Genomic DNA, 115343 nt, shown 5'->3' with positions numbered 1-115343 from the left:
CAACCGGCCTGAAGATGGACGACAAACACGAACCGAAGCGCAGCGCTGCGGAAATCGTGATGACCGAACTCCATGCCGGCGGCAAGTTCGACCAGAACTCGTACAAGGTCTCGGGCGGTTTGCACGGCGTCGGCGTTTCCTGCGTCAACGGCCTGTCCAAATTGCTGCGCCTGACGATTCGTCGCGACGGCAAGAAATACGAAATGGAATTCGTGCGCGGCATTCCGCAAGACCGTCAGATCGAAGTTGTCGATGGCATCCAGGTGTCGCCTATCAAGGTCGTGGGCGATACCGACAAGCGCGGCACGGAAGTGCACTTCTGGGCCGATGAACAGATTTTCACGCACATCGAATTTCACTACGAAATTCTGGCCAAGCGCATTCGCGAACTGTCCTTCCTCAACAACGGCGTGCACATCAAACTGAGCGATCAGCGCACCGGCAAGGAAGAAAATTTCGCGTTCGAAGGCGGCACGCGCGGCTTCGTTGAATACATCAACAAGAACAAGAGCATTCTCAATCCGACCATTTTCCAGGCCACCGGCGAACGGATGTCGGACCAGAACACCAACATCACGGTAGACGTCTCCATGCAATGGAATGACGCCTACAACGAACAGGTGCTGTGCTTCACCAACAATATTCCGCAACGCGACGGCGGTACCCATCTGACCGGTTTGCGCGCGGCGATGACACGCGTCATCAACAAGTACATCGAAGAACACGAATTCGCCAAGAAGGCCAAGGTCGAAGTGTCCGGCGACGACATGCGCGAAGGTCTGACTTGCGTGCTGTCGGTCAAAGTGCCGGAACCGAAATTCAGTTCGCAAACCAAGGACAAGCTGGTATCGAGCGAAGTGCGCGGACCGGTGGAAGAAATCGTCGCCAAGACCCTGACCGACTTCCTGCAAGAAAAGCCGAACGACGCCAAGATCATTTGCGGCAAGATCGTCGAAGCGGCACGGGCGCGCGAAGCAGCGCGCAAGGCGCGTGAACTGACCCGTCGCAAAGGCGTGATGGACGGCCTCGGCCTGTCTTCCAAGCTGGCCGACTGCCAGGAAAAAGATCCGGCGCTGTGCGAACTCTACATCGTCGAGGGTGACTCCGCGGGCGGTTCCGCCAAACAAGGGCGCGACCGTAAATTCCAGGCGATTCTGCCGTTGCGCGGTAAAGTGCTCAACGTTGAAAAAGCCCGCTTCGAAAAAATGCTGTCGTCGGAACAGATCACCACATTGATCGCCACGCTCGGCACCAGTATCGGCCCGGATGAATTCAATGCCGACAAGTTGCGTTATCACCGCATCATCATCATGACCGATGCCGACGTCGACGGCGCCCACATCCGTACCCTGCTGCTGACGCTGTTCTATCGTCAGATGCCGCAACTGGTCGAGCGCGGTCATATCTACATTGCGCAGCCGCCGCTGTACAAGGTCAAGGCCGGCAAGGACGAACGCTATCTCAAGGATGACGTCGAAGAAGCCATCTACATGATGCAGATCGCCCTCAACGACGCCGAACTGGTGCCAAGCGAAGGCGCGACCCCGATCAAGGGCGACGCCCTGAGCGAGCTGGTGCGTCAATACAATACATCCAACTCCATCATCATGCGTTTGTCGCGCATGATCGACGGCGCAGCGCTGACCGCCATCATGACCGGCGTCACACTGCAAATGGGCACCGCGGCGGAAGCAGAACAATCCGCGATTGAAATGACCAAGGCCATCGGCGACCCGAGCGTCAACGTGATTGCCCGCACCGATGAATCAGGCGAAAAACATTCACTGCGCATTCACCGCATGTTCCACGGCAACATCAAGGCCACCGCCATCGACAGCGACTTCGTCAGCAGCCCCGACTACGCCGTACTGACCAGCGCCGCCAGCACCTTCAAGGGCCTGATCGGACGCGGTGCACTGATCCGCCGCGGCGTCGGCGACAAGATGAAGGAAATCGCCATCAGCGACTTCCATCAGGTAGTGGCATGGCTGCGCGACGAAGCCGAACGCGGCGTCAGCAAGCAACGTTACAAAGGACTCGGTGAAATGAATCCGGAACAGTTGTGGGAAACCACCATGGACCCAACCGTGCGCCGCCTGCTCAAAGTCCAGATCGAAGATGCCATCGCCGCCGACCAGATCTTCATGACGCTGATGGGAGACGATGTGGAACCGCGTCGTGCGTTTATTGAATTGAATGCGCTGCAGGCTGGGAATATTGATGTTTGATGTTGTTGTAGCAGGAACCATAACCTGAGACTTTAGGAAGCATCCATTGAGACATTTATTGATGGATGCGTCTCGATAGCTGGATTGATGGCACCTAGCCGGCTGTGCCGGAAACAACAGCGGCCACCTCATTAAGGTGGCCGCTGTTGTTTTTGCGTGCTGCACGCAAACACGAAGCCGCATGCTCTATCCCGATGAGGCGTGTAGTGCGATTGTGCTGTCGGGAGTCACGGTAAGTGAAAAATCGTCACCCTCGTGAAAGCGGATAGTCATAGTAAACGCCTTGATATCGCCGTGCAAAAACGTGCAATATTTCAATGGGTTAATGCGCCAAAACAACTGCATTTATTTCGTTATTTTCAAGCCGTTTCGTCGGTTTTAGACTATTACGTCGTTGTCGGGAAGAGTTGCGGTAAGTGTTCGTCTCGACAGGCCGGTAACAGCCATCCAGCACCTTCTTGCAAGATTGCCTTGATTTCTGCAATACTATAAAATGAGAATCATTATTATTTAAATTGGGCGCGCCGCTCTGCTGTGGATGAGAGGTCTATGTCACTCATGGAGCTATGAATGCAACATCAGATAGACAGTCTCTATATCGATCATCATGCCTGGCTTAAGGCGTGGTTACTGCGGCGTTTGGGTAATGCCGCCGATGCAGCAGATTTGGCGCATGACGCCTTTCTCCGTTTGATTTTGAAACCAGCTCCCCGTGGCTTTTGCAGTACGGGGGAGGCGCGGGCCTATTTGCGGGCCATGGCTCAGGGTATGTGTATCAATCTCTGGCACCGCCGTGAAATCGAACAGGCCTGGCTCGATACACTTGCCGTACATCCCGAACAATTTTTCCCATCGGCTGAGCGTCAGGCCATCATTCTTGAAGCATTGCACGAGATGAGTATCTTGTTGCTCGACTTGCCGACTAAGGCGGCAAAGGCTTTTTTGATGGTAAGCGTTTGTGAGATGACATCGTCCGAAGCCGCAGAGGAGCTCGGTGTTTCATCGCGCATGGTGCGTAAATATGTCGCGCAAGCAATGCTTTGCTGCATGCAAAGCCAGGCACGTCAAACAATGACGGAACTTCGTTTCTCGGGCGAGAGATGAGCATGTCGACGGCTGCTGGTGCGGAAAATAGAAATACCGATGTATCCGAGCCTTCCCGGGAAGTGGCGCATCGAGCTATGGAAGAGGCCGCAGAATGGTATGCCTTGTTGATCTCCGGAGAAGCTACAGACAGCGATCACATTCGCTGGCGTTCCTGGTTGGCCGATCATGGTGAACATCGTCGCGCATGGAGTTACGTGGAATCGGTAAGCAACCGTGTTTTGGCCCCATTGCAACAGACGCACGATCCTCGTTTGACGTCGGACAGCTTGTGCGCTGCCAACGGACGTTTGCTGAAGCGCCGTCGTGTATTTACCCGCATCGCTGCATTTGCAGGCGTTAGCCTGCTGGGATTGAGCGGTTGGTATCGCTCTTCGCTGGGGCAATATGCCTCAATCATTGCGGCGGATCACCGTACTGTCATAGGCGATATCCGTGAAGTCTCTCTTGCCGACGGCACCCGTGTCTGGCTCAATACCGCCAGCGCATTCAATGAAGACTATCAGCTTAGGTTGCGCCGCTTACATTTGATCGCGGGCGAAATTCTCGTCACTACCGCTGCAGATGCTTCCCGGCCGTTTGTCGTCGATACCGCGCAAGGTCGCATGCGCGCCTTGGGTACCCGATTTACGGTACGCCTTGAAGAAGAAAAAACTTTCCTCGCCGTCTATCAGGGCAAGGTAGAAATAACGACTGCCGACAGCGGTGCGGTCGTCGTCATTCCCGCTGGACAGCAAACGCTGTTTGACAGCAACATCTTTTCGCCGCTTAGTACTGCCGATCCAGCACGCCAAGCGTGGAGTCAAGGGCAGTTGATCGCTTGGGATCTGCCGCTAAAAAATATCGTCCAGGAGTTGCGACGCTACTCCTCCGGGCATGTAGGTGTGGCCCCCGAACTTGCAGAACGTCGTGTATTCGGAACCTATCCATTACGGGATGTAGAGGGCACGCTGACCATGCTCGCCGATGCCGTGCAGGGGCGCGTTCGTCGTCCTTTGCCCTGGTGGAGTTCCATCGAAGCTAACGATTTACCGCAAAATTGATTTCTCACCTGTGTGAATTCAGCTTGCAAGTCATGCGGCAAATAGAGATCACGCATTTCTTTTGCTTTTCTTCACCATATTGGTTCCGCTTTTTGTCTCTCGATTGATTTAGGGAGTAAGAGAAGTCCACTTCCACGATTGCGCCGGGACGAACAGGGCGCAAGCAGACCTTAGTCGGGTTTGGAGGATGAGGACTTGGTCTTTTTACCTTTCCTATTTCCTTTGGAGCCAATTTCATGTCCCATCGCGCACTTTTCGTCATGACCCAGCGCCTGACCCGAGCGGGTTTAGCCATACGTCCGCTTACACTTGCTGTGCAGGTTGCGATGACGTCAAGCGTCATCGCAACCTCATTTTGGTCTATGCAAGCTCATGCGCAGTCGGCATCTGAAGCGCGCAGCCAGCCCGGATCATCGGCGTCCGCGAATGCGGTACGCAGATATGACATCGCTCCGGGACCGTTACAGACGGTGTTGACACAGTTTGCCAGCGAAGCCGGCGTCTTCTTGGCAGGCTCGGTCGAACTGACTAGTGGAAAAAACAGCCCGGGTCTTAAAGGAAGTTTTAGCGTACGTGAAGGATTTTCATCGCTGCTGTCCGGCATGGGACTGGAAGCCGGACTCAACGCGCAGGGGCAATATGTATTGAAGCGATCGGCGCAGGGTACGGCAGGCGGCGTCTTGCCAGCGGTCACAGTAACCGCTCCTGAGGAAAGTTCGTCACCGATCTATGCCGGCGGGCAAGTGGCGCGAAAAGGAAAGGTCGGTTTCCTTGGTGAGCGCGACTTTATGGATACGCCATTCAATGTCACTAATATCACTGCAGAAACGATTCAAAATCAACAAGCCAGGACAATAGGTGACGTCGTCAAGAATGATCCCTCCGTTCGCACCATCTGGCCCGACGTCAGCTATATCAGTCAATTCACGATACGCGGTTTTCCTACCCAGACGCAAGACATGGCTGTCAACGGTTTGTACGGAATCGTTCCACCGCAGATGACAGGCGGGCTCGAGGCGATCGAAAGGGTGGAAATCCTGAAAGGGCCCAGCGCTTTGTTGAATGGTATGGCACCGACCGGCGGCGTTGGCGGCAATATCAATCTGGTCACCAAGCGGGCAACAGATCAACCCATCACACAACTGACCACCAGTTATTATTCCGATGCACAGTTCGGTGCGCATCTGGACCTGGGCCGGCGCTTCGGAGAAGACAATGCCTGGGGTCTCCGATTTAACGGTGCCTATCGTGACGGACGCACCGGCGTGAATGATCAATCGCAGCGAGCCGGATCCGCTACCGTCGGGATCGACTATCGCAGCGAACGTTTTCGGGCTTCTGCAGATCTAGGCTATCACGACATGCGTACGGATGCTCCAACGCGTATCGTCTATACAGACAATGCAAATTTTCAAATTCCAAGCGCACCGGACAGTCGATTGAGCCTGGGGCAGCCATGGTATTTCGCAAAATCAACGGATCGTTTCGGGATGGTTCAGGCAGAGTTGGACCTTACTGACAACGTGAGTGCCTATGCCGCATTCGGCACACGCAGAAACGACTTCCTTGGCCTGTACAATTTTATTTATTTGCAAAACGCTGCCGGTAATTTTCGAGCGAATCAGTATTACCAGCCGACTTTCTCCAACAGCAATACCACCGTCGTGGGCCTCAAAGGAAAATTCAACACCGGGCCGATAAAACACGAAGTGAATTTGAGCGCAACCACGCTGCATACTGACTCGGGGGTGTTGGCACCCATCTTCGCCACTTATACGTCCAACATGTATTCACCGACAAGTATTAGCCAACCGAGTCTGGCGGCCTATTCCAGTTCGGCGCCCAAGACATCGGAGTCGGATCTGGATAGTGTGGCATTGGCTGATACGGTTTCCTTTTTGGATGACAGAGTGCAGTTGACGGTCGGTGCGCGGCAACAGAACGTCAAGGTGCGGAACTTCAGTGCCACCACCGGCGCGCAGACCTCAATTTACGATCGAAGCAAGGTAACGCCGGCAGTTGGCTTGATTGTAAAACTTGCCCCCAACGTCAGTCTGTATGGCAATTACATTGAAGGTTTGAGTCAGGGACCAACTGCCCCTGCTGGAACCGCGAATGCTGGCGCGATGTTTGAACCGCTTGCCTCGAAACAGTACGAAGCAGGCATCAAGTACGACGCAGGACGGTTTGGCACGACCATCGGTATTTTTCAGATCGAGCAGCCCAGCGGTTATACCAACACTGCGACCAATACATATGGCGTCGACGGTGAGCAACGCAATCAGGGTCTCGAAATCAATGCATTCGGCGAAGTGGCGCGCGGAACCAGATTACTCGGTGGTGTGACATTCTTACGCGGCATCATGAGCAAAACAGCGGGCGGCACCTATGATGGCAAGAAGGCGATCGGAGTGCCGACCACTCAGTTTAATTTGGGGGTCGAATGGGATACGCCATTCCTACCGGGATTGACAATTACAGGGCGGACAATCTACACATCCTCGCAATATTACAACGTGGCCAATACGCAGAGCATTCCATCGTGGACGCGGGTCGACCTTGGTGCGCGCTACAAAACCAGCATCTCCGGAACGCCTGCCGTTATTCGGGCCAGCATCGAAAATCTGTTTGGAAAGGACTACTGGGCGGCAACATCCAGCTCTTTCGGTCTGGCCAGAGGTGCACCGCGGACTTTATTGCTCTCTACAACATTTGATTTCTGATGCGGCCCATGTCAGCGCTGCTAGATTTGGCTGGCAGTGTAGGGATGTGGCGGATATTGCATCGGTGGAGCAGCTTGGCGTGCACGCTATTTTTGCTGTTGTTATGCATGACCGGGCTACCGCTGATTTTCTCAGATGAAATCGAGTCATTCACGCAGAGTCCGACCATACTCCGGGGCCCTGCGGTAACGGCCGTGCCAAATGACGTGGACGGCATGATCCAGGTCGCCGTGAACCGTTATCCGGCGGAAATGGTTCGCTTCGTCTTTTTTGACGATGACGAGGGGCGGATCAAGGTCGTCATGGGGCCAGCGGATCTTCCTGATCGCAGTCACGACCATCCGGTTATTTTTGATACAGATAGTGGCGCCCTGATAGATGAGCCAATTTCCATAGGAAATCGCGGCCTCGGTTTCATGGCGACTGCGAGGCGTCTTCATACCGATTTATTGGTTGGTTTCGCAGGTGAAATGACGCTTGCAGTGGCTGGCGTGGTCTTTCTGCTGGCGACTATATCAGGAGTGGTGCTCTATGGTCCCTACATGAAGAAACTGTCATTTGGGACGATTCGACAACGCAATCGAAGAATCTGGTGGCTCGATCTGCACAATCTGCTTGGCGTCGCCATTGCGATCTGGTTGATCGTAGTGGGGGCCACGGGAGTAATGAACGAGTTCTCAAAGCCGCTCAGCGCTATCTGGCGAACTGCCGAATCAAGCAAGTTTCAGAACAAAGACGGTCGTCCTCTTACTCGCAGCCAGTCGAGTCCGGCTGAGCAGGTTCTTAATAACGTGAGGAGCGCTCAGCCGTACAGCAACGTCACGAGCATTATTTTCCCAAGCAAAACGTTTAACAATCCGAATCATTTTCTTGTCTGGTCAAACGGCCGCACGCCGCTCACACATCGCCTGTTTAGTGCCGTCTTTGTTGATGCACGAAGCGGCCAAGTGGCTTCGATATCTCCGATGCCGTTGCAACTACGAATTCTGCAATTATCTCGCCCCCTGCATTTTGGTGACTATGGCGGACTACCGTTAAAAATACTGTGGGCGTGTCTCGATGTGATTGCGATGCTAGTGCTGATCAGCGGTATTTTACTGACGGTCAAAAAGAAAAAATAATCTAGCGAAAGATTCTTGCGGCCATCCTCCTGGTCTTGGGAAAGAATGCTTACCTCGAACACCTATCTCAGGATACTCATCAAAAGATTGAATTTAAGGAAAAATACAAAGCCAAGTGGGCACGTCGATGGAGAATGTACTTTTATGGCAAATTCATGTGCCGAAGGTCCCCTGAGAGAGTGCCGGATAGCTTGGCATGCCTTGTCAAACGGCACTTGCGGGAGCTTAAATAATATTTGCCAGGTGCTGGCTTTTGATTAATAATAAATTCGACCGACTGGTCGGACTATGATATTTTGAGCACCTGCATTGGGTCCATAAGGTGTTGAGCATGCGTTGGGGCGTGCAGTATGTATGTGGGCAGAGCAGCGATTTTATCGACACCGCGATGCTTTCGTTATCGGCTGTAACAGACACGTATGTGACTGTAGCGGTTCGTGTTTCCGTTCCTGCGGGCAAACTATTTTCTCTGGTTGATGCAATGAATTGTGGGACATCCAAGTGAATGACGAGGCAATTGTTCAGGCGCAACGCCGGCTGCGCCATACGCTTGTCGGCGACAGACATTTAGGCGCCATTACCGGTTCTTCAGACCTGGCTGCGCATTTATTGCTGCATCTGGATGATGCTCAATCCTGTTGGCAACTGACATTGGGATGGCTGCAACGAACGTTTGACGCTGACCGCGTCGATGGCGGTTTCACCAGCCAAGGTCATGGCATATATAAGCCGCTGGCCGAAGCGATCCGGGAAGACACCAAGATACCCAGTTCAGTCGGCGTTGCGATTGACGCCAAAGAGACCTCCGTTCGCAGCGTATTGGAATCCCGCAATGCGGTGCTGTTCGAAAGTATCAGCGATGACCGGCGCTTCACCTTGCCGCTGCGTGCGCAATTGCTTTCCCTTAATACGCAGTCCAAGCTCGCCATCTCGTTACGTGATGGCGATATGCCCATCGGTATCATCTGTTGCGATTGGGCACGCGAAAGAAATCGTTGGCGTTATGACCAATGTGAGCAAATCAGCGAATTCGCAACGAATGTACTGAGCCCCATATTCGCCATTATTCATGATGAAGCGGATGAGCGCGAAGTCCCGGCAGTTCAGGCCGCTGAGCTGCCCGTGAAACTGACACCGGCTGAATTGAAGGTGGCACGGCTGGTGGTGCAGGGTATGAGTTACAAGGAAATCGCACGCCACCTGAACCGCTCTTTTTCCACCGTTGACCATTCGCTGCGCAGCATACGCGACAAGCTTAACGCGCGCTCCACCGCCCGCATGATCGCCATGCTTTCCGCACTTCTGCACAAACACTATTCGTAATCAGCCGCCGTTAGTCACGCCCGCAGAAGTCCGGCGCACCGATTACCTCTGCGGCACTTATCTGTTGATCCCGCCACGCTGATTCATTGCGCTGCATGCGGTGCGTGGCGCACTTTTCGATGCACCGCAGCATGCGGATATGCGAATGTTCGCAATACCCATTGCGATCCAATCTTTGGATACTGTTGTCATGAGAACAGAGCGACTGCGACTGTTCCGATCTGCCAATGACAACAAAGAGACAACAGTATGCTCAAGACCTTATTGCACTTTATTAGCGGTCAATCCGTGCCGGCGGTCGCTGGCGAAGTCATCACATTGACCAGCCCGGTAACTGAAAAAATCTATGCTACTTCTGCATCCGGTACCAAGGCTGACGTGGATCTGGCGGTACAGGCTGCGCGAGAACAATTGGACGGCGGCGTCTGGGGCCAGTTGTCCGGCGTGCGGCGTAGCAGTTTGTTGCATCGGCTGGCCGAGCTGGTGGAGCGCGATGCGCAGTTGATCGCCGCATTTGACGCCAACGCCATTGGCCGCCCGGTACGCGAGGCGATGCTGCTGGATGTGCCGAATGGCATTGGCACCTTGCGCAACGCCGCCGGCTGGGCGGACAAAATTGAAGGGCGAACCATCCCCACCGATGGCTATATGGGGCAGAAGACCTTGTCTTATACACAGCGCAATCCGGTCGGTGTGGTGGCGGCCATCGTGCCGTGGAATACGCCGTTCATGATCACTTGCTGGAAAATCGGCCCGCTGCTGGCGGCCGGATGCACCGTCGTGATCAAACCGGCAGAAGAAACTCCCGAGTCCGCCCTGCATCTGGCAAAACTCTGCAAGGAAGCCGGTTTCCCGGATGGCGTAGTCAACGTTGTCACCGGTTACGGCAATGTGGTCGGCACTGCTTTGTGTGAGCATCCGGATGTCGATAAAGTCACCTTTACCGGCAGCCCGGCGGTAGGTCGCGCGATCCAGCAAATTGCCGGTGCGACCTTCAAGCGGGTTTCACTTGAGCTGGGTGGAAAGAGCCCGCAGATTGTGTTTGGCGACGCCGATCTGGAACAGGCCGCGCAAGGCTGCGCCATGGGTTTGTTCTTCAATCAGGGACAGGTTTGCGCTTCAGGTTCGCGAATTCTGGTGCAACGCGAGATCGCTGAAAAATTCTCCAGGACATTGGCAGACATCGCCTCCTCGATTACCGTTGGCGACCCTGGCGCAGACGGCATTCAAATGGGGGCCGTGGCAAAACGCAAGCAGTTCGACAACATCAACGCCTACATCAAAAAAGGGATTGAAGAAGGCGCGACCTTGCTGGCCGGCGGCGTCAGCGATCACGGCACCGGCTATTTCATCAAACCGACCATCTTCGGCAATGCGTCCAATCAAATGACGATTGCACGCGAAGAAATTTTTGGCCCGGTCGGCACCATCATTGCGTTTGATACCGAACAGGAAGCAGTGGCGATTGCCAATGACAGCCAATATGGATTGGGGGCCACGGTGTGGACCAACAATCTGGCCCGCGCACACAAGGTAGCGCAGGCAGTCAAAGCCGGCGCGGTCGGCATTAACTGCTGGGCGCCGATTGACCCGGGTTTGCCGTGGGGTGGCGTCAAGTCCAGTGGTATCGGCCGCGAGTGTGGTCTGGCAGGCGTGCTGGCCTATACGGAAGAAAAAGTGATCACCGTGTTGATGCGATGAAATCTTGCCCATTGCGGCAGTAACCTATTCTGCCGGCCCGTCACATCAGTGACAGGCCCGGTCGGGAATGGCGTCAATACCAAAGAGTGTGGTGAGTAAATTTATAAAAATATTCTCAGGAGATGACATGAAAGAATCAAAAGATATAAAAAACACTGGTGACGATAGCAGCCAGCCGGTATTCAGCCGTCGTCGTTTCATCAAGTCGGTGGGCGTCGCCAGCGGCACGTTGATGGTTGGTGGCCTGATGGCGGGCGCTAAAGTCAACGCTGCCGAAGACAAGAACGGGACGTTCGATTACATCATCGTGGGAGCAGGATCGGCCGGTTGCGTGCTGGCCAATCGCCTCACCGAAGATCGGGCGGTCAGGGTCTTGTTGCTGGAAGCGGGCGGCCCCGACAATTCAGAAGTCATCTCGACGCCGATTCGTTTGATCGAATTGTGGAAGACCGCATACGATTGGGCATATGACACCGTTCCGCAAAAGCATGCGAATAACCGCTCTTTATTCTGGCCGCGTGGCAAGACGCTGGGCGGCAGCAGTTCGTTAAACGGCATGATTTATGTCCGTGGTCACGCCTCTGTTTACGACGCTTGGGAAAAAGCCGGCAACAAAGGATGGGGCTACCAGAGTGTCCTGCCCTACTTCAAAAAATCAGAAGACTATGAACTGGGCGCAAATGCCTTTCACGGTCAGGGTGGCCCGTTGCATGTTACGGTGAACTACAAACCGCATGTCGTCACCAAGGCGATGGTGGATGCAGCAGTGCAAGCGGGTCATCCGTACAACCCTGACCATAACGGCGCGGATATCTACGGCGTCGGCTTTAATCATCTCAACACCAAGGATGGCAAACGGCAGAGTACCGCAGTAGCCTTCTTGCGGCCGGCACTGGAGCGCAGCAACCTGAGCCTGATCACCAATGCGCGGGTGCACAAAGTGACGTTTGACGGCAAACGTTGCAGCGGTATCGTCTACGAACAGGATGGCAAGCTGCAACAGGTAATGGTGCGCAAGGAAGTGATATTGAGCGGTGGCACTATCGAGTCGCCACGGGTGTTGATGTTGTCCGGCATCGGCGATGAAAAGCAACTGCGCAAATTCAACATTCCGGTGGTGCATCATCTGCCGGGTGTCGGCAAGAATTTGCATGACCATAATTTGTTGCCGGTCATTTACGAAGGCAAGAAAGAGATTCCCGCACCAGATGATCCAGGCATTCAGGTGTTGCACGCGCAGTTGTTTGCAAAGTCGGATGAAAAATTGCCCGGGCCTGACATGCAGCCGCTGTTTTTTAATGTGCCTTACTACGCGCCGGGACAAGCAGGCACCGGTAACGCGTTTACGCTCAGCGCTGCTGGCGTCACACCGAGCAGCCGCGGCGAGTTGCGCCTGACCGGGGCCAGCGTCAACGATCCGCTGCATTTGGACCCGAATGTACTGGCGACAGATTACGACGTCAAAACACTGATCACCAGCATCAAGATGATGCGCAAGATCGCCAACCAGCCGGCACTGGCCGAGTGGCGCGGGCGTGAAATTTATCCGGGTGAAGACAAGACGACGGATGAACAACTGGCGGAGTATTGTCGCAGCGCCGTGGTGTCCTATCACCATCAGGTCGGTACCTGCGCGATGGGAAATTCAAAAATGGCAGTCGTGAATCACGAACTCAAAGTACGCGGAGTGACCGGTTTGCGCGTAGCCGATGCCTCCATCATGCCAATGGTGACATCCGGCAATACGAATGCGCCGGTGATCATGATCGCTGAGAAAGCAGCAGACATGATCAAGGCGTCTGCCAAAGCCTGATTCCGTGCGCAGCAGCGTTCGTCGTCAGACGCACGCGCAACCTGTTTCCCCTGTGAGAGCAACGCGAGAAAAATTTCTCCCGGGGGATGTTGCGTCTTTGATTTCGCAAGGACGCATTGCAGAAAACAATAATGATGATAAGGGAGTCGCCACATGCATAAGCTGACCAAAATCACGCTGGCCGTGATGTTAACCATGACCGCCAACATGGCGCGCGCCGCCACCACTCCGGATCCCGGAGACTACACGGCGCTGCCGGCCGGTACCAATCTCTCGATGGTGTATGCGCAACAGATACGCGCCGATGACGTCTACGCCGGCGGCAATAAAGTTGCCTTGCCCAGAGATCTCGACCTGAACGTGAAGCTGGGTTTGTTTCGTCAGGTGCATTTCATGAAGTTGGGTGGGTACACCATCGATCCGCAGATCATCATTCCGTACGCGACGCAAAAGAATGGACTGGCCGACACCAGCAGCACCGGTATCGGCGATGTCATTTTCGGCGGTACGTTGTGGACCATCGCTGATCTGGCCGGCGGCGAGCATCTTGGATACTCGGTCTTCGTTACTGCGCCGACCGGCGCTGAAAAGAATAAAGGTTTTGCGATCAGCGATAATCGCTGGGCGGCCGACTTTCAGGTTGGCTACATCAAAACGCTGGCGCCCAAATGGACTATCGATCTAATTGGACAGACCGAGTTTTATCAGGACCGGCGAGATACCGGATCAAGCAAAGACGCAATGGCGCGTGCGTTTGTGCATTTGCGCTACCACGTCAGCGAAGCAACCCATCTGGCGGCGTCGCTGCGCTACACGGTCGGGGCGAAAGAGTCGTTGAATGGTGTGACGCTGGCCGGTAGTAAACGAGATACCAATGCGACCCTGACATTGGCCTCGTTTCTGACCAGGCAGTGGCAATTACAAGCGCAATACAGTCAGGATCTGCAGGTCGAAAATGGACCCAAATTCGATACCCTGGCATTGCGCTTGTTGTATGCCTATTGAGGTGCATGCAGTGCGAGGCAAGTACGCGGAAGATACGAATCGCATAGCGTACATGACGAAAGATTAAATCTGTAATGCGGTAAATGACAAAAGCCAACCCAAGATTGGCTTTTGTCGTTTTGTAAAGCCGCCCGAAATATCGAACACCGCTATTGGTTGGCAAGACCCCGGCCATCCCACCCGCATTTCCCATTTCTGCTATCGTAGATTCATAACGAACAAGGAGACTGGAAATGCCATTTCTGAAAACACTCGCCATGGCCGCCGTTGTTTCGGCGGCAACCATCCTCAGTGCCAATACGCTGGCCGCCGAAAAAATCATCATCATCGTCGGTGGTATCAACAAGCTCATTTACCTGCCACCCAAGCTCACTGAGAATCTGGGTTATTTCAAGGACGAGGGCTTGGACGTCGAGCTGCAATCGCAACAGGCGGGCGTCGATGCCGAGAACCAGTTGCTGGCCGGCGCTGCGCATGCGGTAGTGGGATTTTATGACCACACGATTGATTTGCAGAGCAAAGGCAAAAAAATCCAGAGCATCGTGCTGTTTGGTGTGGTGCCGGGTGGCATGGAAATGGTGCGCACCGATGCTGCGGCTCAGATCAAGAATATGGGCGATATCAAAGGACGCACGCTTGGCGTTACCGGGCTTGGATCTTCGTCGACATTTCTCGGCCACTATCTGGCTTCGCGGTACGGTTTGAAAACCAGTGATTACTCGATGCTGCCGATTGGCGCCGGCAATACTCTCTTTGCTGCGCTCAAGCAAAAACGTGTGGATGTTGCATGGACTACCGAACCAACCACGTCGATTTTGCGCGCCAGCGGCGAAGCCAAGGTGCTGGTTGATCTGAGCAGCGTCGAGGGTACCAAGGCCGCACTCGGCGGACTGTATCCGGCCTCCAGTTTATATGTACAAAGTTCATGGGCACGGGATAACAAAGAGACCGCGCTCAAGCTGTCGCGCGCCTTTGTGAGAACGCTGCAATTCATTCATTCGCATACGGCAGCGGAAATTGCCGACAAGATGCCTGTGGATTATTACGGCGGCAACAAGGCGTTATATATCGAGGCGTTGAAAGCATCGATTCAAATGTATTCCAAGGACGGGAAGATGCCGCCAGGTGGTCCGGAAACTGTATTGAAAGTGATGGCCGGTTTCAATGCGAACATCAAAGGCAAGCGCATCAATCTGGCCGAGACCTACACGGATGAATTTGTCTCGCAGGTCAAGTAAACAGTTGTTGCGTATTGGACTGGAATGTAAAAATGCTCTGATCGAAATCAGAGCATTTTTTGTTTGATCGCCATCGCGGATACCGTCTGACGGCGTGCACTACATCAATTCATAAGCGGTGCTGCGCCCGCCCCCTTCAGCCCTGCGCAGCACACCTGCCCGCACCAATTCATTGATATCACGCAACGCGGTATCGGCAGAACACTTGGCAATGGCGGCCCACCTTGAACTGGTCAGCTTGCCGTCGAAACCATCGAGCAATTTATTGAGCACTTTGATTTGCCGCTCATTCATCGGTGTCTCTGCCCAGCGTTGCCAGAAGCGTGCTTTGCTCAATACCGCATCAAGCGTTGTATGGGCATTGTTCAGCGCTTGTTTCAGTGCCGCGAGAAACCATGTCAGCCAGGCGGTGACATCCATGCTTCCCTTTTGTGTGCGTTCCAGGATGTCGTAATACGCTTTCCGGTCACGCTGGATTTGCGAAGACAAACTGTAAAACCGCTGCGGACTGCCATCTGCTTTGGCCAGCAGCAAATCACCGATGGCGCGCGCAATGCGCCCATTGCCGTCGTCGAACGGATGCAAGGTTACGAACCACAGATGAGCGAGTCCGGCCTTGATCAGCGGCGGCTGACTAAAGTCGTTGTTGAGCCATGCAAGAAAGCGATCTGTTTCTGCATCCAGCCGGTTCGCCGGTGGTGCTTCGAAGTGGATTTTCTGTCTGCCGTATGGGCCCGACACAACTTGCATGGGATCGCTGGCAGCACCGCGCCATGTGCCGACATCGATTTTGTTGAGGCCACTGTGCGCGGTTGGAAACAGTGCAGCATGCCAGCTGAAAAGACGCGCTTTGGTTAGCGGCCGGTCGAATGCGGTAGTGGCGTCGAGGATCATGTCGACCATGCCATCGACGTGGCGGTCAGCCGGCGCAATGGCGCCGATGTCTACGCCGAGCCGGCGTGCCAGAGAAGAACGGACCGATTCAACATTGAGGTGTTCGCCTTCGATGGCGCTGGTGTTGACGATGTCATCGGTCAATGCCGCCAGACTGGCCAGTTCGCGTGGCGCCATTCCGACATCGGTAAGGCGACCGAGCAACATGCCTTGCGCCAGACTGACCTCGCTCAATGCTGGCGTCAGTCGCAGCAAGTCGAACGACCATTGCGGCCATTCGGAAAGTTGCCATATATAGATTTTTTCTCCGCGATTCATGCGGTGATTATGCGCCGGATTCACCGCATTGACAATTAATCACTGCATATTTTGCGGTGATTAAGACGGGGATTCACCGCATAAACTGAATTTGCAACGCGAAAAGATCGAATTTTCTGTGTGGAAATATGATTTCACTGCGGTGAGTATTTTCCGTTCATTTCACATATTGGAGTGGCAACGCTACTTCTTATCCGCATCCAGCGAATAGAACGTTTCCATGTTGGCACCCGCCAGCCAGTCATCCAACGGCGTAATTTCAGTCGCTTCCGGGTAATACACGGTGACCTGGTTGCCGTTGATCACGCCGCATGCATCGTCTGCCAGCCAGTGCCCTTTGAGCTTGCTGATCCGGGTTATGTTGCGGGTATTGGATCGCGGCGCACTGCCGCATCGGTCATTGTTGGCAGACATGTATTGCACCCCGAAATCATGGGTACCGTCCTTGCGGGCATGGGTAGGCCTGTCAGTTTTCGCTTCGGGTTTGTTCTGCGCCCACGACAGGGACGCCAACAATCCCGTCACAAGCAGATATGCCATTTTCGTTTTGAAATGTTTGTTCATCATTTTTCGTTGGTGATTCCCCAGGCCGCAATTTTACCGGGTACGGCCTCTTCCATGGCGGCCTCGGGAATCTGAAAAATGTCGGCAGCGCTTCAGATCAGTGAAGTCGCTGCCCCCGCTCAAGCCAGACGCTTGCCGCTGCCAGTATCGAACAGGTGCATGCTCTCGCCTTCGCAGATCAGGCCGAGCTTGTCGCCGACCTGTGCACTTACGCGTTGATGCAACACGACAATCACTTCCTGACCATTGGCAGTACAGACAAGCTGGGTGTCGGCGCCGGTGAACTCGGTGACTTTGACTTCGGCTGCCAGCGAACCCGGTGTGCCTGCCGCGACCACGCGGAAGTCTTCCGGGCGCACGCCGATGGTAACCTTGGCGCCGTCTTGCACATGCTGCTGGCTGCGCAATGCCAGACGCGATCCTTCGTCGAACGCAATTGCACCGGCGGCAACCGTGCCGGGCAACAGATTCATCGAAGGCGAACCGATGAACGCAGCGACGAATGTATTTACCGGGCGGTCGTACAGTTCGGTCGGGCTGCCGATCTGCTCGACCAGACCATCGCGCAGTACGACGATGCGGTCGGCCATGGTCATGGCTTCTACCTGGTCATGCGTGACGTAAATCGAGGTGGTGCCGAGACGTTGATGCAGCGCACGGATTTCGGTACGCATTTGCACGCGCAGCTTGGCATCCAGATTGGACAATGGTTCATCGAACAGAAACACTTCCGGATTGCGCACCATGGCGCGGCCCATCGCCACACGTTGGCGCTGACCGCCTGACAGTTCGCGCGGCAGACGCGTCAGCAATTTTTCCAGGCCGAGAATTTTAGCGGCGGCTTCGACCTTGCTGCGAATCATGTCCGGCGCGGTTTTGGCGATCATCAGGCCGAAGCCCATGTTGCGCTCCACCGTCATGTGCGGATACAGCGCATAGCTCTGAAACACCATCGAGACATTGCGGTTCTTGGCCGGCACATCATTGATGCGGCGGTCACCGAGGAAAATGCTGCCGGAGGTCGGCGTTTCCAGACCGGCCACCATGCGCAGCAAGGTTGATTTGCCGCAGCCGCTGGGGCCGACGAAGACGGCGAATTCTCCGTGTGGAATTTCCAGATCCACGCCCTTGATAATCGACGTGCTACCGAAGTCCTTGCGTATTTGTTCTAGTTTGACTGAAGACATTTAAGATCCTTTGACGCCACCGGCAGTGAGTCCGCCGACGATTTCTTTTTGAATGAAGAGAGTGAGTATCAGCACCGGCAATGTGACCAGCAGCGCAGCAGCGGCCAATGGGCCCCAGGCGATCTGTTCGAAGGTCAGCACGTTATAGATGGCGACCGGCAGCGTACGGGTTTCACGACCGGCCAGCACGGCGCCGAACACGAAGTTGTTCCATGAAAAGATGAAGGCCAGAATTGCCGCCACCATGATGCCGGGCCGGGCCAGTGGCAAAGCCACATGACGGAAACTTTGCCAGACCGAACAGCCGTCCATGGTGGCCGCCTCTTCCAGTTCGCGCGGCAGGGTTTCGAAATAACCGGCCACGATATACACCGTAATCGGCAACGTGATCACCATATGCGTAACGATGATCGGCGCCAGCGTACCGGTCAGGCCGATGGCCTGGAATACCGTGAACAGCGGAATCAGGAAACTGATGGCCGGCGTCATGCGGGCGATCATGATGGTCAGCAGCATCTTGCGCGCTTTCATGCGCGTGATGCCGTAACCCGCCGGCACGCCCACTGCAATCGCCATCAGCGTCGCCGAACCGGATACGATCACGCTGTTGAGAAAGTAGCTGAAGAACGGGCCGCCATCGAACACCGCGATGAAGTTGGCCAGCGTCGGCGAACTTGGAATCAGTGCCGGTGGATAAGCCAGCGTGTCCACTTCATTTTTGAGCGACAACGACAGCATCCACAAAAACACGGAGACGGCTGGCGCCACCACCATCAACACCATGACGGCGAACAGGAATTTATCGAGTAATTTTTTCATGCGTCAGACCATTTTGAACGTTCGCGCAGCCAGAACAGCATCAGCGACAAAGCCACCACCAGGACGAAGAACACCACCACCACTGCCGATGCCTTACCGACCTGATAGAACGAAAACGCTTGCAGGTAGAGATAAAGATTGATGGTCTCGGATGCGGTGCCGGGACCGCCTTGCGTGATGACGTAAATCGTATCGAAAGTCTTGAGCGCATCAATCAGACGCACCACTGCGGCCACCATGATGAATGGCAGCACCATCGGCAACGTGATGTGGCGGAATACTTGCCAGGTCGAAGCACCTTCCAGTCGCGCTGCTTCAAACGGGTCCGAGGGCAGCGAAGCGAGGCCGCCGAGCACGATCAGCATCACCAGCGGACTCCACTGCCAGACATCGACCAGCACCAGACAGGGAATCGCCAGGCTGGAGGAGTAGACCCATTCCGAAGGTGCGATGCCGAACAGCGACAGCAGATAGTTGAGCACCCCTTGCTGCGGATGGAACATCATGGTCCAGACCAGCGAAATTGCCACCGGGGTGGCCATCATCGGCAACAGGAACATGCCGCGCAACAAGCCGCGCAGCGGGAATTTGTGATTGAAGACGAGTGCCGCGAAGGTGCCGAAGATCAGCGGCAGAATCACTGCCAGCGCCGTGAAATACAGCGTATGAAAGATCGCTTCGAGGAAACGGGTGTCGTGAACCAGATCGGCGTAGTTGCCAAGGCCGATGAACGTGGCGGCAGAACCGATCTTCCAGTCGAACAGACTCATCCACAGGGTAAAGCCCCACGGGAAGATGATGATTGCCATCAGCACGACCAGCGCCGGTACGATAAACCACACATAGGGCGATGGTTTGACCGGCAACAGGCGCGCCAGCAGCGAACGCGGCGGCTGGTCGGCAGGTGAGTTGAGATTTGACATGTTGTTTGCTTATTCAGGAAATTCGAGCGGTTGACCCGCGCCCGGGCAATGCATCATCACTGGTGCACTGCCCAAACTTGCCGGCGATGACGTGGCCGGGCCACGTCAATCGAAGTGCGGCGTGTCAGCTTTTCCAGCCGCTCTTGTTGAGCACCGGCTGGAATTCCGCAGTCGCTTTTTTCAGCTCGGTCTTGACGTCGGCGCCGCCGAGCATATTGGTCAATGCAATGCCGTACACATCACGGAATTCATTGACCGGCTCGATCACGGGCAAGATCGGGCTGCTGCGCTTGATAGCATCGGAAACCGCTTGCAACCATGCTGCCGGCAATTTCTGTCCGGCCACGATTTCCTTGTTGGCGTAGGGCGAGCTGCGCGCCGGTGCACCAGCGCCGGTCAGCAACATGCGCGCTTGCATGACTTTGCCGGTGGCCCACATGGTGTACAACCAGGCGGCATCCTTGTTCGGCGAGAAAGCCGAAACGCCGAGGCCGTCGCCGGTCAGACCGGAGATCTGGCCGGCTGGTCCGGCCGGCATTTCGGCGTAGCCGACCTTGCCGACGATTTTGGACTTGGTCAGATCTTCCAGTGGCGGCGCGAAACCGCTGCCGTCGATCCACATGGCGGCGCGGCCTTGCAAGAACAGACTTTGCGCTTCATTCCAGTTAAAGCCGGCGACGCCAGCCGGACCGGTATTCTTGAGCAGATCGCGATACAGCGTGGCGGCCTGAATGCCGGCCGGCGAATCTGTCTGCAACTTGCCGAGGGTATCGATGAAGGTGCCGCCGTAACCGAGGAAGAAGGAAGTCCACAACAATACGTTGGCATTCTTCACTCCGCGACCCACCATGCCGACCACACCCTTTGATGGATCATGCAGTTTTTGCGCAGCGGTCACCAGTTCAGCGAAGGTCTTGGGCGGCGCAATATTCTTGGCGGCGAACAATTCCTTGTTGTAATACAGAATCCATGGATCGAGATTGAGTGGCAACGAGTCGATGCGGCCATCATTCTGGGTTGCGTACGATACACCACCGGTGGAGAAATCCTTGAAGTCGAATTCGGCCGGCGCCTTGGCGAAATACGGACGCAAATCTTCCAGCCACTTGCCTTTGGCGAATTGCTTCTTTTGCGCCTGGTAACTCAGATGCACGACGTCAAAACTGGTACGGCCCGAGTTGAACTCGATCACCGTCTTTTGACGCGATTGCTGCTCCGGCACTTGTTCCGAACCGACCTTGATGCCGGTCAGTTCTTCAAATTCCTTTTGATTCCGTTGCAGCAGTTCGCCGCGCGGATTCTTGATCAGGTGAATTTCCAGCTTCTTGCCCGCAGCCTGTTTCCAGTTGAAGCCGTCTTGCGCCATCACGCCCGGCACCAAGCCCATCAGACCCAGTGCCGACGATGCTTGCAGCAGCCGGCGGCGTTTCATATTTGCCATGTAATCCATCTTGTCTCCTCCTTGTTGATCAATGCCTGCGCCCTAGAGGGTAGCGGCGTCCAGTTTCAGTTCCCGGTAAGCGGCCAGGATCGTTTCCCGCGCCGTGTCGTCCAGCGGTGACAGCGGCGCGCGCACACGCAGCCAGGCCGCGTCATTCTTTTGTTCGGCCAACACCGTCTTGAACACATTGACGAATGAGTGCTGGCCGATCAGGCCCAAGAGTTTACCCATAAGCGCGGCGTCTTGCGTCGACAATTCTGCAGGCTTGGCGATAACTCTTTTCATCAATCGCGGCGCCAGATTGGCAAGTCCGCACACCGAGCCGGCGCCGCCGATTTGCATCGCCGGTGCGATGTGCTCTTCGGCGCCGACGAAGACCTTGAGTTGCGGGAAGGCTTTGATCAAAGCCAGCGAATGTTGCAGATTGCCGGCGCTGTCCTTGACCGCAAAAATTTGCTGCGGGAAACGCTGCACCAGCGTGGTGATCACGGCCGATGTGAAATGCACGCTCGACAATTGTGGGATGTGATAGAGAATCACGGCCAGCTTCGGATCGCCAATGCCATCAATGACTTCTGCCACTGAATCGATCACGCCCTGCTCGCCCGGATTGCGGAAGAAGAACGGCGGCAACAACAAGAATGCTGCGCAGCCGTGTTCGGAGGCGTGACGACCGATAGCGATCTGGTCGATATTGCTGGCCGCTGCGGAGCAGATGATCAGGCGCGCGGCAGGAATGCCGGCAGCGATCAATGCATCGACGAAGGCCAGTCGTTCGGCGACCGAGAACGCCGGTCCTTCACCGGTGGTGCCGAACAGCGTGACGCCGTCGCAGCCTGCCGCCAGCAGTGATTTGGCGTGCGCAACGCCCTTTGCGGTGTCGAGCCCCGATTGTGCGTCCAGCGGAGTCATGAGAGCCGGCCACAGGCCGTGTAATGTCGTGTCCAAAATAAATCCTTGTCAGTGTGCGATGAACGATGGCGACGCCGGCACTGCGAGATCAGGTTGACAGCCAGGCGTGCAAGCAGAGCAAGATGTTTGCCGCTTGCTCGCTGTAACGGTGCGATGGCGACTGCAAACAGATTCTCCGCGTTTAAATAATCAACTCCAACAATGTAACATGTCAGTGATTAATTATCTAAGAATTTTTTGCCTGAGCGTGGTACGGGCGCACGCCTCAGATGCGCCCGGACACGGGATTTATCCGCGCGGTCACTCGCTCGCAATCACGCCCTTCTTCAACAACACATTGCCGTATTTTCTGGTTTCACCGGTTTGTACGATCAGAAACGCGGTCTTGGCGCGCTGGTAGAAAGCATGCCGTTCCAGCGCCGCCAGTGACCGGGCATCATGTTGTGCCAGTGTGGTGCGAATCTCATCGATGACTGGTAGCGAGGCGTTGGCATCGCCAACGATTTCCATGCTCCAGCCCGGTTCGGGAATGAAATCGTCCACCGGCAGCAGACTCAGTATGGCCGCCATCATGGCCGGGGTGTTGATGCCGGGCGCTGTCACCAGCCGTTGCGCCAGTGCCGCCGCCGGAAAATTGGCATCGACGATTGCCACTTCGTCACCATGGCCCATTGCTGCCAGCGCGTGCAGCAAATCCGGCGACAGCAACGGGGAAATTGTTTTCAACATGGGGGTGTCTCCTGTTTTAAGCGTTGATCTAACATGCTAACATGTTACTGGTAACTCATTAATGGAATGTTTGATCGTTAATCTCGGTGCGGGCGCACGCGTATTGGCCCGCGCACCTGTGCGAGCCATCCCGGCTTTGCCGGGCAGCCGAAGCAGCCACCTCAGGAACCCTCATGATTTTTCCTCCAACCACCGATGGCCAGGCGCTCGGGCTGGGCGGTGCACCACTTGGCAATCTGTTCGCCACGATTCCCGAACCACGCGCGGCAGCGCTGCTGGCGCATGTGATCAATGACGGCTGCCGTACTTTCGATACTGCGCCGCACTATGGCAACGGTCGTTCAGAACATCGTATCGGCGAGGCGCTGCGCACCGCCCGATTGGCGCGCGACAGTTTTGTGTTGTCGAGTAAAAGCGGGCGGTTGCTGCGTGCCGATGCCGCCACCGCGCGTGACCAGAATGCCTATGTCGATGTGATGCCGTTCTCACAAACCTTCGACTACAGCTACGAAGGCACGGTGCGCAGTATTGAAGACAGCTTGCAGCGCCTCGGGCTGGCTCGTCTCGACGTCGTCTACATTCACGATATTGACGTGGCCACGCACGGCGCGCAGCAACCGGCGGTCATGCATGACGTGATCCACGGTGCGATTCCCGCCTTGCAGCGCCTCAAAAGCGAGGGTGTGATCGGTGCTTATGGATTGGGCGTCAACGATGCGCAAGTCTGCCTCGATGTGTTGGCGCAAGCCGAACTGGATTGCCTGATGCTGGCCGGTCGCTACTCGTTGCTGGATCAGAGCGGGCTGCAAGCGTTGTTGCCATTGTGCGCGACGCGCGGCACGCGCATTGCATTGGGCGGCGTATTCAATTCCGGCATTCTGGCAACCGGTGTGCGCCAGCGCGACACGGTCCATTTCAACTACGCGCCGGCCGATGCACACATCATTCACCGGGCTGGCGCCATCGAAGATACCTGTGAGGAATTCGCAGTACCGTTGCGCGCTGCGGCCTTGCAATTTCCGCTGGCGCATGTGGCGGTCGAGATCGTGATGTTGGGCGCGCGCCGGCAAGAAGAATGGGACGATGCCCGCCGCATGTTGCGGCACCCGATTCCGGATGCTTTCTGGCAAGCCTTGCGCGCCAAGGGCTTGTTGCCGGCGGATGCGCCCGTACCGCCAGCGCCGGTTGCAGGAGTCGCACCATGATCGACAGTCATTTTCATATCTGGCAACTGCAACGCGGTGATTACGGCTGGCTGACGCCGGACAGCGGCAGCATCTTTCGCGATGTCGGCGTCGCTGACTGGCAAGCGCAGGCCGGCGCCAATGAAGTCAGTCACGGCATTCTGGTGCAAGCGGCTCCCAGCGTCGCCGAAACCGAATTCCTGTTGCACCAGGCCGCATTGCATCCGCAACATATTCTGGGTGTGGTCGGCTGGGTCGATCTGGCCGCCGACGATGCCCCGGCGCGCATCGCGCAACTGGCACGCAATCCCTTGTTGCTTGGGGTGCGTCCGATGTTGCAGGACATTGCCGACCCGCGCTGGATCATGCAACCCAACGTGGTGGCGGCACTGGCGACATTGCCGGCGCACGGCCTGAGTTTTGACGCGCTGGTCAAGCCGGTGCATCTGCCGCATATCGGTCGTCTGGCCGAACTGTTGCCGGACTTGCGCATCATCATCGATCACGGCGCCAAGCCCGATATGGTCAACGGCGTGTTTGAGGAATGGGCGCAAGCCATGGCGTGGTTATCGGAATATCCGAATGTGTGGTGCAAGCTGTCCGGGCTGCTCAATGAAAGCGGCACGCCACCCTCGCCCGCCGCATGTACCGCTTACATGAAACATATTCTGACTTGCTTTTCCGGACGTACACTATGGGGCAGCGACTGGCCGGTATTGGAACTGGCCGGCGACTATGGCGACTGGCTGGTACGTTGTCGCCAACTGGTTACCAGGTTGCGCGCCGCACCGGAAGATGTCTTCACCCGCGCCGCGCAGGCGGCATACCGTTTATCCACAGAACATTCAGGAGTCCAGGCATGACAGCGGCACAAACAACATTGGCAGCAGGCGCAGCACAGGAACTGGTGGACCGTCGTCGTCAACAGCGGCGCGGACCATTGTTGGCGGCACCGTTGCGGCCGGCCAGTATCGATGACGCATTGCAGATTCAACAGCAAGTGCTCGATTTGCTGGGCACGACCCGCGGCGGCTGGAAATGTTCGGTGGCTCCGGCCGGCAGCGCCATTCTGGCGCCGATTCCGCTGGACAGGATTTCACGCGGTGATTCCTGCAGCGTACCGCTGATCGACGGCGTGGCGCCGATCGAACCTGAAATTGCCTATGTCATTGGCCAGGACTTGCCACCGCGCGCGACCCCCTACACTGAGACCGAAGTGTTGGCGGCAATCGCTTCGACGCATCTGGCATTTGAGTTGATTGCCTCGCGCTATGCCGCACTGGCCACCGAGATTCCCGACAAGCTTGCCGACAGTCTGTCCAATTTCGGTTTGCATCTGGGACCGCAGATTGACGGCCCGGCGGCACTGGAAGATATCGATGGCGAAGTCTTGCGTGGTTTCAAGCTAACACTGGAGAGTGACGGCGCAACGGCAAAGCAAGAATGGGAAGGCAAACATCCGGATGGACATCCCTTGCGTGCGCTGCTGTGGCTGGTCAACTATTTGAATGGCCGGCAAACGGGATTGCGGCGTGGCGAGGTGGTGACTACCGGTTCGTATCACGGCTTGTTGCAAGTGCCGGCGAATCAGATGTTGCGCATGCAGTTCGGTACGCTGGGCAAACTTCAGGTGACGATCCGAGCCGCCACCTGAAGCTGCATGACCTCAAGCCGGCACACATGCAGACTGCCATGTGCGCCGGATTAACTTAGAACGTGTGACGAATGCCCGTCATGATGCCGACGCGGGAGTCGTTACCAAACATCGGCGTGGAGAACCCCGGCGAGTTGGCCAGCGTGCGCCAGGCGCCGCTGAACTTGTTGAAGTCTGCTTCGATGTAAACGTCGGTGCGCTTGCTCAGGAAGTAATCCAGCATCACTGCCGCCATGGTGCGGCCACCGTCGGTGCCGGCATGCTTGATCTTGTCGTAAGTGACCGTGCCGATCAGGCTCAGCGCCGGCGACAGCGTGACGTTGGCGCCGACATAGTAAGCCTTGTTGGCGTAGTCGGCGATATCCAGTTTGCTGTTGGTATAGCCGAGGTAGTATTTGACCGGACCCAGCACATAGGTACCGCCCAATGACCAGACCTTTTGTTCGCTGAGCGGATTGGCAACGCCGAAGTACTCGGTCGTGATGCCGCTCATGACCTGATAACTGCCGCCCAGATGCAACGGACCGTTGTCATAAGCCAGCGTGGCGCCGTTGGTCGAGCCGCGCTTGGTACTGCCGGCCTGTTCGCCGAATGTGTGGCCCAGTGCGACGGTGAAATCGCCGAACTTGTTGTTGTACTGGATCTGGTTGTCTTGACGCAGACCGGTATAGTTGCCGCCCTGATAGCCGACAATCGCCTGGTTGGCAAAGAACATCGCTTCATAGCTGGTCATCATTTCATGTGCCACGGTGTACTTGCGGCCCAGCATGACATTGCCGTAGCTGCCGCTCAGACCGACGGTACTTTGACGGCCGAACAGACGCCCGCCCTGGCCGGAGGCTCCGGTATCGGGGTTGAAGCCGGCTTCCAGTACGAAATTGGCTTTCATGCCGCCGCCCAGATCTTCCACGCCCTTGAAGCCGATGCGGCTGCCGCTCAGGATGCCGTCGGTCTGCTCCAGCTTGCCGTTGCCGGCAGCATTCTGATTGGTGGTGTAACGCACGCTGCTATCGATGATGCCGTAGATCGTCACATTGCTTTGGGCGTGCGCGCCGAACGCGGTCATCAGGCCGGCGGCGATTAATATCCGTTTCATCTGCTGTAGTCTCCTCTGGTTGATTTTTATAATGTGATTCATGCCATCGTTGCGCAAGTGAACCCGGCGCCGACGGCACATGTATGCAGAACCTGAATGAAGTAATTGGTTGTTGGCTGCAACGTGCTGACATGTTAGCGAGTTGCGATAAATTGTCAACGCCTATTTGTGCGTCGTTGTTGCATTTCTGCGGTGGTCATGGCACCAGACAGGGGCGAGCCGGGAGCGATATCAGAAGGCTGCGCGAAGGCGCGATAGCGGTGGTGAAGCGATGACGTGGCATGCTAACATGTTGACCACAAGTTGCCCGTTCGCGGAATGAAAATGGAAAATATCATGAAAAAAAAGCCAGTCGAGCATAACTTACCCGACAGCCAGGATGAAAAGCCGCTGCGCTTGCAGGCCTATGAGAGTTTTACGCAGCAGATATTGAGCGGCAATATTCGTCCCGGGCAATTCCTTTCGCAACGGGAATTGATGCAACTGACCGATATGCCGCTTGGCGCGATCCGCGAAATGGTGCCGCGGCTGGAAGCCGAAGGCTTGATCAAGACCGTGCCGAACCGCGGGTTGCAGGTGTGTTATGTGGACCTCAAGCTGGTGCGCAATGCATTCCAGTTGCGCTTGACGCTGGAGCGCGAGGCCGTGGTCCAATTCACCCGCAACGTTTCCGACGCCGATCTGGAAAAGATCGAAGCGGCGCACAAGGATATCGTCAAGCGCGCCAAATCGCGTTCGATTGACAGCCAGTTGCTGACCGATGCGCAAGCCGTCGATGGCGGTCTGCACGAAATGATGATCGATTCGCTCGGCAATGAAATCATTTCCGAGATCTATCGCGTCAACAGTTTGCGCATTCGCCTGATCCGTCTGGAAAACACTATTCTGACTTCGGAAGGCTTGTTGCCTTCAATGACCGAACATCTGGAATTGATCGCTGCCATCAAGACGCGCGATGTCGATCAGGCATTGGCGGCACTGAATACCCACATTGAAGTGGCGCGCTCGCGCATGCTGGCCGACTAGCTCCGGTTTTCGCCGTGACCTGAGCGGCGGCGCAAGGATGCAATTACGCCAGCGGTGAGTTGCAACGGCAATGCCCTGAAAATCAATTCAGGGCATTGTTGCATCTGGTTGGCGATGTCCATCCTTCCTTACCGTCCCAGCAACCTCCCGCCGTCGACATACAAGACACTGCCGGTAGCGAATGTCAGCAAGGATGCCGCCGCCAGCACGGTATCGGCAACCTCCTCCGGTTGTGCCAGCCGGCCCAGCGGCGTATTGCTGCTTTGCCGGTCGCGCCATGCCGGGTCCATCGATTTGACAAAATCGGTATCGACCAGCCCGGGTGACACGGACAGCACCCGGATGTGGGGTGCCAAGGCCCGGCCCAACGATCTGGTCATGTTGTCGAGGGCCGCTTTGGAGGCGCAATACACGACATTGCTGCCGATGGCGGATGCGGCGGCGGTAGAAGAAATGTTGACGACCAAGCCGTCGCCATCTGCACACAGCAACGAGCGAAAGGCACGTACTGCGGCGAACGGACCGCGCACGTTGGTCGCCAGGATTTCATCAATCAGCGCATCGTCCAGGCTATCCAGATCGCTGTGTTCAACGAACCGTGTGGTGCCGGCGCAGTTGACCAGAATGTCGGTACGGCCGTAACGCTCCGCCACGCTGGCGGCGGCCGCTGCGAGTGCCGCCGAATCCGAAACCGGCAATGCCAATGCGCAATGACCGCTGTCCGGCAGCTGCGCGATCAACGTGTGTGCCGCCGCTGCGGACCGGTTGAAGCCGGCCACCACCGCACATCCGGCAGCTGCCAGGGTGTGGCAGATGGCACCGCCAATGCTGCCGGTGGCACCGGTGACGACGGCAACCTTGCCGTTAAGGCTCTTCATTTGGCGTAACGCCGCACACGAATGTCGGCCTGCTCCTGATGGCCGGCAAAGCCTTCCAATGCACAGAGCCGTGAACAATACTCGCCGATCATCAGTGACGCCTCATCGGTAAGGATGCGCTGGTAAGTGCAGGTCTTGATGAATTTTCCGACCCACAGTCCGCCGGTAAATCGCGCCGATTTTTTGGTCGGCAAAGTGTGGTTGGTGCCGATCACTTTATCGCCATAAGAAACATTGGTGCGCTGGCCGAGGAACAGGCCGCCATAGTTGCGCATGTTCTTGAGGAAATAATCCGGATCGCGCGTCATGACTTGCACGTGCTCCGAAGCAATGCGGTCGCCCTCGCTGACCAGCTCTTCATAGGTGTCGCACAAGATGATTTCGCCATAGTCGCGCCAGGCCGCACCGGCAATGGCGGCGGTCGGCAATTTTGCTAACTGACGTTCGATTTCTGCCGGTGTGTCGCGTGCCAGTTGTTCACAATTGGTCAGCAGAATGGCCGGTGAGTTGACGCCATGTTCCGCCTGACCGAGCAAGTCGGCCACCGCGAGTTCAACGTCGCAGGTGTCATCGGCAATGATCAGCGTTTCCGTCGGCCCGGCCAGTAAATCGATACCGACGCGTCCGAACAATTGGCGTTTTGCCTCGGCGACATACGCATTGCCCGGACCGACGATCATGTCGACGCCAGCGATTTGCTCCGTGCCGATTGCCATCGCGGCAATCGCCTGTACGCCGCCGACGCAATAGATTTCATCGGCGCCCGCCATGTGCATGGCGGCGACGATGGCCGGCGAGGGTTTGCCGCCAAACGGTGGGGCGGCGGCGATCACGCGTCTGACACCTGCTACTTTGGCAGTCAACACGCTCATGTGGGCCGATGCCACCAATGGATATTTACCGCCCGGAATATAGCAACCGACGCTGTCGACCGGGATATTCTTGTGACCGAGAATCACGCCCGGCAAGGTTTCCACTTCAACGTCGCGCAATGCGTCTTTTTGAATCTGCGCAAAGTGGCGGATTTGTTCTTGCGCGAATTCGATATCGCGGATGACTTGTGGCGACAATGTGGCGATACAAGCGTCGATATCCGCCTGGCTGAGACGGAAGCTGGCCGGATTCCAGTCATCGAAGCGTTGCGAAAATTCACGCACTGCCTGGTCGCCGCGTTCGGCGATGGCGGCAATGATGCCCTCCACTGTCTGGCGTACCTGCGCATCGATTTCGGCTTTGACTTCGACCGTCTTGCCGCTCTTCAGATTCCGAATCATGTTTTCTCCAGGTTGGGCCGGAACCGATTGCGCAGTACCGGCGTTGATTGCATCAAGGGTGAGTGAAAAATCAGGCAGTACCGCGCGTGATCAGCTGGCCGCCGACTTCATGCAGTGCCTTGCCCGCTTGGTCCGGCGGCGCGCCCTCTGCCAGCAGGCGCATGGTGACGTCGATCATTTCCTGGGTCGGCTGGCGCACGGTGGTCAGGTTGTAGGCCGGAAACGCCGCCGCCCTGATGTCGTCGAAACCGACCACGGCGACATCGTGCGGCACCGCCAGTTTGGCGACGTGCTTCAGATAATCGAGCGCACCGAGCGCCATGATGTCGTTGGCGCAGAACAGTGCATCGACATCGTTTTTTTGGTTACGGAACAAGGCGTGCGCGGCGGCATAGCCGCCTTCGTAGGTATAGTGGCCATCCAGACTGGCGGCCAGCGTCAGGCCGTGGCGGCCAAGTGCCTTGACGAATCCCCGGCGGCGGTCACTGCTGGTGGAGGTATTTGCAGCGCCGGCAATGAAGGCGCACCGGCGATAACCGCGCTCCACCAGATAGTCAGCTACGCTTTCACCCATGCGGGCGTTGTTGCAGCACACCGACCAGACCGAATTGTTTTTTACGCGCCGGTTCAGAAAGATGACCGGGATGCCGCGCCGGCAACACATGTCTGCGGTGCGGGAAGACATGTGGGCCGAGGTGACTATCACGGCGTCGATCTGATACTGCAACACTTGCGGCATCACGTCATCAGCCTGTCGGCCCGGCGGCACGACAAACAGCAGCAATTGCTTGCCCTCTTTTTGCAGCCGGTAGGAAAACGCTTCCAGAACTTCGGGATAGAACGGATTGGTAATGTCGCCCATGACCAGCGCCACGATGCCGGACGATTTGGTATTGAGCGAACGGGCAATCGCGTTTGGCCGGTAGCCGACCTCATCGGCCAGCGCAATGATGCGCTGACGCAATTCATCGGAGATGCGCGAATCCGGCGTGAATGCCCGCGATACCGACGATTGCGCGATGCCGAGCATATTGCTCAGGTCTTTCGCGGTGACGTTTCCCGGTGCGATGCTGTCTGCCAGTCCGGTATCAGATTTCTTTTTCGATGTCGCCATGAAGTTTTTTCAGAAGCATTGCGCCATGCGGCGGGGGATTTCAACAACTGTGCATACGTATGCACAGCCGGATAGTAATACCGCTTTGAAATTAAAAAAAGAGAATTTTTGCATTTTTATTTTGTCGCGCTGCGGCAAGAATTCTGTTTGCGTCGGGCTATTTCACGGCGCGTCCGGGCGCAGTCATTTTGGTGCAGTGCACTGATTTCACGCAAATCTCGCACCGTCAAAAAGCATCCTGAAAATATCTGTGAATACGTATTCAAAATAAATTGCGTAAACATTTTTATGAAGTTATATTTTGTCCGTCTTACGATATTTCCCCATTAATATCAATCAACTATCTGTGTAAATAATATAAATTCCACAACAGATATTGAATTGAATACGTATGCAAGGTGAAGCCATGTCAGCACTCTTGAAACAACCACTTTCCGCCATTGTTCCGCAGGTAGACCGGGCACAGGGCGTCTTCATTTACGATGCACAAGGGCGCGATTATCTGGATGGCTCCGGTGGCGCCATGACGGTATCCATCGGCCACGGCGTACCCGAAGTACTGGCAGCCATGCAAGAACAGGCCGCCAAAGTCTGTTTTACCTATCGCACCCATTTCACCAGCACTGCCGCCGAAGAACTTGCCGACCTGTTGGCCTCGGTAGCGCCCGGTGACATCGATCACGTCTTCTTCGTCAACAGCGGCTCGGAAGCAACCGAACTGGCGATGCGGGTCGCGATTCAATACTGGCGCGAGAAGGGGCAGCCCGGAAAAACCCATGTACTGGGACGTCAGATCAGTTATCACGGCATGACCATGGGCTCGCTCTCGATGTCGGGTCATGCCGCCCGGCGCGCCGACTATGGTGATTTGCTGCACACCTTTGCAGTGGCGCCACCGCCCTACCCGTATCGCTTTCCAGTGGCTGACTGGGCGTTGCCGACGCATGGCGCGGCGGCCTGGGAAAAAGCCATCGAGGAACATGGCGCCGACAAAATCGCCGCCATCATCGTCGAGCCGATTGTCGGTGCTGCCGGTGGTGCATTGACACCGCCGATCGGCTACCTCAAGGCCTTGCGCGAGATTTGCGACCGGCATGACATCTTGCTGATCTCGGATGAAGTGATTACCGGTGTCGGCCGCACCGGCAGCTGGTTCGCCTGTGATCAGGATGACATCGTGCCGGACATGATCGCCACCGGCAAAGGCATGACGTCCGGCTACACGCCGATGGGCGCGGTGCTGTTTCGTGACAAGCTGATTGCGGCATTACGGGAAAACGGCACTACTGCACCATTCGGCCATACTTTCAGCGCCAACCCGCTGAGCGCGGCGACTTGTCTGGCGGTGCTCAAGTACATGCAGAAAAATGCCGTGCTGGATAACGTCGCGCCGCGCGGTGCGCAACTGGAAGCCGGCTTGCGCCGTCTGTCGGCCAGATATCCGTGGATGGTGGATGTGCGCGGACGCGGATTGTTGTGGGGGTTTGAATTTGTCAGTGACGTCGAGAGCCGCAAACCGATTGATCCGGCACTCAACGCCAACAGCCGGTTCGTCGCGCACTGCTTTGCGGCCCGGCTGATCGTCTACAGCGCCGGTATTGCGCCCTACAACAATGCAGCACTGCTGGCGCCGCCGCTGGTTATTACCGAAGACGAAATGAACTTGTTGCTGCATCGTCTGGAACAGGCCCTGAAAACATTCGGGCGGGAATTGGGTTTGCCGGTATGGGATGAAAATATTGCCGCATAGCGGCCGGCGAACAAGATGGCAGCGATCAATTTTCAGAATCAGAAAAATTAACAAAATACCGCATCATTTCTCGACTCTCCACCGACCAAGGAAGCCATATGAAAAAGTTACCAGACATGAATCGCCGTCTCATCCTCAAAGCCGGCGCAGCGGCCGCAGCGAGTACTTCGCTGGGCGGCGTAGCGTGGGCGCAAGGCGCAGCCGGCACCCTGACCATGGGTGTCATCTCGCAACAGACCGGTACCTTCGCCTATGCCGGCGAACTGGTGGAACGCGGTGCCAGACTGGCGCTGGAAGAAGTCGGTTCGACCGTGCTCGGGCGCAAGATCAATCTGATCATCCGCGACGATGAAGGCAAGCCGGCCTCCGGCGTGCGCAAGCTGACCGAGGCGGTCGCCTCGGACAAACTGAAATACTTCGGCGGCAATTTTTCCAGTGCGGTCGGCCTGGCGGAACTGGAAGTGGCGCAGCAGGAAAAAGTATTGCAATATGCGGCCGGCGGTTCTGAAGATTTCACCGGCGCCCGTTGCAGTCCTTATACATTCCAATGGTCGGCGCATCCCTATACGGCATTGCGTACCACGCTGGAATACGTGCGCAAGACCATGCCGGACAAGAAGAAAATCTACACACTGACGGCGGACTACGCCTTCGGCCAGTCATTGCTGCATTACGCCAAGGTAGCGGCGCAGGAATTGGGTTTCGAACTGGTCGGCAATGCCAATCATCCGTCCGGCGAACGGCAATACACGCAATACTTCACCAAGGCGCTGTCGACCCGGCCGGACATCATCTGTCTGCTGACGGCAGGTGCCGATGCGGTATCGGCGGTGCGTCAGTTCAACAGTTTCGGCGCCAAGAATATCCAGGTAGTCGGACCATGGACGCTGGAAGTCGAACAGTTGCGCGAGCTGACGCCGCAAATGCGCTCAGGCATGATTCTCGGCCTGAACTACTATCAGGACATCGATACCCCGGCCAACAAAAAATTCGTTGAACGTTACATCGCGGCGCACAAGTCGGTGCCGTCCTATGCCGCTGCTTATGGCTACGACTCGTTCCGCACCATACTGATGGCGATGAACAAGGCCAAGAGCGTGGAAGTCGACGCGGTCATCAAGACGCTGGAAGGAATGAAATTCGACAGTATCTTCGGCCCCACTTCGATTGATCCGCGCACCCATCAGACCGTACGTCCTTACTACGTGGTGGAATGCAAGACACCGGATGCGGTCAAGAGCGAATTCGATCTCGCCAGGATCGTGGCCCAGGGCGACAAGCCGCAGCCAGCGGAATACAGCGAATGCAAACGTAAAGTCTGATGTTGAATCGGTGGCGGCAGCGCCGCGCCAGTCGTTGCGCCATAGCGATATGGCAAACGACGCGCGGCGTCTGTTCCGGCGTGATCTATTCTGAGGTGTGATTATGATTTCATTACTGGGCGCGCAATTGCTGAACGGCCTTGCGACCGGGATGCTGTATGCGTTGATGGCGTTCGGACTGTCCATCATCAAGGGCTTGCTGAACGTCCCCAATTTCGCACATGGCGCGTTCTACGCCGCCGGTGCTTATGTTTGCTACGGCGCGCTGGCCGCCGGCCTGCCGTTTCCGGTGGCATTGCTGCTGTCGTTTCTGGTACCGGCATTGCTGGGGATCGTCGTTGAAAAATTCGGCGTGGCCTATCTGATGAAAGAGGCTTATCTCTATCAGTTGCTGTTCCTGTTCGGCGCCGCCCTGATCATCGAACAACTGCTGATTATCGGCTGGGGCAACATGGGATTGAGCGTCAGCCCGCCGGAAATGCTGCAAGGCGCATTCGATCTCGGCTTTACTTATGTGCCGCGCTATCTGGTATTCAACAGCGCCATGGCAGCGCTGACAATCGTCGCCGTCTGGTTGCTGATCGAACGTACCCGCATCGGTTCGCAAATCCGTGCCGGGATTGATAAACGCGAGATGGCGCAGTGCCTGGGCATCAATGTCGGCCGTCTGGTCACTGCCGGTTTTGCATTGGGTGCAGGACTGGCCGGATTTTCAGGCGGACTGGTGTTGCCGTTGCTGGGCGCGAATTCGACCATGGGCAGTGAAATGATGTCGATTGCTTTTGTGGTGCTGGTGATCGGCGGTCTCGGGTCAATTTATGGTGCGGTTGCCGCCGGCTTGCTGGTGGGCGTGATTCAAAGCGTTTCCTCGATTTTTGTCCCGGCCGCCAGTACGGTGCTGATTTATGTAGCGATGGTGCTGACCATCATGATTCGCCCTCAAGGGCTGTTTGGAGAGCGCTGATGAGCTTGACCTCCTGCTATTCCACTTACGCCACCAGCGGCAATAAACTGGCGGTGGCACTGTTGATCGCGATCCTGGCGCCATTGCTGTTGCCGATCAATATTGCGACGGAAATCCTGATTTTCGGCATGTTCGCGATGGCGGCCAATTTGCTGATCGGCACCGCCGGCTTGTATTCATTCGGACAGGCCGCGTTCTTCGGCGTCGGCGGTTATGCCGCCGGTTATTGTTTCGCCCATACCGCCATGCCGTTGTGGGGCGGGCTGGCGCTGGCTACCGCAGCAGCGGCCGGTGTCGCAGCGGTGATCGGCGCCATCAGCATCCGGCGTATCGGCATCTATTTCATGATGGTGACCTTTGCGTTCAACCAGATGATTTACTACATCGCCTATTCATGGAGCAGCGTCACCGGCGGCGAGGATGGGCTGGGCGGCATTCGCCGGCCATTGCTGGGCTTGCCGTTCGGCGACGGCATCAGTCTCAACGACACCACCAATTTCTATCTGCTGACGGCAGTACTGTTCCTCGGGGTATTCGTGGTCTTGCTGCAACTGACCAGCAGTCCGCTGGGACTGGTGCTGGATGCCTCGAAACAAAATGCCCGGCGTACCGCTTCGCTCGGTTACTCGGTATATCGGGCACAACTGACGGCGTTTATCGTTGCCGGCGCCCTGTCCGGTCTGGCCGGTGCCTTGTACGCACTGCTGTATCGCATCATGCCGCTCGATGCGATTTCCTGGGCCAGCTCGGGAACGGTGGTGTTCATGGTGGTGATCGGTGGCATGTCGACGCTGATCGGGCCGGTCTTCGGCGCTGCCATTTTTATCTGGCTGCAAGGATTTTTCAGCCTGATCTGGGCCAGGTGGCCGTTGCTGTTCGGGGTGTTCATCATTGTCGTGGTCTTGTTCCTGCGCGGCGGCGTCATGGAGTTATTCGCCAGGATCAAGGCGCTGGCCAACAAGCGTAACGGCGGAGAAAAATCATGAGCGCGACTCCTTTTGTACTGGCAGCGGAAAACCTGACCAAGAAATTCAACGCCAATACGGTGATTGAAAATCTGTCGATCGGATTTGAAAGCGGCATGTTGCATAGCATTCTGGGGCCGAACGGTGCCGGCAAGACGACGCTGTTCAATCTGCTGACACGCGATTTGCCGGTGTCGGGTGGCGAGATCTTGCTGCGCGGCGAAAAGATCACCGGCCTCAAGCCGCATCAGATTGCACGGCGCGGCGTCGGCCGCTCGTATCAGATATCGAGCGTCTATCTGGATCTCAGCTTCCACCAGAATGTCTGGCTGGCGGCCTATCGCAAGGAAAAGAACGGCGGCACCGGTTTCTGGCGCTCGGTCGGAGCGTACAAGAAAATCGGCGAGACTGCGGCGCGCTTGCTCGATACGCTGGGACTGGCCGAGTTCAGCGACGTGCCGGCCAAGGCAACCTCGTATGGCGATCAACGTCTGCTGGAAATTGCCGTGACGCTGGCGACCGATCCCGAGATTTTGTTGCTGGACGAGCCAACTGCCGGCTTGTCGCAAAAGGAAACCGAACGGATCAAAAATTTCATCCAGAGCATCAAGTCGAAATACACCATCATCATGATCGAACACAAGATGAACGTGGTCATGGAAATTTCCGACCGGATTCACGTGATGAATCGCGGTGCCCTGATTGCCAGCGGCACCGCAGCAGAAATCGCCCGCAATGAAGCGGTCCACAGTGCCTATTTCGGATTGTAATCATGCTGCTCACAGTTGACTCCATCAATACCTTCTACGGCCCGAGCCAGGCCTTGCACGGGGTTTCATTCGATATTGCGGAACGCGAAGTGGTGGCGCTGCTTGGCCGCAACGGCGCCGGCAAGAGTACGACCCTGCGTTCGATCATGGGATTGAATCCGGTAGCTGCCGGTGCGATTCATTTTGATGGCCGCGACATTTCCAAAACCGCGCCGCACGATATCGCCCGGCTGCACCTGACACTGGTGCCGGAAACCCGTGATCCTTTCGTCCTGTTGACGGTGCGCGAAAACATCATGCTCGGCTACCGGCCGGGCTCGCCCTATACGCTGGAACGTCTGATGCATCTGTTTCCGTTGCTGGAAGAATTGCTGAAGAAAAAAGGCGGCGAGTTATCGGGTGGTCAGCAGCAGATGATGGTGATCGCACGCGGCCTGGCTACCGGTCCCAAGCTGTTGTTGCTGGATGAGCCATCGCAAGGGCTGGCGCCGATCATGGTCAAGGCTGTCAGCCGCGTATTGAATGAATTGAAGCAAGAAGAACTGTCGATTCTGCTGGTTGAACAAAACTTGCAGATGGCGCTGGAAATCGCCGACCGGGTGGTAATGGTAGAAAACGGCATGGTAGTCGATACCTTCACCGCCGCAGAAGGTGTGGCGCAACCGGCGCGACTGGAAAAATATCTGGCGGTGCACTAGCGCGTCGTCGCCCCTCTTTTCATATGCAGAACATGCTTGAGATCAAGACAAGGAGTTGTTATGTCAGTCAGTGCCACCGCCGTACTTCCCATCATTGGTTACGTGACGCCGCTCAGCGCCAGTGCCGGCCAGGTGTTGTCGTTCAAGATCAGTTCCCGCGATGATCGTGATTTCACTGCGGAAGTAGTGCGGATCGATTGCGCCGATCCGAATCCGGACGGGCCCGGCATGAAACTGGTGCCGGTCGCGTTTCCGCTCGCGGAACGTTATACCGGAAAACAGCAGGACACCCGCGCCGGTTCTTATGCTGCGGCCGCCATCAAACTGGGAATCGCAACCGGCAGAATGCGTTGCGAACTGGTGGTCAAGCCGACACTGCAGAAACATGCGTTGCAGGTGTTGTGGGCGCTGCAATCGGAATCGGGACAAGACGGCGTTGCGCTGGCGCTGTGCGACGGCACGCTGGTGGTGATCTCGGCCCGCAGCGGCTATCCGGATCAGGTGATCGACACCGGCCTGGTGCTGCCCTTGCATCAATGGCGACGCATCAACGCCCGCTTCGATATCGAACAGGGAACGGTTGCCATCGACGTTCGTCATCCTGAGAGTGATGAATCCATCGGCACCGTTGTCGCCTGCCATAGTCGCGCCGATGTCATCTCCGGTTTTTGTCTCGGCGCATGGCGGCGCGATGGCCAGCAATACTGCTATAACGGATTGATCGAAGCGCCGGCGATTCGTGCCGGTGAAGCCGGCATTCCGTGGGAGACGCTGCCGTTGCGCTATCGCTGGGATTTGTCGCGGGACATGGCAGCGCAAGAAATACCGGCGACCGGCGCGGTAGCGGCACCGCTGGTGTTGTTCAATTTACCGACCCGGGCGGTGCGGTCTTCGGGCTGGAATGGCGACTATATGGACTGGAGTGTGGCCCCGGATCAGTACGCGGCAATTTTCTTCCATGAAGATGATTTACTCGACTGCAACTGGGAGACCAGTGTGACGTTGACGATTCCGGAACATATCCCGTCGGCCGTATATGGGCTGGTGGTACGCAACAGCGCCGGCAGCGACACCATTCCGTTCTACGTGACACCGGTCAAGGGAAAACCGCGTGCGCGCATTCTTTACCTGGCCTCGACGCTGACGTATCAGGCCTACGCCAATCATGCCCGCAGCAATTATGCCGGCGATCTGGCCGAGCGCATTCGCAACTGGGGCGCGTATCCGCATAACCCGGACGTCGTCACTGAATTTGGGGCATCCACGTATAACCGCCATGTCGATGGCGCCGGTATTCATCTGTCGTCGCGTCTGCGGCCAATGTTGACCATGCGGCCCGGCTACCTGACGTTCTTCGATCCGCGCGGCTCCGGCTTGCGCCATTTTGTCGCTGATTCGCATCTCACCGACTGGCTGCGGGAAAAGAATCTGCCGTTCGATGTGATCACCGATGAGGAACTCGATGATCAGGGCATTGAGGCATTGCGCGGCTACGACGTTGTCATCACCGGTTCACACCCCGAATATCACACGCGTCGCATGCTCGATGCGATTCTGGCTTACCGCGCCGCAGGCGGCAGTTTCATGTATATGGGCGGCAACGGCTTTTACTGGAAAATTGCGCGCCCGGCGGCGTTGCCGCATGTGCTGGAAATTCGCCGTGCCGAAGGCGGCATCCGCGCCTGGGCCAGCGAACCGGGTGAGTATTATCACCAGCTTGACGGTCGCTATGGCGGCATGTGGCGACGTAACGGCTTGCCGCCGCAGGCAGTCGGTGGCGTCGGTTTCGTGGTGCAGGGTATTTTTGAAGGCAGTTATTACCAGCGCACGCCGGAATCGCTGGCGCCGGATATTGCCTGGCTGTTCGACGGCGTTGATGAAGAAAAGATCGGTGATTACGGCTTGTCCGGTGGTGGTGCGGCCGGTTTTGAACTGGACCAGACCTCGCCTGAACTTGGCACGCCGCCCTATGTGAAGATCGTTGCGGTCTCGCGCGATCACGGCCCGACCTTCAAGAAATCGCCCGAAGAAATTCTGACCTGGACGCTGGCGGCCGGCACACCGCGTCCCTATGACGGCGTCTGTGCCCACATGATCTGCGGCGAAGCCCCTCACGGCGGTGGCCTGTTTGCCAGCGGTTCCATCACGTTCCTTGGCAGTCTGTCGCATAACGGCTACCAAAACGGGGTGTCCCGCATCGTTGAAAATTTCTTGCGGAGGTACGTCGACACCAATCAGTGAGATCATACGGTCACACTTGATTTGGTATGATCCGTTCATGAAAAAAGCCTTCACTCAAAAAGATGTCGCCAAGTTTGCCGGTGTTTCCCAGGCTGCGGTATCGCGCTTTGTATCTGGCAAAGGCAGTCTGTCGGAGGAAGTCCGCAACCGGATCCTGACGGCAATCAATCTGGTCGATTACAAACCGGATCCGATTGCCCGCAATTTAAGCAACCGGCAGTCGGACATCGTCGCCATCGTGATGGCCAACATTACCAACCCCTGGTATCCGGTGGTGCTTGAACTGATCACGCGCAGGTTGCAGACATTGGGTTTGCAGGTATTGCTGTTCAACGCCACGCCACCGCAAACGGTGGATGATCTGATGCCGCTGGTATTGCGCTACCGGGTGCGCGGCGTCATCATCACCACCGCTTCACTGAGCAGCAAGAGCGCCGAATTGTGTGTGCATTGGGGCGTGCCGGTGGTGATGTTCAACCGCTATGCCACCCTCGGCGCAGGTTACTCGGTCTCTTGCGACAATATCGCCGCCGGCCGCAAAGTGGCAGATGAGTTTCATCGTATCGGTGCGCAGGAAATGGCGTACATCGGCGGCATTCCGGAAGTCTCGAATAACCGCGACCGCAAACGCGGCTTTACCGAGCGCATTGCCGAGCTGCGCATTCGGCCGCCGATGATCAGCGAAAAGGAATACACCTACGATTGGGGCTACGCCGCAACGCTGGCGCTGTTCAAGAAAAATCCGGCGATCACCGCCGTGTTTTGTGCGGATGATGAAATCGCCACCGGGGCCATTGACGCCTTGCGTTTTGCATTGAAGAAAAAGGTACCGGAAGACGTCGTGCTGATCGGCTTCGATGATCACCCCATCGCCTCGCGCGCGGCGTATCAGCTCACCACGGTGCGGCAACCGGTTGAGGAAATGATCGAGCAGGCGCTCGACATGCTGCTCAACGGCAATGGCGAACCCGAGTTGCGATTGCTGGAAGGCGAATTCATTTATCGCAGTTCGATGCCCGCTCCCGCCGCGTGACCGACGGCGCGCACCGGAGTGCCGCGCCCTGGCATCATGTGCGACTACGATCCTGAAGATAAGCGACTACCGCCGCCAGTTCACCACAAAACGCGATGCGTTCTTCCTTGATCCGGCGCTGGTGCGCGTAGATCGGATCGTAGTATTCACGCAGCAATGTGCTGATCCATTCCCGATGCAATGCCAGTGACCCGCTGCGCGCCTGTTCCGCCAATGCCGCGCTGAGGATGGATGTCAACTGTGCATGGCGCTGGAAGCCGAGGCGCTTTTGAATGTTCGTCAGCGCCAGCAGCAGATGTTGCGAGAACAAGGTGAAACCGTTGTCGGGATACATCGCCTGATAATCGCTGCCGAGGCGCATGACATAATCGCGCAGGATGCGGTCAACGCGGCCATCGAGGGTATCTTCCAGCCACACCATCGGAAATTGCTGCATGCCCTGATACAGCGGCAGCGGCAATGCGCAGCGGCCGATCAGCCGGCTCTCATCTTCCACCACCAGTTGTCGGTTGCCGGCTGCCCGCTTTTTCAGGATATCGATGGCCAGCCGGTTTTCGAAATCGATATTGGATGGCTGGCCACCCAGGCGCTTGCCGAAGCTCGATCCGCGATGATTGGCATGGGCTTCCAGATCGAGTCCGTGTTGCAGTTGAATCAGGGCATCGGTTTTGCCGCAACCGGTCATGCCGCCGATGACGATGAATTCGCAATTCGCCACGGCATCATCAATGGTATGCAGCAAGAAGCCGCGCATCGCCTTGTAACCGCCGATCACGCGCGGGTAATCGATACCGGCTTCGCTGCGCAGCCATTGCTGTGAAATCCTGGAGCGCAAGCCGCCACGAAAGCAATAGAGCACGCCATCCGGATTGGCGCGGGCAAATTCGGACCATGCTGCAATCCGTTGTGCTTTGGTGGTGCCGCTGACGAGTTGATGGCCGAGTGCGATTGCCGCTTCCTGACCTTGCTGTTTATAGCAAATACCGACCGCTTCCCGTTCGGCATCCGTCATCAACGGCAAATTGACCGCGCCCGGGAATGCACCTTTGCCGAACTCAACCGGTGCCCGGGTATCCAGCATCGGCGTGTTGTTCAAGAAAAGTTCGCGGCTGACCTGGACGTCGTTGGCCATCAGACAACCTCGACCGCGTATGGCTGTCGCTCAACCAGACGGCCGATGGGATTGAGATGCAAGCCGAGTTGGCCGGCGCTGGCGAGAAATGCCGCGTTGCCTTCCGGCGTAACCGCCACCAGCAAGCCGCCGCTGGTTTGCGGATCGCACAGCAATTGCTTTTGTACGTCGCTGAGCGTGCCGATGCGCTGGCCATAGCTTTCGTAGTTGCGACCGGTGCCGCCCGGGATGCAGTCTTGCGCCAGATAATGTTCAATGCCGGCCATGCGCGGCACATGGGCAAAGTCGATGCGGGCGCTGACGCCGCTGCCGTCGCACATTTCAATCAGATGGCCGAGCAAGCCAAAGCCGGTGACGTCGGTCATGGCGCTGACGCCCGGTAATTTGCCGAAGCTGCTGCCGGCCTTGTTCAGTACGCACATCCAGTCGCGCGCCAGCCCGGTATCTTCGGCGCGCAGTTTGGCTTTCTTCTCGGCCGTGGTGAGAATGCCCACGCCCAGCGGTTTGGTCAGGTACAGCAGGCAACTGGCGCTGGCAGTGTCATTGCGTTTCATGTGCCGTTTGTCAACTACGCCGGTCACGGCCAGACCAAAGATCGGTTCCGGCGCATCAATCGAATGGCCACCAGCCAGTGGGATACCGGCGGCATCGCAGACCGCCCGGCCGCCGCGAATCACTTCGCGTGCGATCTCCGGTGCCAGCAATTTGATCGGCCAGCCAAGAATCGCAATCGCCATCAAGGGATCGCCGCCCATGGCATAGATATCGCTGATGGCATTGGTGGCGGCAATGCGGCCGAAGTCGAACGGATCGTCGACGATCGGCATGAAGAAATCGGTAGTGGATACCACGCCACGGTGCTCATCGAGTGCGTACACGGCGGCATCATCGCGTGATGCGTTGCCGACCCACAGTTTCGGGTCCAGGTTCTGCGCGCCGCTGCCGGCCAGAATCACATCCAGCACTTGCGGTGAAATCTTGCAGCCGCAGCCGGCACCGTGGCTGTATTGGGTCAGGCGGACGGGTTCATTCATGGCGGTTCCGGTTCATGCAGAGGGAAAGCGGTCAATGTTAGCAGAGTGTCCCGTGGCGCTGACGTCAGCGCCAAAATACTGCTGGCCGGTGGTCAGTCTGACGCCATCCGGCGCCGCGCAACCCCGCTATCCATCTGCGATACCGCAGCCCAAACTGTGCATAACTACAGTGCATATCACACTAAAGCTGTTTCAAATCAACAAGTTAACCTGTTGATAACACTGTGAGTAAACACAGTGCCCCCTGTTGCCGTTGGGTTTGCATGCGTATTTGCGGAGTGTACAGACCCGGTTTGCCGTGCCGCGCTGCGGGGCGAGCAGAGGTGTCGCCGACCTGGTGGCCGCTGTGGCCAACCCGGGTGCGGCGCACAGGCAACATCCGCCTGCTTTCTGCCCGTGAAAACTGTGCATAAGTACAGTGGATATCACGGTAAAGCCCTTTCAAATCAACAAGTTAACCTGTTGATAATACTGTGAGTAAACACAGTGTCGATTGGCGCATAGCATTGTTACCGGCCGGGGCATGTAGCGCCGGGCGGATTGGTGAACTGGTGGCCGCTGGTTCGGACTCAGTCACCCAAATCAATCAACGCCGCCAGCGGCACGCCCGGCGGATTTTCATACATGCCGAGTACCCAGGCGCGCGTCGGCTCGGTGGCGGCTTGATTGAGTTGTTGCGTGACGAAATTGATCGAACCCTGATCGAGTCCGGCGAACGGGTCATCGATCAGATTCAATGCCGCACCGGAGGCAAACGCCGCCGCCTGCCATACCTTGCGCTTGCTGCCGGTCGACAGCATGAACAGCTTCTTTTCCATATGCGGCGTCAACGACAAGCCGGCGATCAGGGCGGGCAAGCGTGACTGGTCAAAGCTGGCATAACGCGCTGCCACTGAAGCGAAATATTCCGGCACGCTCATCTGGTCGAATGCCTCCGACCGCGGATGGACCCAGAACACTTGTTGCCGGTAAGCTTCGGCCTGTTGCGCGAGGCTGATGCCGTTGAGTTGCAATTGCCCGCCTTGCGCCGCCAGATCGCCGGCCAGCAAACGCAGCAAGCTGGTCTTGCCGCGCCCGTCACCGCCGCGCACCAGCGTGATGCCGGCCGGAATCGATTGCGACCAGTCGCTGAACAACGGTCGGTCGGGATAGTTGAATGTGAGCTTGTCGGCTTGCAGGATGGTGGCTTGGGTTGCAGTCATGATATCGGTGAAATGGTCTCAAGCCACTGAGTATGCCATCCAATCAGTGCGCGAGATTGAATTTTTCCTGCAACAGGACTTCAATTCCGGCGCTGATCCGGCGGCACTCATCGGGCGTCAGTATGGCGAACTGCGACGACCATTTTTTTGCATCGATGCAGGCCGGAAAGCGCGGTGATTCACCCCATTGCCAATCTGCATGGCTGGCAGTTCTGCTGCGGCCGAAGATGTGCAGATGCACGCGCCGGTGGTCGCGTGGATTTTTGCTGCCGACCGGGGGCGCGGTGTCATGCAGCGACCAGTTGCCGGCTTCCCAATAATTGAGGCAGGCATCCTTCAGTTGCGGCAGTGTGGCCAGCATCGCTGCGCCGGTCGCCGCAACCAGAAATGACCAGTGCATCAGCTCTGATGCCGTCAATTCGCTGCGTTCCCACACTTCGCGTGGCGGGTTGACCAGCAAATGGCCGCCATCTTCGCGCCCGTTCAGGGGCGTCACCGGCAGTGTTACGGTGCCGCCGGCACCGGAAAAAATTACCTTGTTGTCACGCATTCCGAATCCTTGGAAAATGGTCAATGTTGTGATCAGCGCAGGAATCTGGCTTCCAGATCGCGCATATATGCATCGCCTTGCAAACCGATGATCTCGGCCACGGCAGGAATTTCCTTGTCGGCGTTGGCAATTCCGCCATCGCGCCGAATCTGTTCAAAGATCTTGCGCATGGCGCCGGCGGCAGCGCGGATCGCGTGATTACCGTAGATCACGATACCGACTTTGCCCAGCGCGGCAATATCGGCTTCGGTCAATTGCGGATAGGCGGTCGGCACCAGCACCAACGGTGTCTTGCCGGGCCAGGCAGCAATGAAAGACAGAATTTCATCGGGTGTCTTTTGCTTGGAATGAATCAGGATCGCATCGGCGCCGGCGTCGGCATACGCCAGCCCGCGCCGGATTGCTTCTTCCTGTCCCTGGCCTGCAATCAACGCTTCGACTCGGGCGATCACCACAAAATCCGTGTCGCTGCGGGCGTTGATGGCGGCTTCCACCTTGCCTTGAAATTCTTCGATCCGCACCAGTTCCTGACGGCCATCGGCACGCAGGCTGGTGTCCTTGGGAAAGGTCTTGTCTTCCATCACGATGGCCGAGGCGCCGGCTGCTTCGTATTGCGGGATGATGTAACTGACGTTGATGGCATTGCCAAAACCGGTATCGATATCGGCGATCAGCGGCACCGATACCACCGAGGCAATCGCCCGCATCATGTCCAGATGGGTACCCATCGACAGAATATTGGCATCCGGTACTGCATAACTGGCAGAGAGTTCAAAACCGCTGCCCCAGATGCCGCCGAATCCGGCTTGTTCGGCCAGCTTTGCCGCCAGCGGATTATGCGCCGCCATCGCGGTAAACAGCGAGCCGCTGTTGAGGGCTTCACGCAATATTTTGTTTTTGCTCATCATTGATCCTTGCTGTGGGTATCTCGTTATTGCAGGCGCGCGCAGGCGGCAGCGATGCGCGCCGTGGCGGCCTTGAGTTCGTCATCGGCGGCGGCATACGACACGCGGAAGTGGCCGGGCAATTCAAATGCAGTACCGGGTACCACGGCCACGCCGCTTTCGCGCAGCAGATAAAGCGCCAGTTCGGTATCGGTAGAAATCAGATTGCCAGACGGATCGCGTCGTCCGAGCAGGCCCATGCAACCGGGGAAGGCATAGAACGCGCCGGGTGGCAGATCGCAACTGATGCCGTCGATCTGACGCAGATCACCGACCACCTGGTCGCGGCGTTGGCGGAATGCGTCGACAAATCCTGGCAAGAAATCCATCGGCCCGTCGAGTGCGGCAATCGCTGCGGCCTGGCTGATCGAACTGGTATGTGACGTGGATTGCGACTGCACCAGATTCATGGCCTTGATCAGTTCCTTGGGACCGGCGCCGAAGCCCACGCGCCAGCCGGTCATGGCATAGGCTTTGGAGACGCCGTTGATGGTCAGGGTGCGGGCTGCCAGTTCTGGCGTGACGGCGGCCGGTGTGGCAAATGGCGCGGCGTCATAACGAATTTTTTCATAGATGTCATCGGCCATGATCCAGACTTGCGGATGACGCAACAACACTGCCGTCAGTGCTGCCAGCTCGGCGGCGCTGTAGATCGCCCCGCTCGGATTGGAAGGCGAATTGAGCATGATCCATTTGGTGCGCGGAGTGATCGCTTCTTCCAGTTGCCCGGGCGTGATCTTGAAGCCGCTGGCGGCATTGCAGCGCACGATTACCGGGGTGCCACCGGCCAGCAATACCATTTCCGGATAAGACACCCAGGCCGGGGTCGGGATCACGACTTCATCGCCATCGTTGATGGTGGCTTGCAGTGCGTTGTACAGCAATTGCTTGGCGCCGCAACCGACCTGCACCTGTTCCGGCGTAAACCGCAACGCGTTATCGCGTTCGAACTTGCGGCACACCGCTTCGCGCAAGGCCAGCGTGCCAGGTACCTCGGTATAGCGCGATTCATTGCGATCAATTGCCGCCTTGGCGGCTTCGCGTACATGCAGCGGTGTCGGAAAATCCGGCTCGCCCTGGCTCAGCGTGATGATGTCGCGCCCGGCCAGTCGCAGTTGATTGGCCAGATGCGTCATTTCCTTGGTGGCGGAAGGCTTGGCACCCAATACGCGGGTGGCCAGAAACGGCGTTGCTTCAGATGTGGAGTCGTTCATTCTATGGTTCCTACCTTGAGACGGAAAATCCAGCGCGCCAGCGCCAGCGGAGTGAAGATCGTCAATAACAGCAGTACGCTGTAAGCACAGGCCAGCGCCAGACGGCCGCTGTCTACCTGTTGGAAGATTTCAATCGGCATGGTGTTCATGCCGCCGAAATACAAAACGATGGTGGCCGACAGTTCCGATAATGTGGTGACCCACATCAGCACCGCTGCAGCGCCCACCGAGGGACCGATCACCGGCAGCACGACACGGAAAAAACTGCCGAGGGTACCGACCCCGAGACTCATGGAGGCTTCTTCAATCGAGTCCTTGAGGTTATGCAATGGTCCGGTTGCCGAGCGCACGCTGCTTGGCACGCGGCGCAGAAAATATGCCAGCGCCATGATGACCCAGGTGCCGGTCAGCGCCAGCGGCCCGGTGCTGAATGAATTGATCAGGGCGATACCGAGTACGGTGCCGGCGATCGTCAGCGGCAAGGTCACCAGCACATCCAGCACATGCGTGATCAGTGAACGGCGTTTGACGATCAGATAGGCCGCGGCAATCGAAAACACCACACCGGTCAGGGTCGCGATGGTCGACAGGAACAGCGAGTTGTACAAAGGTTCCGGTGCGCGCAGCAAGGCGTACCGGAAATGGTTGAGCGTAAAGCCGCCGTATTGCAATACCGGTCCCACCGAAGGCGTGAAGGCGGTGATCAAGACCACCAGTGCCGGCAACAATGACAACGCCACGATCAGCAACACGCTGCCGGCCGCTGCCGTAGCTTTGCCGCCCTTGAGCGGGAATGTCAGCGGCGTGCGTCCGGATTCCATTTGAAATTGACGCCGCTCAACCACGAACTTCTGCAACAACAGCAAACCGGCGCCGAGATAAACCAGCAACGAGGCCATGGTGGTTTGCATTTGCGGATTACCGCCCATTTCACTGACGAATTCGTTATAGGCCTTGACCGCCAATACCGGTGTGCGCGCGCCAAGAATCGCCGGTACGCCGAAACTGCCGATCACATGAGTAAACACAATCAAGGCCCCGGCGAATACCGATGGCAGCAACAGCGGCAGCGTGACGCCCAGCAGCACACCCGACAGCGGACGTCCCAGACTCAGTGCCGCCTCTTCCAGATTGCGATCCATCGATTTCAGGCCAACCAGCACTGCCACGAAAGCGAAGACGTAATTGTTGAGCGTCATCACAAAGACCAGCCCCCACCACGAATACAGGGACGGCAGTTCGATGCCGAACGGGCTGAGCCAGTTGTTGACCAAGCTTTGTTTGCCGAGTATCAGCACCCATGAGGCGGCCACCACGACATCCGGAATCACCATCGTGATCAGCGGCAAAAACAGCACCAGCCCGGCCAACGGGAATGTGCAGCGGGCTACCACCAATGCCAGCGCACCACCGGTCAACATCGAGAAGAAGGTCACCGCGACCCCGAGAATCAAGGTGTTGAAAAATACGTCGCGATAAGAAGCTTCGGAAAAGAAACGCACGTAGCCATGCAAGCCCCATTGTCCATCTGTATTGACGAAGGATTTTCCCAGCATCGATACCAGCGGCCACAACAGAAATACCATCATCAGACCGATGGCAAGCAATGCGACGGCCAGCCATGCCGGATCGCGCCTGAGTTTGCCGGCGATCATGCGGTCCCCACCAGATGGGCATCGGATGGCAACTGCAGCAACACGTTTTCACCGCGTGTGCGCTGCCGCTGGTCGCGGTTGCCGCTACTGGCGACGGTAATCATGCCGGCCCGGGTATGTACGGTATAGCTGGTCAGGCTGCCGCGAAATTCGACATGTTCGACTACGCCGGCGAGCTGGCCATCGCCGGCGGCGCCGATATGCGCATCAGCATCGGCGAATGAAATTTCTTCACTGCGCACCGCCAGTTTGACGCCCGCTTGAAATGGCACCGCACTGTTGGTCAGCAATACCCCGGCCGCTGAAGCCAACCGGCGCAAGCCGTTGCTCGCGGGCAGCTCTTGCGTGATGCTGATCAGATTGGCGCTGCCGACAAAATCGGCAACGAACGTGGTACCGGGACGGCTGTAAACTTCGCGCGGAGTACCGAGCTGCACAATGCGACCGCGATCCATGACGGCAATCTGATCCGACATTGCCAGCGCTTCTTCCTGATCATGCGTCACGAATACCGTAGTGATGCCGGCTTCGATTTGCAATTCGCGGATCATGCTGCGCAATTCGACGCGCAGTTTCACATCGAGCGCCGATAGCGGTTCGTCCAGCAACAGCAGCTTGGGTTCGATCACCAGCGCCCGCGCCATCGCCACGCGCTGACGCTGGCCGCCGGACAGTGCCGATGGCGCGCGATCGGCAAATGCCTCCAGCCCGACCCGTTTGAGCATGGCGAGTGCGCGTTCGGTGGCCTGATCGTTGGCGATGTTGCGCGCCGCCAGACCGTAGCAGACATTGGCCACAATCGAACGATCCGGAAACAACGCATAGTCTTGAAACACCATGCCGACGCCGCGCCGGTTGACCGGCACCGCCGTGACATCGGCGCCGCCAAACAGGATGCGGCCGCTGTCAGGTTTGATGAATCCGGCCAGCATCCGCAGCAAGCTGGTTTTGCCGCAACCTGACGGTCCCAGCAGCGTGAACAGCTTGCCGCTCGGTATCGTCAGATGCAACTGGCGAAACAAGGCTTGCTTGCCATAGCTCTGGTCAATATTTTCAAATGCAACTTGCATGCTCATCTCCTCCTTTTACGTGTTCAGCGGGCGGAGATGATTTGACGCCACTCGGCCAGAAAGGCGGAGCGTTCCTGTGCCATTTTGTTGTCATCGAGCGGTGCGACTTTGACGCTATTGAGTGCCGGCAAGGTCGACAAGGCGCTGACATCAATGTCGGTGCGCAGCGGGCGGCGATAGGCCGACTTGAAGATCTCGGCCTGGGCTTTTTTGGAAGCCAGGAATTCATACAGACGACGTGCTTCCGCCGGATGCTTGGCGCCCTTGATCAAGGCCATGCCCTCGACCGACATGAAGGTGCCTTCGGTCGGGTAGACCAGTTTGATTTCCTTGAGACCGCCGGCCACATATTCATAGGCGGCATATTCCATGGTCAGTGCTACCGCAAATTCACCCTTGGCAACGCCGTCATAAGCTGCCGAAGTGGTGCCGACGATGGTGGCATTGCGGGCGATGCGGCTCAGCATGTCCTTGCCGAGGGTTTTTTGCAAACCGTACAAGGCCACGTAAGAAGCGCTGGTGCGTTCCGGATCGGGGATCACCAGCCGGCCTTTCCAGCGCGGATCGGCCAGATCGGCCCAGCTTTTCGGCAACGGGCCATCGGTAATCTGGCGGGTATTCACCATCAACACGTTGAGATGCACATTGGTGCCGAGCCACAGGCCGTCGGGGCCGCGATAGGCCGCCGGAATGGTGCTTGCCTGCGGCGATGCGTAGGGTTCGAATTGCGCCTTGAACTCGGCCATCGTCGCCAGCCCGCCGGACCAGAACATGTCGCCGAGCGGATTGGCCGCCTCGGCCTTGATCCGTTGCATCAGCGCCCCGGTGCCGGCCCGCACCACGGCTACCTTGATATCAGGATTTTCTTTGGTGAACAGGTCTACCACCCGGTTCACGGTTTCCACATTGTTGGAGGAGTACAAGACCACTTCGGCAGCCGTGACCGGCTTTGCCAGGAAACCTACCGTTATGAGTAATAAAGATAGTAGACGCGACTGCTGCAACATGATTTACCTTTCGTGAGAGATGGGTCAAACTGAGGCCGCAATGATTGCAATGTACTATTACAGTCATGTGACAGAAAAGCGCCACTATCTCAATCAACGCATAACAGGATGAGTTTTAATCATGCTGAAAAATCTTGATGTCCCGCTGACGGCGATCCGCGCCTTCGTCACTATTGGTCGCCATGGCACCTTTACCCGCGCGGCAGCGGCGCTGGGCATTACCCAAAGCGCGGTCAGTCGCCATGTGGCGACGCTGGAAAAAGCGGCCGGTATCAAGTTGTTTGAACGGCGCGGGGCGACCATTGCACTGACCACTGCCGGGTCGCAGTACTACGACGCGGTCAAGGATGCGGTGGCGACCATCGAACTCGCTACACAGCAAATGTTTCAGGGTGAAAACAACAGCGAGCGGCTGATGGTGCGTACCTCCATGCCGAGTTTTGCGATGACCGTGGTAGTGCCGATGCTGGGCGCATTCATGGCGCAATCACCGCTGCGGGTCGATCTCATCACGTCCTTGTCGCCGCCGCAGCCGCAGGATGAGTTCGATGTGCTGATCACGCGCGATCTGACCATGCCGAATACGGAAAGCTGGGAATTGTTGCAAGAAGAATTGGTCTGCGTGGGTGCGCCGCATCTGGTGCAGAAGCATCGGACGCAGGCGCCGCATCGCTGGCCCATGATTGCCACCACGTCGCGCCCCGACATCCTCGCGACCTGGGCGGTGGCCAAGGATATTTCACCCGACCGCTTGCATGTAGGTGCCATGTACGATCATATTTTTCTGGCGGTAGCGGCAGCCATCGGCGGTGCCGGTTTTTTTGTCGCGCCGCATTTGCTGGTACTGGATCAATTGCGCGCCGGGACGCTGGTGTTGCTCGACGAGCAAAAGATCGCTTCGGGCGCCACCTATTGGGCTTACATGAATTCGCAAACGCGGCAGGTGCAGGCCGGCCGCAATTTCTGCCGCTGGCTCAAGGGCATGTTGCGCGGTCGGACCAGTCAATTGGCGGACGGCTTGCCGGACCTTTCACGCGGGGATTGACCGGCCTTGGCATCACGCCCACAAATTGATCAGCGGTCCCGCCTCTTCAATCAAAAATGATTTTAATGCCTGCGCCGCCGGTGACAAACGCTTGGAAGCAAGATGCGTCACATGCCAGTGGCGCACGATCGGCAAGCCCTTGATGTCGAGCAGCACCAGATGGCCGCTGGCCAGTTCATGGCGGATCGTGCGCAGTGACAGGAAACTCAGTCCCATGCCGGCCATCACGGCCTGCTTGATGGTTTCATTGCTCGGCATTTCCATCACGATGGGCGGGTTGATGCCGTGTTCGGCAAATACGCGTTCCATCAACTGACGCGTGCCGGAGCCATCTTCGCGCACCACGAATTCCTGATCCCTGAGTATCGATAACGGCGCACTGCGCCGGCGTGACAACGGATGTTCCGGCGCGCTGATGACGCCCATCGGATTGGTGGCGAAGACCGTCGCCGCACATTCCATATCGTCCGGTGCGCGTCCCATGATGACCAGATCGATTTCATTGCGACCGAGCAGACTCATGATGTTGTCGCGGTTGTGCAATTGCAGTTTGACTTCGATATCCGGAAATTTCTTGCGGAAACGCACCAGCAACATCGGTACGAAATATTTGGCAGTACTGACGATGGCGAGATCCACGCGGCCTTTGCGTATTCCGCGCCGTTCGGCCATCGCATCTTCCAGTTGCTTCAGTTGCGCCACGGCGGAAATGGCGTATTGCTGGAAATCCTGACCGGCGTCGGTCAGCCGGATTTTGCGTCCCACCTGTTCATACAACGGCAAACCGACTGCCTCTTCCAGCTGCTTCATCTGCATCGAAATTGCCGGCTGCGTCACATGCAGATTCTCGGCGGCACGTGATACGGAAAGCTCGCGCGCGACCTCCAGAAACGTATCGAGTTGTCGGATCGTATAGCGGCGCATTGTTTTAACCCATCAGTTTTGTCTTATGAAACTTCAAATTTTATTTATTAGACCTGATGTTAGGCGTTTTATATAGTCGTGTCCATTGTCAGCACAACACAGGAGAACACGATGGGAAACATGGACGAAGGCGCAGTCATGGACGCAAAGAAACGTTACTCGGCAGGCGTCTTGAAGTACGCCCAGATGGGTTACTGGGACGGTGATTATGTCCCCAAGGAAACTGATGTGCTGGCGCTGTTTCGCATCACGCCGCAGGATGGCGTCGATCCGATAGAAGCCGCCGCCGCCGTGGCCGGTGAATCATCGACGGCGACCTGGACCGTGGTCTGGACCGATCGCCTGACCGCCTGTGACATGTATCGCGCCAAGGCCTATCAGGTCGAGCCGGTGCCGAACAATCCGGGTCAGTACTTTTGCCGCGTGGCTTACGACTTGTCGTTGTTCGAAGAAGGTTCGATTGCCAACGTCACCGCGTCCATCATCGGCAACGTGTTCAGTTTCAAGCCACTGAAGGCAGCGCGGCTGGAAGACATGAAATTCCCGGTGGCCTATGTCAAGACCTTCCCCGGTCCGCCGACCGGGATCATTGTCGAACGCGAACGCCTGGACAAATTCGGCCGGCCGCTGCTCGGCGCCACTACCAAGCCCAAGCTCGGTTTGTCGGGCCGCAACTATGGCCGCGTGGTGTACGAAGGTCTCAAGGGTGGCCTCGACTTCATGAAGGATGACGAGAACATCAACTCGCAGCCATTCATGCACTGGCGCGACCGCTTCCTGTTCGTGATGGAAGCCGTCAACCGCGCGTCCGCCGCCAGCGGCGAAGTCAAAGGGCATTACCTCAACGTCACGGCCGGCACCATGGAAGAAATGTATCGCCGCGCCGAATTCGCCAAAGAACTCGGTTCGGTGGTGATCATGGTCGATCTGGTGGTGGGCTGGACCGCGATTCAGTCGATGTCGTACTGGTGTCGTCAGAACGATATGGTGCTGCACATGCACCGCGCCGGTCACGGCACCTATACCCGCCAGAAAAATCACGGCGTCTCGTTTCGCGTGATTGCCAAATGGCTGCGCCTGTGCGGCGTCGATCATTTGCATACCGGCACTGCGGTCGGCAAGCTGGAAGGCGATCCGATGACAGTGCAAGGCTATTACAACATTTGCCGCGACACTCATACCAAGGTCGATCTGGCGCGCGGCATCTTCTTCGATCAGGACTGGGGTTCGCTGCGCAAGGTGATGCCGGTGGCATCGGGCGGGATTCATGCCGGCCAGATGCATCAGTTGCTTGATCTGTTCGGCGATGACGTCGTGCTGCAATTCGGCGGCGGCACCATCGGCCATCCGCAAGGCATCCAGGCCGGGGCCACGGCCAACCGCGTGGCGCTGGAAGCGATGGTGCTGGCGCGCAATGAAGGACGTGACATCAAGAATGAAGGACCGGAAATCCTGCGCCAGGCTGCGACCTGGTGCGGACCGCTGAAGGCGGCGCTGGATACCTGGGGCGAAGTGTCATTCAACTACGCCTCCACCGATACCTCGGATTTCGTGCCGACGGCGTCAGTGGCCTGATCCGCTTTGCGGTCACCGTCAAACCATTACAAGGAAACATCATGCGCATTACACAAGGGACTTTTTCTTATCTGCCGGAACTGAGCGACCAGCAGATTACCGCTCAGGTTGATTATTGCCTCGACAAGGGCTGGGCGCTGGCAATCGAATACACCGATGATCCGCACCCGCGCAATACCTACTGGGAAATGTTCGGGCCGCCGATGTTCGATCTGCGCGATGCCGCCGGCGTCATGCGCGAGCTGGCTAACTGCCGCCAGACTTTTCCGCAGCACTACATCCGCATGACCGCATTCGATTCCAGCATGGGGGTGGAATCGCTGGTGGCTGCATTCATCGTCAACCGGCCAGACAAGGAACCGGGCTTCCGTCTGGTGCGGCATGAAGATGCCGGCCGCAAGATCCGCTACAGCATCGAAAGCTATGCGGTGCAGGCGCAACCCGAAGGTTCTCGTTACTGATCGCCGTTCTTATTCACCCACAGGAATTTGCCATGTCTACTTCCGCGTTTGTTTCAGCAGCTCCGCCGGCGGCCAGCGTCAATCCGCTGACGCAAGCGCTGGCGGCATCCGGCATTCCCGCCTTGCTGGCCCGGCTCGACCGGGAATTGATCGGACTGGCGCCGGTCAAGCAGCGCATTGCCGATATTGCGGCCTTGCTGCTGGTGGATAAATTGCGCGCCGAGCGCGGCCTGAGTGCCGGCGCGCCCAGTCTGCACATGTGCTTTTCCGGTAATCCCGGCACCGGCAAGACCACGGTTGCACTGCGCATGGCGTCGCTGTTGCATCAGCTCGGATATATCCGCAAGGGGCATCTGGTGACGGTCACGCGTGACGATCTGGTCGGCCAGTACATCGGCCACACCGCGCCGAAAACCCGCGAAGTGCTCAAGCGCGCAATGGGCGGCGTGTTGTTTATCGATGAAGCGTATTACCTGTATCGGCCGGAGAATGAGCGCGATTACGGCCAGGAAGCGATTGAAATCCTGCTGCAGGAAATGGAAAACCACCGCGATGATCTGGTCGTGATTCTGGCCGGCTACAAAGATCGCATGGATCAGTTCTTCCAGTCGAATCCCGGCATGTCGTCGCGCATCGCGCATCACATCGATTTTCCTGATTACGACATTGACGAGCTGGCGCAGATTGCGGGACTGATGCTGGACACCATGCAATACCGTTTCGACCACGAAGCGGAAGCCGTCTTCGTCGCGTATCTGGAGCGTCGCATTCAACAACCGAATTTCGCCAATGCACGCAGTGTCCGCAATGCGCTGGATCGTGCCCGCTTGCGCCACGCTTCGCGCCTGATGCGGCAGCCGGAGCTGCTCGATGATGGTCAGGCCGGACAGGCGCTGAGCACCCTGAGCGCGGCGGATCTGCGCGCCAGCCGGGTATTCGGTGCACCGGCGCCCACGAAGGAAAATCCCTCATGTTGAACGCCCTGATTTTTGATGTCGACGGTACCCTGGCCGATACCGAAACGGCGCACCGCATCGCCTTCAACACCACGTTCCGTGAAGTCGGCCTCGACTGGCACTGGAGCGAATCGGTCTATGCCGGCCTGCTGGATGTCGCCGGCGGCAAGGAACGTCTGCTGCACTACTGGAACATGGTCGACCCGGAAGAAGCGCGCGGCGTCATGGTCGCTGAAACCATTGCCGCCGTGCATGCACTCAAGACCCGTCATTACACCGCCATGGCTGCCGGTGGCAAGCTGCCGTTGCGGCCCGGCGTGTTGCGCCTGATCGGCGAGGCACGCGCCGCCGGTATGCCGATGGCGATTGCCACCACCACTACGCCGGCCAATGTGCATGCCTTGTTGCGCGGACCATTAGGTGAGGATTGGCGCTCCCTGTTCGTCAGCGTGTGCGATGCCTCGACCGCGATCAACAAGAAGCCGGCGCCGGATGTGTATCTGGCGGCGCTGGCAGGGCTGGGTGTGGCGGCCAATGCTTGCCTGGCATTCGAAGATTCCGAAAATGGCTTGCGGGCCGCACGCGCTGCCGGCATTCCCACCGTGGTGACGCCGACCGCGTATACCGCCGGTCATCGTTTCGATGGCGCGCTCAATGTGGTGGCCGATCTGGGTGATCTCGATCTGGCCACCTTGCGCCGCTGGCATGCGCAAACCTGTGACGAGGCAGCCTGATATGCAACATGTTTCCGATAGATCTTCCGCCATCCGTATCGCGCCTTCGATTCTGTCGGCCGACTTTGCCCGCCTCGGCGAAGAAGTCCGTGCGATTGAAGCTGCCGGCGCCGACATGGTCCACGTCGACGTAATGGATAACCACTATGTGCCGAATCTGACCATCGGCCCGCTGGTGTGCGCCGCCATTCGTCCGCATGTGCGGATTCCGATTGACGTGCATTTGATGGTGCAGCCGGTGGATGCGCTGATTCCATTGTTCGCCAAGGCCGGCGCCAATCTGATCACGTTCCATCCGGAAGCCAGCCTGCATCCCGACCGCACGCTGACCCTGATTCGTGAACATGGTTGCCGCGCCGGACTGGCGCTCAATCCGGCGACCTCGCTGTCGGTACTCGAGCACCTGATGGACAAGCTCGACATGCTGTTGCTGATGAGCGTCAATCCCGGTTTCGGCGGCCAGCAATTCATTGCGTCGACGCTGGCCAAGCTCACCGTTGCGCGTGAACGCATCGATGCTCACACCGCTGCCGGCGGTCAGCCGATCTGGTTGCAAGTCGATGGCGGCATCAAGCCGGACAACATCGCCGCCGTCAAACGTGCCGGCGCCGACACCTTCGTTGCCGGCAGCGCCGTGTTTGGTGCGGCTGACGACGACGGCGGTTACCGCACGGTGATCCGCCATCTGCGCCAGCAGGCGCAACAAGGATAGCGCCGCACCGCATTTGATTCAGTTTCAAAAAATATAAAGACCCGACCGGAGACCGCCATGCCACTCACGCAACATCGCACTACCCTGACCCAGTTTCTGATCGAAGAACGGCGTCGCTATCCGCATGCCAGCGGTGACTTCAACACGCTGATCCTGAATGTCGCGCTGGCCTGTAAAAGCATCGCCCGTGCGGTGGCATTCGGTGCGCTCGGCGGCGTGCTCGGTGACGCCGGCGGCAAGCATGCGGCGGCCGCCATCAATGTCCAGGGCGAGACGCAAAAGGAACTCGATGTCCTGAGCAATGAAGCCTTCTTGCGCATTACCGAATGGGGCGGCCAACTGGCCGGCATGGCGTCGGAAGAAATGGCGGAGCCGTATCAGATTCCGGCGCGTTTTCCGAAAGGAAAATACTTGCTGGTATTCGATCCGCTCGACGGCTCGTCCAACATCGACGTCAACGTTTCGGTCGGCAGCATCTTTTCGGTATTGCGGGCACCGGATGGCGTACAGGTCGCCAGCGAAGAAGACTTTTTGCAACCGGGTACGCAGCAACTGGCGGCCGGTTATGCCATATACGGCCCGGCCACCATGCTGGTGCTGACGGTCGGCAATGGCGTCAACGGTTTTACGCTGGATCCGAATCTCGGTGAATTCATGCTGACCCATCCGGACATGCAGATTCCGCCCGATACCAGCGAGTTCGCCATCAATTCGTCCAACAGCCGCTTCTGGGAAGCACCGGTCAAACGCTATGTCGACGAGTGCACCGCCGGTAAAAGCGGCGAACGCGGCAAGGACTTCAACATGCGCTGGATTGCCTCGATGGTGGCCGAAGCGCATCGCATCCTGATGCGCGGCGGCGTGTTCCTGTATCCGCGCGACAGCAAGGACCCGGCCAAGGCCGGTCGTCTGCGCCTGTTGTACGAAGCCAATCCTATCGGCTTCATCATGGAGCAGGCCGGCGGTCGCGCCAGCACTGGTCGCCAGGCCGTGACGGCGGTGCAGCCGGAAGCGCTGCATCAGCGCATCGGCCTGATCTTCGGTTCGCGCAATGAGGTGGATCGCATCGAGCGCTATCACCATACGCCGCCGCCGGAAGAGTTGACCAATCCGCTGTTCAAGGAACGCAGCCTGTTTCGTCTGCCGAATTAAAACCATCAATCCGAGAGCACCCTGCCATGTCAGAACGTCATCCCATTATTGCCATCACCGGTTCCTCGGGAGCCGGGACCACCTCGGTCACGCGCACCTTCGAAAACATTTTCCGGCGCGAGCAGGTGCGCTCGGTGATTGTCGAAGGCGACAGTTTTCATCGTTACGACCGCAATGAAATGCGGGTCCGGCTGGCCGCTGCGGAAGCGGCCGGTGATAATAACTTCAGCCACTTCGGCCCCGACACCAATCTGTTTCAGGAACTGGAAAGCCTGTTTGCCGATTACGCCCGCACCGGCACCGGCAAGCGGCGCAAGTATTTGCACGACAGCGGCGAAGCCGCACCCTATCAGCAAGAACCCGGCACCTTCACGCCGTGGGAAACCCTGCCGGCCGACAACGATTTGCTGTTCTATGAAGGCTTGCACGGCGGTGTCATCACCGATCAGGTCAATATCGCGCAACACCCGGATTTGCTGATCGGCGTGGTGCCGGTCATCAATCTGGAGTGGATACAAAAGCTGTGGCGCGACAAATCCAAGCGCGGTTATTCGACTGAAGCCGTGACCGATACGATTTTGCGTCGCATGCCGGATTACGTGAATTACATCTGTCCGCAGTTTTCGCATACCCATGTCAATTTCCAGCGCGTACCTTGTGTCGATACCTCGAATCCGTTTATCGCACGTGAAATTCCGGCGCCCGATGAAAGTCTGGTGGTGATCCGCTTCGCCAATCCGAAAGGCATCGACTTTCCGTATCTGCTCAACATGGTGCATGACTCCTTCATGTCGCGCGCCAATACCATCGTGGTGCCGGGCGGCAAGATGGAACTGGCGATGCAATTGATTTTCACCCCGTTCATCTTGCGCATGATGGAACGCAAGAAACGCGCGGCGGCGGCACTTTGACTCAGGACTGAACATGAACGCACCCGAAAAAAATATCACGGCCGCCGCCACCCCGGCGGATGCGCTGCGCTTTTTGTGCGCCGATGCCGTCGAACAAGCCCGCTCCGGTCATCCCGGCGCCCCGCTCGGCATGGCGGAAATGGCGGATGCCGTCTGGCGTCATCATTTGCGACACAATCCTGCTGACCCGGCATGGCCGGATCGCGACCGTTTCGTCCTCTCCAACGGTCATGCCTCGATGTTGCTGTATGCCTTGCTGCATCTGAGCGGCTATGCGCTGAGCATGGAGGACATCCGGCAATTCCGGCAATTGCACTCGCTCACCCCCGGCCATCCGGAACACGGTTTGACGCCCGGTGTGGAAACCACTACCGGCCCGCTGGGGCAAGGGCTGGCCAACGCAGTCGGCATGGCGCTCACCGAAAAAATGCTGGCGGCCAGTTTCAACCGGCCCGGACATCAGATCGTCGATCATTACACCTACGTCTTCGTGGGCGACGGTTGTCTGATGGAAGGCATCAGCCATGAAGTCTGTTCGCTGGCGGGCACGCTCGGTCTGAGCAAGTTGATTTGCCTCTATGACGATAACGGCATTTCGATTGATGGCGATGTCAAAGGCTGGTTTGGCGACGACACGCCGGGCCGCTTTGCGGCCTATGGCTGGCACGTGATCGCCGAGGTTGACGGCCACGACGTTGCCGCGCTGGATGCGGCCATCCGCCAGGCCAAGACGCAATCAACGCGACCGACCCTGATTTGCTGCCGGACCGTGATCGGCCAGGGAGCACCGACCAAGGCGGGCGGCCATGATGTGCATGGCGCCCCGCTCGGCGCGGCGGAAATTGCCGCCATGCGCCACAACAAGCAATGGCATGCAGCGCCGTTCGAGATGCCGGCCGCAGCGCGCGAGGCCTGGGATGCGCGCGCCGCCGGTGCCCGGCAACAGGCGCAGTGGCAGAGCCGCTTTGCAGCCTATGCTGCCGAATATCCGGCACTGGCGGCAGAGTTCAAGCGCCGCATCGCGGGCGTGTTGCCAGCGCAATTGCCGGTGCTCATGACGCAATTGCAAACTGAAGCCGGTGAGTTGCACAAGAAAATCGCCACCCGCAAGGCATCGCAACTGGTGCTGGAACAGATCACGGCGGTATTGCCGGAACTGTTTGGCGGTTCGGCTGACTTGTCCGGTTCCAACCTGACCAATGTCAAGGCCTCGGTCTGGGTCAACCAGCATGGCAGCGGCAATTACCTCAGTTACGGCGTGCGTGAATTCGGCATGGCCGCGATCATGAACGGAATCGCCTTGCATGGCGGGCTGTTGCCTTATGGCGGTACGTTCATGACGTTTTCGGACTATTCGCGCAATGCGATCCGCATGGCGGCGTTGATGAAGCAACGCGTGATCCATGTCTTGACGCACGATTCTATCGGCCTCGGTGAAGATGGTCCGACTCATCAGCCGGTCGAACATGCCGCCAGCCTGCGCCTGATTCCGAACAACCGTTTATGGCGTCCATGCGATGGCGTCGAAACTGCTGCCGCCTGGCATGCGGCACTGACCCGTGCCGATGGTCCGACCTGCCTGATTTTGTCGCGCCAGGCCCTGACGCCGTTTGCCCGCAGCGCGGCGCAACTGGCTGACATGGCGCGCGGCGGTTATGTACTGGTCGATGCTGCCGGGCCATTGCAGGCAGTGTTGATCGCCACTGGTTCCGAAGTTGAAATTGCCGCTGTTGCGGCGGCAGCATTGAATGCGGCCGGCATTGCAACGCGTGTGGTATCGATGCCGTGTGTCGAGCTGTTTCTTAAGCAAGACGAATCGTATCGTCATAAGGTATTGCCGCAGGGCGTATCGCGGCTCAGCATCGAAGCCGGCGTCACCTGGTTGTGGCGCGGCATGGTCGGTGAACACGGCGTGGCAATGGGCATCGACAGCTTTGGTGAATCGGCGCCGGCAGAACAGTTGTATGGCCACTTCAAGCTGACCGCCGACGAGGTGCAGGTGCAAGTGCGGGAAATGATTGCCGCCGGAGGCGCAGCATGAACGCCGCCATCCGCCAGCATGCCGTGTTGTTCGATCTCGACGGTACATTGATTGATACCGCGCCCGACATCGTGGCGGCGGCCAATCGCATGCTCGACGAGTTGCAGGCGCGACCGCTGCCGTTCGACAAGATTGCCGGTTTTATCGGTAACGGCGTGTCGACGCTGGTGCAACGGATACTCGATGCCAGTGCGCTGGAACCTGAACTGCACACTGTTGCGCTGGCATCGTTCAATCGTCATTACGCAGAGACCAATGGCCGTTTCGGCCGCCTGTTTCCGGGCGTGCAAGCTTGCCTTGCGGGTTTGCGTGCCGCCAATTACCGGCTGGCCTGTGTCACCAACAAGCCGCTGGCGTTCGCCCTGCCGCTGCTGCAGATGCATCACATCGATATCCACTTCGGCATCATCGTCGGCGGCGATTCGCTGGCGAGCATGAAGCCGGCGCCGGAACCGCTCTGGCACGCCTGTCATGTACTCGATGTTGCCCCGCGTCACGCCTGCATGGTCGGCGATTCCGGCGTCGATGTGGCGGCCGCGCAAGCGGCCGAAGTGCCGGTGCTGATCGTGCGTCATGGCGCGCCTGAACCTGTTGCCGCCTGGGGACCGGCGGTTAAAACCTTCACGCATTTTGATCAACTAGCGGGATTGCTGGCCGCGATCCCCGTTTATCCAGAAAGAGAACTCCAGTCATGACCATCAAAGTCGCCATCAACGGCTATGGCCGCATCGGCCGCAATATTCTGCGTGCGCATTACGAGAGCAACAAGCGCCACGATATCGACATCGTCGCTATCAACGATCTCGGCGATCCGCAAACCAATGCCCACCTCACCCGCTATGACACTGCGCATGGCCGTTTCCCCGGCGAGGTGCGGGTCGATGGCGGCGACATGATCATCAACGGTGATCGCGTGCGGGTACTGGCGATGCGGGATCCGGCGCAGTTGCCGTGGGCCGAACTCGGCATCGATGTGGTGCTGGAATGTACCGGTCTGTTTACCACCAAGGAAAAAGCCTCGGCCCATCTGCGCGGCGGTGCCAAGAAGGTGATCATTTCCGCGCCGGGCGGCAAGGATGTTGACGCCACCATTGTCTATGGCGTCAATCACAAGGTGCTCAAGGCCAGCGATACGGTGATCTCGAATGCCTCGTGCACTACCAATTGCCTGGCGCCGCTGATCTTGCCTTTGCACCGACAGATCGGTGTCGTCAGCGGCTTGATGACCACGATTCACGCCTACACCAACGATCAGGTGCTGACCGATGTCATGCACGAAGACCTGCGGCGCGCGCGTTCCGCCACGATGAACATGATCCCGACCAAAACCGGTGCTGCTGCCGCCGTCGGCCTGGTTTTGCCGGAACTCGATGGCAAACTCGATGGTTACGCCATGCGGGTGCCGGTGATCAATGTTTCGATGGTCGATCTGAGTTTTATCGCGGCGCGCCCCACCAGTGTTGACGAAATCAACGCCATCATGCGCGATGCCGCCGACGGTGCACTCAAGGGTATTCTGGGCTATACCGAAGAACCTTTGGTCAGCGCCGATTTCAACCATAACCCGGCGTCCGGCAGCTACGACGCCTCGCTCACCAAAGTGTCCGGCAATCTGGTCAAGGTCGGCAGCTGGTACGACAACGAATGGGGTTTTTCCAATCGCATGCTGGATACCACCGTCGCCCTGATGGCGGCAACATGAGCGATACCTCGTTCCGCAAGTTCAGCGATCTGGACCCGGCGCAACTGGCCGGCAAGCGTATCTTCATCCGCGCCGACTTCAATGTGCCGCTCGACGCCGATGGCGCCATCAGCGACGATAGCCGGTTGCGTGCCGCATTGCCGGGCTTGCGGCTGGCACTGAATGCCGGCGCCCGCGTGATGGTGACGTCACATCTGGGCCGTCCCGCCGAAGGGGCGCCGGCCGCACGTGATTCGCTGGCGCCGGTAGCAGTGCGTCTGCAGCAATTGCTGGGGCAACCGGTGCGCCTGATCGACAACTGGCTGGCTACCGATATCGCGGTTGAGGCCGGCGAGCTGGTGTTGCTGGAAAACTGCCGCGCCAATCGCGGCGAAAAAGTCAATGATCCGGCCTTGGCCAAACGCATGGCCGCCTTGTGCGACATTTATGTCAACGACGCCTTCGGTACCGCGCACAGAGCGGAAGCCAGCACCGAAGGGATGGCGCATCACGTCAAACTGGCCTGTGCCGGACCGCTGATGAGTGCCGAGCTGGACGCGTTGGGTGCGGCGCTGGCCGATGCCCGGCGGCCACTGGTAGCGATTGTGGCCGGTTCCAAGGTATCGACCAAACTGACCATTCTCAATGCGCTGGCCGACAAGGTGGATCAACTGATTGTCGGCGGCGGCATTGCCAATACCTTTTTGCTGGCGCAAGGCCATGCCATCGGCAAGTCGCTGGCTGAGCCGGGACTGGTCGACGAAGCCAGCCGCATCATCACCAAGATGCAGGCACGCGGAGCAGCGGTGCCGTTGCCGACCGATGTGGTGTGCGCCAAGCGCTTTGCTGCGGATGCCGAGGCGGTCGTGAAATCCTGCGAGGCCGTGGCCGGGGATGACCTGATTCTCGATATCGGTCCCGACAGTGCACTGCAATTGGCACGGCTGTTGCAAAGCGCCGGTACCATCATCTGGAACGGCCCGGTCGGCGTCTTTGAATTTGATGCCTTTTCCGGCGGCACCCGGGTGCTGGCGCGTGCCATTGCCGAATCGCCGGCGTGGTCGATTGCCGGTGGCGGCGACACGGTGGCTGCCATCAACACCTTCGGCATTGCCGATCAGGTGAACTACATCTCGACCGCCGGCGGCGCGTTTCTGGAATTCCTCGAAGGCAAGCCATTGCCGGCGGTAGAAGCCTTGCGTGCCCACGCGCGTCGCCACTGATATTTATCCAAAAATTACGAAAAGGAGATTTCATGTCACTCGTTTCATTGCGCCAGTTGCTCGATCACGCGGCCGACCGCCAATACGGTTTGCCGGCATTCAATATCAATAATCTGGAACAGATCCTCGCGATCATGCAAGCCGCCGACGCCTGCGACAGCCCGGTGATTTTGCAAGCCTCCGCCGGCGCGCGCAAATATGCCGGTGAGGCATTTTTGCGCAAGATGGTGGAAGCGGCAGTGGAAGCCTATCCGCATATTCCGGTGTGCATGCACCAGGATCATGGCGGCAGTCCGGCGGTATGCCAGGCATCGATACGCTCGGGTTTTTCCAGCGTGATGATGGATGGCTCGCTGATGGCGGACATGAAAACCCCTTCTTCCTACGATTACAACGTCGGCACTACCCGCACCGTGGTCGATATGGCGCATTGCATCGGTGTCTCGGTCGAAGGTGAACTCGGCTGTCTGGGTTCGCTGGAATCAGGGCAGGCCGGGGAAGAAGACGGCTCCGGCGCTGCCGGCACGCTGTCGCATGCACAAATGCTGACCGATCCTGATCAGGCCGCCGATTTCGTGCAACGCACCGGCGTCGATGCACTGGCGATTGCGATTGGCACCAGCCACGGCGCCTACAAGTTCAGCCGCAAACCGACCGGCGACATTCTGGCGATTGATCGCATCAAAGCGATTCATGCCAGGATTCCAAATACCCATCTGGTGATGCATGGTTCTTCATCGGTGCCGCAGGAGTGGCTGGAGATCATCCGCGAACATGGTGGTGACATCAAGGAAACCTATGGCGTGCCGGTGGAGGAAATCCTGGAAGGCATCAAGCATGGCGTGCGCAAGGTCAATATCGACACCGATATCCGGCTGGCAATGACCGGCGCGATGCGACGCGGCATGGCACAGCACCGTTCGGAATTCGATCCGCGCCGGTTCTTCAAGGATGCTACGGCCGCCGCCCGGGAAATTTGCGAAGCACGTTTTCAGGCCTTCGGTGCCGCCGGCCAGGCCAGCGCCATCAAGGTCATGCCGCTCGAAAAAATGGCGCAGCGGTATGCAACAGGCGAACTGGCGGCCACCATCCAGTAAGCAGCGTGGTAGCGGACTAAGGTGCGGCGAGCGGTAGTTCGATCACGAATTCGGCGCCGCCGTCAGGATGGTTGCGGGCATACAGCTTGCCGCCATGTTGTTCGATGATGCCGTAGCTGATCGACAAACCAAGTCCGGTGCCTTTGCCGACCGGCTTGGTGGTGAAGAACGGATCGAACACGTGCGACAGATGGCCCGGTGCGATGCCGGGGCCATTGTCATGCAGCGTCAGCACTATCGTGTCGCTGCGCATCTCGCTGGCGATCCGTAAGGTCGGCGCGGGATTGCCGGCGGCAGCGGCGTCGCAGGCGTTCTGAATCAGGTTCATGATCACTTGCAGCAGTTTGCCGGCATTGCCCATGACCGTCAGCGGCGCCCCCGCTTTCCAGTGCACGCTGAAGTTCGGCGTCGCGCCTTTGCCAACCCAGTGGATGGCGCGCTCGATGACGCCATTCAGATCGAGTGCAATGCTTTCGTCGCGATCAACTGCCGAAAAGCGCTTGAGGCCATCGACAATGCCGGTGGTCCGGTGCGCGCCTTCGAGCGTGCCGTCGATCAGCGACGGCAAATCCTTGAGAATGTGATCGATGCGCAATTCCTTGCGCAGCGCCGCCAGATCTTGCGACTCACCGCTGTGCAAAGCATTGAGATACTGCGCCATGCGTTCGCTGTAGCGCTTGAGCGCATGCACGTTGCCGAGCACGAAGCTGATCGGATTGTTCAATTCATGCGCGACCCCGGCTACCAGACGACCGAGCGAGGCCAGTTTTTCCGAATGCAACAATTGCTGCTGGGTGCGTTTCAGGGTTTCGTGGGTGTCGCTGAGTTCGCGATAGGCGCGTCGCAATTCGCCGAGCGGACGACCGACGAAGACATAACCGGCGGCGCGGCCATCGCCGTCGCTGCGTTGGGTGCAGTTGACATCGACCGGCACCACGCCGTGTTGCGGATGACGCAGATTCAATTCCAGCACGGTGCTGGCGCTGTGTGCCGCCGCTTGTTCGAACACTTGGCGCAACAGCCCGATGCTGGCGTCGTCGGCCAGCAAATCGAAAATCGACATGCCGCGCAAGGCATCTTCATCAAGGCCGCTCAGTTTGCGCAAGGCAGTATTGGTTTCTTCGATGATGCCGGCGCGGTCGCAGGCTACCAGCACATCCGACATGGCCGACAATACGCTGAAAATGAATTGCTGCGAATTTTCCAGTTCGCGATTCTTTTCTTCCAGCGCGATTTCATCGTTGACCAACTGTGAATACACCTCATCCATTTTCTGGATCACGTCCAGCCACACGGCCTCATCGACGCCGCCCATCGGCGGTGTTTCGGGCAGGCTCGGACGGCCCGTGGCGGGTGTCGAATGGCGCGGCATCAGTGCACCGTGCAAACCATGCAAGGATCGAACGAGCGCACGATATGCTGGACTGCCACCGGCGTGTCTTCACCGGCCGGGGCGGCAGCGCCGACCAAGGCACTTTCCAGTGCGCCCGGCACGCCGCCGGCATCGCGCGGCGAGAAATTCCATGAGGTCGGCGCCACGATCTGATAATTGGCCAGCTTGCCATTGCGGATCGTAACCCAGTGGCCGAGGCTGCCGCGAGCGGCTTCCGTCAGGCCGACGCCGACCGCATCATCGGGCAGCGTGGCCGGAACGAAACAGGGTTCGTCCGGGCGCAATGCCTTGAGCCAGTTTTCCATGGCCGGCACTACCAGCGCCAATTCCAGCAAACGTGCCAGCACCCGCGTATAGACCGTGCCGCCGCAACGTTGCACGGCATCGCGGATCAGCGGATGACCATCGACCACTTGCCGTGCCAGGGCTCCGGTTTCGAGCACCCGGCCAGCCAGTCGCGGTGCCTTGTTCCAGGTATAGGCGGCCGGTTTGTCGATATCCGGCAGCGTCATGCCGACCGCCGGATGGCGTGCACCGCCGGCGTCCGACAGCCAGGTGTGGGTGGCGTCTTCGGTAATCGTGGCCGGATCGAGCGTGTGAAGTGCGGCGCTGCCGGCAGCGCCGGTGGCATCCCACAGGCCGCGTGCAAACAAGGTATCGCCGTTGGCGCCGGGATAAGAACCGTTGGCCATGTACAAGCCGGGCCCGGGTCCCATGGCGTCCAGTCCGGTTTGCCACGCCAGTGTCAGGAACAAGCGCAAGTCACCGTCATCGCTGGCTGCCGCGGCGTGCCATGCCTGCAGTTCGGCCTCGCTGTCGATGGCGGCAATCGCTTCGAGCGGCGCCGCGAACAGGGTTTGTTCGAGAAAGGCGCGGAATTCACGAATGCGTCCCAGCAGGCGAATGCGTTCGGCGGCTTCAATCGCGCGCGATGAGCCGCCCGGCAACACCGATTGCGTATGCGGCCATTTGCCGCCCAGCGTGCCGAGCAGCGTAAACCAGCGTTGCCGCGCTGCCAGCGCCAGTCGCGCATGCTGGCCTTGCTGTGCCGCAAAGCGTTCTCGTACAACCGCATGCCAGGCATGCCCGGCGTAATGATCGCGGGCAAAATCGGGCATGAAAAACAAATAGAAATGGGTCAGATGGTCGGCCAGATTTTCCGTCGCCAGCATCAGGTTGGTCACCAGCAAGCCATTGTGCGGCGGTATCACGCCCATGGCATCGGCCAGCGCGCGCGACGCCGCCACCGACTGCGATACCGAACAAATGCCGCAAATGCGTGGTACATAGATCAGGGCGTCAAGGGCCGGCTTGTTCAGCAGAATCTGTTCGAAACCGCGATACATGGTCGAGTTGACCTGGGCGCTCTTGACCACGCCATCGGCGATATCGAGATGGACTTCCAGATCGCCTTCGACGCGATTGAAGGGACCGACGATCAGACGGGACATGGCAGTGTTGCTCCGGGGATATTCATTTGCCGCGCCGCTTGCGGATCATCGGTACCTGCACCAGATGATCGGCGGTGGCGTTGTCGCGCACCCGTTTCGGGGTTGCCGATTTGGATAAGGATGCCAGCGCCACGAACCAGGCTTTCGGCATATCGGTCGGCAAGCCGATCGGAATGCCGGCAATCTTGGGGGTTTGATGGAAGGAATGTCCCGGCTCTTCAAAACCGGGCTCGGTGCAACTGATGCAGGCATAGCCGCCACGGGTGCAGGAGCCGTCGCCATTCCATAGCCGGGTATTGCAATCGGCATGCACTTGCGTACCTTTGCAGCCCATGTGCTCCATCATGCAGCCAAGGTCGGAAGGCTTTTCCGCGCTGGCCTTGAATTCATAGAACTCATTGCGGGTGCAGCCGTGATGCACCAGATGATCGGCATAGGAACGCGGGCGGCCGAGGGCATCCATCTGGCCGGCGTCAAACAGGCCGGCGGCCAGCGCCATCAGGGTTTCCATGACCCAATTGGGATGGGTCGGGCAACCGGCGACGTTGATCACCGGCAAGCCGCTGCGGGCGCGATACGCGGCGCCGAGCAAACCGCCAATGCGTTCGCCTTCATATTGCAAACCGCAGGCATCGGTGGGATTGCTGCCGGCGGCGGTGATGCCGCCAAACGCGGCGCAGGTGCCGATTGCCACGGTGTATTCAGCCACTGCCGCCAGTTCCTGTACCCAGTGTGTCATCGGCTTGCCGCTGCCGGCCAGCATGTGGAAACGGCCGCTCCCGTGCGGGCCGCGCAGCATCGAACCTTCGACGCACAAGGCATGCAAGGGGATCTCGCCGGCGGCGCAGGCTTGCAGGATGCGCAAGGCTTCGCTGCCGGTTTCCAGGGAGAGTGACGGGTGCCACAGGAGATTGATGCCGGCATCGTTGAGGGTGCCGAAGAAATCGGGCGTATCGGCGCACAGCAGCGACATGGTGCAGCCGCCGCAGCCGCCCGATTGCAGCCACAATACGTTGAAGCCTTTAGCGGCATCGATGGCCATTATTTCTTCTCCAGTCCCAGACGTTGCATTTTGCTGCGCAAACCGACCCGCGACAAACCGAGCTCGCGCGCCACGTGCGTCTTGTTCCAGCGCAGTCGCAACAGCGTCTCTTTCAGGATTGCGGTTTCAATTGCTTCCAGCCGTTCCTGCAAGGTACCACTTTGCGGCAGACGCAGGCCACTACTGTCTTGCATATGTGCAGTGCTGCCGGATTGCCCTTGCAGGACCCGGCTCGAAAATGCCTGGGCGTCGAGCGGCCGTTGGTCGCCTGGGCCGAGCGCCAATGCGCGGTAGATTTCATTGCGCAGTTCACGGATATTGCCGGGCCACGGGTAGGTGATCAGGCTGGCCATGGCATCGGCGGCGAAGCCTTTGGCCGGTACTCCGAGTTCGCGGGTGGCATGCTCCAGAATCGCCTCGGCAATCGGCACGATGTCACCGGGACGTTCGCGCAACGGCGGCATGGTCAGGGTAATTCCGGCCAGCCGGTAATACAAGTCCTTGCGGAAGCGGCCTTCGCGCACTTCCTGTTCGAGGTCGCGATGGGTAGCGGCGATCACCCGCACATTGATCGGGATCGGCCGCGTAGCGCCGACCGGTCGCACTTCGCCTTCTTGCAAGACACGCAACAATTTGACCTGGAATGCCGGCGAGGTATCGCCGATTTCATCCAGAAATACGGTGCCGCCGTCGGCGCGCTGGAAAATCCCGACGTGGTCTTCATAGGCGCCGGTAAACGAGCCGCGCTTGTGGCCGAACAATTCCGATTCCAGCAGACTGTCGGAAATGGCGCCGCAGTTTTCCATCACGAATACGCGTTCGGCGCGGCCGCTGGCATAGTGCATGGCGCGCGCCAGCAATTCCTTGCCGCTGCCGGATTCACCCAGCACCAGCACCGACAAATCGTAGCGTGCGGCGCGTGCCGCCAGTTCGCAAATGCCGTCCATCGGGCTGTCGGCGGCGCGAATGATGCGGTCGAAATCGAAGGTGGCTTTGACGCGTTGCTGCTTGTCAGCCTTGCGCACCCGCAACACCGAAGTGCTGGTGCGCAACTCGACATCCAGCCGGTGCATGTCTTGTTGCAGACGACGCGCCTCGACCGCGCCGCGCACGCATGCCAGCAGATGATCAGGCATCCACGGTTTGAGCAGGTATTGATAGATGCCGGCGTTGTTGATGCCGGCGATGATGTCTTCCGAATCGGTATAGCCGGAGATGATGATGCGCACCACATCCGGCCAGCGCTCGCGCACTTCTTTCAGGAATTCGACGCCGGTGGTGCCGGGCATGCGCTGGTCGCACAGGATCACGGCCGGTTCGTGGCGCTCCATCAGCAGGCGCGCCTCATCGGCGGAACCGGCGGTCAGGATCTGGAAGTCTTCTTCCAGCGTGCGGCGAATCGCATCCTGTGAACCGGTCTCGTCGTCCACCACCAGCACTGCCGGCAAATCGCTGCTGTCAAAAGTGTCCATGAAGAAGGTCGGCTGTTCCTGATTTTTCTGAAAACATCGTTACCCAACGGGTGCGGGCGAATCGGTGCGTCATGATAACGCGGAGCACCTGCTGCCGTCTCGCCGCCATCAACAGATGCGCGGCAATTGTTCGCCCGACAACCAGTCCACGATGCGCCGGCCGCCGAAGCGGGTGCGCATTTGCACAAAGCCATGCGGATCTTCGGTGACGTTGCCGATCAGCGCGGTCCTGGCGCCGAGCGGATGAGCGCGCATCGCCGCCAGCAAGGCGGCGGCATCGGCTGGCGGGCAAATCGCCACCAGCTTGCCTTCGTTGGCGACATACAGCGGGTCCAGTCCGAGAAATTCGCAGGCCGCATCCACTTGCGGCGCTACCGGAATCGCAGCTTCGTCCAGCATCATGCCGACGCCCGATTGGCGGGCGATTTCATTGAGCGTGGTGGCCAGGCCGCCGCGGGTCGGATCACGCAGCACGCGCACGCGCGGCATGGCGGCCAGCATGTGATCTACCAGACCGTTGAGGGCGGCAGTGTCGGAACGGATTTCGGTATCGAACGACAGCGATTCGCGTTTCGACATGATCGCCACACCGTGATCGCCGATGGTGCCGGACACCAGAATCGCATCGCCGGGACGGGCTGCGGCACCATCGATCGTGATGCCGGGCGGCACCACGCCGACGCCGGTGGTGGTGATGAATACACCATCGCCTTTGCCGCGTTCCACTACCTTGGTATCGCCGGTGACAATCGCCACCCCTGCTTCCCGTGCTGCTGCGGCCATGGAATCAACGATGCGTTTCAGGTCAGCCAGCGGGAAACCTTCTTCCAGAATGAAACTGGCCGCAAGATACAAGGGTTTGGCGCCGGACATGGCAATATCGTTGACGGTGCCGTGCACCGACAGGCAGCCGATATTGCCGCCGGGGAAAAACAGCGGCGACACCACGTGGGCATCGGTCGCCATTACCATGCGCCCGGCCGGCGCGGCAAAGCCGGCCTGATCATTGCCCTGACGCAGCCATTCGTTATCGAAAGCGGTGACGAACAGTTCTTCAATCAATTGCGCCGAAGCACGACCGCCGGCACCGTGGCCCATATCGATGCGACCGTTCTTGAAATCCAGTGCGCGGATGTAATTCTTTTTGACGACGCCGCTCATGCTGCCACCACCGGTACATCTTTGAAGCGGCCATAGGAATAATGCGCAGCACAGGCGCCTTCGCTCGACACCATGCAAGAACCCATCGGATTCTCCGGAGTGCAGACGGTGCCGAAAATCTTGCAGTCGCTCGGCGTCTTGACGCCACGCAGAATGGCGCCGCAGTCGCAGGCCTTGTTATCCGCTACCGCGCGATAGGCCAGGTCATAACGGCGTTCGGCATCGAACGCGGCAAATGCCGGCCGGATTTTCAGCGCGCTCAACGGCACTTCACCGAGACCGCGCCATTCAAAGCTGTCACGCACTTCCAGTACTTCATCCATCATCGCCTGTGCGGTCAGATTGCCATGCGCACTGACGGCGCGCGTGAATTCATTTTCGACTTCGGTACGGCCTTCATTGACCTGACGCACCAGCATCAGGATCGCCTGCATCACGTCAAGCGGTTCGAAGCCGGCGATCACCACCGGTTTGCGGTATTGCTCGGCAAACTGCACATACGGATCGGAGCCGATCACGATGCTGACGTGGGCCGGACCGATGAAGCCGTCAATCGGCACCGTGCCGTACTGACGCACTTCGGGTGATTCCAGAATATGGGTGATGGCGGACGGCGTCAGGACGTGACAGCACAACACGCTGAAGTTGCTCAACTGACGCGCCGCTGCTTCGCGGATCGCCAGCGCCGTCGGCGGCGTGGTGGTTTCAAAGCCGATGGCGAAGAACACCACTTCCCGTTCCGGATTGTCATGCGCGATGCGCAAGGCGTCGCTGGCCGAATACACCATGCGGATATCGGCGCCGCGCGCCTTGGCCCTGATCATCGACATGCCGCCCGAGGCCGGTACCCGCATGGTGTCGCCGTAGGTGCAAATGATGACATTGCGTTCCAGCGCCAGATGCAGCGCCAGATCGATACGGCCGATGGGCAGCACGCAGACCGGACAGCCGGGACCGTGAATCATGCGCACGTTGGCCGGTAACAATTCACTGACGCCGTAGCGCGAAATTGCATGGGTGTGGCCGCCGCAAAATTCCATGAAACTGTAGCGCTGCGCCGGCAATACTTCGGCGGCAATGCGGTCGGCGATTTTGCGGGCGATATCGCCATCGCGGAATTCGTCGATGTATTTCATGATGCCAGCCCTCCGGCGTTGGGCAGATTGCCGGCGGCGAGCAAGGCCAGGTTTTCGGTTACTGCCAGCTCGCCGAACATGGCCAGCGTGCGCCGGGCTTCTTCCGGATCCAGTTTGCCAATCGCGTAACCGACGTGCAGGATGACGTAATCACCGACCGCCACCGCATCGAGCAAGGCAGTCGAGATCTGTTTGCGGACGCCGCCAAGATCGATGATGGCTTGTTGTTCTGGCAGTATTTCCACTATCTCTACCGGGATGGCTAGACACATGATGTGACCTCGCTTTCGTTGTAATGGAGCGCCATCAGTTGTTCGCGTGCGACCCAGGCCTGACCGAGTGCCAGACCGGCATCGCCGCAAGAAACGCTGCGCGGCAGCAGCACGCGCAAGCCGCGTTGTTGCAGTTGTGCAATCAAGCGGCTGCTGACAATCTGATTGAAAAAGCAGCCGCCGCCGAGGGCGACGGTGCGGGTATCGTTGCGAATCGCTGCCGCCGCAGTCCATTGCGTCAGGGCGTCGACCAGTTCCAGATGAAACAGTGCGGCGCCTTGCGCCACGGCATGCGGATCGCCGTCGCGGCTACGATCAGCCAGTGCCAGCAACAGTGTCAGCAAGGGGCGCAAATCGAGCGTACCGTCGGCACCGATGTCAAATGCATTGCGTGCCGGCGGTGCCGCATGCTGATGCAGCCAGGTTTGCGCCAGTCGCTCAAGGGCAATTGCCGCTTCCGCTTCGACACTTTGCCGCACGCTGATGCCGAGTACGCCGGCGGCGGCATCGAACCAGCGGCCAGCGCCAGTGGTGGACGGGCAATTGAGATTGCGTTCCAGCATGACTTGTACGGTTTGGGCTGCCGCCGCGCCGGCACTGGCGGCAAAGCGTGGCGCAATTTCAGCCTGACGTCCAAGCGCATGCAAGACCGCTGCGGCCATGCGCCATGGCTCGCGCGCTGCGGTGTCGCCGCCGGCCAGGGCCAAGGGTTGCAGATGACCGAGACGCTGCCAGTCGGCACCGTCCAGCCACAACAGTTCGCCGCCCCAGGCCGCGCCATCCAGACCCAGACCGACGCCGTCGAGCGCCAGCCCCACTACCGGTCCGGCCACGCCGAATTCGGCCATGACCGCACCGATATGCGCATGGTGATGCTGTACGGCGATGGCGGGAACATCCAGTTGCGCGGCCACCGTCTGCGCCAGCCGGGTACTGAAAAAATCCGGATGCAAGTCATGCGCGATGGCGCTGATCTCGGGTCCATATCGTGTGATCAACTGATTGACTGAGGCTTCCAGCGCCAGGCAGTTATCGGCCTCGCCGAGGTCGCCATGTACCTGACTCCAGATGACCTGATCGCCGCGCAACAGGCAGGCGCGGTTCTTGAGCCAGGCGCCGCAAGCCAGTACCGTCGGTCGCACCAACGATGTCGCCGGCGCATCGCCAGCCGCCGCCGGCAGTTGTTGCGAGGTCATGCCGGCCCCGCTCCGGCTTGCGTCTTGAGCGCCTGCAATTCCGCTTCCAGCGCTGCAATGCGGGCGTCCAGCGGTTTCGGTTGCGGGGCCACCGGAGCGACCCGGAAGCGGCGCCGGGCGCTGGCGATCCAGTCCAGCCAGGCTTCCATGCCGGCCCCGCTGGTGGCGGACAGTTGCAGCACTTCAATGCGCGGGTTGACGCGACGCGCAAAGGCGATACAGCGTTCGACATCGAATTGCAGATACGGCAGCAAGTCGGTCTTGTTGAGAATCATCAGGTCGGCGGCGGCAAACATGTCCGGATATTTGAGTGGCTTGTCTTCGCCTTCCGTCACCGACAGGATCGCCACCTTGGCCGCTTCGCCCAGATCCCACATGGCCGGACACACCAGGTTGCCGACGTTTTCGATGAACAGTACGCCGCCGTCGTTTTCGCCGTGGGCATCGGCATGACTGTGCAACGGCAGGCGCGAGAAGGCATCGCCCACCATTTGCGCGTCCAGATGGCAACCCTTGCCGGTATTGACCTGAATTGCCGGTGCGCCGCTGGCGCGAATGCGGTCGGCATCATTGCTGGTTTGCTGATCGCCTTCGATCACCGCCACCGGCATGCCATCGGCGCGCGCGCGCAAGGCGGCGATGGTGGCGCATAACAAGGTGGTCTTGCCGGAGCCGGGACTCGATACCAGATTGAGCGCGAGAATGCCGTGACCTGAAAAGTGCCCCCGGTTATGCGCAGCCAGCCGTTTGTTTTCGCCGAGGACATCCTGTTCGAGACGGATCGCGCGGGCCTGAGTCATGCCGGGTACCGACACCTTGGCCTGACCGGCACCGTAGTGCAGATCGCCGGTGGCCGGATCAACGGTGACATGGGTGTGTTCATGGCCGTGGGGATGAGCATGTTCGTGAGCATGCGGATGCGCGTGCCCTTGCAGATGAGAATGCGGATGCACGCGGGTATAGGCGAAACCGCTGTCGTTCGGGGCCGCTTGCTTGGTATCGGCACAGCCGCAGACTACACACATGTTGTTCTCCTGAAATTACTGTTGTCTGGTTTAGTCATCTTCCACCACCATATCGATGACTTTCAGTTCGGTGCCGCCGGTGGCTTGTATCTGATAGGCACCGCAATGCGGGCAGGCAATGCCGTGTTCCGGCATCTCGACCGTGACGCTGCAGCGCATGCACCAGCCTTGTCCCGGCGGCGTGTCGATCTCGATGCGGGCGTGTTGCAGGCAGGTATCGGGCGTCATCGCTTCCAGTGCGAAGCGCAGCGCGCGGACTTCGACGCCGGACAAGGCGCCGGCTTCCAGCCGCAGCAGGCTGATGCGGCTGAAGCGCTCGCGCCGCGCCGCATCTTCCACGATTTTCAGGATCCCGCCTGCCAGACTGACTTCATGCATGTTCAAACTCGATTCGATAATCCACACAAGGATCAAACGCCGCCGCCAGAATCGCGACCTGACGTCCGATATGCTGGCGGCTGACGGTGCTGCGCGGTGCCGGCATGTCCGCCAGCGCGCGGGCCACGATGCCGCGCGGATGAAAATTCCATTCGGTCGGGGCCACGATCCGGTAATCGGCAACTTGCGCCATATCACTGTCGGCTGCCGGTGCCAGCCGTACCAGATGAATCAGCAAGCCACGCGCCATTTCACTCCAGGCCAGCGCCCGCCCCGGCCCTAACGTCATGGCGCCGATTGCCAGCGGTGGCGTGGCGCCCGGCGTCGCAGCCGGCACACTCAGGCGCACCAGCTCGGCAATCCGTGCTCCCAGCCGCAACCACGCATTGGCGACCGGACCGGCCTCGTCGTGCTGCGCCGCTAATCGGGTCCAGACGCCAGTTTCGCACATCATGCCGGCTTGCGACGGCAGACTGCCAAACTCTTCGTCAGCGGCCATGGCGTTTGCCAATGTGCGCAGGCAATCAGGCTGGCGATGCGGCAGCAGTGTCGGTCCGGCAGCCTGCAATGCGCAGGCATCGGCATCCACCGCCGCCAGCAGGCTGGCCGGCATGGTGTTGGCGCGTGTCGTCCATTGCCGCATGCAGTGTTCCGGATCGGCATCCCATTGCGCCAGCCACGGCGCAGCAGCCTCACCGAGCAGATGGGTTTCGAGCCAGCCTTGCAACGCCGGCGGTATTTTATCGGCGCCGACGCCATAGCGAAACAGCGGGCATTCACTCAATACGGCGGCGAGATTGGCCGGTACCTGGCCGGTGATCAGGCGCGGCCAGTCCATCCAGATGCGGCGCACGTGTTCGCGTGCGGTTTCGACGATGAAGCCGTTCAGCTCATGCGCGGTCGGCCGGGTGCGCAAGCCGTGGGCGGCATCGATGGCGAGCCGCGCCGTCAAGCCATGCGCGCGTCCGCACAGCGCATACAGGCGCGATAATTGTTGCGGCGCATCGGCGGCTGGCCGGCCGCGCAGCAGCCGTTGTGCCAGTGCCGTGCGATTGCTGGCGATGGTCGGCAAAGCCCGACCGGGACGAAATACCAGTTGGCCGCCGAGGGCAGTGCCGGCATGACTCATACGGTCTCCCGCGGCCGACCGAACAGGAAGGCCCGCCGCCCATGCAGCGGTGCCGCTGGCTTTGGCTTGGGCGCGGTGCGCAACAATTTCAGCGCTTGCTGCGCGGTCTCGCGCGCGGCCGCCTGATCGGCAAATTCGAACATCGGTGAAAACAAGGAACACATTTCATACGCGCCGAAGCCGGGTTCATGGGCGCCGATGAATTCGAAATCGGTAACGCCCAGCCGTCGCACCACGGTTTGTCCGACCGGCAACGGTGCTTGTTCCTGCAATGGCAGCCACACCAGATTCATGAACCATGGCGTGAGCAGGATGCCGAGTGCGGCACTCTCATCAGCGTCGGCCACGATGTCAAACGCCACGGCTTCCACGCTCAATCCCGGATGCAGCACCGGCACGCCTTGCATGCGGGTGGCGCCGACCACACGAAAGGCGGCGACCAGCGAGGCGGTTTTCTGGTTCAGCGTGGCAACCGGCAATGGCAGAGCAGCAGACATTATTCTTCCACCGGCAAGATCATGAATTGCTCGGCGGCGCCATCGCAGTCGGGGCAGCGCCAGTGCGACGGCAGTTCGGCAAACGGCGTGCCGGGCGCAATCTGCCAGACCGGATCGCCCAGTGCGGGGTCATAGACCCACCAGCAGATTTTGCATTCCAGCCGCGTGGCGGGTGCCAGTTTGCTGATGTCGCCCAGATAGCTGCCTTCGAAATGGGCACTCATGCGCCCTCCACCCATTCCAGTACTTCCCGCAAACGCTCGCAGGAATCGGCCAGATCCTCACGGGCGGCACAGGCCACTTCGGGAATGTCGGTGATTTCGACCGTGTTCAGCAAGATGGTGTCGGACGAGTTGTAATACACCACGCGCCAGCAATTGGGCACCAGCGTACTCAGGATGCGGCAGTTGCCATAGCCGCGCGACAACATCAGCACCGCTCCGCCGGCCAGCCGTTGTTCCAGAAAGGCGACGTCTTCGACCGACAAGGGCAACAGTGTCAGATTCACCACATGGGCCGGCATGCCGGGTTTCCATTTGCCGATCTGTTCGTTGAGTTCGGCGATGATCGAGGGCGCATTCATGACGCCATCGGGCAGCGTTGCCGGCACCATGATCGGCGCCCCCGGCTTCATGCTGGCGCCATCGCGGGCGGCACTGATCAGCACCGGCGGCACCGGGCCGATATCGACGCGGTCGGACACGATCTGTTCGCCATCGCTGACCACGGTGCGCCAGACGCCGGCAAAAATCGCTTCCTGAATCCGGATCGAATAAATCCCTTCGGCGCGGGCGCTGACTTCGCCCTCGCCCAGCACCTGATTGACCAGTTGCAGATTGGCGCTGTCCAGTTGCGATAAATCGACAGCCGCTGCGCTGGCGCCGGTGGCGGCGATGGTCAGTGCATCCAGTATTGCGTGCAGCGCCAGATGGGCCTGCTTGAGCGAGGCCACTTCTTCCGGTTCGGGCAGGATCGGCGAGGCGTAAGTTTGCATGCCTTGTGGCATGACCATGTAATCCAGTTCAAGTTCTTCGGTCTGGCTGCCGGGACCGATGCTGACGACCGGGATCGGAAAGGCGTTCATCCGTGTTTCTCCTCAGAATAAAGCGATGTTGCCGGGTAAGGCACGTGGCAAAAACATGTGGCAAAAATAGTGCGTGGTCAACTGCAACTGCTGCTGTTGACGGCCACCAGCGGGATGCCGATACCGGGCACGCGCGATACCGGAGCAGTCAGCGCCAGACCGACGGCACGGACATAGTCGTCCCAGTCCAGCATGCCGGTCACGGTGGTCACATACTGGCCGTCGCGCAGGAATACCAGCGATGGCCGTTTGGTGGCACCGTAGCGGCGTGCCAGTGCATCTTCCGCTTCACGCACGGCAACCGCAACGCGGAAGCCGTCGGCGAATTGCTTTTGCAGCTCCGGCAAGACCACCGCGACATCCAGGCATTCCGGAAAACGCACGGGATCGCCGGCGATGAACAGCACGCAGTCGCCGGCCTGTTCCAGAAATGCGTTGCCGCTGGTGTCATCGACCCAGCAGGCATCGAAGTTATCGACCAGCCGTTGCATCAGCGGTGGTGTCGACGGCACGGTATGCGGCGCCGGGGTTTGCAACATGGAAGCTTCGTGGCTCATGGCGGGCTTTCATTCAAAGGTGTGGACTGGCCTGACAGGCTGGCGCTCAGTTCGGCGGTGCTCATGCTGGACGGCAAGACAAAGTCGGCCACGGCATTGCTGCCGTGGCCGCCGAGCGCTTGTTGCAGCATGTCGAGCACCTCGTTGATTTCAGCGGCACGTCCCGCATCGATGCGTTCGCGGGCATCGTCGAGAAACGTCAACAGCCAGTCGCCCGGTTGGCAGGGACCGACCAGCAAAGTGGAAATGCGGCGTTGCTCGCCCCGGCCCCGGCACAATACATAACCGGTTTCGACGCGCTCTACCTGCATCGGAATGCCTATGCACATGCCGGCTCCGCAGCGGGTGGCATGAAGCGCTCGTCGCCGGTGCGGCAGGCCAGTTCTTCCGGCGGCCGTTCCGCTTCGTAGCGCGCCATTGCCAGATGCGGCAAGGTGATCGCTTCCTCATCGGTCAGCGGCGTGGTGCGTGGCCGCGGTGCGGCATCCCAGGCTTGCAGAAATTCCAGCGCATGGCGCAGCGCCGGTTCCATCGCCTGGCGCACCAGCGGTCGCAGGCTGCCGCCGTAGTCTTCGATTTCTTCCGGCTGACAACCGATCAACACCACTTGTTGCGGATAACGGCCGGTCAGTTGCGCCAGCGACAGCACTTCCTGAAAACCGGTCTGATGCAGGCTCATTTTCCTGGCGCCGAGAAATTTCGGCACCTCGTCATTCAATACCAGCTTCATGGTGCCGGGCGCGAGACCATAATCGATGGCATCGAAAATCAGCAAGCGGTCTGCTGCCTGCACATGCTGAATCAGATACAAGCCTTGCGTGCCGCCATCGATCAGTTGCACATTGGGCGCGAACTCGTAGCGTTGTTGCAACAACTCGGCACAGCGCACGCCGAAACCTTCGTCGGCCCACAACACATTGCCGATGCCGAGTACCACGATGGCCGGCGCGGCCGGCAAATCAGATTGATGCATGACTGCTCATCCTTTAAAAGTGCGGTGACCGGAAATCATGGTGCTGACCACGCTGGTGCGACCCATGATGTCTTCGCGGATCGCGGCATACACATGCAGGATGATGAACACGATGATCACCCACATGCCGACGTGGTGCCAGGTATGTACATCCTGCGATTGCCCCATCAGCGGAATCACCCAGCCGAACAGATGATCGGCCCAGGAACCGCGCTGCAAGCCTTCGCCATACATGGCGAAGCCGGTCACGATCATGAACAGCGAGGCCAGCAGGAATACGAAGAACATCGCAAAGCGCGCCAGCGGATTGTGCCCGACGTAACGATTGGGACGGGCCAGCACGAAGCCATACCATTTCATCATCGACCATACTTCGCGCCAGTACGCCGCCGTGAAGATCGGCACCCAGAACATCTCGCGCGCATGCGAGTTGCCGACGCAAGCCCAGTAGATCCGCCCCAGCATGCCGATGGCAAACACATAGGCGGCGGCAAAATGGGCGAAGCGGATATAGCCCATCAGGTAATTGGCGCTGGCTTCGCCGGGCTGGGTCGGCAGCGGACTGCCGATGAAATAGCCGGTCACCGCCAGGATCACGATCGACAAGGCATTGATCCAGTGCCAGATCCGCACCGGCGCTTCATACACGTAGACTGATTTGACTGCTCCCGCCTGTGCGACGGCATCTTCATCCTGACCGGTACTTGCCGGTGCGGTGTTTTGCTGTGTCATGTTGTCTCCTGTTGATTCCTGACGGCGTGGCTGCCGCGCTTAACGTACCGTTACCGTGGTCAGTTCCTGGCCGTCCGGGCTCATGACGTGAGTGGAACATGCCATGCACGGATCGAACGAATGCAGTGTGCGCAGGATTTCCACCGGCTGATCGGGATTGGCCATCGGCGTATTCATCAGTGATGCTTCGAACGCGCCGATCTGCCCCTGACTGTCACGCGGGCCGGCATTCCAGGTACTCGGGACCACGCACTGATAGTTTTCGATCTTGCCATCTTTGATCTTGATCCAGTGTCCGAGCGCGCCGCGCGGTGCCGCCACCAGACCGACGCCCTGGGCTTCCTTGGGCCAGGTGGACGGGTCCCATTTTTCGACATTGGCGGTGGAAGAATCGCCGGCCTTGATGTTGGCCATCATTTCATTGAAGTCATCGCGCATCATCTCGGCGCAGTTGAGTGATTCCAGCGCCCGCGCCAGCGTGCGGCCGATGGTGGTCGGCAACAATTGCTTGGCGGTGTAATCGGTTTGCTTCATGCCGAGCATCTTGGGAATGTCGACATTGACGGCACGGGCCGATTCCAGAATCTGATTCTTGATGTAAGCCGCGCCGGTATGGTTGGGATTTTTCAGGGCGTGGGCATAGCCGAGAATGTAGCGCGACAATGGACCGACTTCCATCGCATGACCGCGCCAGCGTGGTGACTTGACCCAGGAATACTTGGCCGATTCATCGATCTGTTCAATCGCGGTGCGGGTCCCCTTGGTCTTGGCGCCCAATACATAGTTCGGATCGGTAACGCCGTCCCACGGATGCAAGCCCTTGGTTTCATCGGCGTACTTGTACCAGGAGTGCGAGACGAATTCCTGCACCTGTACCGGATCGCGCGGATCGACCGGAAAGATTTCATCCCAGTTGCCGTTGAGAATGGCGCCGCCCGGCATCTGGTTGGTGCTGTCGTCGTAATTGACCTTGGGATAAGCGCCGTAGTCGATGACGTTGGTTGCCGCCAGTCCGCCGCCGTAGAGCCAGCCGGCGTCCTTGTAGATGGTGCCGATGGCCAGCACGTCAGGAATGTAGACGTTGCGGCAGAAATCGATGGCTTCTTCGATGCGGGCCTTGACGAAATTGAGACGCTCCATGTTGAGTGGCGCCCCGGCCGCGCCATTGCCATCCATGTTGATCGCACATGGCACGCCGCCGACCAGATAATTCGGATGCGGATTCTTGCCGCCGAAAATGGTGTGGATCTTGACCCATTCCTTTTGCAGATCGAGCGCTTCCAGATAATGCGCCAGTGCCATCAGATTGGCTTCGGGCGGCAGCTTGTAGGCAGCATTGCCCCAGTAACCATTCTTGAACGGTCCGAGCTGGCCGCTTTCGACAAACTTCTTGATGCGGTTTTGGATGTCGCGGAAATAGCCCGGCGACGACACCGGATGCGATGGCGATACCGATTGCTGCAATTCCGAGGTGCGCTTGGGATCGGCCTTGAGCGCGGAAATGATATCGACCCAGTCGAGCGCATGCAGGTGATAGAAGTGCACCACGTGGTCATGCACTTGCAGGGTCTTGGCCATGATCTCGCGGATCAGATGGGCGTTCTTGGGAATCCTGATATCGAGAGCGTCTTCCACCGCGCGTACCGAGGCCAGCGCGTGGCAACCGGTGCAGACGCCGCAGATGCGTTCGACGAAGGCCCAGGCGTCGCGCGGATCGCGGCCCTTCAATATCACTTCCAGACCGCGCCACATGGTGCCGGTCGAAACCGCGTTGCGGATCACATTGTTGGCGTCGAGATTGACTTCCACCCGCATGTGTCCTTCGATGCGGGTGACCGGATCGACCACGATGCGGCGGCCGCTGTCATTGAGTTGATAACCTTGGGTTTGATAAGTTGTCATGCTTTGTCCTGGTTGCGTACTCGTGCGTTGTCGCGATGGAGCGCGGGCACTTTTCGTATGTGCAATGAATTCCGGTGCAGTGTCAGTGGTCGGCGTCAGCCGGATCTTTTTTTCGGGTGGCGCGCTTGATGGCCGACGCTGCGGCATGCGCTACCGCTGCCGCACCGGTGACCGCCGCGACAGTGCCGCCGATCTGATCGGCATTGGCTTCGATGCCGAACTGATGAATGTCGGTCAGGCGGTTGTAGAACGAACCCTTGTCCCAGAAGCCGTCTTCGGAGCAGCCGATGCAACCGTGGCCGGACTGGATCGGGAAACTGGTGCCTTCATTCCAGCGTGTGGTGGAACAGGCGTTGTAGGTAGTCGGTCCTTTGCAGCCGACCTTGTACAGGCAATAACCCTTGCGCGCCGATTCATCATCCCAGGATTCGACGAACTGGCCGGCGTCGAAATGTGGACGGCGATAGCACTTGTCATGAATGCGCTGGCTGTAAAACATCTTGGGACGACCTTGGCGATCCAGTTCCGGAATCTTGTCGAAGGTCAGCATGTAAGTGATCACACCAGTCATGACTTCGGCAATCGGCGGACAGCCCGGGACCTTGATGATCGGCTTGTCGAGGATTACTTTATGAATCGGCGTGGCTTGTGTCGGATTCGGTTTGGCTGCCTGCACGCAACCCCACGAAGCACAGGAACCCCAGGAAATGATGGCCTTGGCATCCTTGGCGACATGACGCAATTGTTCAATGAAGGGCCGGCCGCCGATGATGCAGCTCATGCCATCCTGATTCAGCGGCGGATTGCCTTCCACTGCCAGAATGTAGTTGCCCTTGTACTTGGTCATGATTTCTTCGAGGATCGCTTCGGCCTGATGGCCGGCGGCCGACATCAGGGTGTCGTCGTAATCGAGCGAAATCATGGACAGCACCACATCCTTGGCCAGCGGATGGGCGGAACGGATGAACGATTCCGAACAGCAGGTGCATTCGAGGCCATGCAACCACAACACCGGGGTGCGCGGCTTGGTTTCCATGGCATGCGCAATTTGCGGCACGAAGGCCGGACCCAGACCCAGCGACGTTGCCGTCAGCGAGCAATACTTCAAAAAACTGCGACGCGAAATGCCCTGACGCCGCATGACCTCATAGAATGTTTCGATCATTGCAAATCTCCACCGGTATCCACCGTTTTAAATTGTCTGTGCTACTGCCGTCTCCCATGCTGCAACTGCACATGTGCTTGCCGTTACCCCTGTCATTCCGCAACTTCCATGCCACTGCAAATAATCAGGTCAAGCGCGTGGAAACCTGCCTTGCAGCATCGGATTGTTGTTGTCTTGGGGAATTTGTGCCGGGAGCGGCAGCAGGAAGCGAGCGATTTGGCAGGCGTGATGGAAACTAACTAACCAGTGGCCGTGTTGTTGCGTTGCAATAAAATAAACTGGTTTGGGTTGCCGCGCGGGCGATTGCGCGACGGCACGCCGAAAACCATGGCCGATGTGGCCGGCGAAGGACGACGCCGTCAGGCCGCCTGAGCCGCCAGCGGTTGCTGTCGCAAACGCGCTTCGCGCAACAAGGCTTGCGGCGGCTTCCCGAGCGTGCGCAAGAACGCCCGCCGCATGCGTTCTTCATCGCCGAAACCGGTTTGCATGGCGATATTCGAAATGGCGACGTGGCCGTCTTCAAGCAGTGCACGGGCTGCTTCCAGTCGCAGTTTCTCGATGGCTTTGGCGGGGGAATGTCCGGTTTGCAGTTGAAAGGCGCGGCTGAAATGGCGCGGACTCCAATGCACATGATTGGCCAGTTGCTCCACCGTCAGCGGTTCCCGCAAGTTTTCCTTGGCAAAATTGAGTGCATCGCGAATCCGGTCTGAGCCGGGCTCCAGTTCCGACATGGTGGCAAACTGCGACTGGCCGCCAGTGCGGCGATGATAGATCACCAGCTTGCGCGCGACTGCCTTGGCCAATTCGGGACCAAGGTCATCATCCACCAGCGCCAGCGCCAGGTCGATACAGGCCGTCATGCCGGCGGAAGTCCACAGCGCGCGGTCGTGAACGAAAATCTTGTCGTCATCGATCAGGATTTCCGGATGCCGGCGTTTCAATTCATGTGCATGGGCCCAGTGGGTGGTCACGCGATAACCGCCGAGCAAGCCGGCTTCGGCCAGAATGAAGGCGCCGGTGCAGATGCTGGCGATGCGCCGTGCACGTTGAGCGGCGCGTTGCAGGCAGACGATCAATTGCGGTTCGGAGGCGGTAATTTCAGTCGCGCCGGCCAGCAGTACGGTGTCATAGGAACGCGTGCTGAAAGCCTGGGTTTCGATCCTGACACCCGATGAACTCATGACCATGCCGCCGCTGTGCGATACCACTTCCAGCGCATACGGCGCAGGCTGCTGCATCAGATTGGCGATTTCGAACACCGTCAATGCTGCCAGATCCAGCATCTGAAAGCCGGGAAATACAACCAGTGCGACGCGCTTGCTCATGGGGTCCTCCAACGTTCTTGATCCAGTCATTGCGCATGATGGCATAAAAAGTGGGTTTAATGTCATTTGAGACTTTTGATGTTGCTCCCATAATGATTTCTCCAACCTCGGAATCTACCTACGGAGTACGCAATGACAAACACCACCACCAAGGGCACGGCCCTGATTACCGGCGCCTCGACCGGCATCGGCGCCATTTACGCAGACCGTCTGGCGCAGCGCGGACATGACCTGATTCTGGTGGCGCGCAATGCCGAACGACTGGCCGCAGTGGCCCGTCGCATCAGCGACAGCAGCGGGCGCAACGTCAAAGTGGTGCCGGCCGATCTCGGCAACCAGACCGAACTGGCGCAAGTGGAAAACATCTTGCGCACGGACGCCAGCATCACTGTGCTGGTCAACAACGCCGGCTTTGGCGCCGTCACGCCGTTGCTGAATTCGGATGTGGATCGCATGGAACAGATGATCGACGTCAACGTCACGGCGCTGACACGCCTGACATACGCGGCCGTGCCCGGCTTCGTTGCGCGCAATGGCGGTACGGTCATCAATATCGCCTCGGTGGTGGCGATCGGCCCGGAAATCCTGAATGGCGTGTACGGCGCCAGCAAGGCCTTCGTGCTGGCGCTGACGCAATCGCTGCAACATGAACTGGGCGACAAGGGTATTCGTATTCAGGCAGTATTGCCGGGCGCTACCGCAACCGAATTCTGGGATATCGCTGGCCTTGCGCATTCGAACTTGCGCGAGGGGTCGGTGATGAGCGCCGAAGATATGGTCGACGCCGCGCTGATTGGCTTTGACCAAGGCGAAGTGATCACCATCCCGCCATTGCAGGATGGTGACGAATGGAGCCGCCATGAAGCGACGCGTCGGGTGCTGGCGCAACGCCTGAGCCATGCCCGTCCGGGTGCGCGCTATCTGGCCTGAGTTTGTGATTGCGTGTAATCGACGTCTTCGGTGCGGCCTCGCGTATTTTCCCGCATATGGAAATATCTGTGAGGCCGAAGATACCGTGATGGCACGTATTTGACTTGCCGCGTTGATCCTGGAAAGTCTTGGCGCAAGTGTATTTGTGGCGCCGACCCTTGCGAATGCGCAATATCTTGGGTTATCGGTAAAATATCGGGAACATATCAATGGAAAAAATTGCTGGTTTTGGCAAAATGAAATCTCTTTAACCAAGCAACAGGAGTGAGTGATGGCTAACCATGATGCAGATATGCAGAACAAAAACAAAGGTACCCCGGGGACGAACAAGACCTATGACAAGAATCAAGGGAATCGCGGCAAGCAACTGGATCCGCAGCAACAGAAGAAATCTCCACCGGCAAAAATAAAACCATCAATCTGATCGGGCATCACGTCAGAGGCACAACGGACAGGACTACCTGCTTTACACATGGCTGAAAAAGAAGACAGTAAAAAGTATCGCTACACCAAGCAACTGATCAATATGGCCTTGCGTGATGGCTGGACGCAAAAGCAGATCGCAGATACCTGTCGTACGCAGCAATCGATGGTCAGTTCCTGGAAGAACGGTGCCGCTGCTGCCAAGGAAAGTCAGCTTAAGAAGTTACTGGAAATATACGGTCCCCGGCTGAATCGCAAGACATTCAGAATTTATCATCACGTGAGCGAGGATGAGCAAGGGCAGTTTCAAGTTCACATGATCAAGGTTGAAGGCGAATTGATATTCAGTTTTCCTTACGGTAACAAAGAGTTTTGCTCGCGATGCCGGACTGAATCATCTGAATCGTCGTATTGCTCCTGCCGCTCCGCTCCGAAAAAAATCTCGGCTACCAGGAAATTGCTGGTGCAGGCATTGGGCAAGGGGAATTTCTGTTTGATACAGCAGATACGTCTCCTGAATGATGCGTCTCAAATGGAATTTCCCGAAACCAATATTTTTGTGAGCAAGGTAGTGGGGCAATTCACAGTCGAGACATTGCTGGATTTTTTCAAATTGCCAACAGAGGAAATGAATCAGATTGAACACCTCATGTTGCTGGTGTTATTGAAGAAATCGCTGCTGGAACATGGCTACCCTGTCGCCGATGTTGAGGAACATATGGCTGCGTGGTAGTCTTGCGGTACCCACCAAACTGCGTTGCGGCCACGCCAAGGTCGTTCGCACAAGATCATTCGTGATCATCCGGTTTCTTCGGGTTTACCCAGCCTTGCGGATCAGCCTTTTGCTGCCGCGATGCCTTGCAAGAAACACTTCGGTAGTCAATCACCTGCTGGCGCGGTCAGCTAGGATGCGACGCAATCCGGTCGTGGCCGAAAAGTGCCTGACTTCATCAGGGAATGGGGCGGGCAGAGAGCCGGGCCACCTTGCATAAGGTCGCCCGGCTTTCACTTTTGCCGAAGCCGGTCGTCACCAGCGGTAGGTTGCCGTGGCAAATACCTTGCGCAAATCGCCATACCGGCAACTGCCGGCACTGCAATTACTGATGAACGTCTTGTTGGTCAGGTTGCGCAGGTTGAGCGCCAGGTTCCAGCGTTGCAGGTCATATTCGACCAAGGCATCGAACACGGTGTAGGCCGGTACCGGAATGCTGGCCGATTCGGCGTAGCCATGATTGGAGCCGATATAGCGCGCACCGGCGCCAAGCTTGAGGCCGAACGGAAAGCGATAGTCGGTCCACAGCGAGGCTTGATTGCGCGATACCGCCTGCATCTGCTTGCCGATGTCGGTCACCGTGCTGCTGGCAGTGACCTCGGCCTTGGGCGTGAAGGTATATGCGGCGACCACATTGATGCGTGGTGTCGGCTGGAAAGCGGCTTCCAGTTCGAGACCGCGCACCAGAATTTCACCGGTTTGCTTGGGCAGGAAGTCCGTGGTGTAAGTGATGTAGTTTTGCCGGCGCAGGTCGAAGATTGCCGCGCTGTATTTGTCCTTGCTTCCGCTTGGCTGGTAGCGCAGCCCGACTTCATATTGACGTCCGGTTTCCGGTTGCAGCGGATTGTTGGTGACCGGATCGATGGTGGCAGTCGGCGAGAAGGACTCGGCATAACTGACGTAGGGGGCCCAGCCGCTCGGATGCAGATACACCAGTCCGGCGCGTTTGGTGAACTTGTGTTCCGTGATGCGCGTGGTGGAACCGTCAATATTGCTGTCGACCTTGGTGGATGCGCGGTCGTAGCGTCCGCCCAGCGTTGCTACCCAGTCGCCCCATTTGATCTGGTCTTGCAGATAAAAACCGGTTTGCGTCAGTGTGGTGTAGCCATCAAACCATGGCGCATCGGTACTGACGCTGCTGCCGTACACCGGCGCGTAACCGTCGATGGGTGCCACCGTGCCGGAATTGTAGGTACTTTGGTAGTTGCGGGAATGCTGGTAATCGAGACCCAACAACATTGTATGTTGCGACGCGCCCAGGCCGAATCTGGCTTGTACCTGATTGTCGATGGTCAGCAAGCGGGCGTTTTCGACGCTGCCGAACGGGAAGCGGTTCAACAGCCGGAAATTGGCCGGGTCGCCCGGGTTGCCGGGATTGACGATGGCAAAGTCGCTTTGGTTATAGACCTGGCGGTAATCTACCGAGGTGTAGCCGTAGCGTGCATTCTGACGCACGGTCCAGGTATCGTTGAGGCGATGTTCAAACAGATAGCCGGCCATCCACTGATCTTGATTGAAATGATCGAAGCCCGGTTCGCCGACATAGGTTTTCGGTGAGAATTGCCCGTTGGGATTTGGCAGCAGCGTGCCGACTTCCGGAAAACTGCCGTAAGAACTGCCGTCGCGTACTTTCAGATAATGCGCCAGCACGGTTAGCGAGGTATCGTTCGATGGCCGCCAGGTCAGCGCCGGTGCCAGAAATACCCGGTCGTTCGGCAAGCCGCTGCCGGCCAGATTGGCTTCCCGTACCAGCCCGGTCAGCCGGTACAGCAGCTTGCCCTGTTCATCCAGCGGCCCGGAAAAATCGGCCGCGATCTGCCGGCGTGAATTGTCGCCGAACTGGACTTGCAGTTCGTGCAGCGGTTCTTCGGTTGGCCGCTTGCTCACGACGTTGATCATGCCGCCGGCACCGTTTTGTCCGTACAGTACCGAGGCCGGTCCGCGCAGCACTTCGATCCGTTCGGCGCCATAGCTCTCGGTTTGCCACACCGCCCAGCTGTTGTTGTTGCGCAGTTGCAGTCCGTCCAGATAATAACCGGGGGCCTGGGCGTCGAAGCCGCGCAGGATGGTCCAGTCAAAGCGCGAGTCGGCGCCCCATGGCGAGGTATTGATGCCGGGCGTATAGGCCAGCGCTTCCTTGAGGCGAGTGGCGCCGATGGCTTCGATGAAATCGGCGGTGACGACGGAAATCGATTGCGGTGTCTCGATGATGGCGGAGTCGGTTTTGGTGCCGGTAGCACTGCGGCGCGCGATGTAGCCTTTGACTTCGCCGCTGGCATTTTCCTGTTCGGCCTGGGCTTTGACGGTTACCGCCGGCAATGCTGCTGCATTTGCCGGCCCGGCGTCAGCGCTGGAACTTGCTGCCGGACGCAACGAATAAGCGCCGTTGGGGGCGCGCACCAGTTGCACGCCTTGCCCTCGCAACAATTCTTCGAAGCCTTCCCGTACGGTGTAGTCGCCGCTCAGGCCTGCGCTGGACTTGCCTTGAATCAAAGCGGCATCGACCGCCAGCTCAATGCCGGCGCTGCTGGCAAAACCGGTCAGGACCCGTTCCAGCGCACCGGCCGGAATGCGATATGAGCGTTTTGCTTCGGCGCTGCTCTGATCCGTGGTCTGGGCGCGGGCAGTGACAATCCATCCGGCCTGCATGCCGAGCGCCAGTGTCGTCAGTAATGCCGCTTTGGTAGCGGTCGCCATCGGATTCAGGCGCGCTGGGCGGTGACGGCGGGCCATGGTTGAGGCAGCGCTGGCATGCCGGGTTCGGGAAACTGTCATGACGGGTTCTTTCGGGTCGGATTGATGAGTGGCTCATCAGGTATTCCGAACCAGAAAGCGAAATCCTCAATGCGGATCGCAAAAAAATGGTAACTGGCTATTTCACCGCCGCGGATCTGGCCTTGAGCGTGACCCAGTAACGGGTGCGATAGAGCGCCTCGACCGGCAAGCCGATGGTGAGGTTGAGCAAGGCCCGGTCGGTATCGCGGACGGAAAAGACGCCGGTGGTGCGCCATTCGGCGATGGCCGGATCGCAGCGCAGCAGTCCGGAGCGGTAACGCCCCAGTTCTGCCAGAAAATCCGCCAGCCGCATGTTTTCTGCCACCAGCGTGCCGCCGGTCCAGGCCGCGCTGCTTTCGGTCGCAGCTACCTGCGGTTGCACCAGTGCGCTGGTAAAGCTGGTGCTGTGGCCGCTATCCATACGGACGCCATCGCCGCTGGCTTGATGGGGCCGGATCTGCACCGCGCCGGCGAATACCGCCACCTGCGATTGATCAGCATGTTGCCGCACTACGAAGCGGGTGCCGAGTGCTTCCACCGTGCCTTGCTGGCTTTGCACCAGAAATGGCCGGTGGCGGCTGGCCGGATCGGCAGCGGTCGTCACCAGAATTTCACCGCTGCGCAAGATCACGCGTCGTTGCTGATCGTCGAATCTGACATCGATGGCCGTGGCGGTATTGAGAACAACGCGGGTACCGTCGGCCAGCGTGATTTCGCGAATTTCACCGGTGCGGGTACTGTGATCGGAAACCGCAATCTGCCAGGTGGCAGAGTCGCGCACGGCATATGTGATGCCACCGGTGGCGGTGGCCAATCCGAGTAACAGCAGTGTGCGCCGCCGGCCGGTGAACGCATTGAGCGCCGGTTGCAGCAACGTGTGGCGCGCCACGGTATGCGGTACGCCGGACAGTTTGTCTTCCATCTGTTGCAGGCGCATCCATGCCCGTTCATGATCAGGATGGGCTGCACGCCATTGCTGGCAGGCGGCGCGCTCGGCATCGCTTGCCTCGCCCGACCACAAACGCGCCATCCATTCAGAGGCACGCCGGATGATGGCCGGATTGATGGCTGCGGGTTTGGTTTCCGCTGCACTGCCGGAACCGGGATGCCCGACCCGGTTATTCATACAAGGCCTGATAGCAGGCCAACAGCCCGGCAGCGACGTATTTCTCCACTGACGACACCGAGACGTGCAGGCGTCCGGCAATCTCGCGATAACTTAATCCATCCAGTTTGCACAGCAACAGCGCCATACGGGCTTTGGCCGGCAGGCCATGCAACATGGTATCGAGTTCGATCAAGGCTTCGATCACCAGAGCACGCGCTTCCTCCGACGGGACTTCTGGTGCCGGCATCAGGCTGATGGCATCGAGATAGGCCGCTTCAATCTGACGCCGGCGATACAGATCGATCACCAGGCCGTTGGCAATCTGCGTCAGATGACGGCGCGACTGATCCGGCAATGGCGTGTTACCGGACACCATGATGCGCACATAAGTATCGTGCGCGAGATCGGCGGCGTCGAATGCATTGCCCAGTTTTTTGCGCAGCCAGTCCCGCAACCAACCGTGATGGTCGCTGTACAAAGCTTCGAGGGGATCGAGAGGAGTTTCAGCCGCTGACATGGTGGAGGAGACCGCCGCTTGTCTTCAATATGAATGAGAATTGTTCTCGATTGTATTGGAGCGGCCGTCTTCCCGCAACATCGGAATGCCGCACTGTGGAAATAGTAAAACAAGTGGGTCAGCGCCCTCTATGCGGAGCCGGGCAGCAATGATTGCTGCCCCGGCCTGAATCTGTTCAGGTGTGCTGCATCAGAACTTGCCGCGCAGGGCCAGCGTCGCATTGCGCGGATCGCCGTAGAAATTGCCCCAGGCTGGCGCGCCGATGGTCTGATAGTAGGTTTTGTCGAACAGGTTGGCGACGTTGAGCGTCAGCGACCAGTTGCGATTGACCTGATAGCCTACCCGCGCGCTCCAGACTGCATATGCCGGTTGTTCAAGGGTGATGTTGCCGGTTTTTCTGGCACTTGCGGTCTGGAAGTTGAAACCACCGCCAATACTCCATGCCTGCAGTTCGCCGGGCAGACGATAATCGCTCCACAAGCGCAGGATGTGATGCGGGGTATAGGAGCTTGAGAAGTTGATTTGGGTATCCGTGGTGTTATCCAGATATTGCAAGTTGTTGAAGGTGTAACCGGCAAACACTTGCAGGCCGCGCGCCACTTCGCCGCTGAGTTCGGCGTCGATACCCTGGCTGCGCACCTTGCCGCGCGCAACATAACAGTAGGTGCTGGTACGGCAAGTGTTGACCAGATCTTCTTCGGACATGTTGTTCTGGTCGATGCGGAACAGCGCGACGGAGGCATTTACGCGACCGTCGAACAGTTCGCCCTTGAGGCCGGCTTCATAGTTCTTGCCCGTGACCGGCGCCAGGTGGCTGCCATCTGCCGTTACCGCATTGGTCGGCTGGAAGATGTCGGAATAGCTGACGTAGGCCGACCATTGCGGCGACAGCGCATAGATCAATCCGCCGTAAGGGCTCAGCACGGCACTTTCCTTGGCAGGGTCTTGCGTCGGCGCACCGCTGACACGATCCCGCGCGCTCATGTCGTACCAGCTCATGCGCGAACCCAATACCAGTGTCAGCGGATCGGCCAGGCTCAGGCGCGTCACGCCGTAAAGCCCGTACTGCTTCATGTTGACGATGCTGTTATCGCTGCGATAAGCGCTGCCGATGATTTTTGCGTCACTGGGTTCGGCTGGCGAGGTCGGGTTGAACACGTTATTGGTCACACCCAGCATCGACAAATAGAAAGTGCTGTCGCTGGTCATTTCATTGACGCTGGCGCCGACGCTGACACCGTGGCGTCGTCCCAGCAAATCGAATTTGCCGTCGGCCGACAGGTCCAGGCTTTTATTCTCGGTCTTCAGATCGAACAGTGCCCCATACATATTGGTGCCGTTGAGCGTTGCCGGATTGATGGTGCCGAGCGCAAACGCATACTTGATATCGTTGGTTTCACGCGTAGCGTTGGCGGTCAGCTTGATCGACCAGTCGGCGTCGAACTTGTGCTGCAGTTCGGCAAACGCCGCCGTCTGACGTCCGTTCCAGCGATTCCAGTCGGCACCCAGAAAAGTGGAACGGCTGAGCTTGAGGTCGGTGCCGTTGCTGTAGGCCGGCAAACCCTGAAATGCCGGTGTGGCGCGCAGGTTGTCAATACTGAGGCCGGCGGTCAGACGGGTCTGTGGTGAAAAATCATATTCGAGTACGCCATACAGGACGCCGGTTTCCCGTTTCGCGGTGTCGTAGAAATAATCACGATCACCGTAGCTGGCAACCACCCGGCCGCGCAAGGAACTGTCTTCGTTGAGCGGGCCGGTGGCATCGACCATGACGCGCCGGTTGTTCCAGCTGCCGACGCTGGCCGCGACTTGTACCTGCCTTTCCGCCAACGGGCGCTTGCGCACCAGATTGATGGCGGCACTCGGGCTGCCGGGGCCCTGCAACAGACCGGTGGCGCCGCGGACGATTTCCACCCGGTCGAGGGTATCCGTATCGCTGGTGAAGTTGTTCGCCTGCGGGTAATAGAACGAGCGCACCACTCCATCGAACTGGTAAGTGTCGACCCGGAAGCCGCGCGAGAAGACATAACGGCCGCCCATGGGGCTGTCATACATGGTGATGCCGGTGGTGTTGGCCAGTACGTCATCAATGCTGGTCAGATTCTGGTCGTCCATGCGTTGGCGCGTTACCACCGTGACCGACTGCGGGATTTCCTTGAGCGTCAGCAAGCCTTTGCCCACCGTGACGACATTGCCGGTATAAGAACCGCTGCCTTCGGTGGTGGCGCTGCGCTCGGCACGTGCGGTCACCGATACCGCCGGCAACGCAGAGTGTTGTTGTGCCGCTGCGGAAGCGGTCTTGCGGAAACTGTATTCGCCACCTTCTTGCACCGTTTCGAGACCGGTGCCGGCGAGCAGTGCGCGCAACGCTTCCGGCACCGCGTAGTTGCCGCTGACACCGGGGCTGCGCAAACCGGCAGTCAATTCAGCACTGACGGCCAGCGCCACGCCGGCCTGGCGACCGAAGTTGCTGAGCGCTTGATCCAGCGTACCGGCCGGTATCTGATAATTTTTGCGTGCCGCTTCGGTGGCGGTTTGCGCGTGCGCCGGTACCGAAATACTCCAGACGCTGCTGCCGAGGGCCACGCATAAAGCGGCCTGCGCCATGTGATTCAGGGGAAAACGCGTGGCGGCGGCTGCGCGGGAAAAATTGCCTGGTCCGGTGCGAAACACGGACAAAGTGGATGGAGAAAGCGCGCGCTGGGCCGCCATAACGGTATTCCTTCTGGTTGAGCTTGTTGGAAATGAGTGAAACCCGGATTGCGCAGCAGCGCGTCACGCAAGCTTCTGATTAGTAAGCCCAACGAAAAAGTAAAACCTGCTGGTTTTTTGAAAAAATAAGTGGCATGCCCCGGATCAACGCGGCATCACGGTGACCCAGTAGCGGGTCAGGCGTTGAATGCGTACGGGTAAATGCCGCTCCAGCGAGGTCAGTACACTATCGCTGACATTGGCTGCGTTGCTGTTGCCGCGCAAAGGCCAGGCGCCGGTGATGCGCAAGTCGGCGACGGCGGGATCGCAACGCAGGCGGCCGCGATGATAGCGATTGAGTTCGGCGACCAGTTCGCCGAGGCGGGTGCTTTCGGCAATGAGCATGCCGTCGGTCCAGGATTGCGTGACCGCGTCCAGGGGCGCGGGGGCGGTAATGCCATGGCGCGTGAAGCGGGTTTGCTGGCCGGCATGCACTACCAGTCCGGTATCGGCGGCGGCGGGCACGATGCGTACCGCGCCTTCGCTGACGGCCAGCCGGGTAACGCCATCATCGGCTTGATCCGGTTCATCGCGCCGGACAGTGAAACGGGTGCCGAGCGGACTCAGGCTGCCATCGGCGGTGGTCACCACGAATGGTCGCGCAGCGATGTCCTTGGCGGTGGTCACCATGATTTCGCCGTAGTGCAAATGGAGCAGCCGCCGTTGGCCGTCGAAGCGGATATCGACGGCAGTCGAGGTATTGAGCAACAGGCGGGTGCCATCGGCCAGAACCACTTCGCGTTGTTCGCCAGTGGCCGTGCGCAGGTCGGCATTCAGGGCAGCCAGCTGGCTGCGCCACGGTATCTGACTTTGTGCCAGATACAGACCGGTGCCGCCAACGCCGGTCCAGAGCAGGGTTTTCAGTGCCCGCCGGCGCGGCTGAATGGCCGCTTGCGCCAGCGCCGAACGGGCCACTGATGGCGCTACCGCCGATGTTCCTGCGCGCAGTCTGCCGCCCATGTTTTGCAGACGCTGCCACGCCAGCGCGTGATCAGGGTGCGCCGCCAGCCAGCGTCGGAATCCGTTTTCATCCTGCGTGCCGTGATTGCCGGCGGCGAGCAGAACAAACCAGCCGATGGCCTGTTCGATGACGGCATCGGCGAGCGGCGCAGCAGTCTTGCCGGAGGCGGAAGAAGAATGTCCGATCACTGATAGCACGCCTGATAACAATGCCGCAGCGCACGGGTCATGGATTTTTGCACCACATTGACGGTAATGCCGAGACGGGTGGCGATCTGCGGATAGGTCAGGCCATCCAGCTGCGACAACAGAAAGGTCTCGCGTACGCTGGCCGGCAAACCGTCGAGCAGGCGCGCTATTTCTTCCAGTGTCTGCAAGATCAGGCAACGATCCTCGGGCGACGGTGCCAGCGCTTCCGGCTGCGCCGCCAGCGCATCGAGATAGGCTTGCTCCAGTGCCTGACGGCGCCAGTGGTTGGCGACCAGACCGCCGGCGATGGTGGCCAGATAGGCGCGCGGTTCGCGCAGTTGCAAGGCTTCGTGTTTGTGCAGCAACCGCATGAATGTGTCTTGCGCCAGATCGGCGGCGTCGCAGGCATTGCCGAGCTTGCCGCGCAGCCACCCCTGCAGCCAGTTGCGGTGGTCACTGTAAAGCGAGGAAATTTCCTGATGCAGGGCGTTGTGGTCGGTGGTCACGTCGTGTCTGAAATCGCTGATAGAGTTCTTTTTCTCTGCGACGATCAACATTTGAATGGGAATGATTCTCAATCATATAGATTTCGTGATGGCGTGGCAAGGCCGGCTACAGGCGGCTGTAGCGCTTCGTTCCTGTTGTTGAAATGAAAATCAGAGGGTGCCGGCGACGGTTGCCCGACGCCGGCCTGCCTGTGGCAGCCAATTGGAATGACAGGAAGCGCGTGTCAGTTGGCAAACTGACCACAACGTTCCTGTTGTGGTCTCAACACACTAGCGCGTGCTTTGCACCAGCAAACCATTCATGGCATCGCGCATCATCAGCGCTGCCAGCGAGGTGTGGTCATTCTTGAAGACATCCAGATCATGCAGGCCGTAGCCAGGCAGGACCAGTTGCTTGATGTAGGCGCAATCGTTGGCGCAGGTGTAGCGGACCTTGCCGCTCTTCTTTTGTACTTCCAGCGTGTACTGCCCTTGTATTGAACCGAGATAACGCACCGTCACCAGCGGGATCGCATCGCTTGCCGTCGCAGTCGTCAGATCTTGGTAAAAATATTCGTCATCGGCCTTGCTGACATAGTGCGGTTGCAGCGGCACCGGAGCCTGCGGCGGTACCGCCATCAAAGCCGGCGGTAATTCGGGCGGGGCCGGCGAGATTGATTTATGGACCTGCATCAGGGCCAGCTGGATTTGTTCATCGCTCAGGGTTCTGGCAGGCAGTGCAGTTGAAGCTGCCAGTGCCGCTGGTTTGCCATTCGCTGGCGCCGCCGGCATCGATATCAATGTGGTGGGCGGGGCATCGTTGCCGCGCAATGTCGCGTCGAGCATCGCTTGCCGTTGCCGGTACCAGCCGAGCAGACAGTCGCGGTCGCGGCAGTTGGCTTCACGCCAGCGCCAGAAGCCGTCCGATTGAACGGCAAAGGCACGGCGATCCGTCGCTTTGCTTTTGGCCAGCCGGTAAGTTTTGCCGAGCTGATCATCGAGCGCAGAGAGTTCGGCATCGTTGCAGACCAGCTTTTCAGCAATGGAACCTGACCTGCTGCAATTGAAACTGGCACTGAATGCGGCGGTGGGGAACGTGAAGCTGCCACAAGTCAAGGCAGTGGCTACCAGCAGTAAGGATCTTTTCATGTTGGCTATTTGGCTTATGCAGGAATGAGGAATGCGATTCAATGAATGCGCCTTGCCGTTGTCGAGGCAACGGCTTGCGACACCACAGAATCGCATTGGCGATACCGCGCTAAAACCTCGATGAGAAAGGTGTTCTTGCAAAAATCTTTACAAAGCCGACAAAAAATTTACTGCGGTTACAATCTGTTTCCAAACGGCTTCATCTCTTTACTTTTGCCCTTGTCTGGCGGGTAAAGGCAGCGAGCGGCGACGCCGTCATCGCGGAATCGAATTGAGTGATACGCTCTCGCAGTGATCAAAGAAAGCATTGAAAGGAATCGCAATGAGCGCAGGTAAAGTGGCATTGGTAATTGGCGGTGGCAGTGGCATGGGGGCAGGCGCTGCGCGCCGGCTGGCCGATGACGGATTCGGCATCGCGATCCTGTCGTCGTCCGGCAAGGGTGAAGCACTGGCGCACAGTCTGGGCGGGATTGGCGTGACCGGATCGAACCGCTCGCCGGACGATCTGCAAAAAATCGTTGATGCCTGCGTGCAGCGCTGGGGCCGCATCGATGTGGTGGTCAACAGTGCCGGCCATGGTCCAAAAGGTCAGGTGCTGGAGCTGACGGATGAAGACTGGCTGCTCGGCATGGAAGTCTATCTGATGAACGTGGTGCGCATTGCGCGTTTGGTGACGCCGGTCATGCTGCAACATGGCAATGGCGCCGTCATCAACATTTCCAGCTTTTCTGCCGCGGAACCGTCGCAGTCATTTCCGACTTCCAGCGTATTTCGCGCCGGACTGGCGGCCTACACCAAACTGTTTGCCGACAAATACGCCGCCTCCAACATTCGCATGAACAATGTACTGCCGGGTTTCATCAACAGCCTGCCGGAAAAACCGGGCATCAAGGAACAGATTCCGATGGGCCGGTACGGCACGGTGGAAGAAGTGGCCGCGCTGGTGTCGCATCTGGCATCCGACAACGCCGCGTACATTACCGGTCAAAACATTCGTATCGATGGTGGCATTACCCGCTCGACCTGAGGCAGTTGCCGGCTGCGAATGTTCAGGTGCAGTCTCTCGCGCTGTCTGAACGCGAGAGATCTGCCGGCCTCTGAACGTTGCTGGCAGCGGTGCAGTCTGTCAGGTACTGATCAGCTCGCCATCATCCACGCACCTGCCGTCGCCACCGCGATACCGGCGGCGCGCAGGATCAGCGCTTTGCCGGCGACACTGCGACCCAGCATCAATCCGACACCATGCAATGCCGCGGTGGCGGCAATAAATCCCGCGCCATATAGCCACGGCGATGCCATCGACGGCATTTCCGCGCCATGCGCATAGCCGTGGAACACTGCAAACACGGCGACGACAGCGCCTGCGACTGCCGGCCGCACCGACACCGCGAATGCGATCAGCAAACCGAGCACCAGCAGCGATGCCGCAATGCCGCTTTCAATCATCGGCAAGCCGACGCCGGTCATGCCGAGTCCGGCGGCACCGGCCATGATGGCCACAAAACATGCCGGCACCAGCCACTTCGCCCGCCCGCCGAGCTGGAAGGCCCAGATCCCCACCGCAATCATGGCCAGCAGGTGATCGGCACCTGACAAAGGATGTTCGAGGCCGGCAGCGAAGCCGCCGCCATGACCGGGATGAGCTTGGGCGATGCCGCAAAACGCCAGCGCGGCGATGGCGATCAACGGGGAAATGATTTTGCTGCGCATGTGAAACTCCTGAATTGAAAAAGACGAAATAGGTCGGCTGCATCCGGCAGGCAATTCCTGCGCCGGTACAAGAAAACGTGGCTGGCGGGCCGGACATGGTCGCATCGACGCTGTCGCCCGCAGTGTTTGCTGGTCTCCGATTGTTGTTGGTATGCAGCCGCACATTCAATAAACATGCCAGCAGCGCCGTTGCACCTGAATGACGCAACAACCGCAGCAGATGCGGCTTTTCGGGGCTGGCACACCGACTTCATTGCGGTCCCGGTGCATAGCTGTATTCCGGTTGTCATGCATAACTGCAAAGTTGAATGCCAGATGAATCCGGGCGCACGGGCATTTCCGCTGGCACGCCGCTGCGTCCGTCATGGTCTGTTTTTTGCTATGACATCGTTGTATGACAAATAATTAAATTATCATACGACCGAAAAAATCAAATCAAGGGACATGGCGATGCGAGGCAATAAAAAGAAACTGACCGCAGCAATCTCTTTGGCGCTGGCAGCGCTGAAGGTGATGGCGGCTGACGAGAGTGGATTGGGGGCGGTAACGGTGACTGGTCATTATGACAATGCCGTGGGTAGCTCAGATGCGGCCAGCCAGGGCAGTGTCACCGCGAAACTGATTGAAAACCGGCCGGCTTTGCGCACCGGTGAATTGCTGGAATTCGTACCGGGCATGATCGTGACCCAGCACAGTGGCGATGGCAAAGCGAATCAGTATTTCCTGCGCGGCTTCAATCTCGATCACGGCACCGACTTCGCGACCTGGATCGACAGCATGCCGGTCAACATGCGCACGCATGCCCACGGCCAAGGCTATACCGATCTCAACTTCATCATCCCGGAACTGGTCGAACGCATCGATTACAAAAAGGGCCCCTACTTTGCCGACGAAGGTGATTTTGCCTCCGCAGGGGCGGCCCACATGCGACTGGCAAATACGCTGCCGCAAGGCGTGGCGGCATTGTCGATTGGCGGCCATGGCTATCAGCGCGCGCTACTGGCGGACTCGCTGGCACTCGGCAACGGCAATCTGTTGTACGGACTGGAAGTCACCCGCAACAACGGACCGTGGGATATTCCCGAAGGCGAGCGCAAGTACAGCGCCGTATTGCGCTACAGCGGCGGTACGCAGGCCGATGGTTTCAGCCTGACCGCGATGGCGTATCACAACACCTGGAATTCCACCGACCAGATTCCGTTGCGCGCAGTGCAGTCGGGCCAGATTGGCCGCTACGGTGCGATTGACCCGACCGATGGCGGCGATACCGCCCGCTACAGTTTGTCGTATGCGATGCACAAGCGCAATGACGCCGGGCTGTTCGAATTCAATGCCTATGCCGTGCGTTCGAAGCTGAATCTGTACAGCAACTTCGGCTACTTTCTGAACAATGAGACCGAGGGAGATCAATTCCATCAGCGCGAGCAGCGCACCATGCTCGGGTTCGATGCCAGTCAGACCTGGTTCACCACCGTGGCCGGCATGGCAATGCAAAACAAGATCGGCATGCAGGCCCGGTACGACAAGCTGTCGCCGGTGGGGTTGTACAACACGGTAGCGCGCCAAACCATTGCCACCGTCAGTGAAAGCCAGGTCAAGGAAGGCAGTCTCGGGGTGTATGCCGAAAACACTACGCAATGGCTGGAGAAATTCCGTACCGTGGCCGGCATTCGTTACGACAGCTATCGCTTCAATGTCGACAGCAGTATCGATGGCAACTCCGGCAGTGCACGCGATCATATTGCTTCGCCCAAGCTGTCGCTGATCTTCGGGCCGTGGGCCAAGACCGAGTACTTCATCAATTACGGCAAAGGGTTTCACAGCAATGATGCACGCGGCACCACGCAGACCCGGTTGCCCGGCGGCGGCCCGGCCAGTCCGGTCACGCCGCTGGTCAGCACGCGCGGCGCCGAACTTGGCGTGCGTACCGAAATTGTGCCGGGCTTGCAAAGTTCGTTGGCACTGTGGCGTCTCGATATCGATTCGGAGCTGGTGTTTGTCGGCGATGCCGGCGAAACCCAGCCAAGCCGGGCCAGCCGCCGGCATGGCATCGAATGGAACAATCACTATATTGCAACGCCATGGCTGATGTTCGATCTTGATCTGGCCGCATCGCGTGCGCGTTATACGCAGGATGATCCGGCCGGTAACAATATTCCGGGGGCGATCAACAAGGTGGCCTCGTTCGGGGTCAGCGTGACGGATCTCGGACGCTGGTCGGGCGCTTTCCAGCTACGCTATTTCGGTCCGCGGCCACTGATTGAAGATAACAGCGTGCGCTCGCAATCGACCACGTTGGCGTATGCCCGGGTCGGCTACAAGGTGGATGCCAAAACCCGCGTCACGCTGGATGTGTTCAATCTGTTCGACCGTCAGGCCAGTGACATCGACTATTACTATCCGTCGCGCCTGAACGGTGAAGCGACTGGCGGGGTCAATGACATTCACTTCCATCCGGTTGAGCCGCGCACGTTTCGCCTGACCCTGACCCGCAACTTCTGAGGCATCTTTGCACGATGACGGTCGCCGCGCGTTGCGGTGGCCGTCTTGTCCTCACTACCCGCCGTTTGCAGTATTGCAATTTTTCTGATGCGCGCCGTTCCGGTGCATGCAAGTCAGCCATAAAACAGTAAATCCCCGTCATCTTGCATGCAAACCGTGAACCATGGTTTCTGCACCGCGCTGCTGCCGCACGCGCGTCAAATACAATCTTCCGCCCGGGCCGCATGACGCGGCTGTCCTGAAAAAACATTCGGCAAAACCTCTTTGGTGGCACGCAAACTGCTTTTGTACGCAGGTCATCACCCTCACCAATCACTCAAGAGGTTTCCATGCATTGCAAGTCATCCATCACAAAAAAATTATCGCGCTGGCTTTTACTGGCGCCGGTTGCGCTCATGTTGCATGCGCCGGTACAGGCCGAGACAGTGGCCCGTTACGGCATTTCGATGTCCGATATTCCGCTGACCACCGGGCAACCGGATCGCGGTGCCGGTGCCTATCAGTTCACCGGCCATACCATTTACGATCCGCTGGTCGCGTGGGAATCGAATATCGCGACCCGTCCCGGCAAGCTGGTGCCAGGGCTGGCCACGGCCTGGAAGGTCAATCCGGCCGATAACAAGAAATGGAGCTTCACGCTGCGCAAGGGCGTCAAGTTCCATGATGGTTCGGATTTCAAGGCCGATGCCGTGATCTGGAATCTGGACAAGGTATTGAACGACAAATCGGCACAGTTCGATCCGAAGCAAAGTGCGCAGGTACGTTCACGCATTCCGTCGATTGCCAGTTATAAAAAGATCGATGACTACACGGTAGAAATCACCACCAAGGAAGTCGACGCGCTGTTCCTGTATCAGTTGCCATGGTTTCTGATTTCCAGCCCGGCGCAATGGGAAAAGCTCGGCAAGGATTGGAACAAGTTCGCCGCGCAGCCATCCGGTACCGGTCCGTTCAAGCTGGACAAGCTGGTGCCGCGTGAGCGCGCCGAGCTGGTCAAGAATGCCGGCTACTGGGACAAGACCCGCATCGCCAAGACTGACCGCATCGTCCTGATGCCGATTCCCGACGCCCTGACGCGCGCCAACGCGCTGATGAACGGCCAGGTCGACATCATTGAAACGCCGCCGCCGGATGCCGTGGCGCAACTCAAGAGCGCCGGTTTCAAACTGGTGAGCAATGTCACGCCGCATGTCTGGCCCTACCATTTCAGCACCCTGCCCGGTTCGCCATGGACCGACATCCGCGTGCGCAAGGCTGCCAATCTGGCGATTGACCGCAAGGAAGTGGTGGCGCTCATGAACGGTCTGGCGGTACCGGCCAAAGGTCAGGTTGATGTCACCAATCCATGGTTCGGCAAGCCGACTTTCGATATCAAATACGATCTGGCCGCAGCGCGCGCCCTGATGGCGCAAGCCGGCTACAGCCAGGCCAAGCCGCTCAAAGCCAAAGTCATCATCGCCCAAGGCGGCACCGGCCAGATGCTGTCGTTGCCCATGAATGAGTACATTCAGCAAAGCCTCAAGGAAGTCGGCATTCAGGTTGAGTTTGAAGTGGTGGAACTGGAAGGCTTGTATCTGAACTGGCGTTCCGGCGCCGCGGCCCCGGCCAATGTCAGCAAGGGTATCTCGGCCATCAATCTGGGCTATGTGACAGCGGATCCGTTCTACGCCATCACCCGTTTTGTCGACAGCAAATATATTGCACCGAACGGTGTCAACTGGGGTGGCTACAAAAATCCCCAGGTCGATGCCCTGCTGGCCAGGATCAGCACGACCTTCGATCCGAAAGTGCAAGACGGTTTGCTGGCACAGGTGCATCAGATCATGGTCAACGATGCCCTGATGTTGTGGGTGGTGCATGACACCAATCCGCATGTCATCTCGCCCAAGGTCAAAGGTTTCGTGCAGGCGCAGCACTGGTTTCAGGATTTGACCACGATTGCGATGTAAAGCGTACGCGTCGGATATCGCCACGATGTCCGGCGCCCGGGTATTTTCTGAAAGAGATGCATGCTTGCCTATATTCTGAAACGTCTGCTGTATGCGATTCCGATTGCGCTCAGCGTGACGGCGTTTTCATTCATTCTGGTCTATCTGGCGCCGGGCGATCCGCTCAATGCGATTGCCCCGTCCGATGCACCGGCGGAAGTGATTGCCTCACTCAAGGCCGCTTATGGTCTCGACAAGCCGGTGCCGGTGCAGTACGGCTTGTGGCTGTGGCGCGCCTTGCATGGTGATCTGGGGGCATCGATTGCCTCCGGCCGGCCGGTGGTCACCGAAGTGTTGAGCGCCGTCAGCAATACGCTGGTACTGGCAGGTGTGGCCGGTCTGCTGGGCGTGGTGCTTGGTTGTGCCTTGGGGGCGGTGGCCGGTTATCGTCAGGGCAGTTGGGTTGATCGCGTTGCCAGCGCCTTGTCGGTGGTGGGCGTCAGCGTGCCGCATTACTGGCTGGGACTGGTACTGACCATTATCTTTTCCGTGTGGTTGTCGTGGTTCCCGGCGATGGGTGCCGGCCCCGGCGGTTCGGCCGGCTGGCTGTGGGATTACGCCCATATGCGGCATCTGGTATTGCCGGCAATCACCTTGTCGGTGATTCCAATGGGCATCATCACCCGCACGGTGCGGGCACTGGTCGGCGATATGCTGGGGCAGGATTTCGTGATCGCCTTGCGGGCACGCGGTCTGAACAGCCGCGCCATCTTTCGGCATGTCGCCAAAAATACCGCGCCGACCGTGCTGGCCGTAGCTGGTTTGCAAATCGGTTATCTGATGGGCGGCTCGATTCTGGTCGAAACCGTATTCGCCTGGCCCGGCACCGGCTTCTTGCTCAACACCGCGATTTTCCAGCGTGACATGCCCTTGTTGCAGGGCACGATTCTGGTGTTGTGCATGTTCTTCGTGGTGCTCAATCTGGCGGTCGACATCATCCAGCCGTTGCTCGATCCGCGCATGGGCCGTAACAGCTAACCTGATATCAAGGATTTCATGGCTCTCTCCTTTTCTCTGGCGCCGGCGCGCATGCAAGTGGCGCGCGCTCCGGTCAGTCGCAATTACTGGATGCTGGTGTGGCGGCAAGTACGGCGCGATCCGGTCGCCGTGGCCAGCGCATTGCTGATTCTGGCGATTATTGCGGCGGCGGTGTTCGCACCATGGCTGGCGCCTGCCGATCCCTACAAGGGCAGCATGATCCGCCGTCTGCTGCCGGTCGGCAGTGCCGGTTATCTGCTCGGCACCGATGAACTCGGGCGCGACATGCTCACGCGCCTGATGTATGGCGGTCGTTTGTCGCTGCTGATGGGCGTGTTGCCGGTACTGTTTGCCTTCGGCATCGGTACCTCCATCGGCCTGTTCGCCGGTTATATCGGCGGCCGCTTCAATACCGTGGTGATGCGGGTGCTGGATGTGTTCTATGCCTTTCCATCGGTATTGCTGGCGGTGGCGATTTCCGGCGCGCTCGGCCCCGGCATGAGCAACAGCATCATCGCGCTGACCCTGATCTTCATTCCGCAAGTGGTGCGGGTGGCCGAAAGCGTCACCACCCAGGTCAGCAAGCTCGATTACATCGAAGCGGCACGCATGAGCGGCGCGTCGGCCTTTTCCATCATCCGCGTTCACGTGCTCGGCAATGTGCTGGGACCGGTGTTCGTGTATGCCACCGGCCTCATCAGCGTCAGTTTGATTCTGGCGTCCGGCCTGTCGTTTCTGGGTTTGGGGGTGAAGCCGCCGGAACCGGAATGGGGCCTGATGCTCAACACGTTGCGCGCTGCCATTTACAACAATCCGTGGGTGGCCGCCATGCCCGGCGTATTCATCTTCGTGACTTCGATTGCCTTTAACCTGCTGGCTGACAGCGTACGTTCTGCGATGGATATTCACTGATGCTGACCGATATTTTCGATACCACCCTGATCGGCGGCCTGGCCGCCGACGCTGCCGATCAATCGCCACACAAAGAACGCGGCGGACCGGCGCAACCGTTGCTGATCGTCAATCAACTGACCAAGCATTTTCCGATTCGCAACAGCGTGGTCGACAAGTTGTTTGGCCGCAAAGCCAAAGCAGTGCATGCCGTTGATGGCGTCAATTTTTCCGTTGGCAAGGGCGAGACACTGGGCATCGTCGGTGAATCCGGTTGCGGCAAATCAACCACGGCGCGGCTGATCGCCAACCTGATGCCGCCCGACAGCGGCGCCATGATTTTCGATGGCGACGGTGTTGCCGAATTTGGCGGTATGGCGCTGAAGGATTTCCGGCAAAACCTGCAAATGGTATTTCAGGATTCGCACGCCTCACTCAATCCGCGCCTGACGATTGGCGAAACGATTGCCTATGGCCCGCATGTGCACGGTCTGGATCGTGCCGCCGCCACTGCCCGTGCCAACGATTTGCTGGCGCGGGTCGGTCTGGAGCCGGGCCAGTTTGCGATGCGTTATCCGCATGAATTGTCGGGCGGCCAGCGACAGCGCGTCAACATTGCCCGCGCGCTGGCGTTCGAGCCGCGTCTGGTGATTCTGGATGAAGCGGTGGCGGCGCTCGATAAATCGGTACAGGCCCAGGTACTGAACCTGCTGCAGGAATTGAAGCAAGAACGGCAACTGACGTATTTGTTCATCTCGCATGATTTGCATGTGGTGCACTACATCAGCGACCGCGTGATGGTGATGTATCTGGGACAGATCGTGGAGATCGGTCCGGTGCAGCGCATTTATGGCGAGTCGGCGCATCCCTACACGCGCGCCCTGTTGTCGGCCGTGCCGTCAATGGACCCGGCCAATCGCACCATGGCGTCGCCGTTGTCGGGTGATCCGCCGAATCCGATTGATCCGCCGTCCGGCTGTCGTTTCCGCAGTCGTTGTCCGCATGCGCGGATGGTGTGCGAAATCCAGGTACCGGCGCTGCAACTGCTCAGCGATGGCGATAATCATATGGCCGCTTGTCACTTGAATGATCCGGCTTCCGAACATCCTGATGCCGTGGCGCGGGTGGCAGCATGAGCGCGCCCTTGTTGTCGGTCAATAATCTGTCGGTACAGTTTCATGGCAATCGCACTGCGAGTGCCCTCAGTCAGGTCAGTTTCGAGGTGCCCGCTGGTCACGTGCTGGGTTTGCTGGGCGAATCCGGTTCCGGCAAAAGCGTGACCTTGCGCACGCTGTTGCGTTTGCATGCGGAACGCAGTACCCGCATCAGCGGCAATATCGTGGTCGATGGCGTCGATGTGTTGCAGATGCGCGGTCGCGAACTGGAACAGTATCGCGGCGGTACGGTGTCGATGGTATTTCAGGAAGCGGGACTGGCATTCGACCCGGTGTACACCATTGGCCAGCAGATTTCCGAAGCAATCCGGGCGCATGAAAAGCGCAGTCGTAAAGATGCCAGGGCGCGCGCCTTGCAGATGCTGGAAAAGGTCCAGATACCACAAGCACCGCGCCGCTATGATGCCTATCCGCATGAATTGTCGGGCGGCATGCGCCAGCGCGCGATGATTGCATTGGCGCTGGCGTGCGCGCCCAAATTGCTGCTGGCGGACGAACCGACCACGGCGCTTGATGCCACGGTGCAAATCCAGATTCTATTGTTGCTGCGCTCGCTGCAACGTGAAACCGGCATGTCGGTGATTTTCGTCACGCATGATATCGGCGCTGCGGTGGAAATGGCAGACACCATTGCCGTCATGTATGCCGGTCGCATTGTCGAGCAGGCGGCGGTTGCCGACATCGTGCAACGACCGCGTCATCCCTACACCGCCGGCTTGTTGCAGTCGACCGTTAGTGAAGCGGATCGTGGCCACCGGCTGGCCGCGATTCCCGGTGCGCCGCCGGACCTGGCCGCGCTGCCGGCCGGCTGCGCATTTGCACCGCGCTGCGCCCATGCCGCCGATATCTGCCGGGTCGAACAACCGCCGATGGAACAGTATGGCGTCAGCAAGGCAGCCTGCTGGTTTCCGATTGGCGTGTCGTTGCCGGCGACTGCGGCGGTTGCATGACAGCCGCCAGCGTGGTTGTCAGTGACACGAAAATCCGTGGCCGCATCGCTGAAGATGTGTATAAGCAATTGGCCAGCGATATCGTGATGGGACAGTTCGAACCGGGCGCGCGTCTGGATGAAGTCATGCTGGCATCGCGCTTTGCGGTATCGCGCACGCCGGTGCGTGAAGCCTTGAAACAACTCGCGATCAGCGGGCTGGTGGTGTACCGCCCGAATCGCGGCGCCATCGTCGCCAGCATGACCGCCGAGCGGCTGGATCAGATGTTCGAAGCCATCGGCGAACTGGAAGCGGCCTGCGCCCGTCATGCGGCATTGCGCATGAGCGAAGCCGAACGGGATGCCTTGCGCGCGGTGCATGCGGCCGGCCGGGCAGCGATGCAGGCCAGCGACAGCAAAGCATACGACCGGCTCAACGTGGAATTGCATTTGCTGATCATTCATGGCGCCCACAACGCGGTGCTGGCGGAAACGGCACTCAGCCTGCGCGACCGGGTGGCGCCGTTTCGCAGCACCCAGTTTCGCAATCTGGAGCGGGTCGGCGAATCGTTTGCCGAGCATAGCGTGATTGTGGAAGCGATTCTGAATCACGATGCCATCATTGCCTATCGGGAAATGCGCAGCCATCTGATGTCGGCCCGCAGCGCTGCTACCCGCCCGGTCAGTGACCGTCTGGCGGTGATTGGCGGCAGCAAATGACAGCGGCCATCATGTCGTCGTAACACATGCGCAACAGTCACCCGGCAAACGGTTGATGGTGACTGGCCAGCGCATACAAATACCTTCACTATTGCATTTCGACCGTCGACAAGGACCTCTTTTCATGATCCATACCAAACGAAGCGCACGCGGCATGGCCGTTGCTCCCCATCATCTGGCTTCGCAGGCGGCACTGGCCATTTTGCGCGATGGCGGCAATGCCATCGAAGCCATGATTGCTGCGGCATCGACGATTGCCGTGGTGTATCCGCACATGAACAGCATCGGCGGCGACGGCTTCTGGCTGATCGTCAAGCCCGACGGTGAAACACTGGCCATCGATGCCTGTGGTGCCGCCGCCGCAGCGGTCAATGTCGATACTTACCGCGGGCGCGGATTGAGCGCCATTCCGTTTCGCGGACCACTGGCCGCCAATACGGTCGCCGGTACCATTTCGGGCTGGGATGCCGCGCTGAAAGTGTCGCAACGGATCGGTGGCAAGTTGCCGTTGTCGGCGCTGCTGGCCGATGCGATTCATTATGCGCAGTCCGGCTTTCCTGTCACCGATGGTCAGGCGGCGACGATTCGTTCCAAGCTCGGTGAACTCAAGGACATGTCCGGCTTTGCCGACGTGTTCTTGCCGCACGGCGAGATTCCTGCGCCCGGCAGCAACTTCGTCAATCCGCACCTGGCCACTACGCTCCAGGCGCTGGCGGCGGACGGTCTCGACAGTTTTTATCGCGGCCCGCTGGCTCAGCGCATCGCACAAGATCTGGCCGCGGCCGGTTCGCCGGTCAGTCTGGCAGATTTGCAAGCGCATCATGCGGAACTGAAAGTACCGTTGCAACTGGAGCACAGCGCCGGCACCATATTCAATACCGCACCGCCAACGCAAGGATTGGTATCGCTGGCGATTCTTGGCGTGCTGGATCGCGTCGGCCTCGCCGGAGTGGAAGCCGACAGCGCCGATCACGTGCATCTGGCGGTGGAAGCCACCAAACGTGCATTCGGTTTGCGCGATCAATTCATTACCGATCCGGCGCACATGACGGTTGATCCGCAAGCCTTGCTGGCGCCGGCCGCACTGGATGCACTGGCGGCCGGCATCGAGACTGGCAAGGCGGCACCATGGGGTAAAGGCAAAGGCCCGGGCGATACGATCTGGATGGGCACCTGTGATGCCAGCGGTCTGTCGGTATCGTTTATCCAAAGCATCTATCACGAGTTCGGCAGCGGTATTGTGCTGCGGCAAACCGGCATCAACTGGCAAAACCGCGGTGCTTCCTTCCAGCTCGATCCGACCCATCTGTGCGCACTGGTGCCCGGCAAAAAACCGTTTCACACTTTGAATCCGGCAGCCGCCCGTCTCAAGGATGGCCGCGTCATGGTGTACGGCAACATGGGGGGCGACGGTCAGCCACAAAGCCAGTCGGCGGTATTTACCCGGCACGTGGTGTTCGGACAGCCATTGCAGACCGCCATCAGTGCGCCACGCTGGTTGCTGGGACGCACCTGGGGCCAGAGTTCGGATTCGCTCAAACTGGAATCACGCTTTCCGGCCGCGGTGCTCGATGCCTTGCGGGCGCGTGGACATCAAGTTGATGTGATGGAAGCATTCGACTCGGCGCTCGGGCATGCCGGTGCGATTGTGCGACATCCGGACGGCATGATGGAAGGCGCTTCCGATCCTCGCTCAGATGGGGTTGCCGCCGGTTTCTGAACGCATTGCCGGACTGGTTGCAGCAACGCAATTTCTTCCTTTCTTCCGGCCGTCGCTACCTCTGCAATGTCTTGCAGGTTCGGGTTGCGGCGGCACCCTCCCCGTTCATGAAATTTGGATGCCGGTGGTTACCCTGTGTATATAAGGCAACGGCGGCGTCACAGAAAAATTTTTCTTCCGCAATATTTGAATCAATTCCTCTGATTTATTTGTTTTTTATTGTGAACTTATTTGGTGCAATGCCGGTCTTGAGCGGGTAGGTCGCAATCGGAAAAGACGTTGCCATCTGCGCTGACTGTTTCGCTGGTCAGCATCGTTTCCATCAGTAATCAAAACAAAATTTCAAAAAGGGATGTCAAAATGAATTTCAAGCTTCAGGTATCGGCAGTTGCGGCAATGTTGTTGTTGGGCGGTTGCGCTTCCACTTCCACCGGCGGTGTGGCCGGCGTCAATATGGATAGCGTGATGAGCGCCGGCACGTCGGCATTCAAGGCGGCGTCGCTGAACGACGCCGATGTCAAGACCATGTCCGATGAAGCCTGTGCCGCCAGCGACAAGCAAAACAAGATTGCGGCGCCGAAAAGCAAATATGATGTGCGCCTGCAAAAAGTGGTCAAGGGTTTCGATACGACCATCAATGGCGCGCCGACCAATTACAAGGTTTACCTGACCAAGGATGTCAATGCCTGGGCCATGTCGAACGGCTGTATCCGGGTCTACAGCGGTTTGATGGACATGATGACGGATAGTGAATTGCGCGGCGTCATCGGCCACGAAATGGGGCACGTTGCACTGGGTCATTCCAAGAAGGCCATGCAAACAGCGTATGCGGTATCTGCCGCGCGCACTGCCGCCGGCGCTACCGGCAATGGCGTGGCAACCGCCTTGTCGGCATCGCAACTGGGTGACCTGACCGAAAAAGTCATCAATGCACAATTCTCGCAATCGCAGGAAAGTGATGCCGACGATTACTCGTTCGATCAGTTGACCAAGATGAAGATGGATCGCAAGGGGCTGGTGACGGCATTTCAAAAACTGGCCAAGCTGGACGGCGGAACTGGCGGTTCGGCCAGCATGACCAGTTCGCATCCGTCGTCGACAGATCGTGCCAAGCACATCCAGCAACGTATCGACCAGAACAAGTAATTTTCCAGCTTGTGCAGGAGCGTGCAACGCCGGCAGCCAGACAGGCTTGCCGGCGTTTTTTTTCGGATATGCGCGGCCGGTGTGTCAGCCGGCCAGCATGCTGACCAGCACCATGAGCAGCAAACCAAGATAAATGCGCGCATGCATCCGGTCCGGCATGCGTCCGATCAGCGGGCCGGCGCAGCGCATGCCGACTAACGCGCCGAGCGTCAGTACGGTAAATGCCATCAGGTCGATATAACCGATGTACCCGGCCCTCAACCCCACCGGTTGATACCAGGCCAACACCATATACGTCAGCGTACCGGCAATGGCCACCGGCAGACTCAGTGGATTGGCCATGGCGCTGGCCTGGGTCATGCTCAGACCGCAGCGGCGCAGCAACGGCACTGTCATGACGCTGCCGCCGACACCGAGAAACGTCGCGATCAGACCGATGACAACGCCGCCGCCCGTGGTTTTCAACATGCCGAGCGCTTGCGGCCTGGCTTGCGCGGGCTGTTGCAGGAAACCGCGGCGCAGTGCGCAATCCATGATGGTGAGCGCCAGATAGGCGATGAATGCGATGCGCACCACCGTGCCGCTGGCCAGGACTGCGGCGCCGGCACCGAGTACGGCACCGATGCTGATGTAACCCGCCAGCGGCCACAGATAAGACGTATCCAGGTTGCCCGCGCGCGCATGCCGGCGACTGGCGATGACGGCGTTGACGATCATGACGCAAGTGGAAGTGGCAACCGCGATATGCATGGCGGACTGGCCGATGATGTGTGATTCGCCATAAGTTGTCTTGAGCATGTGGTACAGCAACGGCACCACGACAAAGCCGCCGCCGAATCCGAACAGTACGGTGGTTAATCCGCTGGCTGCGCCGCAGGCGGCGAGGATGAGATAGAGCATGATGGATGGCCGGCGCTGAACGCGATGATGAATGACATCGCTACGATAACCAGTGCGTCGATTGCCCGCTTCAGCATATCGGTCAATAATGTTCGCATTTCGGCCACCATTTCAATCCGTTGCCATGCTTAATGTCCATATTGACCAGTTTGATGACGTCGACCGTCCGGTAGTCGCCATCGGCACCGATTATCCCCATGGCTATCTGTTGCCGCGTCACCGGCACCGCCGCGCGCAATTGTTGTACGGCGCCACCGGCGTGATGCAGGTGACCACGCGCGATGGCAGTTGGCTGGTGCCGCCGCAACATGCGGTGTGGATTCCTTGCGGCACGGTGCATCAGGTAAAGATGCTCGGGGTGAGGACGTGCAGCTTGTATCTGGAACCGGATGCCATGCCGCAGATGCCGCCGGTGTGTCAGGTGCTGCAAGTGTCGCCGTTGCTGCGGCAATTGCTGGTGACGGCGGTAAACATCGCGCCGGAATATGATGAGCACGGCCGCGACGGTGCGCTGATTGCGCTGGCCATGCACGAACTGGCCGACATGGCTGCCCTGCCCTTGCATATTCCGTTGCCGCGTGACGCGCGTCTGCTGCGCTTGTGTCAGCAATTCCTGCGACAGCCGGATGCCCACGATTCACCGCAACGCTGGGCGCAGCAACTGCATATGAGCATCCGTACTTTCAGTCGTTTCTTTCGCAGCCAGACCGCTTTGGGATTTGCGGCCTGGCGCCAGCGCGCCTGTGTCGTGCTGGCGTTGTCACGGCTGGCCGCCGGCGACGCTGTCACCCGTATTGCGCTGGATTTCGGCTATGACAGCCCGGCCGCATTTTCAACCATGTTCAGGCGTTTGCTGGGCTCGCCGCCGAGCAGCTATCTGGATGCCGGGGTGCAGGTCTGACCAGAAGAATCTGGTCAGACCTCACGGCCGTTATAGTGCCTGATCGTCAGTGTCGACAAATCAATATCTTCCAGGCTGCGGACATTGATTGCCGCCATTTCCTGTCCGGTCGGCGAGGCGCCTTCGCCGAATGGATGAATACCGCAGGTGGGACAGAAATAGTGCTTGATGACATGTTTGTTGAAGGTATACGTGCTCATCTTGTCGCGCGCCGTCAGCAAGCGCATGGATGACCGTGGAACGAACCACATCAAGGTGCCCTTGCGCTGGCACATGGAGCAATTGCACGACATGACTTCCGGAATCTCGCCTTCGACTTCGAAGGCAATCTGACCGCAATGGCAACTTCCCTGGTATTTCATTTGGCTTTCCTCCGTGTTACTGGTTGTCTGCTGTTTTGATTTTTGTTTTGAAATCCCCTGCTGCGCGGGCTATCCGTATGGCGCGGAATTGCTGCTGGCAGAGCCTGCATGATGCCGGATTTGCGCCGGAACATGCAAGCCAAATTGATATCGGCAGCCCGCCCCGCACTCCGGGATTATTGCGCCATCTGTTCCTGGAGCCAGGCGAGGAATACTGCCCGGCGCGGATCGCTGTCGATCGGTAGTGGCGACAGCAGATAGTAAGCCGAACCATCGGCAACGAATCCGAATGGCGCTGTCAGTCGCCCGCTGCCGAGTTCTTCCTGCACCATGAATGCCGAACCCATCGCCACCCCGAGTCCTGCGCCGGCAGCTTGCAGACTCAGATAAAAATGTTCATACGTTTGATTGCCAGCATGGTCCGGTGCCGCGCGGGTGGCCTTGCGCCAGCTTGACCATGCGCTCTTGCGGGATGCCGTATGCAGCAGTATTTGTTTACCGAGATCGATGCGCCCGCGCTTAACCAGCGATGGCGCACACACCGGACCGATTTGTTCGTCACTGACTTTCTCGGCATGAAAGTCGGCATCCCAGGTGAAATCATTGCGCCGCAACGCGACGTCGATGCCGTCGCGACCAAAAGCGACCGGACCGCCGGCGGCAACAATATGCAACTGGATACCGGGATGCCGGCGATAGAAATCACTCTGACGCGGGATCAGCCATTTCATTGCAATGGTCGGCTCGCATGACACCACCAGCGGCGTGTTGTGCGGCGGTCGGCGCAAGGTGGCGACGACATTGGACAAATGGTCGAAGGCATGCCGGGTCGCCGCTTGCAATTGCTCCCCGGCCGGCGTCAGAAAGACGGCGCGATTGCGGCGTTCAAACAAGGTCACGCCGAGCGTATCTTCTAACAGACGAATCTGGCGGCTGACGGCGCCATGCGTCAAATGCAATTCATCGGCGGCCTTGACGAAGCTCCCGAGTCGGGCGGCAACATCGAAGAAACGCAAGGCATTGACCGGAAGTGGTGGCGGCATCGCTGATGATGAACAGGTGAGTTTTTGTAACAGATTGCTGGCAGTATAAATCGTTTTTCAAGCCATCCGGCTTTGCTGATAATCAGTACCTGATGCCAGTCCGGCATATTCAATCAACAGGAGCCGTTTCCATGCATGCAGTCATTCCCTTCCAGCGATGCCGGCGTTATGCATCATGAATGACATCGTCGCGGTCGCTGTCATCACCCTGCTCGCCACCATCAGTCCGGGCCCTGATTTCGCCATGGTGACGCGCAACAGTTATTTGCATGGACGACGCGCCGGCGTGCTGGCGGCCTGCGGTATTGCGGCGGGCGTGCAGATTCACGTGTGCTACACCATGTTTGGCGTGGGTTTGCTGATTGCAGAGGTGCCGCAATTGTTCTTTGCGATCAAGATCGCCGGCGCCGCCTATCTGGTGTATGTCGGCTGGAAAACGTTTTCCAACCGTACGCGTCTGACGGCAAAACCTGATGTCAGATCGAATGACCCGGCGCCGGCGATTTCCGGCATGGCGATGTTCAGGTCAGGTTTTCTGACGAATGTACTGAATCCGAAAACGACATTGTTTGTCGTCAGTACATTGACGCAAATAGTGCAACCGCATACGTCACTGACCGTGCAATTCGGATATGGCTTGTTCATGTCGCTGGTGCACCTGCTGTGGTTCGCGGCGCTGGCGCTGTTTTTCTCGCAACCGGCATTGTGCGCGCGAATACTGAAGCGTCAGTTGCTGGCAGATAAAGTGACCGGTCTGGTATTGATGGCGCTGGGAATGTCACTCGCCTTTGCCAACATGAGTAAATGAATCATGACTGGCAAAGGGAGCTGATGCAGATATGCGGCGGGACAGTCAGCACCGGCGCGGCGCTGACCCGGTAACACAATCAAGTGCGTTTGCTGACCGGCGTCGGACCAACACCGGGACGAACCTGCAACATGGCGAACACACCGATAGCGGTCGCGACCGCCGTGGCGATGAACATGGATGAGTAACCGTAGCGTGCCGACAAAATACCGGTCAGTGTTGGCGCCAGCACGGCGGCGATGTTGGC

Annotated in this window: 104 protein-coding genes (1 of these 104 running past the window's edge); 50 read left to right on the top strand and 54 right to left on the bottom strand. The window is 58.6% G+C overall.

Annotated features, from left to right (window positions below):
* From gyrB to AKL27_RS14125, 10 genes are all read left to right on the top strand, one after another.
* Positions 1-2228, top strand: partial view of a DNA topoisomerase (ATP-hydrolyzing) subunit B gene (gene gyrB / locus AKL27_RS14170; protein ID WP_050463478.1) — the 3' portion only. 271 nt of this gene lie to the left of the window's left edge; only the last 2228 of its 2499 coding nucleotides appear in the window; the start codon falls outside the window, past its left edge; the stop codon is at positions 2226-2228.
* Between the two features lie 570 nt (positions 2229-2798).
* The gene (locus AKL27_RS14165; protein WP_050463477.1) at positions 2799-3332 is read left to right on the top strand and encodes a sigma-70 family RNA polymerase sigma factor; all 534 of its coding nucleotides are present in this window, start codon (positions 2799-2801) and stop codon (positions 3330-3332) included.
* Positions 3333-3334: 2 nt separating this feature from the next.
* Positions 3335-4375 (top strand): FecR family protein, encoded by a 1041-nt coding sequence (locus tag AKL27_RS14160; RefSeq protein ID WP_198155967.1) that lies wholly within the window; start codon positions 3335-3337, stop codon positions 4373-4375.
* 236 nt (positions 4376-4611) lie between these two features.
* A complete protein-coding gene (locus AKL27_RS14155; protein ID WP_232310989.1) occupies positions 4612-7098 on the top strand; it encodes a TonB-dependent receptor in 2487 nt (828 codons plus the stop codon).
* Positions 7098-8219, top strand: a complete 1122-nt coding sequence (locus tag AKL27_RS14150; RefSeq protein WP_083439047.1) for a PepSY-associated TM helix domain-containing protein — start codon at positions 7098-7100, stop codon at positions 8217-8219. Before AKL27_RS14155 ends, AKL27_RS14150 begins: the two co-directional genes overlap by 1 nt.
* A 501-nt stretch (positions 8220-8720) precedes the next feature.
* Positions 8721-9542, top strand: coding sequence for a helix-turn-helix transcriptional regulator (locus AKL27_RS28440; protein WP_232310988.1), 822 nt, complete (start codon positions 8721-8723; stop codon positions 9540-9542).
* Between the two features lie 249 nt (positions 9543-9791).
* Complete coding sequence (locus tag AKL27_RS14140; RefSeq protein WP_050463474.1) at positions 9792-11243, top strand: aldehyde dehydrogenase family protein; 1452 nt, start codon at positions 9792-9794, stop codon at positions 11241-11243.
* Positions 11244-11370: 127 nt separating this feature from the next.
* Complete coding sequence (locus AKL27_RS14135) at positions 11371-13056, top strand: GMC family oxidoreductase (protein WP_083439046.1); 1686 nt, start codon at positions 11371-11373, stop codon at positions 13054-13056.
* Positions 13057-13209: 153 nt separating this feature from the next.
* On the top strand, positions 13210-14061 hold the full coding sequence (locus AKL27_RS14130; RefSeq protein ID WP_050463473.1) for a transporter: 852 nt from the start codon (positions 13210-13212) through the stop codon (positions 14059-14061).
* 233 nt (positions 14062-14294) lie between these two features.
* A complete protein-coding gene (locus AKL27_RS14125; RefSeq protein ID WP_050463472.1) occupies positions 14295-15299 on the top strand; it encodes an ABC transporter substrate-binding protein in 1005 nt (334 codons plus the stop codon).
* Positions 15300-15398: 99 nt separating this feature from the next.
* Here the strand turns inward: AKL27_RS14125 and AKL27_RS14120 are convergent, their stop codons facing one another.
* The 8 genes from AKL27_RS14120 to AKL27_RS14085 form a co-directional block, all read right to left on the bottom strand.
* Positions 15399-16511, bottom strand: coding sequence for a Fic family protein (locus AKL27_RS14120; RefSeq protein ID WP_050463504.1), 1113 nt, complete (start codon positions 16509-16511; stop codon positions 15399-15401).
* Between the two features lie 183 nt (positions 16512-16694).
* Positions 16695-17075: a hypothetical protein gene (locus AKL27_RS14115; RefSeq protein WP_157056923.1), complete on the bottom strand. Its 381-nt coding sequence runs from the start codon at positions 17073-17075 to the stop codon at positions 16695-16697.
* Positions 17076-17194: 119 nt separating this feature from the next.
* Positions 17195-18262: an ABC transporter ATP-binding protein gene (locus tag AKL27_RS14110; protein WP_050463470.1), complete on the bottom strand. Its 1068-nt coding sequence runs from the start codon at positions 18260-18262 to the stop codon at positions 17195-17197.
* Positions 18263-19081, bottom strand: a complete 819-nt coding sequence (locus tag AKL27_RS14105; RefSeq protein WP_050463469.1) for a carbohydrate ABC transporter permease — start codon at positions 19079-19081, stop codon at positions 18263-18265.
* Positions 19078-20004: a carbohydrate ABC transporter permease gene (locus tag AKL27_RS14100; protein ID WP_050463468.1), complete on the bottom strand. Its 927-nt coding sequence runs from the start codon at positions 20002-20004 to the stop codon at positions 19078-19080. The genes AKL27_RS14105 and AKL27_RS14100 overlap by 4 nt, the downstream gene beginning before the upstream one ends.
* A gap of 124 nt (positions 20005-20128) precedes the next feature.
* Entirely contained in the window at positions 20129-21445 is a 1317-nt protein-coding gene (locus AKL27_RS14095) for an ABC transporter substrate-binding protein (protein ID WP_198155966.1), read from the bottom strand.
* A 42-nt stretch (positions 21446-21487) separates the two neighbouring features.
* Entirely contained in the window at positions 21488-22393 is a 906-nt protein-coding gene (locus tag AKL27_RS14090; protein ID WP_269749224.1) for a dihydrodipicolinate synthase family protein, read from the bottom strand.
* Positions 22394-22657: 264 nt separating this feature from the next.
* Complete coding sequence (locus AKL27_RS14085) at positions 22658-23086, bottom strand: RbsD/FucU family protein (protein ID WP_050463465.1); 429 nt, start codon at positions 23084-23086, stop codon at positions 22658-22660.
* A gap of 173 nt (positions 23087-23259) precedes the next feature.
* Between AKL27_RS14085 and AKL27_RS14080 the strand changes: the two genes are divergently transcribed.
* The 3 genes from AKL27_RS14080 to AKL27_RS14070 are packed head-to-tail and all read left to right on the top strand — an operon-like array spanning position 23260 to position 25924.
* Entirely contained in the window at positions 23260-24291 is a 1032-nt protein-coding gene (locus AKL27_RS14080; RefSeq protein ID WP_050463464.1) for an aldo/keto reductase, read from the top strand.
* Positions 24288-25133: an amidohydrolase family protein gene (locus AKL27_RS14075; RefSeq protein WP_083439045.1), complete on the top strand. Its 846-nt coding sequence runs from the start codon at positions 24288-24290 to the stop codon at positions 25131-25133. Before AKL27_RS14080 ends, AKL27_RS14075 begins: the two co-directional genes overlap by 4 nt.
* A complete protein-coding gene (locus tag AKL27_RS14070; RefSeq protein WP_050463463.1) occupies positions 25130-25924 on the top strand; it encodes a 2-keto-4-pentenoate hydratase in 795 nt (264 codons plus the stop codon). The genes AKL27_RS14075 and AKL27_RS14070 overlap by 4 nt, the downstream gene beginning before the upstream one ends.
* Positions 25925-25979: 55 nt before the next feature.
* Here the strand turns inward: AKL27_RS14070 and AKL27_RS14065 are convergent, their stop codons facing one another.
* A complete protein-coding gene (locus tag AKL27_RS14065; protein ID WP_050463462.1) occupies positions 25980-27020 on the bottom strand; it encodes a porin in 1041 nt (346 codons plus the stop codon).
* A 336-nt stretch (positions 27021-27356) separates the two neighbouring features.
* On the opposite strand from AKL27_RS14065, the gene AKL27_RS14060 reads away from it, so the two are divergent.
* Entirely contained in the window at positions 27357-28046 is a 690-nt protein-coding gene (locus AKL27_RS14060; protein ID WP_050463503.1) for a GntR family transcriptional regulator, read from the top strand.
* A gap of 128 nt (positions 28047-28174) precedes the next feature.
* Here the strand turns inward: AKL27_RS14060 and AKL27_RS14055 are convergent, their stop codons facing one another.
* The 3 genes from AKL27_RS14055 to AKL27_RS14045 form a co-directional block, all read right to left on the bottom strand.
* Positions 28175-28924 (bottom strand): SDR family NAD(P)-dependent oxidoreductase, encoded by a 750-nt coding sequence (locus AKL27_RS14055; RefSeq protein ID WP_050463461.1) that lies wholly within the window; start codon positions 28922-28924, stop codon positions 28175-28177.
* Positions 28921-30198 (bottom strand): histidinol dehydrogenase, encoded by a 1278-nt coding sequence (gene hisD / locus AKL27_RS14050; protein WP_050463460.1) that lies wholly within the window; start codon positions 30196-30198, stop codon positions 28921-28923. The genes AKL27_RS14055 and hisD overlap by 4 nt, the downstream gene beginning before the upstream one ends.
* A gap of 70 nt (positions 30199-30268) precedes the next feature.
* Positions 30269-31312 carry a LacI family DNA-binding transcriptional regulator gene (locus AKL27_RS14045; RefSeq protein ID WP_050463459.1) on the bottom strand — a complete coding sequence of 348 codons (1044 nt, stop codon included), beginning with the start codon at positions 31310-31312 and terminating at the stop codon, positions 30269-30271.
* 406 nt (positions 31313-31718) lie between these two features.
* Here AKL27_RS14045 and AKL27_RS14040 point away from each other — a divergent pair, with 406 nt between their 5' ends.
* From AKL27_RS14040 to AKL27_RS14005, 8 genes are all read left to right on the top strand, one after another.
* On the top strand, positions 31719-33062 hold the full coding sequence (locus AKL27_RS14040) for an aminotransferase family protein (RefSeq protein WP_050463502.1): 1344 nt from the start codon (positions 31719-31721) through the stop codon (positions 33060-33062).
* Between the two features lie 98 nt (positions 33063-33160).
* A complete protein-coding gene (locus AKL27_RS14035) occupies positions 33161-34384 on the top strand; it encodes an ABC transporter substrate-binding protein (RefSeq protein ID WP_083439044.1) in 1224 nt (407 codons plus the stop codon).
* Between the two features lie 103 nt (positions 34385-34487).
* Complete coding sequence (locus AKL27_RS14030) at positions 34488-35348, top strand: branched-chain amino acid ABC transporter permease (RefSeq protein ID WP_050463457.1); 861 nt, start codon at positions 34488-34490, stop codon at positions 35346-35348.
* Complete coding sequence (locus AKL27_RS14025) at positions 35348-36334, top strand: branched-chain amino acid ABC transporter permease (RefSeq protein WP_050463456.1); 987 nt, start codon at positions 35348-35350, stop codon at positions 36332-36334. Before AKL27_RS14030 ends, AKL27_RS14025 begins: the two co-directional genes overlap by 1 nt.
* A complete protein-coding gene (locus AKL27_RS14020; RefSeq protein ID WP_050463455.1) occupies positions 36331-37083 on the top strand; it encodes an ABC transporter ATP-binding protein in 753 nt (250 codons plus the stop codon). Before AKL27_RS14025 ends, AKL27_RS14020 begins: the two co-directional genes overlap by 4 nt.
* A 2-nt stretch (positions 37084-37085) precedes the next feature.
* Positions 37086-37781, top strand: coding sequence for an ABC transporter ATP-binding protein (locus AKL27_RS14015; protein ID WP_050463454.1), 696 nt, complete (start codon positions 37086-37088; stop codon positions 37779-37781).
* 60 nt (positions 37782-37841) lie between these two features.
* On the top strand, positions 37842-40022 hold the full coding sequence (locus tag AKL27_RS14010) for a N,N-dimethylformamidase beta subunit family domain-containing protein (protein WP_050463453.1): 2181 nt from the start codon (positions 37842-37844) through the stop codon (positions 40020-40022).
* Positions 40023-40059: 37 nt separating this feature from the next.
* Positions 40060-41055 carry a LacI family DNA-binding transcriptional regulator gene (locus AKL27_RS14005; protein ID WP_083439050.1) on the top strand — a complete coding sequence of 332 codons (996 nt, stop codon included), beginning with the start codon at positions 40060-40062 and terminating at the stop codon, positions 41053-41055.
* A gap of 34 nt (positions 41056-41089) precedes the next feature.
* Here AKL27_RS14005 and mnmH read toward each other — a convergent pair whose 3' ends face one another.
* The 9 genes from mnmH to AKL27_RS13960 form a co-directional block, all read right to left on the bottom strand.
* Positions 41090-42187: a tRNA 2-selenouridine(34) synthase MnmH gene (gene mnmH, locus AKL27_RS14000; RefSeq protein WP_050463451.1), complete on the bottom strand. Its 1098-nt coding sequence runs from the start codon at positions 42185-42187 to the stop codon at positions 41090-41092.
* Positions 42187-43221, bottom strand: coding sequence for a selenide, water dikinase SelD (gene selD, locus AKL27_RS13995; RefSeq protein ID WP_050463450.1), 1035 nt, complete (start codon positions 43219-43221; stop codon positions 42187-42189). The genes mnmH and selD overlap by 1 nt, the downstream gene beginning before the upstream one ends.
* Positions 43222-43790: 569 nt before the next feature.
* Positions 43791-44423, bottom strand: a complete 633-nt coding sequence (locus AKL27_RS13990) for an ABC transporter ATP-binding protein (protein WP_050463449.1) — start codon at positions 44421-44423, stop codon at positions 43791-43793.
* Positions 44424-44466: 43 nt separating this feature from the next.
* Complete coding sequence (locus AKL27_RS13985; protein ID WP_050463448.1) at positions 44467-44973, bottom strand: hypothetical protein; 507 nt, start codon at positions 44971-44973, stop codon at positions 44467-44469.
* 32 nt (positions 44974-45005) lie between these two features.
* Positions 45006-45878, bottom strand: coding sequence for a phosphonopyruvate hydrolase (locus AKL27_RS13980; RefSeq protein WP_050463447.1), 873 nt, complete (start codon positions 45876-45878; stop codon positions 45006-45008).
* Between the two features lie 26 nt (positions 45879-45904).
* Entirely contained in the window at positions 45905-47131 is a 1227-nt protein-coding gene (locus tag AKL27_RS13975) for a pyridoxal phosphate-dependent aminotransferase (RefSeq protein WP_050463446.1), read from the bottom strand.
* Positions 47128-48786, bottom strand: a complete 1659-nt coding sequence (locus AKL27_RS13970) for an ABC transporter permease (protein ID WP_050463445.1) — start codon at positions 48784-48786, stop codon at positions 47128-47130. Before AKL27_RS13970 ends, AKL27_RS13975 begins: the two co-directional genes overlap by 4 nt.
* On the bottom strand, positions 48783-49856 hold the full coding sequence (locus tag AKL27_RS13965) for an ABC transporter ATP-binding protein (protein WP_050463444.1): 1074 nt from the start codon (positions 49854-49856) through the stop codon (positions 48783-48785). Before AKL27_RS13965 ends, AKL27_RS13970 begins: the two co-directional genes overlap by 4 nt.
* 23 nt (positions 49857-49879) lie before the next feature.
* On the bottom strand, positions 49880-50863 hold the full coding sequence (locus tag AKL27_RS13960; protein WP_050463443.1) for an ABC transporter substrate-binding protein: 984 nt from the start codon (positions 50861-50863) through the stop codon (positions 49880-49882).
* A 121-nt stretch (positions 50864-50984) separates the two neighbouring features.
* Here AKL27_RS13960 and AKL27_RS13955 point away from each other — a divergent pair, with 121 nt between their 5' ends.
* Complete coding sequence (locus AKL27_RS13955; RefSeq protein ID WP_232310987.1) at positions 50985-51908, top strand: LysR family transcriptional regulator; 924 nt, start codon at positions 50985-50987, stop codon at positions 51906-51908.
* A gap of 12 nt (positions 51909-51920) precedes the next feature.
* On the opposite strand, the gene AKL27_RS13950 is transcribed toward AKL27_RS13955, so the two are convergent.
* Positions 51921-52832 (bottom strand): LysR family transcriptional regulator, encoded by a 912-nt coding sequence (locus AKL27_RS13950; RefSeq protein ID WP_050463442.1) that lies wholly within the window; start codon positions 52830-52832, stop codon positions 51921-51923.
* A gap of 111 nt (positions 52833-52943) precedes the next feature.
* On the opposite strand from AKL27_RS13950, the gene AKL27_RS13945 reads away from it, so the two are divergent.
* The 12 genes from AKL27_RS13945 to fba are packed head-to-tail and all read left to right on the top strand — an operon-like array spanning position 52944 to position 65375.
* Entirely contained in the window at positions 52944-54407 is a 1464-nt protein-coding gene (locus tag AKL27_RS13945; RefSeq protein WP_050463441.1) for a form I ribulose bisphosphate carboxylase large subunit, read from the top strand.
* 41 nt (positions 54408-54448) lie between these two features.
* Positions 54449-54868 carry a ribulose bisphosphate carboxylase small subunit gene (locus AKL27_RS13940; protein WP_050463440.1) on the top strand — a complete coding sequence of 140 codons (420 nt, stop codon included), beginning with the start codon at positions 54449-54451 and terminating at the stop codon, positions 54866-54868.
* Positions 54869-54900: 32 nt separating this feature from the next.
* Positions 54901-55845, top strand: coding sequence for a CbbX protein (gene cbbX / locus AKL27_RS13935; protein ID WP_083439043.1), 945 nt, complete (start codon positions 54901-54903; stop codon positions 55843-55845).
* Positions 55842-56558 (top strand): HAD-IA family hydrolase, encoded by a 717-nt coding sequence (locus AKL27_RS13930; RefSeq protein WP_050463499.1) that lies wholly within the window; start codon positions 55842-55844, stop codon positions 56556-56558. The genes cbbX and AKL27_RS13930 overlap by 4 nt, the downstream gene beginning before the upstream one ends.
* Before the next feature lies 1 nt (position 56559).
* Positions 56560-57270, top strand: a complete 711-nt coding sequence (gene rpe, locus AKL27_RS13925; RefSeq protein WP_050463439.1) for a ribulose-phosphate 3-epimerase — start codon at positions 56560-56562, stop codon at positions 57268-57270.
* A gap of 57 nt (positions 57271-57327) precedes the next feature.
* A complete protein-coding gene (locus tag AKL27_RS13920; protein WP_050463438.1) occupies positions 57328-58422 on the top strand; it encodes a class 1 fructose-bisphosphatase in 1095 nt (364 codons plus the stop codon).
* Between the two features lie 26 nt (positions 58423-58448).
* The gene (locus AKL27_RS13915; RefSeq protein ID WP_050463437.1) at positions 58449-59333 is read left to right on the top strand and encodes a phosphoribulokinase; all 885 of its coding nucleotides are present in this window, start codon (positions 58449-58451) and stop codon (positions 59331-59333) included.
* Positions 59334-59346: 13 nt separating this feature from the next.
* Positions 59347-61374 carry a transketolase gene (tkt, locus tag AKL27_RS13910; protein ID WP_050463436.1) on the top strand — a complete coding sequence of 676 codons (2028 nt, stop codon included), beginning with the start codon at positions 59347-59349 and terminating at the stop codon, positions 61372-61374.
* Entirely contained in the window at positions 61371-62069 is a 699-nt protein-coding gene (gph, locus tag AKL27_RS13905) for a phosphoglycolate phosphatase (protein ID WP_050463435.1), read from the top strand. The genes tkt and gph overlap by 4 nt, the downstream gene beginning before the upstream one ends.
* The gene (gap, locus tag AKL27_RS13900; RefSeq protein ID WP_050463434.1) at positions 62066-63076 is read left to right on the top strand and encodes a type I glyceraldehyde-3-phosphate dehydrogenase; all 1011 of its coding nucleotides are present in this window, start codon (positions 62066-62068) and stop codon (positions 63074-63076) included. The genes gph and gap overlap by 4 nt, the downstream gene beginning before the upstream one ends.
* Positions 63073-64278: a phosphoglycerate kinase gene (locus AKL27_RS13895; RefSeq protein ID WP_050463433.1), complete on the top strand. Its 1206-nt coding sequence runs from the start codon at positions 63073-63075 to the stop codon at positions 64276-64278. The genes gap and AKL27_RS13895 overlap by 4 nt, the downstream gene beginning before the upstream one ends.
* A 32-nt stretch (positions 64279-64310) precedes the next feature.
* Positions 64311-65375, top strand: a complete 1065-nt coding sequence (gene fba / locus AKL27_RS13890; protein ID WP_050463432.1) for a class II fructose-bisphosphate aldolase — start codon at positions 64311-64313, stop codon at positions 65373-65375.
* A 16-nt stretch (positions 65376-65391) separates the two neighbouring features.
* Here the strand turns inward: fba and AKL27_RS13885 are convergent, their stop codons facing one another.
* The 21 genes from AKL27_RS13885 to AKL27_RS13785 all read right to left on the bottom strand — a co-directional run bounded on the left by AKL27_RS13885 (position 65392) and on the right by AKL27_RS13785 (position 85265).
* Positions 65392-66747 (bottom strand): sensor histidine kinase, encoded by a 1356-nt coding sequence (locus tag AKL27_RS13885; RefSeq protein WP_083439049.1) that lies wholly within the window; start codon positions 66745-66747, stop codon positions 65392-65394.
* Positions 66747-68219, bottom strand: a complete 1473-nt coding sequence (locus tag AKL27_RS13880; protein WP_050463431.1) for a nickel-dependent hydrogenase large subunit — start codon at positions 68217-68219, stop codon at positions 66747-66749. The genes AKL27_RS13885 and AKL27_RS13880 overlap by 1 nt, the downstream gene beginning before the upstream one ends.
* A 22-nt stretch (positions 68220-68241) precedes the next feature.
* Complete coding sequence (locus AKL27_RS13875) at positions 68242-69261, bottom strand: NADH-quinone oxidoreductase subunit B family protein (RefSeq protein ID WP_050463430.1); 1020 nt, start codon at positions 69259-69261, stop codon at positions 68242-68244.
* Complete coding sequence (locus AKL27_RS13870; protein ID WP_050463429.1) at positions 69261-70733, bottom strand: sigma-54-dependent transcriptional regulator; 1473 nt, start codon at positions 70731-70733, stop codon at positions 69261-69263. The genes AKL27_RS13875 and AKL27_RS13870 overlap by 1 nt, the downstream gene beginning before the upstream one ends.
* A gap of 108 nt (positions 70734-70841) precedes the next feature.
* Positions 70842-71894 (bottom strand): hydrogenase expression/formation protein HypE, encoded by a 1053-nt coding sequence (gene hypE / locus AKL27_RS13865; RefSeq protein WP_050463428.1) that lies wholly within the window; start codon positions 71892-71894, stop codon positions 70842-70844.
* Positions 71891-73030 (bottom strand): hydrogenase formation protein HypD, encoded by a 1140-nt coding sequence (gene hypD / locus AKL27_RS13860; RefSeq protein ID WP_050463427.1) that lies wholly within the window; start codon positions 73028-73030, stop codon positions 71891-71893. The genes hypE and hypD overlap by 4 nt, the downstream gene beginning before the upstream one ends.
* Complete coding sequence (locus AKL27_RS13855) at positions 73027-73302, bottom strand: HypC/HybG/HupF family hydrogenase formation chaperone (RefSeq protein ID WP_050463426.1); 276 nt, start codon at positions 73300-73302, stop codon at positions 73027-73029. The genes hypD and AKL27_RS13855 overlap by 4 nt, the downstream gene beginning before the upstream one ends.
* On the bottom strand, positions 73293-74498 hold the full coding sequence (locus tag AKL27_RS13850; protein WP_050463425.1) for a Kae1-like domain-containing protein: 1206 nt from the start codon (positions 74496-74498) through the stop codon (positions 73293-73295). The genes AKL27_RS13855 and AKL27_RS13850 overlap by 10 nt, the downstream gene beginning before the upstream one ends.
* Entirely contained in the window at positions 74495-75523 is a 1029-nt protein-coding gene (gene hypB / locus AKL27_RS13845; protein ID WP_083439042.1) for a hydrogenase nickel incorporation protein HypB, read from the bottom strand. Before hypB ends, AKL27_RS13850 begins: the two co-directional genes overlap by 4 nt.
* Positions 75524-75553: 30 nt before the next feature.
* Positions 75554-75901 carry a hydrogenase maturation nickel metallochaperone HypA/HybF gene (locus AKL27_RS13840; protein WP_050463424.1) on the bottom strand — a complete coding sequence of 116 codons (348 nt, stop codon included), beginning with the start codon at positions 75899-75901 and terminating at the stop codon, positions 75554-75556.
* On the bottom strand, positions 75894-77030 hold the full coding sequence (locus AKL27_RS13835; protein ID WP_050463423.1) for a hypothetical protein: 1137 nt from the start codon (positions 77028-77030) through the stop codon (positions 75894-75896). The genes AKL27_RS13840 and AKL27_RS13835 overlap by 8 nt, the downstream gene beginning before the upstream one ends.
* Positions 77027-77527 carry a [NiFe]-hydrogenase assembly chaperone HybE gene (gene hybE / locus AKL27_RS13830; protein WP_050463422.1) on the bottom strand — a complete coding sequence of 167 codons (501 nt, stop codon included), beginning with the start codon at positions 77525-77527 and terminating at the stop codon, positions 77027-77029. The genes AKL27_RS13835 and hybE overlap by 4 nt, the downstream gene beginning before the upstream one ends.
* Positions 77527-77751, bottom strand: coding sequence for a rubredoxin (locus AKL27_RS13825; RefSeq protein ID WP_050463421.1), 225 nt, complete (start codon positions 77749-77751; stop codon positions 77527-77529). The genes hybE and AKL27_RS13825 overlap by 1 nt, the downstream gene beginning before the upstream one ends.
* Positions 77748-78611: a hydrogenase expression/formation protein gene (locus AKL27_RS13820; protein ID WP_050463420.1), complete on the bottom strand. Its 864-nt coding sequence runs from the start codon at positions 78609-78611 to the stop codon at positions 77748-77750. Before AKL27_RS13820 ends, AKL27_RS13825 begins: the two co-directional genes overlap by 4 nt.
* Positions 78612-78688: 77 nt before the next feature.
* Complete coding sequence (locus tag AKL27_RS13815; RefSeq protein WP_050463419.1) at positions 78689-79168, bottom strand: thioredoxin domain-containing protein; 480 nt, start codon at positions 79166-79168, stop codon at positions 78689-78691.
* Positions 79165-79497, bottom strand: coding sequence for a HypC/HybG/HupF family hydrogenase formation chaperone (locus AKL27_RS13810; protein WP_050463418.1), 333 nt, complete (start codon positions 79495-79497; stop codon positions 79165-79167). Before AKL27_RS13810 ends, AKL27_RS13815 begins: the two co-directional genes overlap by 4 nt.
* Positions 79488-80141 (bottom strand): HyaD/HybD family hydrogenase maturation endopeptidase, encoded by a 654-nt coding sequence (locus AKL27_RS13805; protein ID WP_050463417.1) that lies wholly within the window; start codon positions 80139-80141, stop codon positions 79488-79490. The genes AKL27_RS13810 and AKL27_RS13805 overlap by 10 nt, the downstream gene beginning before the upstream one ends.
* A 6-nt stretch (positions 80142-80147) precedes the next feature.
* Positions 80148-80873 (bottom strand): Ni/Fe-hydrogenase, b-type cytochrome subunit, encoded by a 726-nt coding sequence (gene cybH, locus AKL27_RS13800; protein WP_050463416.1) that lies wholly within the window; start codon positions 80871-80873, stop codon positions 80148-80150.
* A 39-nt stretch (positions 80874-80912) separates the two neighbouring features.
* Positions 80913-82775 (bottom strand): nickel-dependent hydrogenase large subunit, encoded by a 1863-nt coding sequence (locus AKL27_RS13795; protein WP_050463415.1) that lies wholly within the window; start codon positions 82773-82775, stop codon positions 80913-80915.
* A gap of 82 nt (positions 82776-82857) precedes the next feature.
* Positions 82858-83940, bottom strand: coding sequence for a hydrogenase small subunit (locus AKL27_RS13790; protein WP_198155964.1), 1083 nt, complete (start codon positions 83938-83940; stop codon positions 82858-82860).
* A 359-nt stretch (positions 83941-84299) separates the two neighbouring features.
* Positions 84300-85265, bottom strand: coding sequence for a GlxA family transcriptional regulator (locus AKL27_RS13785; RefSeq protein WP_050463414.1), 966 nt, complete (start codon positions 85263-85265; stop codon positions 84300-84302).
* Positions 85266-85397: 132 nt separating this feature from the next.
* Between AKL27_RS13785 and AKL27_RS13780 the strand changes: the two genes are divergently transcribed.
* The 3 genes from AKL27_RS13780 (at position 85398) to AKL27_RS13775 (ending at position 87351) form a co-directional block, all read left to right on the top strand.
* Entirely contained in the window at positions 85398-86195 is a 798-nt protein-coding gene (locus AKL27_RS13780; RefSeq protein WP_050463413.1) for an SDR family NAD(P)-dependent oxidoreductase, read from the top strand.
* 271 nt (positions 86196-86466) lie between these two features.
* A complete protein-coding gene (locus AKL27_RS28150; RefSeq protein ID WP_198155963.1) occupies positions 86467-86619 on the top strand; it encodes a hypothetical protein in 153 nt (50 codons plus the stop codon).
* 48 nt (positions 86620-86667) lie between these two features.
* Positions 86668-87351, top strand: coding sequence for a helix-turn-helix domain-containing protein (locus AKL27_RS13775; protein ID WP_050463412.1), 684 nt, complete (start codon positions 86668-86670; stop codon positions 87349-87351).
* A gap of 294 nt (positions 87352-87645) precedes the next feature.
* On the opposite strand, the gene AKL27_RS13770 is transcribed toward AKL27_RS13775, so the two are convergent.
* From AKL27_RS13770 to AKL27_RS13740, 7 genes are all read right to left on the bottom strand, one after another.
* On the bottom strand, positions 87646-90165 hold the full coding sequence (locus AKL27_RS13770) for a TonB-dependent siderophore receptor (RefSeq protein WP_232310986.1): 2520 nt from the start codon (positions 90163-90165) through the stop codon (positions 87646-87648).
* A 97-nt stretch (positions 90166-90262) separates the two neighbouring features.
* A complete protein-coding gene (locus AKL27_RS13765) occupies positions 90263-91291 on the bottom strand; it encodes a FecR domain-containing protein (RefSeq protein ID WP_050463410.1) in 1029 nt (342 codons plus the stop codon).
* A complete protein-coding gene (locus AKL27_RS13760) occupies positions 91284-91790 on the bottom strand; it encodes a sigma-70 family RNA polymerase sigma factor (RefSeq protein ID WP_050463409.1) in 507 nt (168 codons plus the stop codon). Before AKL27_RS13760 ends, AKL27_RS13765 begins: the two co-directional genes overlap by 8 nt.
* 189 nt (positions 91791-91979) lie before the next feature.
* On the bottom strand, positions 91980-94502 hold the full coding sequence (locus AKL27_RS13755) for a TonB-dependent siderophore receptor (RefSeq protein WP_083439041.1): 2523 nt from the start codon (positions 94500-94502) through the stop codon (positions 91980-91982).
* A gap of 144 nt (positions 94503-94646) precedes the next feature.
* On the bottom strand, positions 94647-95690 hold the full coding sequence (locus AKL27_RS13750) for a FecR domain-containing protein (protein ID WP_232310985.1): 1044 nt from the start codon (positions 95688-95690) through the stop codon (positions 94647-94649).
* Positions 95687-96247 (bottom strand): sigma-70 family RNA polymerase sigma factor, encoded by a 561-nt coding sequence (locus AKL27_RS13745; RefSeq protein WP_083439040.1) that lies wholly within the window; start codon positions 96245-96247, stop codon positions 95687-95689. Before AKL27_RS13745 ends, AKL27_RS13750 begins: the two co-directional genes overlap by 4 nt.
* A 219-nt stretch (positions 96248-96466) precedes the next feature.
* Positions 96467-97324, bottom strand: coding sequence for a lysozyme inhibitor LprI family protein (locus AKL27_RS13740; RefSeq protein WP_050463408.1), 858 nt, complete (start codon positions 97322-97324; stop codon positions 96467-96469).
* A 322-nt stretch (positions 97325-97646) separates the two neighbouring features.
* Here AKL27_RS13740 and AKL27_RS13735 point away from each other — a divergent pair, with 322 nt between their 5' ends.
* Positions 97647-98351, top strand: coding sequence for an SDR family oxidoreductase (locus tag AKL27_RS13735; RefSeq protein WP_050463407.1), 705 nt, complete (start codon positions 97647-97649; stop codon positions 98349-98351).
* A 110-nt stretch (positions 98352-98461) separates the two neighbouring features.
* Here AKL27_RS13735 and AKL27_RS13730 read toward each other — a convergent pair whose 3' ends face one another.
* Entirely contained in the window at positions 98462-99034 is a 573-nt protein-coding gene (locus AKL27_RS13730; RefSeq protein WP_050463406.1) for a HupE/UreJ family protein, read from the bottom strand.
* 450 nt (positions 99035-99484) lie between these two features.
* Between AKL27_RS13730 and AKL27_RS13720 the strand changes: the two genes are divergently transcribed.
* The 9 genes from AKL27_RS13720 (at position 99485) to loiP (ending at position 111082) form a co-directional block, all read left to right on the top strand.
* The gene (locus AKL27_RS13720; protein ID WP_050463493.1) at positions 99485-101536 is read left to right on the top strand and encodes a TonB-dependent receptor; all 2052 of its coding nucleotides are present in this window, start codon (positions 99485-99487) and stop codon (positions 101534-101536) included.
* A gap of 329 nt (positions 101537-101865) precedes the next feature.
* A complete protein-coding gene (locus AKL27_RS13715) occupies positions 101866-103485 on the top strand; it encodes an ABC transporter substrate-binding protein (RefSeq protein WP_050463404.1) in 1620 nt (539 codons plus the stop codon).
* Between the two features lie 60 nt (positions 103486-103545).
* Positions 103546-104502: an ABC transporter permease gene (locus AKL27_RS13710; protein ID WP_050463403.1), complete on the top strand. Its 957-nt coding sequence runs from the start codon at positions 103546-103548 to the stop codon at positions 104500-104502.
* A gap of 18 nt (positions 104503-104520) precedes the next feature.
* The gene (locus tag AKL27_RS13705) at positions 104521-105414 is read left to right on the top strand and encodes an ABC transporter permease (RefSeq protein ID WP_050463402.1); all 894 of its coding nucleotides are present in this window, start codon (positions 104521-104523) and stop codon (positions 105412-105414) included.
* On the top strand, positions 105414-106529 hold the full coding sequence (locus AKL27_RS13700) for an ABC transporter ATP-binding protein (protein ID WP_083439039.1): 1116 nt from the start codon (positions 105414-105416) through the stop codon (positions 106527-106529). The genes AKL27_RS13705 and AKL27_RS13700 overlap by 1 nt, the downstream gene beginning before the upstream one ends.
* Positions 106526-107518, top strand: a complete 993-nt coding sequence (locus tag AKL27_RS13695) for an ABC transporter ATP-binding protein (protein WP_050463401.1) — start codon at positions 106526-106528, stop codon at positions 107516-107518. Before AKL27_RS13700 ends, AKL27_RS13695 begins: the two co-directional genes overlap by 4 nt.
* Positions 107515-108216 (top strand): GntR family transcriptional regulator, encoded by a 702-nt coding sequence (locus AKL27_RS13690; RefSeq protein ID WP_083439038.1) that lies wholly within the window; start codon positions 107515-107517, stop codon positions 108214-108216. The genes AKL27_RS13695 and AKL27_RS13690 overlap by 4 nt, the downstream gene beginning before the upstream one ends.
* A 124-nt stretch (positions 108217-108340) precedes the next feature.
* On the top strand, positions 108341-109936 hold the full coding sequence (locus AKL27_RS13685; RefSeq protein ID WP_050463400.1) for a gamma-glutamyltransferase family protein: 1596 nt from the start codon (positions 108341-108343) through the stop codon (positions 109934-109936).
* 360 nt (positions 109937-110296) lie between these two features.
* The gene (loiP, locus tag AKL27_RS13680; protein ID WP_050463490.1) at positions 110297-111082 is read left to right on the top strand and encodes a metalloprotease LoiP; all 786 of its coding nucleotides are present in this window, start codon (positions 110297-110299) and stop codon (positions 111080-111082) included.
* Positions 111083-111166: 84 nt separating this feature from the next.
* Here the strand turns inward: loiP and AKL27_RS13675 are convergent, their stop codons facing one another.
* Positions 111167-111982: a sulfite exporter TauE/SafE family protein gene (locus AKL27_RS13675; protein WP_050463399.1), complete on the bottom strand. Its 816-nt coding sequence runs from the start codon at positions 111980-111982 to the stop codon at positions 111167-111169.
* A gap of 124 nt (positions 111983-112106) precedes the next feature.
* On the opposite strand from AKL27_RS13675, the gene AKL27_RS13670 reads away from it, so the two are divergent.
* Complete coding sequence (locus tag AKL27_RS13670) at positions 112107-112883, top strand: AraC family transcriptional regulator (RefSeq protein WP_050463489.1); 777 nt, start codon at positions 112107-112109, stop codon at positions 112881-112883.
* Between the two features lie 14 nt (positions 112884-112897).
* On the opposite strand, the gene AKL27_RS13665 is transcribed toward AKL27_RS13670, so the two are convergent.
* Positions 112898-113245, bottom strand: a complete 348-nt coding sequence (locus AKL27_RS13665; RefSeq protein ID WP_050463398.1) for a GFA family protein — start codon at positions 113243-113245, stop codon at positions 112898-112900.
* A 176-nt stretch (positions 113246-113421) separates the two neighbouring features.
* Positions 113422-114288, bottom strand: a complete 867-nt coding sequence (locus AKL27_RS13660; protein ID WP_050463397.1) for a LysR substrate-binding domain-containing protein — start codon at positions 114286-114288, stop codon at positions 113422-113424.
* A 175-nt stretch (positions 114289-114463) separates the two neighbouring features.
* Between AKL27_RS13660 and AKL27_RS13655 the strand changes: the two genes are divergently transcribed.
* Entirely contained in the window at positions 114464-115096 is a 633-nt protein-coding gene (locus AKL27_RS13655) for a LysE family translocator (protein WP_050463488.1), read from the top strand.
* Positions 115097-115343 lie beyond the last annotated feature (247 nt).

It is taken from the genome of Herbaspirillum autotrophicum, from assembly GCF_001189915.1.
Lineage (GTDB): Bacteria > Pseudomonadota > Gammaproteobacteria > Burkholderiales > Burkholderiaceae_D > Herbaspirillum > Herbaspirillum autotrophicum.
The sequence above is the reverse complement of the archived record's forward strand: the minus strand, read 5'-3'. Positions and strand labels throughout refer to the sequence as shown.

What these genes read in the sequence shown, in the direction of transcription:
- AKL27_RS14165 (WP_050463477.1), top strand. Translation starts at nt 2,799, where the DNA reads ATGCAACATCAGATAGACAGTCTCTATATCGATCATCATGCCTGGCTT.
- AKL27_RS14160 (WP_198155967.1), top strand. Translation starts at nt 3,335, where the DNA reads ATGTCGACGGCTGCTGGTGCGGAAAATAGAAATACCGATGTATCCGAG.
- AKL27_RS14155 (WP_232310989.1), top strand. Translation starts at nt 4,612, where the DNA reads ATGTCCCATCGCGCACTTTTCGTCATGACCCAGCGCCTGACCCGAGCG.
- AKL27_RS14150 (WP_083439047.1), top strand. Translation starts at nt 7,098, where the DNA reads ATGCGGCCCATGTCAGCGCTGCTAGATTTGGCTGGCAGTGTAGGGATG.
- AKL27_RS14140 (WP_050463474.1), top strand. Translation starts at nt 9,792, where the DNA reads ATGCTCAAGACCTTATTGCACTTTATTAGCGGTCAATCCGTGCCGGCG.
- AKL27_RS14135 (WP_083439046.1), top strand. Translation starts at nt 11,371, where the DNA reads ATGAAAGAATCAAAAGATATAAAAAACACTGGTGACGATAGCAGCCAG.
- AKL27_RS14130 (WP_050463473.1), top strand. Translation starts at nt 13,210, where the DNA reads ATGCATAAGCTGACCAAAATCACGCTGGCCGTGATGTTAACCATGACC.
- AKL27_RS14125 (WP_050463472.1), top strand. Translation starts at nt 14,295, where the DNA reads ATGCCATTTCTGAAAACACTCGCCATGGCCGCCGTTGTTTCGGCGGCA.
- AKL27_RS14120 (WP_050463504.1), bottom strand. Translation starts at nt 16,511, where the DNA reads ATGAATCGCGGAGAAAAAATCTATATATGGCAACTTTCCGAATGGCCG.
- AKL27_RS14115 (WP_157056923.1), bottom strand. Translation starts at nt 17,075, where the DNA reads ATGAACAAACATTTCAAAACGAAAATGGCATATCTGCTTGTGACGGGA.
- AKL27_RS14110 (WP_050463470.1), bottom strand. Translation starts at nt 18,262, where the DNA reads ATGTCTTCAGTCAAACTAGAACAAATACGCAAGGACTTCGGTAGCACG.
- AKL27_RS14105 (WP_050463469.1), bottom strand. Translation starts at nt 19,081, where the DNA reads ATGAAAAAATTACTCGATAAATTCCTGTTCGCCGTCATGGTGTTGATG.
- AKL27_RS14100 (WP_050463468.1), bottom strand. Translation starts at nt 20,004, where the DNA reads ATGTCAAATCTCAACTCACCTGCCGACCAGCCGCCGCGTTCGCTGCTG.
- AKL27_RS14095 (WP_198155966.1), bottom strand. Translation starts at nt 21,445, where the DNA reads ATGGCAAATATGAAACGCCGCCGGCTGCTGCAAGCATCGTCGGCACTG.
- AKL27_RS14085 (WP_050463465.1), bottom strand. Translation starts at nt 23,086, where the DNA reads ATGTTGAAAACAATTTCCCCGTTGCTGTCGCCGGATTTGCTGCACGCG.
- AKL27_RS14080 (WP_050463464.1), top strand. Translation starts at nt 23,260, where the DNA reads ATGATTTTTCCTCCAACCACCGATGGCCAGGCGCTCGGGCTGGGCGGT.
- AKL27_RS14075 (WP_083439045.1), top strand. Translation starts at nt 24,288, where the DNA reads ATGATCGACAGTCATTTTCATATCTGGCAACTGCAACGCGGTGATTAC.
- AKL27_RS14070 (WP_050463463.1), top strand. Translation starts at nt 25,130, where the DNA reads ATGACAGCGGCACAAACAACATTGGCAGCAGGCGCAGCACAGGAACTG.
- AKL27_RS14065 (WP_050463462.1), bottom strand. Translation starts at nt 27,020, where the DNA reads ATGAAACGGATATTAATCGCCGCCGGCCTGATGACCGCGTTCGGCGCG.
- AKL27_RS14060 (WP_050463503.1), top strand. Translation starts at nt 27,357, where the DNA reads ATGAAAAAAAAGCCAGTCGAGCATAACTTACCCGACAGCCAGGATGAA.
- AKL27_RS14055 (WP_050463461.1), bottom strand. Translation starts at nt 28,924, where the DNA reads ATGAAGAGCCTTAACGGCAAGGTTGCCGTCGTCACCGGTGCCACCGGC.
- hisD (WP_050463460.1), bottom strand. Translation starts at nt 30,198, where the DNA reads ATGATTCGGAATCTGAAGAGCGGCAAGACGGTCGAAGTCAAAGCCGAA.
- AKL27_RS14045 (WP_050463459.1), bottom strand. Translation starts at nt 31,312, where the DNA reads ATGGCGACATCGAAAAAGAAATCTGATACCGGACTGGCAGACAGCATC.
- AKL27_RS14040 (WP_050463502.1), top strand. Translation starts at nt 31,719, where the DNA reads ATGTCAGCACTCTTGAAACAACCACTTTCCGCCATTGTTCCGCAGGTA.
- AKL27_RS14035 (WP_083439044.1), top strand. Translation starts at nt 33,161, where the DNA reads ATGAAAAAGTTACCAGACATGAATCGCCGTCTCATCCTCAAAGCCGGC.
- AKL27_RS14030 (WP_050463457.1), top strand. Translation starts at nt 34,488, where the DNA reads ATGATTTCATTACTGGGCGCGCAATTGCTGAACGGCCTTGCGACCGGG.
- AKL27_RS14025 (WP_050463456.1), top strand. Translation starts at nt 35,348, where the DNA reads ATGAGCTTGACCTCCTGCTATTCCACTTACGCCACCAGCGGCAATAAA.
- AKL27_RS14020 (WP_050463455.1), top strand. Translation starts at nt 36,331, where the DNA reads ATGAGCGCGACTCCTTTTGTACTGGCAGCGGAAAACCTGACCAAGAAA.
- AKL27_RS14015 (WP_050463454.1), top strand. Translation starts at nt 37,086, where the DNA reads ATGCTGCTCACAGTTGACTCCATCAATACCTTCTACGGCCCGAGCCAG.
- AKL27_RS14010 (WP_050463453.1), top strand. Translation starts at nt 37,842, where the DNA reads ATGTCAGTCAGTGCCACCGCCGTACTTCCCATCATTGGTTACGTGACG.
- AKL27_RS14005 (WP_083439050.1), top strand. Translation starts at nt 40,060, where the DNA reads ATGAAAAAAGCCTTCACTCAAAAAGATGTCGCCAAGTTTGCCGGTGTT.
- mnmH (WP_050463451.1), bottom strand. Translation starts at nt 42,187, where the DNA reads ATGGCCAACGACGTCCAGGTCAGCCGCGAACTTTTCTTGAACAACACG.
- selD (WP_050463450.1), bottom strand. Translation starts at nt 43,221, where the DNA reads ATGAATGAACCCGTCCGCCTGACCCAATACAGCCACGGTGCCGGCTGC.
- AKL27_RS13990 (WP_050463449.1), bottom strand. Translation starts at nt 44,423, where the DNA reads ATGACTGCAACCCAAGCCACCATCCTGCAAGCCGACAAGCTCACATTC.
- AKL27_RS13985 (WP_050463448.1), bottom strand. Translation starts at nt 44,973, where the DNA reads ATGCGTGACAACAAGGTAATTTTTTCCGGTGCCGGCGGCACCGTAACA.
- AKL27_RS13980 (WP_050463447.1), bottom strand. Translation starts at nt 45,878, where the DNA reads ATGAGCAAAAACAAAATATTGCGTGAAGCCCTCAACAGCGGCTCGCTG.
- AKL27_RS13975 (WP_050463446.1), bottom strand. Translation starts at nt 47,131, where the DNA reads ATGAACGACTCCACATCTGAAGCAACGCCGTTTCTGGCCACCCGCGTA.
- AKL27_RS13970 (WP_050463445.1), bottom strand. Translation starts at nt 48,786, where the DNA reads ATGATCGCCGGCAAACTCAGGCGCGATCCGGCATGGCTGGCCGTCGCA.
- AKL27_RS13965 (WP_050463444.1), bottom strand. Translation starts at nt 49,856, where the DNA reads ATGCAAGTTGCATTTGAAAATATTGACCAGAGCTATGGCAAGCAAGCC.
- AKL27_RS13960 (WP_050463443.1), bottom strand. Translation starts at nt 50,863, where the DNA reads ATGTTGCAGCAGTCGCGTCTACTATCTTTATTACTCATAACGGTAGGT.
- AKL27_RS13955 (WP_232310987.1), top strand. Translation starts at nt 50,985, where the DNA reads ATGCTGAAAAATCTTGATGTCCCGCTGACGGCGATCCGCGCCTTCGTC.
- AKL27_RS13950 (WP_050463442.1), bottom strand. Translation starts at nt 52,832, where the DNA reads ATGCGCCGCTATACGATCCGACAACTCGATACGTTTCTGGAGGTCGCG.
- AKL27_RS13945 (WP_050463441.1), top strand. Translation starts at nt 52,944, where the DNA reads ATGGGAAACATGGACGAAGGCGCAGTCATGGACGCAAAGAAACGTTAC.
- AKL27_RS13940 (WP_050463440.1), top strand. Translation starts at nt 54,449, where the DNA reads ATGCGCATTACACAAGGGACTTTTTCTTATCTGCCGGAACTGAGCGAC.
- cbbX (WP_083439043.1), top strand. Translation starts at nt 54,901, where the DNA reads ATGTCTACTTCCGCGTTTGTTTCAGCAGCTCCGCCGGCGGCCAGCGTC.
- rpe (WP_050463439.1), top strand. Translation starts at nt 56,560, where the DNA reads ATGCAACATGTTTCCGATAGATCTTCCGCCATCCGTATCGCGCCTTCG.
- AKL27_RS13920 (WP_050463438.1), top strand. Translation starts at nt 57,328, where the DNA reads ATGCCACTCACGCAACATCGCACTACCCTGACCCAGTTTCTGATCGAA.
- AKL27_RS13915 (WP_050463437.1), top strand. Translation starts at nt 58,449, where the DNA reads ATGTCAGAACGTCATCCCATTATTGCCATCACCGGTTCCTCGGGAGCC.
- tkt (WP_050463436.1), top strand. Translation starts at nt 59,347, where the DNA reads ATGAACGCACCCGAAAAAAATATCACGGCCGCCGCCACCCCGGCGGAT.
- gph (WP_050463435.1), top strand. Translation starts at nt 61,371, where the DNA reads ATGAACGCCGCCATCCGCCAGCATGCCGTGTTGTTCGATCTCGACGGT.
- gap (WP_050463434.1), top strand. Translation starts at nt 62,066, where the DNA reads ATGACCATCAAAGTCGCCATCAACGGCTATGGCCGCATCGGCCGCAAT.
- AKL27_RS13895 (WP_050463433.1), top strand. Translation starts at nt 63,073, where the DNA reads ATGAGCGATACCTCGTTCCGCAAGTTCAGCGATCTGGACCCGGCGCAA.
- fba (WP_050463432.1), top strand. Translation starts at nt 64,311, where the DNA reads ATGTCACTCGTTTCATTGCGCCAGTTGCTCGATCACGCGGCCGACCGC.
- AKL27_RS13885 (WP_083439049.1), bottom strand. Translation starts at nt 66,747, where the DNA reads ATGCCGCGCCATTCGACACCCGCCACGGGCCGTCCGAGCCTGCCCGAA.
- AKL27_RS13880 (WP_050463431.1), bottom strand. Translation starts at nt 68,219, where the DNA reads ATGTCCCGTCTGATCGTCGGTCCCTTCAATCGCGTCGAAGGCGATCTG.
- AKL27_RS13875 (WP_050463430.1), bottom strand. Translation starts at nt 69,261, where the DNA reads ATGGCCATCGATGCCGCTAAAGGCTTCAACGTATTGTGGCTGCAATCG.
- AKL27_RS13870 (WP_050463429.1), bottom strand. Translation starts at nt 70,733, where the DNA reads ATGGACACTTTTGACAGCAGCGATTTGCCGGCAGTGCTGGTGGTGGAC.
- hypE (WP_050463428.1), bottom strand. Translation starts at nt 71,894, where the DNA reads ATGAGCGGCGTCGTCAAAAAGAATTACATCCGCGCACTGGATTTCAAG.
- hypD (WP_050463427.1), bottom strand. Translation starts at nt 73,030, where the DNA reads ATGAAATACATCGACGAATTCCGCGATGGCGATATCGCCCGCAAAATC.
- AKL27_RS13855 (WP_050463426.1), bottom strand. Translation starts at nt 73,302, where the DNA reads ATGTGTCTAGCCATCCCGGTAGAGATAGTGGAAATACTGCCAGAACAA.
- AKL27_RS13850 (WP_050463425.1), bottom strand. Translation starts at nt 74,498, where the DNA reads ATGACCTCGCAACAACTGCCGGCGGCGGCTGGCGATGCGCCGGCGACA.
- hypB (WP_083439042.1), bottom strand. Translation starts at nt 75,523, where the DNA reads ATGTGTGTAGTCTGCGGCTGTGCCGATACCAAGCAAGCGGCCCCGAAC.
- AKL27_RS13840 (WP_050463424.1), bottom strand. Translation starts at nt 75,901, where the DNA reads ATGCATGAAGTCAGTCTGGCAGGCGGGATCCTGAAAATCGTGGAAGAT.
- AKL27_RS13835 (WP_050463423.1), bottom strand. Translation starts at nt 77,030, where the DNA reads ATGAGTCATGCCGGCACTGCCCTCGGCGGCCAACTGGTATTTCGTCCC.
- hybE (WP_050463422.1), bottom strand. Translation starts at nt 77,527, where the DNA reads ATGTCTGCTGCTCTGCCATTGCCGGTTGCCACGCTGAACCAGAAAACC.
- AKL27_RS13825 (WP_050463421.1), bottom strand. Translation starts at nt 77,751, where the DNA reads ATGAGTGCCCATTTCGAAGGCAGCTATCTGGGCGACATCAGCAAACTG.
- AKL27_RS13820 (WP_050463420.1), bottom strand. Translation starts at nt 78,611, where the DNA reads ATGAACGCCTTTCCGATCCCGGTCGTCAGCATCGGTCCCGGCAGCCAG.
- AKL27_RS13815 (WP_050463419.1), bottom strand. Translation starts at nt 79,168, where the DNA reads ATGAGCCACGAAGCTTCCATGTTGCAAACCCCGGCGCCGCATACCGTG.
- AKL27_RS13810 (WP_050463418.1), bottom strand. Translation starts at nt 79,497, where the DNA reads ATGTGCATAGGCATTCCGATGCAGGTAGAGCGCGTCGAAACCGGTTAT.
- AKL27_RS13805 (WP_050463417.1), bottom strand. Translation starts at nt 80,141, where the DNA reads ATGCATCAATCTGATTTGCCGGCCGCGCCGGCCATCGTGGTACTCGGC.
- cybH (WP_050463416.1), bottom strand. Translation starts at nt 80,873, where the DNA reads ATGACACAGCAAAACACCGCACCGGCAAGTACCGGTCAGGATGAAGAT.
- AKL27_RS13795 (WP_050463415.1), bottom strand. Translation starts at nt 82,775, where the DNA reads ATGACAACTTATCAAACCCAAGGTTATCAACTCAATGACAGCGGCCGC.
- AKL27_RS13790 (WP_198155964.1), bottom strand. Translation starts at nt 83,940, where the DNA reads ATGATCGAAACATTCTATGAGGTCATGCGGCGTCAGGGCATTTCGCGT.
- AKL27_RS13785 (WP_050463414.1), bottom strand. Translation starts at nt 85,265, where the DNA reads ATGAGCAAGCGCGTCGCACTGGTTGTATTTCCCGGCTTTCAGATGCTG.
- AKL27_RS13780 (WP_050463413.1), top strand. Translation starts at nt 85,398, where the DNA reads ATGACAAACACCACCACCAAGGGCACGGCCCTGATTACCGGCGCCTCG.
- AKL27_RS28150 (WP_198155963.1), top strand. Translation starts at nt 86,467, where the DNA reads ATGGCTAACCATGATGCAGATATGCAGAACAAAAACAAAGGTACCCCG.
- AKL27_RS13775 (WP_050463412.1), top strand. Translation starts at nt 86,668, where the DNA reads ATGGCTGAAAAAGAAGACAGTAAAAAGTATCGCTACACCAAGCAACTG.
- AKL27_RS13770 (WP_232310986.1), bottom strand. Translation starts at nt 90,165, where the DNA reads ATGACAGTTTCCCGAACCCGGCATGCCAGCGCTGCCTCAACCATGGCC.
- AKL27_RS13765 (WP_050463410.1), bottom strand. Translation starts at nt 91,291, where the DNA reads ATGAATAACCGGGTCGGGCATCCCGGTTCCGGCAGTGCAGCGGAAACC.
- AKL27_RS13760 (WP_050463409.1), bottom strand. Translation starts at nt 91,790, where the DNA reads ATGTCAGCGGCTGAAACTCCTCTCGATCCCCTCGAAGCTTTGTACAGC.
- AKL27_RS13755 (WP_083439041.1), bottom strand. Translation starts at nt 94,502, where the DNA reads ATGGCGGCCCAGCGCGCGCTTTCTCCATCCACTTTGTCCGTGTTTCGC.
- AKL27_RS13745 (WP_083439040.1), bottom strand. Translation starts at nt 96,247, where the DNA reads ATGTTGATCGTCGCAGAGAAAAAGAACTCTATCAGCGATTTCAGACAC.
- AKL27_RS13740 (WP_050463408.1), bottom strand. Translation starts at nt 97,324, where the DNA reads ATGAAAAGATCCTTACTGCTGGTAGCCACTGCCTTGACTTGTGGCAGC.
- AKL27_RS13735 (WP_050463407.1), top strand. Translation starts at nt 97,647, where the DNA reads ATGAGCGCAGGTAAAGTGGCATTGGTAATTGGCGGTGGCAGTGGCATG.
- AKL27_RS13730 (WP_050463406.1), bottom strand. Translation starts at nt 99,034, where the DNA reads ATGCGCAGCAAAATCATTTCCCCGTTGATCGCCATCGCCGCGCTGGCG.
- AKL27_RS13720 (WP_050463493.1), top strand. Translation starts at nt 99,485, where the DNA reads ATGCGAGGCAATAAAAAGAAACTGACCGCAGCAATCTCTTTGGCGCTG.
- AKL27_RS13715 (WP_050463404.1), top strand. Translation starts at nt 101,866, where the DNA reads ATGCATTGCAAGTCATCCATCACAAAAAAATTATCGCGCTGGCTTTTA.
- AKL27_RS13710 (WP_050463403.1), top strand. Translation starts at nt 103,546, where the DNA reads ATGCTTGCCTATATTCTGAAACGTCTGCTGTATGCGATTCCGATTGCG.
- AKL27_RS13705 (WP_050463402.1), top strand. Translation starts at nt 104,521, where the DNA reads ATGGCTCTCTCCTTTTCTCTGGCGCCGGCGCGCATGCAAGTGGCGCGC.
- AKL27_RS13700 (WP_083439039.1), top strand. Translation starts at nt 105,414, where the DNA reads ATGCTGACCGATATTTTCGATACCACCCTGATCGGCGGCCTGGCCGCC.
- AKL27_RS13695 (WP_050463401.1), top strand. Translation starts at nt 106,526, where the DNA reads ATGAGCGCGCCCTTGTTGTCGGTCAATAATCTGTCGGTACAGTTTCAT.
- AKL27_RS13690 (WP_083439038.1), top strand. Translation starts at nt 107,515, where the DNA reads ATGACAGCCGCCAGCGTGGTTGTCAGTGACACGAAAATCCGTGGCCGC.
- AKL27_RS13685 (WP_050463400.1), top strand. Translation starts at nt 108,341, where the DNA reads ATGATCCATACCAAACGAAGCGCACGCGGCATGGCCGTTGCTCCCCAT.
- loiP (WP_050463490.1), top strand. Translation starts at nt 110,297, where the DNA reads ATGAATTTCAAGCTTCAGGTATCGGCAGTTGCGGCAATGTTGTTGTTG.
- AKL27_RS13675 (WP_050463399.1), bottom strand. Translation starts at nt 111,982, where the DNA reads ATGCTCTATCTCATCCTCGCCGCCTGCGGCGCAGCCAGCGGATTAACC.
- AKL27_RS13670 (WP_050463489.1), top strand. Translation starts at nt 112,107, where the DNA reads ATGCTTAATGTCCATATTGACCAGTTTGATGACGTCGACCGTCCGGTA.
- AKL27_RS13665 (WP_050463398.1), bottom strand. Translation starts at nt 113,245, where the DNA reads ATGAAATACCAGGGAAGTTGCCATTGCGGTCAGATTGCCTTCGAAGTC.
- AKL27_RS13660 (WP_050463397.1), bottom strand. Translation starts at nt 114,288, where the DNA reads ATGCCGCCACCACTTCCGGTCAATGCCTTGCGTTTCTTCGATGTTGCC.
- AKL27_RS13655 (WP_050463488.1), top strand. Translation starts at nt 114,464, where the DNA reads ATGAATGACATCGTCGCGGTCGCTGTCATCACCCTGCTCGCCACCATC.